The 115,343-nt window shown below is 34.0% G+C and carries 93 protein-coding genes and 1 other RNA gene (2 of these 94 cut by a window edge); 44 read left to right on the top strand and 50 right to left on the bottom strand.

What is annotated here, in order from left to right:
• From trpD to AC3QL1_RS20850, 13 genes are all read right to left on the bottom strand, one after another.
• Positions 1 to 645, bottom strand: the 5' portion of a protein-coding gene (gene trpD, locus AC3QL1_RS20910) for an anthranilate phosphoribosyltransferase (protein WP_492494060.1). The gene continues 348 nt to the left of window position 1, outside the view; the window shows 645 of its 993 coding nt (coding positions 1–645); the start codon lies at positions 643 to 645; its stop codon lies beyond the left edge, outside the window.
• A 46-nt stretch (positions 646 to 691) separates the two neighbouring features.
• Positions 692 to 2,386, bottom strand: coding sequence for a right-handed parallel beta-helix repeat-containing protein (locus AC3QL1_RS20905; protein ID WP_492494059.1), 1,695 nt, complete (start codon positions 2,384 to 2,386; stop codon positions 692 to 694).
• A gap of 115 nt (positions 2,387 to 2,501) precedes the next feature.
• Positions 2,502 to 3,068: an anthranilate synthase component II gene (locus tag AC3QL1_RS20900; protein WP_492494058.1), complete on the bottom strand. Its 567-nt coding sequence runs from the start codon at positions 3,066 to 3,068 to the stop codon at positions 2,502 to 2,504.
• 113 nt (positions 3,069 to 3,181) lie between these two features.
• Positions 3,182 to 3,625: a hypothetical protein gene (locus AC3QL1_RS20895; RefSeq protein WP_492494057.1), complete on the bottom strand. Its 444-nt coding sequence runs from the start codon at positions 3,623 to 3,625 to the stop codon at positions 3,182 to 3,184.
• 124 nt (positions 3,626 to 3,749) lie between these two features.
• The gene (locus AC3QL1_RS20890) at positions 3,750 to 5,150 is read right to left on the bottom strand and encodes an anthranilate synthase component I family protein (RefSeq protein ID WP_492494056.1); all 1,401 of its coding nucleotides are present in this window, start codon (positions 5,148 to 5,150) and stop codon (positions 3,750 to 3,752) included.
• Between the two features lie 313 nt (positions 5,151 to 5,463).
• Complete coding sequence (locus AC3QL1_RS20885) at positions 5,464 to 6,741, bottom strand: beta-helix domain-containing protein (RefSeq protein WP_492494055.1); 1,278 nt, start codon at positions 6,739 to 6,741, stop codon at positions 5,464 to 5,466.
• Positions 6,742 to 6,942: 201 nt separating this feature from the next.
• Positions 6,943 to 7,509 carry a YceI family protein gene (locus tag AC3QL1_RS20880; RefSeq protein WP_492494054.1) on the bottom strand — a complete coding sequence of 189 codons (567 nt, stop codon included), beginning with the start codon at positions 7,507 to 7,509 and terminating at the stop codon, positions 6,943 to 6,945.
• Between the two features lie 31 nt (positions 7,510 to 7,540).
• Positions 7,541 to 8,173, bottom strand: coding sequence for an NAD(P)H-dependent oxidoreductase (locus AC3QL1_RS20875; protein WP_492494053.1), 633 nt, complete (start codon positions 8,171 to 8,173; stop codon positions 7,541 to 7,543).
• Between the two features lie 5 nt (positions 8,174 to 8,178).
• On the bottom strand, positions 8,179 to 8,640 hold the full coding sequence (locus AC3QL1_RS20870; RefSeq protein WP_492497593.1) for a MarR family winged helix-turn-helix transcriptional regulator: 462 nt from the start codon (positions 8,638 to 8,640) through the stop codon (positions 8,179 to 8,181).
• Positions 8,641 to 8,866: 226 nt separating this feature from the next.
• Positions 8,867 to 10,444 carry a glycerol-3-phosphate dehydrogenase/oxidase gene (locus AC3QL1_RS20865; RefSeq protein ID WP_492494052.1) on the bottom strand — a complete coding sequence of 526 codons (1,578 nt, stop codon included), beginning with the start codon at positions 10,442 to 10,444 and terminating at the stop codon, positions 8,867 to 8,869.
• Between the two features lie 310 nt (positions 10,445 to 10,754).
• On the bottom strand, positions 10,755 to 11,234 hold the full coding sequence (locus tag AC3QL1_RS20860) for a DUF6691 family protein (protein ID WP_492494051.1): 480 nt from the start codon (positions 11,232 to 11,234) through the stop codon (positions 10,755 to 10,757).
• A 27-nt stretch (positions 11,235 to 11,261) separates the two neighbouring features.
• Positions 11,262 to 11,831, bottom strand: coding sequence for a YeeE/YedE family protein (locus AC3QL1_RS20855; RefSeq protein ID WP_492494050.1), 570 nt, complete (start codon positions 11,829 to 11,831; stop codon positions 11,262 to 11,264).
• A gap of 200 nt (positions 11,832 to 12,031) precedes the next feature.
• Complete coding sequence (locus AC3QL1_RS20850) at positions 12,032 to 13,450, bottom strand: MBL fold metallo-hydrolase (RefSeq protein ID WP_492494049.1); 1,419 nt, start codon at positions 13,448 to 13,450, stop codon at positions 12,032 to 12,034.
• A gap of 278 nt (positions 13,451 to 13,728) precedes the next feature.
• Here AC3QL1_RS20850 and AC3QL1_RS20845 point away from each other — a divergent pair, with 278 nt between their 5' ends.
• The 4 genes from AC3QL1_RS20845 to AC3QL1_RS20830 all read left to right on the top strand — a co-directional run bounded on the left by AC3QL1_RS20845 (position 13,729) and on the right by AC3QL1_RS20830 (position 17,811).
• Positions 13,729 to 14,319: an HD domain-containing protein gene (locus AC3QL1_RS20845; RefSeq protein ID WP_492494048.1), complete on the top strand. Its 591-nt coding sequence runs from the start codon at positions 13,729 to 13,731 to the stop codon at positions 14,317 to 14,319.
• 192 nt (positions 14,320 to 14,511) lie between these two features.
• Positions 14,512 to 15,858: a cytochrome ubiquinol oxidase subunit I gene (locus AC3QL1_RS20840; protein WP_492494047.1), complete on the top strand. Its 1,347-nt coding sequence runs from the start codon at positions 14,512 to 14,514 to the stop codon at positions 15,856 to 15,858.
• Positions 15,859 to 15,860: 2 nt separating this feature from the next.
• Positions 15,861 to 16,937 carry a cytochrome d ubiquinol oxidase subunit II gene (gene cydB, locus AC3QL1_RS20835; RefSeq protein WP_492494046.1) on the top strand — a complete coding sequence of 359 codons (1,077 nt, stop codon included), beginning with the start codon at positions 15,861 to 15,863 and terminating at the stop codon, positions 16,935 to 16,937.
• A 142-nt stretch (positions 16,938 to 17,079) separates the two neighbouring features.
• Complete coding sequence (locus AC3QL1_RS20830) at positions 17,080 to 17,811, top strand: hypothetical protein (protein ID WP_492494045.1); 732 nt, start codon at positions 17,080 to 17,082, stop codon at positions 17,809 to 17,811.
• Positions 17,812 to 18,028: 217 nt separating this feature from the next.
• On the opposite strand, the gene AC3QL1_RS20825 is transcribed toward AC3QL1_RS20830, so the two are convergent.
• Entirely contained in the window at positions 18,029 to 18,814 is a 786-nt protein-coding gene (locus AC3QL1_RS20825) for a sulfite exporter TauE/SafE family protein (RefSeq protein ID WP_492494044.1), read from the bottom strand.
• 214 nt (positions 18,815 to 19,028) lie between these two features.
• The gene (locus AC3QL1_RS20820; RefSeq protein WP_492494043.1) at positions 19,029 to 19,670 is read right to left on the bottom strand and encodes a Crp/Fnr family transcriptional regulator; all 642 of its coding nucleotides are present in this window, start codon (positions 19,668 to 19,670) and stop codon (positions 19,029 to 19,031) included.
• Between the two features lie 375 nt (positions 19,671 to 20,045).
• Between AC3QL1_RS20820 and AC3QL1_RS20815 the strand changes: the two genes are divergently transcribed.
• The 6 genes from AC3QL1_RS20815 (at position 20,046) to AC3QL1_RS20790 (ending at position 26,778) form a co-directional block, all read left to right on the top strand.
• Positions 20,046 to 20,357: a rhodanese-like domain-containing protein gene (locus AC3QL1_RS20815; protein ID WP_140505265.1), complete on the top strand. Its 312-nt coding sequence runs from the start codon at positions 20,046 to 20,048 to the stop codon at positions 20,355 to 20,357.
• 71 nt (positions 20,358 to 20,428) lie between these two features.
• The gene (locus AC3QL1_RS20810) at positions 20,429 to 22,009 is read left to right on the top strand and encodes an NADP-dependent glyceraldehyde-3-phosphate dehydrogenase (RefSeq protein WP_492494042.1); all 1,581 of its coding nucleotides are present in this window, start codon (positions 20,429 to 20,431) and stop codon (positions 22,007 to 22,009) included.
• Positions 22,010 to 22,270: 261 nt separating this feature from the next.
• Positions 22,271 to 24,130, top strand: a complete 1,860-nt coding sequence (locus AC3QL1_RS20805; protein WP_492494041.1) for a M1 family metallopeptidase — start codon at positions 22,271 to 22,273, stop codon at positions 24,128 to 24,130.
• Between the two features lie 184 nt (positions 24,131 to 24,314).
• On the top strand, positions 24,315 to 24,932 hold the full coding sequence (locus AC3QL1_RS20800; protein WP_492494040.1) for a hypothetical protein: 618 nt from the start codon (positions 24,315 to 24,317) through the stop codon (positions 24,930 to 24,932).
• Positions 24,933 to 25,088: 156 nt separating this feature from the next.
• Complete coding sequence (locus tag AC3QL1_RS20795; RefSeq protein ID WP_492494039.1) at positions 25,089 to 26,366, top strand: alpha/beta hydrolase-fold protein; 1,278 nt, start codon at positions 25,089 to 25,091, stop codon at positions 26,364 to 26,366.
• 19 nt (positions 26,367 to 26,385) lie between these two features.
• Positions 26,386 to 26,778, top strand: a complete 393-nt coding sequence (locus tag AC3QL1_RS20790) for an ACT domain-containing protein (protein ID WP_492494038.1) — start codon at positions 26,386 to 26,388, stop codon at positions 26,776 to 26,778.
• A gap of 66 nt (positions 26,779 to 26,844) precedes the next feature.
• Here the strand turns inward: AC3QL1_RS20790 and AC3QL1_RS20785 are convergent, their stop codons facing one another.
• Positions 26,845 to 27,408, bottom strand: a complete 564-nt coding sequence (locus AC3QL1_RS20785) for a putative outer membrane beta-barrel protein (protein ID WP_492494037.1) — start codon at positions 27,406 to 27,408, stop codon at positions 26,845 to 26,847.
• A 171-nt stretch (positions 27,409 to 27,579) separates the two neighbouring features.
• On the opposite strand from AC3QL1_RS20785, the gene AC3QL1_RS20780 reads away from it, so the two are divergent.
• From AC3QL1_RS20780 to AC3QL1_RS20760, 5 genes are all read left to right on the top strand, one after another.
• A complete protein-coding gene (locus AC3QL1_RS20780) occupies positions 27,580 to 27,984 on the top strand; it encodes a GNAT family N-acetyltransferase (protein WP_492494036.1) in 405 nt (134 codons plus the stop codon).
• A 289-nt stretch (positions 27,985 to 28,273) separates the two neighbouring features.
• Positions 28,274 to 28,621: a hypothetical protein gene (locus tag AC3QL1_RS20775; RefSeq protein WP_492494035.1), complete on the top strand. Its 348-nt coding sequence runs from the start codon at positions 28,274 to 28,276 to the stop codon at positions 28,619 to 28,621.
• A gap of 199 nt (positions 28,622 to 28,820) precedes the next feature.
• The gene (locus AC3QL1_RS20770; protein ID WP_492494034.1) at positions 28,821 to 29,903 is read left to right on the top strand and encodes an efflux RND transporter periplasmic adaptor subunit; all 1,083 of its coding nucleotides are present in this window, start codon (positions 28,821 to 28,823) and stop codon (positions 29,901 to 29,903) included.
• A 113-nt stretch (positions 29,904 to 30,016) separates the two neighbouring features.
• Positions 30,017 to 33,184 (top strand): efflux RND transporter permease subunit, encoded by a 3,168-nt coding sequence (locus AC3QL1_RS20765; RefSeq protein WP_492494033.1) that lies wholly within the window; start codon positions 30,017 to 30,019, stop codon positions 33,182 to 33,184.
• Complete coding sequence (locus tag AC3QL1_RS20760) at positions 33,177 to 34,610, top strand: TolC family protein (protein ID WP_492494032.1); 1,434 nt, start codon at positions 33,177 to 33,179, stop codon at positions 34,608 to 34,610. Before AC3QL1_RS20765 ends, AC3QL1_RS20760 begins: the two co-directional genes overlap by 8 nt.
• 85 nt (positions 34,611 to 34,695) lie before the next feature.
• Here the strand turns inward: AC3QL1_RS20760 and AC3QL1_RS20755 are convergent, their stop codons facing one another.
• Complete coding sequence (locus AC3QL1_RS20755; RefSeq protein ID WP_492494031.1) at positions 34,696 to 34,860, bottom strand: hypothetical protein; 165 nt, start codon at positions 34,858 to 34,860, stop codon at positions 34,696 to 34,698.
• A gap of 48 nt (positions 34,861 to 34,908) precedes the next feature.
• Positions 34,909 to 36,264: a GH1 family beta-glucosidase gene (locus AC3QL1_RS20750; protein ID WP_492494030.1), complete on the bottom strand. Its 1,356-nt coding sequence runs from the start codon at positions 36,262 to 36,264 to the stop codon at positions 34,909 to 34,911.
• 408 nt (positions 36,265 to 36,672) lie between these two features.
• Here AC3QL1_RS20750 and AC3QL1_RS20745 point away from each other — a divergent pair, with 408 nt between their 5' ends.
• A complete protein-coding gene (locus tag AC3QL1_RS20745) occupies positions 36,673 to 37,092 on the top strand; it encodes a lipocalin-like domain-containing protein (protein WP_492494029.1) in 420 nt (139 codons plus the stop codon).
• A gap of 108 nt (positions 37,093 to 37,200) precedes the next feature.
• Here the strand turns inward: AC3QL1_RS20745 and AC3QL1_RS20740 are convergent, their stop codons facing one another.
• From AC3QL1_RS20740 to ribB, 12 genes are all read right to left on the bottom strand, one after another.
• A complete protein-coding gene (locus AC3QL1_RS20740; RefSeq protein WP_492494028.1) occupies positions 37,201 to 40,791 on the bottom strand; it encodes a PAS domain-containing sensor histidine kinase in 3,591 nt (1,196 codons plus the stop codon).
• 14 nt (positions 40,792 to 40,805) lie between these two features.
• Positions 40,806 to 41,255, bottom strand: a complete 450-nt coding sequence (locus tag AC3QL1_RS20735) for a response regulator (RefSeq protein ID WP_492494027.1) — start codon at positions 41,253 to 41,255, stop codon at positions 40,806 to 40,808.
• 217 nt (positions 41,256 to 41,472) lie between these two features.
• Complete coding sequence (locus AC3QL1_RS20730; protein ID WP_492494026.1) at positions 41,473 to 42,966, bottom strand: phage tail-like protein; 1,494 nt, start codon at positions 42,964 to 42,966, stop codon at positions 41,473 to 41,475.
• A 50-nt stretch (positions 42,967 to 43,016) separates the two neighbouring features.
• Positions 43,017 to 44,804, bottom strand: a complete 1,788-nt coding sequence (locus tag AC3QL1_RS20725) for a DUF8693 domain-containing protein (RefSeq protein WP_492494025.1) — start codon at positions 44,802 to 44,804, stop codon at positions 43,017 to 43,019.
• Between the two features lie 921 nt (positions 44,805 to 45,725).
• The gene (gene hmpA / locus AC3QL1_RS20720; RefSeq protein WP_492494024.1) at positions 45,726 to 46,937 is read right to left on the bottom strand and encodes an NO-inducible flavohemoprotein; all 1,212 of its coding nucleotides are present in this window, start codon (positions 46,935 to 46,937) and stop codon (positions 45,726 to 45,728) included.
• A 383-nt stretch (positions 46,938 to 47,320) separates the two neighbouring features.
• Positions 47,321 to 48,079: a LytR/AlgR family response regulator transcription factor gene (locus AC3QL1_RS20715; protein ID WP_492494023.1), complete on the bottom strand. Its 759-nt coding sequence runs from the start codon at positions 48,077 to 48,079 to the stop codon at positions 47,321 to 47,323.
• 58 nt (positions 48,080 to 48,137) lie between these two features.
• The gene (locus AC3QL1_RS20710; protein ID WP_492494022.1) at positions 48,138 to 49,457 is read right to left on the bottom strand and encodes a RagB/SusD family nutrient uptake outer membrane protein; all 1,320 of its coding nucleotides are present in this window, start codon (positions 49,455 to 49,457) and stop codon (positions 48,138 to 48,140) included.
• Between the two features lie 11 nt (positions 49,458 to 49,468).
• Entirely contained in the window at positions 49,469 to 52,813 is a 3,345-nt protein-coding gene (locus tag AC3QL1_RS20705) for a SusC/RagA family TonB-linked outer membrane protein (protein ID WP_492494021.1), read from the bottom strand.
• A 26-nt stretch (positions 52,814 to 52,839) separates the two neighbouring features.
• Positions 52,840 to 55,437, bottom strand: coding sequence for a zinc-dependent metalloprotease (locus AC3QL1_RS20700; RefSeq protein WP_492494020.1), 2,598 nt, complete (start codon positions 55,435 to 55,437; stop codon positions 52,840 to 52,842).
• A 107-nt stretch (positions 55,438 to 55,544) separates the two neighbouring features.
• Entirely contained in the window at positions 55,545 to 56,936 is a 1,392-nt protein-coding gene (locus AC3QL1_RS20695) for a histidine kinase (RefSeq protein ID WP_492494019.1), read from the bottom strand.
• Between the two features lie 323 nt (positions 56,937 to 57,259).
• Positions 57,260 to 57,832 (bottom strand): Crp/Fnr family transcriptional regulator, encoded by a 573-nt coding sequence (locus AC3QL1_RS20690; RefSeq protein WP_492494018.1) that lies wholly within the window; start codon positions 57,830 to 57,832, stop codon positions 57,260 to 57,262.
• A gap of 1 nt (position 57,833) precedes the next feature.
• Positions 57,834 to 58,496 carry a 3,4-dihydroxy-2-butanone-4-phosphate synthase gene (ribB, locus tag AC3QL1_RS20685; protein WP_492494017.1) on the bottom strand — a complete coding sequence of 221 codons (663 nt, stop codon included), beginning with the start codon at positions 58,494 to 58,496 and terminating at the stop codon, positions 57,834 to 57,836.
• A gap of 279 nt (positions 58,497 to 58,775) precedes the next feature.
• Between ribB and AC3QL1_RS20680 the strand changes: the two genes are divergently transcribed.
• From AC3QL1_RS20680 to katG, 17 genes are all read left to right on the top strand, one after another.
• Positions 58,776 to 59,372, top strand: coding sequence for a TetR/AcrR family transcriptional regulator (locus AC3QL1_RS20680; RefSeq protein WP_492494016.1), 597 nt, complete (start codon positions 58,776 to 58,778; stop codon positions 59,370 to 59,372).
• A gap of 6 nt (positions 59,373 to 59,378) precedes the next feature.
• Positions 59,379 to 59,606: a hypothetical protein gene (locus tag AC3QL1_RS20675; RefSeq protein WP_492494015.1), complete on the top strand. Its 228-nt coding sequence runs from the start codon at positions 59,379 to 59,381 to the stop codon at positions 59,604 to 59,606.
• A gap of 21 nt (positions 59,607 to 59,627) precedes the next feature.
• Entirely contained in the window at positions 59,628 to 60,890 is a 1,263-nt protein-coding gene (locus AC3QL1_RS20670) for an MFS transporter (RefSeq protein WP_492494014.1), read from the top strand.
• Between the two features lie 220 nt (positions 60,891 to 61,110).
• Entirely contained in the window at positions 61,111 to 61,704 is a 594-nt protein-coding gene (locus AC3QL1_RS20665) for a murein L,D-transpeptidase catalytic domain-containing protein (protein ID WP_492494013.1), read from the top strand.
• Between the two features lie 194 nt (positions 61,705 to 61,898).
• Positions 61,899 to 62,909 (top strand): LacI family DNA-binding transcriptional regulator, encoded by a 1,011-nt coding sequence (locus AC3QL1_RS20660; protein WP_492494012.1) that lies wholly within the window; start codon positions 61,899 to 61,901, stop codon positions 62,907 to 62,909.
• Positions 62,910 to 63,209: 300 nt separating this feature from the next.
• Positions 63,210 to 66,299: a SusC/RagA family TonB-linked outer membrane protein gene (locus tag AC3QL1_RS20655; RefSeq protein WP_492494011.1), complete on the top strand. Its 3,090-nt coding sequence runs from the start codon at positions 63,210 to 63,212 to the stop codon at positions 66,297 to 66,299.
• 11 nt (positions 66,300 to 66,310) lie between these two features.
• Positions 66,311 to 67,828 carry a SusD/RagB family nutrient-binding outer membrane lipoprotein gene (locus AC3QL1_RS20650; RefSeq protein ID WP_492494010.1) on the top strand — a complete coding sequence of 506 codons (1,518 nt, stop codon included), beginning with the start codon at positions 66,311 to 66,313 and terminating at the stop codon, positions 67,826 to 67,828.
• Between the two features lie 244 nt (positions 67,829 to 68,072).
• On the top strand, positions 68,073 to 70,061 hold the full coding sequence (locus tag AC3QL1_RS20645; RefSeq protein ID WP_492494009.1) for a beta-mannosidase: 1,989 nt from the start codon (positions 68,073 to 68,075) through the stop codon (positions 70,059 to 70,061).
• A 112-nt stretch (positions 70,062 to 70,173) separates the two neighbouring features.
• The gene (locus AC3QL1_RS20640) at positions 70,174 to 72,450 is read left to right on the top strand and encodes a GH92 family glycosyl hydrolase (RefSeq protein ID WP_492494008.1); all 2,277 of its coding nucleotides are present in this window, start codon (positions 70,174 to 70,176) and stop codon (positions 72,448 to 72,450) included.
• A gap of 273 nt (positions 72,451 to 72,723) precedes the next feature.
• Positions 72,724 to 75,009, top strand: a complete 2,286-nt coding sequence (locus AC3QL1_RS20635) for a GH92 family glycosyl hydrolase (protein ID WP_492494007.1) — start codon at positions 72,724 to 72,726, stop codon at positions 75,007 to 75,009.
• A gap of 4 nt (positions 75,010 to 75,013) precedes the next feature.
• A complete protein-coding gene (locus tag AC3QL1_RS20630) occupies positions 75,014 to 76,477 on the top strand; it encodes a glycoside hydrolase family 125 protein (protein ID WP_492494006.1) in 1,464 nt (487 codons plus the stop codon).
• A 276-nt stretch (positions 76,478 to 76,753) separates the two neighbouring features.
• Positions 76,754 to 77,668, top strand: coding sequence for an ROK family protein (locus AC3QL1_RS20625; protein ID WP_492494005.1), 915 nt, complete (start codon positions 76,754 to 76,756; stop codon positions 77,666 to 77,668).
• A gap of 408 nt (positions 77,669 to 78,076) precedes the next feature.
• Positions 78,077 to 78,403 (top strand): hypothetical protein, encoded by a 327-nt coding sequence (locus AC3QL1_RS20620; protein WP_492494004.1) that lies wholly within the window; start codon positions 78,077 to 78,079, stop codon positions 78,401 to 78,403.
• Positions 78,404 to 78,504: 101 nt separating this feature from the next.
• Positions 78,505 to 80,160: a peptidase domain-containing ABC transporter gene (locus AC3QL1_RS20615; RefSeq protein ID WP_492494003.1), complete on the top strand. Its 1,656-nt coding sequence runs from the start codon at positions 78,505 to 78,507 to the stop codon at positions 80,158 to 80,160.
• A gap of 2 nt (positions 80,161 to 80,162) precedes the next feature.
• Entirely contained in the window at positions 80,163 to 81,515 is a 1,353-nt protein-coding gene (locus AC3QL1_RS20610) for an HlyD family secretion protein (RefSeq protein WP_492494002.1), read from the top strand.
• The gene (locus tag AC3QL1_RS20605) at positions 81,496 to 82,908 is read left to right on the top strand and encodes a TolC family protein (RefSeq protein WP_492494001.1); all 1,413 of its coding nucleotides are present in this window, start codon (positions 81,496 to 81,498) and stop codon (positions 82,906 to 82,908) included. The genes AC3QL1_RS20610 and AC3QL1_RS20605 overlap by 20 nt, the downstream gene beginning before the upstream one ends.
• 257 nt (positions 82,909 to 83,165) lie before the next feature.
• A complete protein-coding gene (gene katG / locus AC3QL1_RS20600) occupies positions 83,166 to 85,430 on the top strand; it encodes a catalase/peroxidase HPI (RefSeq protein ID WP_492494000.1) in 2,265 nt (754 codons plus the stop codon).
• A 109-nt stretch (positions 85,431 to 85,539) separates the two neighbouring features.
• Here the strand turns inward: katG and AC3QL1_RS20595 are convergent, their stop codons facing one another.
• Complete coding sequence (locus AC3QL1_RS20595) at positions 85,540 to 86,760, bottom strand: DUF763 domain-containing protein (protein WP_492493999.1); 1,221 nt, start codon at positions 86,758 to 86,760, stop codon at positions 85,540 to 85,542.
• Positions 86,761 to 87,110: 350 nt separating this feature from the next.
• On the opposite strand from AC3QL1_RS20595, the gene AC3QL1_RS20590 reads away from it, so the two are divergent.
• Entirely contained in the window at positions 87,111 to 87,512 is a 402-nt protein-coding gene (locus AC3QL1_RS20590; protein WP_492493998.1) for a hypothetical protein, read from the top strand.
• Between the two features lie 90 nt (positions 87,513 to 87,602).
• On the opposite strand, the gene AC3QL1_RS20585 is transcribed toward AC3QL1_RS20590, so the two are convergent.
• From AC3QL1_RS20585 to AC3QL1_RS20560, 6 genes are all read right to left on the bottom strand, one after another.
• Entirely contained in the window at positions 87,603 to 87,971 is a 369-nt protein-coding gene (locus AC3QL1_RS20585) for a hypothetical protein (RefSeq protein WP_492493997.1), read from the bottom strand.
• Between the two features lie 103 nt (positions 87,972 to 88,074).
• Entirely contained in the window at positions 88,075 to 88,668 is a 594-nt protein-coding gene (locus AC3QL1_RS20580; protein WP_492493996.1) for a serine hydrolase domain-containing protein, read from the bottom strand.
• A 56-nt stretch (positions 88,669 to 88,724) separates the two neighbouring features.
• On the bottom strand, positions 88,725 to 89,297 hold the full coding sequence (locus AC3QL1_RS20575; protein WP_492493995.1) for a GNAT family N-acetyltransferase: 573 nt from the start codon (positions 89,295 to 89,297) through the stop codon (positions 88,725 to 88,727).
• 1 nt (position 89,298) lies between these two features.
• Positions 89,299 to 89,460, bottom strand: a complete 162-nt coding sequence (locus AC3QL1_RS20570) for a hypothetical protein (RefSeq protein ID WP_492493994.1) — start codon at positions 89,458 to 89,460, stop codon at positions 89,299 to 89,301.
• Positions 89,461 to 89,719: 259 nt separating this feature from the next.
• Positions 89,720 to 90,116: a transfer-messenger RNA gene (gene ssrA, locus AC3QL1_RS20565) on the bottom strand.
• 67 nt (positions 90,117 to 90,183) lie between these two features.
• On the bottom strand, positions 90,184 to 91,386 hold the full coding sequence (locus AC3QL1_RS20560; RefSeq protein WP_492497591.1) for a serine hydrolase domain-containing protein: 1,203 nt from the start codon (positions 91,384 to 91,386) through the stop codon (positions 90,184 to 90,186).
• Between the two features lie 239 nt (positions 91,387 to 91,625).
• Between AC3QL1_RS20560 and AC3QL1_RS20555 the strand changes: the two genes are divergently transcribed.
• Positions 91,626 to 92,828: an NAD(P)-dependent oxidoreductase gene (locus tag AC3QL1_RS20555; RefSeq protein ID WP_492493993.1), complete on the top strand. Its 1,203-nt coding sequence runs from the start codon at positions 91,626 to 91,628 to the stop codon at positions 92,826 to 92,828.
• Between the two features lie 206 nt (positions 92,829 to 93,034).
• Here the strand turns inward: AC3QL1_RS20555 and fumC are convergent, their stop codons facing one another.
• The 3 genes from fumC to arsC all read right to left on the bottom strand — a co-directional run bounded on the left by fumC (position 93,035) and on the right by arsC (position 98,129).
• Positions 93,035 to 94,420, bottom strand: coding sequence for a class II fumarate hydratase (fumC, locus tag AC3QL1_RS20550; RefSeq protein WP_492493992.1), 1,386 nt, complete (start codon positions 94,418 to 94,420; stop codon positions 93,035 to 93,037).
• Between the two features lie 756 nt (positions 94,421 to 95,176).
• The gene (locus AC3QL1_RS20545) at positions 95,177 to 97,690 is read right to left on the bottom strand and encodes a TonB-dependent receptor (protein ID WP_492493991.1); all 2,514 of its coding nucleotides are present in this window, start codon (positions 97,688 to 97,690) and stop codon (positions 95,177 to 95,179) included.
• A 94-nt stretch (positions 97,691 to 97,784) separates the two neighbouring features.
• Complete coding sequence (gene arsC / locus AC3QL1_RS20540; RefSeq protein ID WP_492493990.1) at positions 97,785 to 98,129, bottom strand: arsenate reductase (glutaredoxin); 345 nt, start codon at positions 98,127 to 98,129, stop codon at positions 97,785 to 97,787.
• A 158-nt stretch (positions 98,130 to 98,287) separates the two neighbouring features.
• Between arsC and AC3QL1_RS20535 the strand changes: the two genes are divergently transcribed.
• Together AC3QL1_RS20535 and AC3QL1_RS20530 are read left to right on the top strand one after the other, a co-directional pair.
• A complete protein-coding gene (locus AC3QL1_RS20535; protein WP_492493989.1) occupies positions 98,288 to 99,220 on the top strand; it encodes a CPBP family intramembrane glutamic endopeptidase in 933 nt (310 codons plus the stop codon).
• Positions 99,221 to 99,227: 7 nt separating this feature from the next.
• Positions 99,228 to 100,268: an AMP-binding protein gene (locus tag AC3QL1_RS20530; protein WP_492493988.1), complete on the top strand. Its 1,041-nt coding sequence runs from the start codon at positions 99,228 to 99,230 to the stop codon at positions 100,266 to 100,268.
• A gap of 117 nt (positions 100,269 to 100,385) precedes the next feature.
• On the opposite strand, the gene AC3QL1_RS20525 is transcribed toward AC3QL1_RS20530, so the two are convergent.
• The 3 genes from AC3QL1_RS20525 to AC3QL1_RS20515 form a co-directional block, all read right to left on the bottom strand.
• Entirely contained in the window at positions 100,386 to 101,600 is a 1,215-nt protein-coding gene (locus AC3QL1_RS20525) for an RsmB/NOP family class I SAM-dependent RNA methyltransferase (RefSeq protein WP_492493987.1), read from the bottom strand.
• Positions 101,601 to 101,748: 148 nt separating this feature from the next.
• Positions 101,749 to 103,713, bottom strand: a complete 1,965-nt coding sequence (locus tag AC3QL1_RS20520; RefSeq protein ID WP_492493986.1) for a KUP/HAK/KT family potassium transporter — start codon at positions 103,711 to 103,713, stop codon at positions 101,749 to 101,751.
• Positions 103,714 to 103,844: 131 nt separating this feature from the next.
• The gene (locus AC3QL1_RS20515) at positions 103,845 to 105,200 is read right to left on the bottom strand and encodes a hypothetical protein (protein WP_492493985.1); all 1,356 of its coding nucleotides are present in this window, start codon (positions 105,198 to 105,200) and stop codon (positions 103,845 to 103,847) included.
• Positions 105,201 to 105,321: 121 nt separating this feature from the next.
• On the opposite strand from AC3QL1_RS20515, the gene AC3QL1_RS20510 reads away from it, so the two are divergent.
• Positions 105,322 to 106,383: a WD40/YVTN/BNR-like repeat-containing protein gene (locus AC3QL1_RS20510; RefSeq protein ID WP_492493984.1), complete on the top strand. Its 1,062-nt coding sequence runs from the start codon at positions 105,322 to 105,324 to the stop codon at positions 106,381 to 106,383.
• Between the two features lie 244 nt (positions 106,384 to 106,627).
• Here the strand turns inward: AC3QL1_RS20510 and AC3QL1_RS20505 are convergent, their stop codons facing one another.
• The 5 genes from AC3QL1_RS20505 to AC3QL1_RS20485 all read right to left on the bottom strand — a co-directional run bounded on the left by AC3QL1_RS20505 (position 106,628) and on the right by AC3QL1_RS20485 (position 109,694).
• The gene (locus tag AC3QL1_RS20505) at positions 106,628 to 107,083 is read right to left on the bottom strand and encodes a sensor of ECF-type sigma factor (RefSeq protein WP_492493983.1); all 456 of its coding nucleotides are present in this window, start codon (positions 107,081 to 107,083) and stop codon (positions 106,628 to 106,630) included.
• Positions 107,084 to 107,096: 13 nt separating this feature from the next.
• On the bottom strand, positions 107,097 to 107,513 hold the full coding sequence (locus AC3QL1_RS20500) for a hypothetical protein (RefSeq protein ID WP_492493982.1): 417 nt from the start codon (positions 107,511 to 107,513) through the stop codon (positions 107,097 to 107,099).
• A 33-nt stretch (positions 107,514 to 107,546) separates the two neighbouring features.
• The gene (locus AC3QL1_RS20495; RefSeq protein ID WP_492493981.1) at positions 107,547 to 108,089 is read right to left on the bottom strand and encodes an RNA polymerase sigma factor; all 543 of its coding nucleotides are present in this window, start codon (positions 108,087 to 108,089) and stop codon (positions 107,547 to 107,549) included.
• Positions 108,090 to 108,156: 67 nt separating this feature from the next.
• Positions 108,157 to 109,317: an SRPBCC family protein gene (locus AC3QL1_RS20490; protein WP_492493980.1), complete on the bottom strand. Its 1,161-nt coding sequence runs from the start codon at positions 109,315 to 109,317 to the stop codon at positions 108,157 to 108,159.
• A 188-nt stretch (positions 109,318 to 109,505) separates the two neighbouring features.
• Entirely contained in the window at positions 109,506 to 109,694 is a 189-nt protein-coding gene (locus AC3QL1_RS20485; protein ID WP_492493979.1) for a hypothetical protein, read from the bottom strand.
• An 80-nt stretch (positions 109,695 to 109,774) separates the two neighbouring features.
• Between AC3QL1_RS20485 and AC3QL1_RS20480 the strand changes: the two genes are divergently transcribed.
• Positions 109,775 to 110,158, top strand: coding sequence for a pyrophosphohydrolase domain-containing protein (locus AC3QL1_RS20480; protein WP_492493978.1), 384 nt, complete (start codon positions 109,775 to 109,777; stop codon positions 110,156 to 110,158).
• A gap of 284 nt (positions 110,159 to 110,442) precedes the next feature.
• Here the strand turns inward: AC3QL1_RS20480 and AC3QL1_RS20475 are convergent, their stop codons facing one another.
• Positions 110,443 to 111,513, bottom strand: coding sequence for a branched-chain amino acid aminotransferase (locus AC3QL1_RS20475; protein ID WP_492493977.1), 1,071 nt, complete (start codon positions 111,511 to 111,513; stop codon positions 110,443 to 110,445).
• Positions 111,514 to 111,819: 306 nt separating this feature from the next.
• Between AC3QL1_RS20475 and mnmC2 the strand changes: the two genes are divergently transcribed.
• Complete coding sequence (gene mnmC2 / locus AC3QL1_RS20470; RefSeq protein ID WP_492493976.1) at positions 111,820 to 112,485, top strand: tRNA (5-methylaminomethyl-2-thiouridine)(34)-methyltransferase MnmC2; 666 nt, start codon at positions 111,820 to 111,822, stop codon at positions 112,483 to 112,485.
• A 166-nt stretch (positions 112,486 to 112,651) separates the two neighbouring features.
• Positions 112,652 to 112,849 carry a hypothetical protein gene (locus tag AC3QL1_RS20465; RefSeq protein WP_115888694.1) on the top strand — a complete coding sequence of 66 codons (198 nt, stop codon included), beginning with the start codon at positions 112,652 to 112,654 and terminating at the stop codon, positions 112,847 to 112,849.
• A gap of 33 nt (positions 112,850 to 112,882) precedes the next feature.
• Here the strand turns inward: AC3QL1_RS20465 and AC3QL1_RS20460 are convergent, their stop codons facing one another.
• On the bottom strand, positions 112,883 to 113,827 hold the full coding sequence (locus AC3QL1_RS20460; RefSeq protein WP_492493975.1) for a LysR substrate-binding domain-containing protein: 945 nt from the start codon (positions 113,825 to 113,827) through the stop codon (positions 112,883 to 112,885).
• A 110-nt stretch (positions 113,828 to 113,937) separates the two neighbouring features.
• Between AC3QL1_RS20460 and AC3QL1_RS20455 the strand changes: the two genes are divergently transcribed.
• The 3 genes from AC3QL1_RS20455 to AC3QL1_RS20445 form a co-directional block, all read left to right on the top strand.
• Entirely contained in the window at positions 113,938 to 114,417 is a 480-nt protein-coding gene (locus AC3QL1_RS20455; protein ID WP_492493974.1) for a Dps family protein, read from the top strand.
• A gap of 132 nt (positions 114,418 to 114,549) precedes the next feature.
• Positions 114,550 to 114,834, top strand: coding sequence for a hypothetical protein (locus tag AC3QL1_RS20450; RefSeq protein WP_492493973.1), 285 nt, complete (start codon positions 114,550 to 114,552; stop codon positions 114,832 to 114,834).
• Positions 114,835 to 114,916: 82 nt separating this feature from the next.
• Positions 114,917 to 115,343, top strand: the start of a protein-coding gene (locus tag AC3QL1_RS20445; RefSeq protein ID WP_492493972.1) for a SulP family inorganic anion transporter. Its footprint extends 1,223 nt past the window's final position; 427 of the gene's 1,650 nt are visible here — the first part of the coding sequence; it begins with the start codon at positions 114,917 to 114,919; the stop codon falls past the right edge of the window.

Raw genomic sequence — 115,343 nt, 5'->3', positions numbered from 1 at the left:
AATGGTGAAATTGATATCAGTATTTTGATATAAATAAGCGTACATTCTGGCTAATTCAAGATTGAAAACACCAACTAATTGATTTTGTGGAAACGACGGATTTACCATTGGTCCCAACATATTAAAGAAGGTTTTTACGGCTAATTCTTTACGAATTGGTCCCACATTTTTCATTGCCGGGTGAAATAGGGGAGCATGCAAAACGCAAATTCCGGCTTTGTCGATACATTTTTCTAAAAAAGAATTATCATTACTGAATTTGATTCCCATTTTTTCCATTACGTTGCTCGATCCTGAAATCGATGAAACACCGTAATTTCCGTGTTTTGCTACTTTAATTCCGGCTCCGGCAGAAATAAAGGATGCCAAAGTTGAAATGTTGAAAGTGTCTTTTCCGTCACCACCCGTTCCACATAAATCGATTGTATTATATGCAGATAAATCAACGCGAACGCATAATTCTAATAAAGCTTCGCGAAATCCCGAAAGCTCGTCAATCGTAATGCTTCGCATCATAAATACGGTCAAAAATGCCGAAATCTGACTTGGATTATAACTTCCGCTTGAGATATTAATCAACACATCTTTTGCTTCTTGTTTAGAAAGCACTTCGTGGTTGATCAATTTGTTTAATATAGTTTTCATTTTTTTAATTCCTAAAGTTAAATCCTACTTTTTAAATGGATTTGTTTTATTTTTTAATGAATTTTCCTGAGTCAATAATTGAATTCCCATTCATAACCACATATAGATAAACGCCTTTGTTGAAATGGCTTGATACTTTCCAGAAATACCAAGATTTAGATTCATCTAATTTAATCTGATCAATATTTTTACCATTTATATCGAAGAATTTGATAGAGTCGAATGTGTAATTTTGATTTGTTTCAAAAGATAAAAAATCATCTGTTGGATTTGGATAAACTTTTATTTTAGCCAATTTGGTATTTGTAAATTCTCCGGTAGATAAATTTCCCTCTAACTCTTTTGCTCCAATATCTGCAAGGGTGCCATTAGATATATTTATTGATGGACTACCTGCATTTACTGCGGGCGAATTGCTTTTTAAAATGCAAAAAGTGTTTTCTGTCGGGATAAGAGATTCAAATTCGGGATTAACAAAAATATTATAATACGCATCTGATGGCGTATTATTTTTATTTTGAGTAATTATTGGCCCAACACCTACAGGTAATACATTCCCGGTTCCCGCTGTATTGTTGCTAAATAAATTATACGAAACAGACTGTGGTTTATTGGTACTTCTGGAATATATTGCATAATTTGAGTTATAAGCAACGATATTAGAATTAATAACCGGGTTTGTTATTTTATAAGCTTCATTGTCATACAAACTAATACCATCTCTATTAAATATAATTGTGTTATTTATAATGTTTGGTTTACTGTATGAAACATATATTCCAGAATCATTGTTGTAGATAATGTTACGTTCCAGAGTGTAATCAACATTCATTAATTGTACTCCATAATATAAGCAATCGTGGATAATGTTATTTTTGAATACTGACGAAGTTGCTGCCTGATATATATTTAAACCAATTATAGAAAGATTAAATATCTCATTGTTTTCAACAATAATCTTTTCTGTCGTATCAATTGATAATCCGTATGCACAATTATATATTTTATTGTTTGTAATAGTCAAATTGGCTGAGTTTCGAATACTTATTGCACTTTGTTCTGAATTTCTAATAATACTGTTAGAAATATCCAGATTTCCTACAACATGCAAGATTCCTATATTATCATCATTTTTAATTTTGCCATATTCAATGATGCAATAATCTAGTTTTGACGTTCCATAAATAGCAATCTGATTCCAATCTTTTTTGGTGGGTGACGAACTGTTTGATGTAAACTTGATATAATTATTTGCTGAGCCATTTGCTAAAAGTGTTCCATTTACAATCAAGGAGTAATAGCCATCAAATTTTATTTCTACACCTTCTTCAATTGTTAAAGTTTGACCTGCAGGTACCACAATATTGCCAGTAACGCGATAAGTATTTCCTTTTGTCCATGTACCATTTACATTTCCATTCACCAAAACCAGTTTATTAGATGATAAGGTAACATCGTCTAACTTAAGAGTTCCATTGATGAAAATATTTAATAACTCATAAGCCAGATATCCATTCTTTTGATACTTTATATTATAAACTCCATTAGCAACATTGGCAGAATAACTTCCATTAGTTTGCGATGTAACTTCTGCAAGAACCGCACTTGGTGATACTGGTGTAAAAGTAATGGTACAGTTTTCTGAATTTACGGTATTGTCTAAAAACACATTTCCCGTTACGTCTGCAGCAAATGTGTAAGTGGAGATTAGAATGAATAATATTAGTAATTTTCTTTTCATTTTTAATTTTTTATATGTTAGTTAAGTTTACTTTAGAATTTCACAAGGATTAATTCATTTTATTGTTTTTATTAATCCTTGTGAGAATGATATTTTCTTCAAATTTAGTTATAAACTAACTCTTAATCCAGTTCTCTAAAATCAATTTTCCTTTTGGCGTTAAAACACTTTCCGGGTGAAACTGAACGCCTCTTACATCAAAAGTTTTGTGTCTTAGAGACATAATTTGTCCGTTTTCGTCGATTGAGGTTGCCTCTAAAACATCAGGTAAATTCGCGTCAACAACCCATGAATGATAGCGTCCCACTTCGAATTCGTTTCCTAAACCTTCGAACAGAATTTCGTCTGAAACTACTGTTTTTACATTTGTTGCAACGCCGTGATATACTTTGTCAAGATTCGAAAGTGTTCCGCCAAAAACTTCCCCAATCGCTTGTTGTCCTAAACAAACGCCAAGAATACTTTTTGTTGGCGCATATTTCTGAATTACAGCTTTTAACAAACCCGCTTCATCCGGAATTCCAGGTCCCGGAGAAAGTAAAATTTTATCAAAAGTTGCGATTTCGTCAATTTCAAACTCGTCGTTTCTGTAAACGGTTACTTCGCAGTTTAAATCTTCCAGATAGTGTACTAAATTATAAGTGAAACTATCGTAATTGTCTATAACTAATATTTTTTTCATGTCTTTTATTTTTGTTTGCTTCGCCAATTCGGTTAAAGCCTCGTGTCAGGTTTTCTTTGTTTCAGGTTTCAAGTTCTGAGACTGGAAACTGTGACTGAAAACTGATTACTTTTTTATTTCTCTCGAACGTATTTTTCAGTGATAATGCGGTCGATTCCTAATTTTTCTACTTTTTCTATTCCTTTTTGGGTTAAAGTGTCGTTTTTGATTTTTACAACAAATTCAAATTTGCCATTTTCCCATTGACGATTATTAAAATATTCCAGATTCTCGGTATAGATACTATCCTTCAAAGTATATTTTCCACCTCCGCTAAAAAATACTGCATTTGTTGAATCTTTACCATTATTCAAATCATGATTGAAAAAAGCAAAATGAGTATCATTTATAATTTTAATCATTTTTGTTTTTGGATTAAAAGTTGAAAACGTAGAATCTTTTTCTGTAGTTTGTGCTGATATCAGACGCCAGGTTCCTTTAATCGGATTCTCTTTTTTTTCAGAATTACAAGCTGTAATGCTAATGATTAAAAATAAAATTGAAATTGCTTTTTTCATGATTTTTGTGGTTTTTATTTTATTTACCAATCTTTGTCCAAACGGTTGAAACCGTTCGCTATGTTTATATTTGTTTTCAAATATGGTTTGAACCTTGTGCGAACCGTAATACTAAGACTGAATACTAAATTTTCTCCGCCATTTCCAGCGCTGTATTCAATGCTCTTAATTTATTATAGACTTCTTGCATTTCGCTTTCTTCATCTGAACTGGCTACAATTCCCGCTCCGGCCTGACAATGCAATTGGTGGTTTTTGCTCAGGAAAGTTCGAATCATAATGGCGTGATTAAAGTTTCCATTAAAATCCATGAAACCAATTGCGCCGCCGTAAAAATTACGATTTGTTTTTTCGTAATCTTCAATCAATTGCATCGCTCTGTGTTTTGGAGCGCCACTTAAAGTTCCTGCCGGAAAAGTGTCGGCAACAACCTGCATAGTCGTTGCTTTTTCATGTAAATGTCCCGTAACTTTTGAAACCAGGTGAATTACGTGCGAGAAAAACTGAACTTCTCTGTACTTTTCTACGTTCACATCATGTCCGTTTCGGCTTAAATCATTTCTCGCCAAATCAACTAACATTACGTGTTCACTGTTTTCTTTTTTATCTTCAGAAAGTTCTTTGGCTAAAAGTGCGTCGCGTTCGTCGTTTCCGGTTCTTTTGAAAGTTCCGGCGATTGGGTGAATTTCGGCTTTTCTGTTTTTTACGATAATTTGTGCTTCGGGCGAAGACCCAAAAATTTTGAAATCTCCATAATCAAAAAAGAACAAATACGGAGATGGATTTATACTTCTTAAAGCTCTGTAAACATTGAATTCGTCCCCTTTAAAACCTTGTGTAAAACGACGTGAAAGCACTAATTGAAAAACGTCGCCCCTAAAACAATGCTTCTTAGCCAAAGCCACATTGTGTTTGAATTCATCATCGGTCAAGTTAGAGAAACCTTCGCCTTCTTTGGTGAATTTATAAGAAGCAATATTTCTGGATTGTAATAATTGTTCGATTTCTGAAATGTTATTTCTTCCGTCAACGCTGTGGCAGAAAATATAAGCTTCATTTTTAAAGTGATTTATCGCAATAATATTTTGGTAAACCGCATAAAACACATCCGGAATCAAAGTTGCCGTATCTTTTTTGGCAATTGAAACTTTTTCGAAATAACGAACGGCATCATAAGAAATGTATCCAAATAAACCATTATTAATGAATTTAAAATCGTTTTTTTCTGATTGAAACTGACTCGAAAATTTCTGAATTACTTCTGGAATATTGGTCGAAGCATCGATCGAAATTTGTTCTGTTGTTCCGTCAGGAAAAGTTTTAGAGATAATTTCGTTTTCAATTTTAATCGTAGCAATCGGATTACAGCAGATGTAGGAGAAACTGTTGTCATTTCCATGATAATCACTACTTTCCAGTAATAAACTATTCGGGAATTTATCTCTGATTTTAAAATAAATACTTACCGGCGTAATGGTGTCTGCCAGAATTTGTTTGTAATGTGTGTTGAGTATAAAAGGTTTCAAAGTATGTTGTTTTTTAATTTTAATATTTACTTGAGTTTTGACCAAAAAAAAAAGGCTTGTCGTGATGACAAGCCTTTTATATTTATAGTTTTACAATACCATAGGAAGCTTCGTTCACGACGTTTGACGTAAATTCTTCCACCACCAATTATTGTTCATTATTGTTTTCATAAATTCAAAAGATTATTTTTTATCTCTTTTTGATGTCACAAATATATAAATGTAATTTGGATTAGAATACATAAAAGTTCAAAAAAAACTTTTCAATATTTATAATTTTGTTATATTTTGAAAGCTAAGATACTTTAAATCCTTAATTTCCAATCGCAATTGAGTTATTTTGGTTCACTCTAAAATCAGGACTTCCTTTGATATTTGGCGTTGTAAATAAGTCATTATTTCTGATTTTAGTAAAATTTATAGAATATTCAGGCTTACTGTAATAAGTTTTAATTTCAGCATCGTTGCCTGAAGATTCACTTGTAATTTCGCCATTGCAGTTATTTACTATTATGTTTTTAAAGTTAATTTTCGATAAATTGACACTTCCGCTTCCAACATTGCTTTCTAAAATAACAAAAGGTGAAAACCCGGATACAAGACTGTTTGACAAGGTAAAAAAAGTATTTTCTCTAATATGAATAGATTCTCTGACCAATCCCTGACTGTTTTCTTCAAGATTAACAAGCGTAATGTTATTGGCAGTTATTCTGGTCAGCTTATTAATATCAGTATTTTCAGTTTTATCGTATGAGTCGACTTCAAAACATCTTGAACCTGAAATATCTGACGAGTAAGGATGACGAATTGCAATACTATTGCTGATATTAATTTGAGCTCCTTGTGTAAAATCAAAATCATCATCAGTTGTTCTGTATGAAACTAAGTTATTCAGATCAAAATTTCCACCATAACATTCGAACGAATCATCGTTAGAATAACTAATTTGAATAAAATTTAAAACTGTTTTTTTGCCAACACCAGCCAGCGAAAGTCCGTTGAGTTCTTTCAAAGCGCTCAGTTTTCTTCCGGAATATTCAATTCTAACATATTTTAAAATTCCCGAATTGTCATCAACATCCTGACCTCCATAATGATTTAATAACGGATCAAGATCAAAAGGTAAAGTATGTAATCCGCCTAAACTGTTTATCGGAGCTTTTCCCATAATTACTATTCCGCCCCAGTCACCTGGTTTTCTGTCTGCAACCTCTTTATTCGAAGTAAAAACAATAGGATCTGTTTCTAAGCCTTCGGCCATTATTTTACAACCATTTGTTATTACGAGAGTTCCACAGCTTTTATCATCTCCGCGAATTACAGTTCCGGGTTCGATGGTTAAAACGGCATTATTTGTTACATACACAGTACCAACTAATTGGTACGTATTTCGTTTGTATAATTTGGTGTCTTTGTCAATTGTTCCGGCAATAATATTACTGGCTTCACTATATTCTGTATTTGCAGGTTTAAAATTAGTCCAGTTGTTCATCCAGTTTGTGGTGCCAATAATTCCTCTCTGTTGTTGCTGTGCGTGAAGAAAAAAAGTGCTTAGAATACTTAGAAGTGCAATACTGATTTTTGTTTTCATAACTATGATTTTGATTTCAAGTTTTTGATTTTTTTTATTACTTCAAAATTAGAAGCCGTATGTTAATCAAAACATCACGCGTTGTTACGAAAGGGTTATTTTAGTGTTAAGAACGTTATTATTATGAAAAGTATAAAAAAGAAACCCCAAAAGCCTAAACTTTTGGGGTTTTCTAAATTTTGAATTAGTAAGTTTAAAATATTAGAATTTTAAAGCTACAGTCAATTCGAAATCGTCATTGATAGTTTTGTCTCCTAAGTTTTCGAAGAAGTTACCAGAGTTGTATTTGATATCATATTTAGTTCTGTCAACTTTGAATGCAGTTGTAGCAGTGTTTCCAGCTACAGTGATGTCAAAAGTTACAGGTTTAGTGATTCCTTTAATAGTTAAATCAGCAGTTACAGTATAAACATCAGTTGCTTTAGCTCCGATAGTTTTGAAAACTAATTTTGCAGTTGGATATTTGTCAGTTCCAAAGAAATCATCAGCTTTTAAGTGACCATTCAATTTTCCTTGGTATTCTCCAGTTAAATCTGTAGAAGTTAAAGAAGTCATATCAACAGTGAAAGAACCCCCAGTTAATTTTTTTCCTTTAAATACTAAAGCTCCGTCTTTAAAGTTTACAGTTCCAGAGTGCTCTCCAGTTACTTTTTTACCTACCCATTTGATAGTACTTGCTTTTACGTCGATTTTTTTTGTTTGAGCATTTACTGAAATACTAGCCGCTGCTACGAATAATGCTATTGCAATTGTTTTTAAATTTTTCATGTTGTTAAAATTGATTTTGGATTAATAATAATTATATAGTGATAAATAATTCTTCGTGAGATTTTCTAACTTTTTTGTGATGTTGAGCATCGTCTTCATTATGTCTGTAACCTACAGTTGCAATTACAGAAGCGTTTAAACCAAGTTTGTCAAAACCTAAGATTCTGTTGAATTCAGCAGCATTAAAACCTTCCATAGGCGTTGCATCGATTTTCAATTCAGACGCAGCACTTAATAATGTTCCTAAAGCAATATAAGTTTGTTTTGCTGTCCAGATATTTTTAGCATCCTGAGATAAATTTGAAATTACATTATTCATCATGTCTGCAAATCCGCCTAAAGCCTCAACAGGAACACCTCTTGTTTCGCTAATGTTTTTGATATAAGCACCTACAGATTCTGCTCCGGTATTTAAATCATTTGCAAAAATAAACAATTGAGAAGCGTCTGTAATTTGAGTTTGTCCGTAAGCAGCAGCTTTTAGTTGCTCTCTAATTTCCGGATTTTCTACGATAACAACTTTATAAGGTTGTAATCCGTATGAAGAAGCACTTAATCTAACCGCTTCTTTTAAAGTATTTAAATCTTCTGCCGATACTTTTTTAGTTGCATCAAATTTTTTGGTAGCGTATCTCCAGTTTAAATTTTCTAATAATGTACTCATAAATATTAATTTTCTTGGGTTCGGTATTTTTCTAATAATTTATTTAATAATTCTAATTCTTCAGGGCTTATATTCTCTGCAAACATACGTTCGTGTTCATCTACTTTTGGATCTAGTTCTTTTAAAACGTCCAATCCTTTTTGCGTAATCAAAACCTCTATTTTGCGTCGATTTCCTTCGCAGACATTTCTGGTAACAAAATCCTTCAGCAATAATTTGTCCACTAATCGGGTTGTATTACTGGTTTTCGCCAGCATACGTTCCTGAATGACACACATATTAGCAGGTTTGCCTTTTTGTCCTCTTAATATACGCAACACATTATATTGCTCTCCGGATAAATCATACGGTTTTATCAACTCGTTAAAATGATCCTGAATCACGTTCTGTGTGTACATGATATTCAGGATAACTTTTTTCGCATTATCCATCTTAACTGTACTTTTTATAACCTCTTCAATTGTCATAGTCGTAAGTGTATAATTTGTATATACAAATGTATAACTTTTAATAGTTGTATATACAAATGTCATGTTAATTTTTTGTTAATAATAATGACACGAATTATAACTTGACAAAGTCTATATAACTAGTGTAAAAATAATATAAAATTTTTGAATTAAAATATTGATTTTTAATATTTAATGATTGTTTAAAGGAAGTAGGAGGAGACCTTTACTAATAAAAAAAGCTTTATCGAAATTCAGCCAAAAGAAATCCTTTAGAAATTTCCCTAAAATTTGAAACCTCTTTAGTAATCCAGGCTTCATTATGTCCCAGTTCCTTAGCCAGTAATCTTGCTACTTTTTCTGAAGATTGAATTGCAGCTCTGGCATCTAAAAACAATAAACGAACACGTCTTGCTAAAATATCATCTATAGTTCTCGCCATTTCGTATCGAATAGCCCACACTATTTCTGCCATCGTAAACTCGTGATCAGGATGTAGCTTTTCTCTTAATTCAGGATTGTTTTGCTGCAATTCTATTATTTTTTGAATGTCAGATCCATAAATATACAGATGATTCTCTCTGTCTAAAGTAGTCGTAATTTTATTTCCATGAATGGAAAGATGCTCTGTAACACATTCTTTTTTAGGAAGCTTTCCTGTCTTAATCACTTTATTGATAATATCTTCGGCAATTTTTCTGTAAGTCGTCCATTTTCCACCTGTGATAGTAATCAAGCCCGTTTCCGAAACTATAATTTTATGACTTCTCGAAACTTCTTTAGTGTTTTTTCCTTCTTCCTCCGGAGCGGCCAAAGGTCTTAAACCTGCAAAAACTGATAAAACATCGGCTCTCGTTGGTTTTTTTGCCAAAAAATGCTGAGCCGTTTCCAGTACAAATGCAATTTCACTTTCTAAAGCAATAGGTTCCAAACTTTGTTTTCTGATCAAAGTATCAGTTGTTCCCACGACAATTCGGTTATGCCATGGCACCGCAAACAAAACTCGTCCATCGCTTGTTTTTGGAATCATCAAAGCGTGATCTCCGGGCAAAAAAGATTTATCAAAGACAAGATGAATTCCCTGACTCGGAACAATATATTTTTTATAAACAGTATCGTTTAGTTTCATTATAGCATTTGTAAAAACACCTGTCGCATTAATTATCGCAGATCCTTTTACATCGTATTTCTCGCCGGTTTCCTGATCTGAAACCTGAACACCAATAACCTGATTTTTATTATCCTTTAATAAGTTTACAACTTTAGAATAATTTAAAATACAAGCACCTTTTTCTATCGCCGTCTGCGCAAGGTTAATAGCCAGTCGCGAATCATCAAATTGACCATCGTGATAAATAACGCCGCTTACCAAACCATTTTCTTCAACGTTAGGCAGCATTTCGATTGTTTTTTTCTTCGAAATATATTTTGAACTACCAAGACTCAAACGTCCGGACAATAAATCATAAACCTTTAATCCGATCGTATAAAAATAACCGCCCCACCAATTGTAATTTGGAATTACAAACGATTGATTCTTGACCAAATGTCCTGCATTTTGCGCCATTAAACCTCTTTCTTTCAACGCTTCTTTAACCAAATGCAAATCTCCCTGTTCTAAATATCGTACACCGCCGTGAACTAATTTTGTACTTCTGCTCGAAGTTCCTTTTGCAAAATCTACCGCTTCAACCAAGACTGTTTTGTAGCCTCTGCTTGCCGCATCAAGTGCAGTTCCCAAACCGCTTGCTCCACCGCCAATTACAATAACATCCCACTTTTCAGTGTTTTTTAATCTTAATAACTGTTCTGAATGTTTCATATAATATGACTTGGATTTGTTTTACAGGCGTTTATTTTCAATAACAAACATAACGAAACAAAACGAAATTAGGTGATATAGTCTATAATCAAATTTTAAGAAACATAAATTTTAATAGCAGGGCGTGCCACCATGCCGATAAGAGGGCAAAAATACTTTGCGCATATACGCCCTCTTATCGGCATGCTGTCGGGCTATCCAGGCTACTTCGGTAGCTTCTTCCTATCCCTCACGCGAACTACACAAAACGAGAAACCCGACAGGTTTTTAAAACCTGTCGGGTTTGATGTTGTAACCGCATAGTAAAATCTTAATGAGGCAGTTTGTCTTTGATCAAGCCATAAACCCAGGTTCCAAAAATGGCGCTTATCAAAGTAACCACAATTACGGTAACTCCGGTTCCAATTTGAGCGAATAAAGGTCCGGGGCATGCTCCTGTAATTGCCCATCCAAAACCAAATAATAATCCGCCGTAAATTTGTCCTTTACTGAAAACTTTAGGCTGAATTTCGATTTTCTCGCCCTGAATAGTTTTGATATTGAATCTTTTAATAATCTGAACAGAAATTATCCCAACCACAACGGCGCTTCCAATTACGCCATACATAAAGAAAGATTGCAATTGAAACATTTCCTGAATACGAAACCAACTGATGATTTCTGCTTTAACGAATACAATTCCAAAGAAGATTCCAACAACTAAATATTTTAGGTTTGAAAATGCCGAATCTTTCAATTGACTTCCGTTGATTCCTTCTGTATTTGTATTTTTATTTTCTAAATTGTTCATTTTTGAAATTTTAAGTGAAAGAATATCTTAAAGTGAAAGAATATAAGGCAGAATCAAATTAGCCATAATAAAACCGCCAATCATAAAACAGATTGTAGCTACCAATGAAGGCCATTGCAAGTTTGAAATTCCCATAATGGCATGTCCGCTGGTACATCCGCCTGCATAACGGGTTCCAAAACCAACAAGAAATCCTCCAACAATAATCATGATAAATCCTCGAAGTGTCAATAAACTTTCCCATGAAAATAATTCTTTTGGCAATAATCCCGAATGATCCGTGATGCCGTAAGTCGCCAATTGCGCTGAAAGTTGTGGCGTTATTTCAACCGGATTTGGATTTGCCAGAAAATAAGCCGCAATGATTCCGCCAAGGAAAATTCCGAAAACGAAAAATAAATTCCAGCTTTCTTTTTTCCAGTCGTATTTAAAAAACGAAATATTCGCCGGAATACACATCGCACAAATATGTCGCAATGAAGAACTAATCCCGAAAGATTTATTTCCAATAATCAACAAAACAGGAACAGTCAACCCAATCAACGGACCTGCAACATACCAAGGCCAAGGTTCTTTTATAATTTCTAGTAGACTCATTTTTTTCTTTAAAAATTAGATTTTTTATTTCTTTTACCATTAAGATATTAAGAGAATTAAGATGCAGCAACTCAATAAACTTAATAAAGAAAGAATAAGACACTTACTTAATAGACTTAATGTCTTAATAGTTAAATTTTATGTTCAATACATTTAAGATAAAGTAACTTAATAAACTTAATATCTTAATGGTAAAAAAACTATGCTTTCAAAACCTTGCTTTGGCAAACGAAATCAGATTTTGGGATATTTGTTTTTGCAATTGCTCCAAAACCACCATCAATTTCGGTAAAATTTCTGAAACCACGCGCTTGTAAAATAGATGCCGCAATCATACTGCGATAACCCCCTGCGCAATGCAAATAAAAATGTTCATTTGGATTAATATCTTTTACCCAGTCATTAATATAAGCCAAAGGTTTGCTGTAAGCATCTTCAATATGTTCTGCTTCGTATTCTGTTTCTTTACGAATATCAATTATTTTATCTTCTTCGATTTTAAATTCAGATGCAAATTGCTCTGCTGAAATTCGGTTAACCGTATCAATTTCGAAACCTGCATTTTTCCACGCCTCAAATCCGCCTTCCAGATGCCCGATGATGGAATCAAAACCTACACGGCTTAAACGCGTTACGGTTTCTTCTTCAAGACCAGCTTCTGTAACTAATATAATAGGTTGTTTTACATCGGCAACTAAGGTTCCAACCCATGGAGCAAAATCTCCGTTGATTCCAATATTAATAGATTGCGGAATAAATCCTTTATAAAAATCTCCGCTTTTTCTGGTATCTAAAATCAAAGCACCGGTTTCTTCGGCAACAGCCTCAAACTCTTCCACTTTAATCGCTTTCATTCCGTTATGCAAAACCGATTCGAAACTTTCGTAACCGCCTTTGTTCATCGCTACATTCATGCTGAAATAGGCTGGAGGAGGCAATAAACCATCGGTAACTTCAGCGATAAATTCTGCTTCGGTCATATTGGCGCGCAACGCATAATTATTTGCTTTTTGATTCCCGATAGTCGAAACCGTTTCTTTGCTCATGTTTTTTCCACAGGCACTTCCCGCACCATGTGCAGGATAAACGATTACATCATCTGCAAGCGTCATGATTTTATTTCTTAAAGAATGAAATAAAATTCCTGCCAATTGATCCTGAGTCATTCCCGCCGCTTTTTGAGCTAAATCCGGACGCCCAACATCGCCAATAAATAAGGTATCACCAGAAAAAATCGCGTGATCTTTTCCGTTTTTGTCAATCAATAAATAAGTCGTGCTTTCCATGGTATGTCCCGGAGTATGCAAAGCTTTAATAGTAATATTTCCAATTTTAAATTCCTGTCCGTCTTTTGCAGAAATGCAGTCAAATTCGCAGGCTGCGTTTGGTCCGTAAACAATTGGCGCCTGAGTTTCTTTACTCAAATCGATATGACCCGAAACGAAATCAGCGTGAAAATGGGTTTCAAAAATATATTTCAATTTCACCTGATCGCGTTCTAAACGATCCAGATAAGGCTGGATTTCTCTAAGCGGATCGATAATTGCCGCTTCGCCATTCGAAGTAATATAATAAGCACCTTGCGCAAGGCATCCGGTGTAGATTTGTTCTATTTTCATGATATGTATTCTAAAAATATGGGAACACAAAGGTAACCTGAATTTTCATTAAAATAGGTGACTAATGTTACAGAAATTTGATTTTTGTGTAAAAAATGGAATTTAACCATATAAGTGATATAAGTAAATTTAAGGTACCACTTAATCTCGATTATATTAAAATACAAGTACAGATTTAAGGCTTCGTGTAATATGCATCAGACAAAATGAACTTATATTACTTATATGGTGAAAAAAAAAATCTCCGTAATTTTACAACTCTACAAAAAACCATTAATATGAACACAGAAGATTTATTGAATCAAATTGCTTTTATAAAAGAGATTGATAAATTAAAATACATTCAGCGAAAAACGAAGCTGTTTAATAGCGACCGAAACGAAAATGATGCAGAACACAGCTGGCACTTGGCGTTGATGGCGATTGTTTTGGCAGAACATTCAAATGAGCCAATTGATGTTTTGAAAGTTGTAAAAATGGTTCTGATACATGATATTGTAGAAATCGACGCTGGAGATGTTTTTATCTATGATTCACAAAAAAATCATTCGAATACTGACGAAGAAAGACTGTCGACTGAACGTATTTTTGGTTTACTTCCAAACAAACAGGCAGAAGAAATGATTGCCATTTGGGAAGAATTTGAAGCCGGAGAAACAAACGAGGCAAAATTCGCAAAGTCGATGGACAGATTAGAGCCTTTATTGCAAAACACATCAAACAACGGCGGAACCTGGAAAGAATTTGATGTAAAATATGATAAAGTGTACGAGAAAAAGAGCGTCATAAAAGAAGGTTCCAAAACGTTATGGAATTACGCAGAAGGTTTAATCAACGAAAGCGTAGAAAAAGGAATTTTGAAAAAATGATTAATTTTTTAGAATCGAAAACTTTGTCAAAGTTTCAAACTTTGACAAAGTTGCTGTAAAGCATAAGTGTAATTTTATACTTTTTAAATTGTTGAAAAGTTTAACAAATATCAGTCGATAAACTTTTTTTAAAGGCAGGAATTTCGGGTTTTAATGGGTAAATTTGTGGGACTTCATAAATAAAATACCACTATGGAAGAAATGCTTTTTTATGACCGAATGCAATTCGCCTTCACAATTACCTTTCACTATCTTTTTCCGCAACTTACAATGGGTCTTTCGCTGATCATTGTTTATTTTAAATGGAAATACCTCAAAACCAAAAACGAACAATACAATCACGCCACGCATTTCTGGATGAAAATCTTTGCCCTGAATTTTGCAATGGGTGTAGTAACCGGAATCCCGATGGAGTTTCAGTTTGGTACGAACTGGGCAAAATTCTCTGAATTAACCGGTGGAATTATCGGTCAGACATTAGCGATGGAAGGCATGTTTTCGTTTTTCTTAGAATCCTCTTTTCTTGGGATATTTTTATTTGGAGAAAAACTCCTCGGACATAAATGGCATTTTGTCACCGGATTACTAATCATGATTGGTTCCTGGGCAAGTGGTTATCTCATTATAGCAACACATTCGTGGATGCAGAATCCTGTTGGTTATGAAATTCTCCAAAACGGAAAATTTGTGCTGACGAATTTCAAAGCTTTATTTTCAAATCCGTGGTTGTGGCCTTCTTATTTGCACAATCAAGCTGCCTCTTTGGTGACGAGTTCATTTGTTGTGGCCGGAATTGGTGCTTTTTATATTTTGAGTCAGAAGAATGTTTCTTTTGGAAGATTATTTCTTAAAACAGGTGTGATCTTCGGACTGATTTCGAGCATCATTGTGGCAGTTCCAACGGGAGATTTACTGGCTAAAAACGTGGTAAAATACCAACCTGTAACGTTTGCCGGAATGGAAGGAATTTTTCATACCGAAAAAAGAGGTTCAGAAATTGTTTTAATCGGTCAGCCCGATGTAAAAGATAAAAAACTGGATAATAAAATCGCAGTTCCAAATATTTTAAGTTTCCTGACTTACGGAAATTGGGATCAGGAAATCAAAGGTTTAGACCAGTTTGAAGAAGATCTGCATCCAACCAATATCTCGGGATTGTATTATGCCTATCATATTATGGTCGGACTCGGAACGCTTTTTATTGGATTAATGGTTTTGGCACTTTTTCAATTAATAAGAGGAAAATTATACCAAACCAAATGGATTTTATGGTCACTGATGTTCATGATGCCGTTTCCGTATATCGCAAACACAACGGGCTGGTACACGGCAGAATTGGGAAGACAACCGTGGCTCGTTTATAATTTACTGCGAACTGCCGAAGGCGCATCGCCAACGGTTTCGTCCGGAAACACCTTGTTTACCTTATTGGGTTTTATAGGATTGTATCTTTTACTGGGCATGTTGTTTTTGCTTTTGATTGGAAAAATTATCAATAAAGGACCTCATCACGTGGAACTTTCAACAGAAAAAATATAAGTATGGAATTTTTTTGGTACGTAGTTTTAATGGGAATTCTGGCCGTTTATATTGTATTAGACGGTTATGATTTTGGAGCAGGAATTATTCATTTGTTTTTTGGTAAAACAGAACAGGATAAAAAAGCGATCACCAATTCAATTGGTCCTTTTTGGGATGCGAATGAAGTCTGGCTTATTGCTGCCGGCGGTGTTTTGTTTTTTGCTTTCCCCACTTTATATGCTTCTTCTTTCAGCGGATTTTATTTGCCTTTGATTATGATTTTATGGCTTTTGATTTTCCGTGCCATTGGCTTAGAAATGCGCGGACAAGTACATCATCCCATGTGGGAAGCCATTTGGGACAAAGCTTTCGGAATCGCAAGTTTGCTTTTGGCTTTATTCTTCGGAATTGCTTTGGGAAATATTGTTCGCGGTGTAAATCTTGGAATGGTGCAAAATGGCGTTTCAACGCAGGAACCACATTTTTTCTTTTTGCCTTTGTGGAATCCAACTTTTAGCCCGCAGGCAAACGAATTGGGAATTATAGATTGGTTTACACTTTTTCTGGGAATTGTGAGTGTTGTCGCTTTAACAATTCACGGCGCCAACTGGATTATTTTTAAAACCAATTCGGCATTAAATCCTCAGCTAAAAGAAATAGTTTTCAGACTCAATATTGGTTTATTGGTTTTAGTTTGTATTTCGCTGCAAATCTGGCATTTTATTGAGCCGGAACCGTTTCATAATTTTATTGAAACTCCAATTCTTTGGTTTTTTCCAGTAATGGCTTTTGTTGGAATTTTAGGTTTATTCAAAGTGCGTTCCTTCAAAAAAGACGGTCACGGATTTGTATTTTCATCTTTATTTTTAGTGGGCGGATTTGCCTCAACAGCAGTTTCGATCTTTCCAAATGTTTTGCCGTCAACAAACAAGGTAAATCCGTCTTTAACAATTTATAATACCGCCGCCGGAGAATACGGATTGAACGCCGGTTTGAGTTGGTTTTTTATTGCGCTGTTTCTGGTGATTATTTATTTTATTATTCAATATCGTGTTTTTAGCGGGAAAATGGATGATGTTGGGTATGGGGAACATTAAAAGTATTTTTTTTCTTTAAAGTAAATAAAAAAGAGCCACTATTTAGTGGCTCTTTTTACATTTCTTAAACTTAATTACGTTACCATACGGTAAGAGGCTTTATCAAGTATCATAGTGCAAATGTAAGGACTTTTTTCTATGTTTGCAAATAATATTATTCTTACAAATGCGGTTTCAGAAAATTCAATTATATCTTTCTTCATCACGACTGGGAAGATATCAAATAGCTACAGGTAACAGAACAACTAAATCAATTAAGCTATATAAGGCAAATTTAAAAATATCTCAATCCTTTCACCCAATTTTGGGGATCTTAGAAGTTATATTAAGAAATAAACTAAATATAATTTTATCTGGATATTTTACAGATCATGATTGGATAATTAATCAAAAAACTGGATTTATGATTGATCCCTCATTGATATATAGAGATCATCGCACGGGAAGAATAATAACAAATGATTATTTAAAAACATCTGTTGAGAAATCAGAGAATAGATTTAGAAGAATTAGAATTCCTGTAACTAGTGGTAAAATAATTGCCGATCAAACTTTAGGGTTTTGGACAAATTTATTTGAACTCTCTCATTATAGAATTTTGCGCGGTAGACCAATACAAATTTTCAGTCATCTACCTTCTGGTATTGGCAGAACTCAGGTGTGTGAGAGATTAAATAAAATAAGGGAATTCAGAAATAGAATTAATCATAACGAACCAATTTGCTTTACTGGAAATAATATTGACTTTAATTATGTTGAAGATATTTATAGTTCAATTATTGAAATAATTAACTGGATAGATCCTGAATTGATTAATTGGATAAGAGACATGGATTCAGTAATGGTTAAAATTAATAATGCAAAACGGATATGATTAGGAAACCGTAGTTTTTGTTAATTGAGAATTTAGCGGATAGCCTTTCGCCGCGGCGAAAACGCCCAAAAAATACAAATCCGCTTATTTATCAAAATAAACGGATTTTTTAGTTTCATCTTTGTCAAAGTTTTAAACTTTGACAAAGATTAGTCCACAAGTGAAACTAAATTCAAAATATTTAAAAATCTGCGTTATCTGCAAAATCTGCGAGAAACTAAAATAAAACCTCTTTTGTAATTATATAAAATCCCATTACGAGAACAAACCAGCCAAAAATAGGTTTCAGTTTTGTGCCGTCGATTTTTTTAGAAAGCTGACTTCCAATTGACATTCCCAGAAGTGCCATTACCGAAACGCTTAATAAAAAAGGATAATTTATGGGAGTTCCGATATATAAATCGCCTCCAAAACCTATGGAAGAATTGATCGTGATGATTAACAAAGAAGTGCCAACGGCTTGTTTCATCGGTAAATTAGCGAAAAACAACAAAGCAGGAATTATTAAAAATCCACCGCCGGCGCCAAGAAATCCGGTTATGATGCCGACAATGAAACCTATTATGCTCAATTGAATGTAATTTGTTTCGTCGCCTTTTATTTCGGGTTTGTTTTTTCGAATCATCGAAATCGCTGCCGTAATCATTAATATCGAAAAGATAATCATAATCAGAAAATCTTTTGAAACAGAATACGAAGCAATTGAAAACAGCGTAGAAGCAATTTGCGGAAAAATCACTTCGCGAATAATCAAAATCGAAATCACAGAAGGAATCGCAAAATACAAGGCCGACTTTAATTTTAGATTTCCCATTTTGTAATGGCTGTAACTTCCAAACATGGCTGTTAATCCAACAATAAATAAGGAATAAGAAGTGGCTTGTTCCGGATTTACCTTAAACAAATACACTAAAATAGGAATTGTCAATATCGATCCGCCGCCGCCAATTAAGCCCAGCGAAATCCCGATAATAATTGAAGCAAAATAGCCGATATATTCCATTGCAATTGTTTTATGCAAAGGTGATTCGTTAAAAAGAAATCTACAGTAACATTTATCACACAAGGACTGTGATTTGCTAACATGAAAATTATTTTACGATTGAGATATTAAGATAGTTAAGTTTAGCTTCTTTGTGTTTTAGTGTGTAGGAAGAAATTTAAGACTAACAGCGTAATTTTTTTTAATCTCTTAATGGTAGAAAAAAAACTTAGTGTTAATTAGTGAAATTCATATTCAATAATTCAATTTGGTTTCGATTGAGTTTAACCAAACCTCGTTGTTCCATTTTTTTGAGTAATCTTGAAACGACTTCACGAGACGTATTTAATTCGGTTGCAATTTCCTGATGGGATAATTTTACTTCAGAACAACCGCAGGCATCAGAATGTCTTTTTAAATAAAATTCCAAACGTTCGTCCATAGATCTAAAAGCGATGTTATCAACAACTTCAAGGACTTCTTCAAAACGGCTTCGATAGGTTTCGATTACGAATTCAAACCACGATCTGTGTTCCATCATCCATTTATCCATCATTTGCAGCGGAATCATCATGACCGAAACATCTTCGACTACTTTTGCCATGATTTGACTTTTCTCACTTTTAGAAGTACAAATCATCGAAATAGCACAGGCTTGTCCGGGTTGTAAATAATACATTAAAAACTCGCCGCCATCTTCACCTTCGCGGTAAATTTTGATTTTTCCTTTGGTAATCAAAACGGTATTTTTAATGTATTGTCCGGTTCGCATTAAAATAGTTCCGGCTTCAAAATCCTGAAGGCTTCCGTTTTCTTCAATAGTCGAAATAAGTTCGCTGGAGAAATTAGGAAATATATTTTTAAATGAATTTTGCATGGAGTTATTTTTAAACATAAATCTTTTTTTCGCCACGAATTCACGAATTTTTATTAATTAATTCGTGTTCATTTGTGAAATTCGCGACGAACATTTTTTATCAAATTAAGATTAAAACATATAATTTGATGTAAAGATACTAGATTGAAATGGTATTAATTGTCATAAAACTAGATTTGAGATGAATTTTATGCAAATGAAAAAATCCTATTTTCCATCGATTTTATAGACTATATTTTTAAAAATAGTAAGTAAATTTGTAAATCACTGATTATAATAGTTTCTCTAAAACGTTTTCTGAGAATAATAATCGAAATCGCATTTGGCACGTTTTTAATTAATAGAAACGTCGTAATTTTACAAAAAACACATATTATGAATTTATCACAAGAAGATTGGGTTAATCAGCTTGCTGCTGACGAGAATGCAGTTATACTGGACGTAAGAACTGAAGACGAATTTAATGACGGTTATATCGAAAATGCCGTAAATATTGATATCAATAAAGGTCAGGGTTTTATTTATGAAATCGAAGAACTTGATAAAAATAAAAATTACTATGTGTATTGCCGTTCCGGAGCGAGAAGTGCCAAAGCATGTCAGGTAATGAATGAGTTAGGTATAAACAATGCCTATAACTTGCTTGGCGGAATCCTGGACTGGGAAGGTGAAACCGTAAATCCATAAAACACAAAAGAGGCATTAAAAGCCTCTTTTTTCTTTAAATACTATTAACCAAACTATAAAATTACCAGATTATGAGTTTAATACCAGAAGAGTATCAAATTAAAACGCTTACAAATCAAGATACTTATCTTGTAAACGGAGAATTGAAAAAATGGACAGGTCAAACAACGCCCGTTTTTTCGACTATTTCTTCTACAGAAAAATATTCGCCAACAGTATTAGGATCAATCCCGTTTATGGGAGAAAAAGAAGCGGCAGAAGTTGTGGAAGCTGCAAACGGAGCCTACAATAAAGGACAAGGTTTGTGGCCAACGATGAAAGTCGCTGACCGAATTAAATGCATGGAAAATTTCGTGCGACAAATGAAGGAAACCCGCGAAGAAGTGGTAAAACTTTTGATGTGGGAAATTGGAAAAAACCTTGGCGATTCGCAAAAAGAATTTGACAGAACCGTTGAATATATTCAGGATACAATTGACAGTTATAAGGAACTTAACGGACGCAGTTCTTACTTTTCGAAAGTACAGGGCGTTAATGCCATGATTCGTCGCGGACCTCTTGGTGTTGTGTTGTGTCTTGGACCTTACAATTATCCTTTGAATGAAACTTTCTCTTTGTTGATTCCGGCTTTGATTATGGGTAATGCCGTAATTTTTAAACCGGCAAAACATGGTGTTTTATGTATTTCGCCATTGTTGCATGCTTTTAGAAGCAGTTTTCCTAAAGGTGTAATTAATATTGTGTACGGAAGAGGCCGCGAAATTGCATCTCCAATTATGAAATCGGGAAAAATTGATGTTTTGGCATTAATTGGAAACAGTAAATCAGCAATTGCTTTGCAGGATCAGCATCCAAACAAAAACAGATTGCGTTTGATTTTAGGTTTAGAAGCTAAAAACCCGGCGATCGTTTTACCGGATGCCGATCTGGATTTGGCGATTCAGGAATGTATTGCAGGTTCTTTATCATTTAACGGTCAGCGTTGTACAGCGTTGAAAGTTTTATATGTTCACGAATCTATTGCGGAAGAATTCAACAGACGTTTTTCTCAAAAAGTGGATGAATTAGTATTTGGAAATCCGTGGGATAAAGGTGCTTTATTAACGCCGCTTCCGGAAACAGATAAACCGGCTTATATCCAGGGATTAATTGATGATGCGACTTCGAAAGGAGCAAAAATCCTGAATGAAAAAGGTGGAAAACATACAGACAATTATATTTTTCCAGCTGTTTTATTTCCTGTAGATAAAAATATGAGAGTATACCACGAAGAACAATTTGGACCTGTGGTGCCTATTATTTCTTTTAAACATATTGATGAACCTCTTGATGATATGGCCGAATCAAATTACGGCCAGCAAGTAAGTTTGTTCGGAAAAGATATTAAAACGCTGGCGCCGCTTATTGATTCTTTAGTGAATTTAGTTTGCCGCGTTAACCTCAACAGTTCTTGCCAAAGAGGACCTGATGCGTTCCCGTTTACAGGACGTAAAGATTCTGCAGTAGGAACTTTAAGTATTCCGGATGCCTTGCGTTCGTTCTCCATTCGTACGTTTGTTGCTTCAAAAGATATCGCTTACAATAATGAAATTCTACAGGAATTGCTGAACAGCAAAGAATCGAATTTTATTAATACCGATTATATTTTGTAGTAATCAGGGTTATATATTATTTGTAGATGCCGTCTTTTTCTTTTGGAATTAGGCGGTTTTTTTTGAAGTTGCCACGAAGGTGCTAAGGCACAAAGGTTTTTATCTTATAATCTCCAATCTTGGTGGCAATAACAAACTGAAAAATCTTTGGGTCTTAGCGCCTTTGTGGCAAATTAAATTCCAAACTTTGTAACTTTATTCAAAAAAATACAACTAATATTTGTAACAACTATTAAATAAACAAAATTCTTAAAACCACTTATGGAAAAATTTATACTAATCGTCTTTTTGTTTTTGGCACAAAACAATTTTGCGCAGGAACTTTATATGCCGCGAAATATTAAAGAAGCTTACGCAAAAGGAACACGCTCGATGGATGGGAAACCAGGAAAAAATTACTGGCAAAACCACGGAAAATATGATATTGCCTTAACAGTCAATGCTGATACAAAAGTTGTTAGCGGAACTGAAACTATTGAATATGAAAATAATAGTACTGACACTTTAAAAAACTTACCAATCAGGTTTGTCAATAATCTTCATAAACCATCTTCTCCAAGAAGCGGAAATGTTAGTGATGATTTTTTAAGTGACGGATTAACTATTACATCCTTAAAAATTGCTGGCGAAGTTTATAAGGAAGATGCCAGAAGCTGGGGAACTGTTGGAAACGTTAAGTTGAAAAAAGCAATTCCGCCACATTCAAAAGTGACGATCAATATTGATTGGAATTATCCTCTATCTAAGGAAAGTGGAAGAGAAGGACAAATCGATAATACTACTTTCTTCGTAGCTTACAGTTATCCCCGTGTTACAGTTTTTGACGATTACAACAGATGGGACAGATTGCCGCACACTGATCGTCAGGAATTTTACAATGATTTTAATGACTATACCTATTCTGTAAAAGCACCAAAAAACTATGTGGTTTACGGAACCGGAGATTTATTAAATCCGGATGAGGTTTTACAGCCTGAATTTGCTGCACGTTTGAAAAAATCATACGTAACAGATGAAATTTTGCATATTGCAAATGAACAGGAAATGAAAAGCGGTGCAGTAACCAAGCAAAACGATTGGAACGTTTGGAAATTCGAAGCGAAGCATATTTCAGATGTATGTTTTGGTTTAAGCGATCATTATTTATGGGATGCCAGCAGCGTTGTGGTAGACAAAAAAACAAACCGTCGCGCGAGCGTTCAGGCGGCTTATGATGTAAAAGGGACTGATTTTGTCAATTCAATCAAAAACAATCAATATGCTTTAGATTTCTTTTCGAACAATTGGCCGGGAGTTCCGTATCCGTTTTCTAAAATGACGGCTTTTCAGGGTTTTGCAGACATGGAATATCCAATGATGTGTAACGATTCTCAAATGAATGACCCTGTTTTTGCACAATTAGTTCAGGATCATGAAGTAGCACATACTTATTTTCCTTTTTATATGGGAATTAATGAAACGCGTTATGCTTTTATGGATGAAGGATGGGCAACCACTTTTGAATATTTAATTGGAATTGCAGAACACGGTAAAGAAGCGGCAGACAAATTTTATAAAGAATTTAGAGTTGAAGGTTATATTAAAGATGCCTCAACAGAAGAAGATCAGCCAATTATTTCAATGTCAACGCAGGTTTCAGGCCCAGGTTATGGAAACAATTCATACGGAAAAGCGTCTCTTTCTTACATCGCTTTAAAAGATTTATTGGGAGATGATTTATTCAAAAAATCGTTGCATCATTATATGGATACATGGAATGGAAAACACCCAATTCCGTGGGATTATTTTAATTCTATGAATACTGCTTCTGGTAAAAATCTGAATTGGTTTTTTAATAACTGGTTTTTCACGAATAATTATATCGACCTTTCAGTTAAAAAAGTAGAAAAAAATACAGTTTCAATTGAAAACGTTGGAGGTTTTGCCATTCCTTTTGATGTAAATATTGTTTATGCTGATGATTCAAAAGAGACTTTACATCAAACTCCGGCAATTTGGCAAAGCAATCAAAAAACAGCTTTAGTTGCCTTAAAAAGTAAAAAAGCGATAAAACAAGTTATCATCGATGGCGGTATTTTTATGGATGCTACACCAAATAATAATAGCTTTTCTGTAAGATAAATAAATTAAATTTACAAGGAAAACCGTTATTCTCAATTGAGGATAACGGTTTTGTTTGTTTTAATGTTTTGATAGTGAATTGTTTGTGGTTTTTGTTGTTTGTATTTTATAAAATATACGGAAAACCACAAAATAATTCTAAAATTAACAAGTATGTTTGCAAGAAATAAAGCCCCCACATTTCATGAAAAACCTATACTTTGTTCTAATTATTTTATTGTTTACCATAAAGAACTTTGCTCAAAATGATGCAAAAGCTAAATTTCAAAAGAATAAATATGAATTAGCTGTTTCTTATTACAAAAAGTCAGATTTTAAAAATGCCCTGGATTTATTTTCCGTAGCCTCCAAAATTAGTCCTGAAAATGAATTAGGTCAGGAATCTATAAAAAAAGTAGATACACTAAAAGCTATTTTAAGAAAAGATATAATGGAAAAAGCCATTGGAATCTGGAAAATGACAGGAGATAAGCCAGTTTGGGCTGTTAAAGAAGATAATGATTCTAAGAATATTATGGTTGAAAAGTTTATTGAAATAACGAAAAGCCAGATTATTTTCTATGAGCAGGACAAAAAAACGCTTTCGAAAAAAATCATAAAAACAGAAGAATTAGTTTATTACAATAAAGATAAATCTGATTCATTATTTTCGGCGATTATTCTTTCTGACGGTACCATCTGGAACTGTAATATTGATGAAAATGCAAAAGTATTAAATGTTATAAATATTGCGAAACAAACAGAAAAAGGTGTTGAGAAAATTGAAAACGAAAATCAACAGTATTTTTATATGAAGGTATAATACTAAAACCCTTTTTTAAACACTATAAAATTACCATAAAGCCGCAAAGATGTTAAATCCTTGCGGTTTTTATTTTTTGAAAATTAGTTATTCAAAAATCAATTTTTATATTTATTATCTTATATTTATTCTCTAACCACTAAACCAAAAACAAAGATGAAACAGGTTGATTCTCAAAGTAATTTATCGTACTTTTTAAATTTCAGAGCAATAATAATATATTGTTTTTTAATGTTTGCCCATTATTCAATCGCCCAAAATAAAAGTCAGATTACCATTGGAACAATCGACAGTATTTCTTCGAAAGTTTTAAATGAAGAAAGGAAAATTTGGATTCATCTTCCCAGAAGTGCCAATTTTAAAGGATTTTCTAAACAAAAATATCCTGTTGTTTATTTATTAGATGGCGATGCTCATTTTAATTCTGTTGTTGGAATTATCCAGGAATTAAGTGAAACAAACGGAAATACAATTTGTCCGGAAATGATTATTGTGGGAATTCCAAATACAAACAGAACGAGAGATTTAACGCCTACACATTCAGATATTGATTTGCCTTTTGTAAATAAAGGTTTAAGCGAACAATCGGGCGGCGGAGAAAAGTTTGCCGAATTTCTTGAGAAAGAATTGATTCCGTACATTGATTCAAAATATCCAACAGCGCCGTATAAAACCTTGATCGGACATTCTTTCGGTGGATTGACAGCCATAAATATTCTGACCAATCATACGAGTTTATTTAATGCTTATGTGGCGATAGATCCAAGTATGTGGTGGGATCATCAAAAGTTTTTAAAAGAAACTACAAAAACATTATCGAATAAAAATTTAGCAAATGTTTCTTTGTTTTTGGGAATTGCCAATACAATGGAAGGTAGTATGGATCTTGTAAAAGTTCGAAAAGACACTACAGTCGTCACAAAACATATTCGCTCTGCATTGGAACTGAATGATTTTTTAAGTCAGAATAAAAAAAGTAATTTAAATTATCAATACAAATATTATAGCGATGACAATCATGGTTCAGTTCCGTTAATTGCGACCTATGATGCACTTCGTTTTCTCTTTGGTTTCAATCAGCTAAAACTTTCTATTGCCGAACAAATGAATTTCAATAAAGCAGTTTTTACCAAAATTGAAAAACATTATGAAAATGTATCCAAACATTTAGGCTATAAAGTAAATGTTCGCGAAGATGTAGTAAATAGTTATGGCTACCAATCACTTGCTAAAAAAGATATTAATTTAGCCGGTTATCTGTTTGAACTTAACGCAGCAAATTATCCTGAAAGTCCAAACGTGTTTGATTCTCTGGGAGATTTTTATGAAGCAAACGGAGATAAAAAAAATGCTATTGCTAATTATCAGAAAGTATTGGTTTTAGATAAGGATTTTCCAGATACAAAAGGAAAATTAGATAAGCTTTTAAAATAATATCTACTTAAAAACAGCCATGTCAGGAGAAAAAGATTTACAGCAATTACTGAAAAGTATGAAACCGGAACACAATCCGGGCGAATATGTTTTTTGTAAAACAGAAAATTTAGAGCAGGTAAATCTAAATGAAATTGAAATGTTTTTTAGAGAAAAAGAAGCCATTACAGTAATTCTGAAAAAAGAAATTGCCGAAGAATTGCATCTCGATTATTCAGTTGTAATGTCTTGGATTACATTGACAGTTCATTCTTCCTTAGAAGCTGTTGGCTTAACGGCAGCATTTTCAAAAGCACTTTCCGAAAACGGAATTAGCTGCAATGTGGTCGCAGCCTTTTATCACGATCATATTTTTGTAGCTAAAAAAGATGCTGCAAAAGCCATGGAAATTTTGAATGCATTTTCGAATTAAATCTATTTTTTGCCACAGATTTCAAAGATTATAATTTCTTACTCTTTGAAATCTGTGGCATTTATTTTATAGAAATTTAAAACCAAGTGAAAAATTAGTAACTCCGGTTTTTAATTCTCTTCCCGAATTATCAAGATCTGACAGTCCTGCAAGGTAACGAACATCGAAAGTAAGTTTCCATAAATCAACACCAACGCCGCCAAGGATACTGCTGTTATCCTGTTCAAAAGCAATTAAATTAAGATTGTTGCTTGCCTTAATATCTGAATAATGTTTCCAGTTATAGCCCACAAAAACACGTAAATTTCCTAATTTACCAAACGGAAGTACTTTATATCCGGCAATTAATGTAGCATCGGTTCCGGAAAGTTCATATTCAGTTTCTCCAATTCCGGTTTGAGAAACACTAAATTTATTTTTTGCATAACCAAACTCGCCCTGACCGTAAAAAAGCAATAAGTTAACTCTCGCGAATCCGGCAAGACTAATACCTGTTCCTGAACTTTTAGAGCTAAAATCATCGCTTATGGGCGAAGTAACATTGGCCGAAAATTGAGGTCCAAATTGTATCAATTGTGCAAAACCGTTTACACTAATACATAATAATGCTGCGATAATTAATTTTTTCATAACGGATTTTATTGGTTTTAGAACTATAAAAATAATTATTATTAATTAAAATAGAAAGATTTATCTTATTTGTTTTTTATTATGTGTTTGATAATTAGTGTTATGTGATTCGTCTCACTTTAACTATGATTAAAATTAATTGCCTTAAATTTGGATGCAAATAAAAAGAGAATGAAAATTAAAGAAATCGAAGCTTCTGAAACCTGGCAAATCAGGCACGAAGTAATGTGGCCGGATCAGCCTTTTGAATTTGTTCAATTGAAAGAAGATGATTTAGGAAAGCATTTTGGTGTTTTTGTGGATGAAAAATTAGTATCTATAGTTTCTTGTTTTTTTACTAATGAAGAAATGCAATTCAGAAAACTGGCAACATTGGAAGAGTTTCAGGGTCAGGGAATTGCATCTGAACTTTTAAAATATATTTTAGAATTGGCAAAAGAAAAAGGAGTAAAGAAAGTTTGGTGCAATGCCAGAACCAATAAAAAGTCCTTTTATCAAAAATTTGGAATGAAAGATACCCAGAAAACTTTTATCAAAGCGGAACAGGAATTTACTATAATGGAAATTTTATGCTAGAAAAAGGAATGAGAATTATTAAATAAATGATACAGCATCAGTTCTTTACGATTATGATGCATTTTGGCCGATTACGTTCTGAATCTGTCGGCAATGTTGTCTAAATGTTAAGTTCACCTATCATTTTAACAAAAAAGAATCACTTTAATTGTGAAATAAAAAGCAGAAATAAAAAGAAAACGTTTTCGTATATTTTATGTTGTTAAGACTTTCTTATTTTATTTTTTTTATTCCAATCTTTTATTACTTTCGCACTCAAATGAGAAAGTTAGTCGTATTTTTAACATTCATGAATTTCCTTCTGTTAGGCGGAGGGCAATATCTTAATGCTGAAACGCACCTAAATTCTCACCACAATCTTGAGAAAAGACACCGAGTAAAATTTACCAATAATGAACAAGGCAGTTCGATAATCGAAGATGCTGATGTTGATTTGGATGAAGAGTACCTTGGAAGTGATGATCTTAAAGATTTTTCAACTAAGTTCTTTGCAACGAACTATAGTTTATTAAACGATTTATATTTGACATTCTCACGTCAAAGCGTTGCAAACTCTTATAGCCTTTTTGAAATTTTAGGACCATCTTGTGGTCAGTCAAATCCTATCTACATTACTCAGAGAGTTTTAAGAATTTGATTCTATTTATACATCGGTTACCAAAAGCGTGATCATGGATAAATATGGATTGTATTTTTAGAAAACTTCTTTTTACGGATTTGTTTTTAAAAACGTACTTCCCAATTACAACAAAAATCACGTATTCTGGCGACTGATGACTTATACTCTGGGATTTCTATATCCCTAACTCAATCGCTTAATTTCCAATTAATTTACCATGAAAAGAATTATCGTGTTAACGGGCATGCTTGCCTTGTTGTGCCTTACCAGTTGTACATCAAAAAAAGAAGAAAAAGAAGAAGAAGAAAAATTTACAGTTACCAATCCTGTAAAAATCGACACTTCATTTACCAAAGAGTATGTTTCTCAAATTAAATCTGTTAGAAACATCGAAATCCGCGCCCAGGAAAAAGGGTTTTTACAAGACATTTATGTTGATGAAGGTCAGTTTGTAAAAAAAGGTCAGCTTTTATTTAAAATTATGCCAAACATGTATCAGGCAGAACTGCTTAAAGCACAAGCTGAACAAAAATCTACCGAAATCGAATTGCAAAATGCCAAATTACTGGCAGATAAAAATATCGTTTCTAAAAACGAGTTAAGTGTTGCTCAGGCAAAATTACAATCAGCAAAAGCTGAAGTAGCGCTGGCAAAACTTCATTTATCGTTTACTGAAATCAGAGCTCCTTTTGACGGAACAATCGACAGAATTCCGTTAAAATTAGGAAGTCTTATCGATGAAGGCGAGTTGTTGACAAGTCTTTCAGACAACAGTCAGATGTTTGCATACTTCAACGTATCTGAGCCGGAATATCTTCAATACCAAACGGATATAAAAGATCGCGCAGGAAATAATGTGAGTTTGCTTTTGGCAAATGGAGAATCTTTTAAATACAAAGGAAACGTAGAAGTTATCGAAAGTGAATTTGACAATGAAACAGGAAATATCGCTTTCAGAGCAAGATTCCCTAATACAGGAAAATTACTTAGAAACGGAGAAACTGGAAAAGTGCAAATGCTTGTTCCGCTTAAAAATGCTATTGTAATTCCACAAAAAGCGACTTATGAAATTCAGGACAAAAAGTATGTTTTTGTTGTGGATAAAAACAATCACGTAACTTCAAAAGAGATCACAATTACAGGTGAAATCCCTGATTTGTACGTTGTAAGCAGCGGACTTGTTGAAACGGATAAAATTTTACTTGAAGGAGTTCAGAAAGTAAAAGAAAATGACAAGATTAAATATGAATTCCTGGAGCCTCAAACGGTAATTAATCATTTACGCGTAAAAGCGGAGTAGATTTTTAAAAATTGTTTCAGGTTTAAAGTTTCAGGTTCAGTGCGCAACTTGAAACATGAAACCTGAAACAGCTTTTAATTCCAGTTTATTTTAATCATTAAAAAAATATAAAAATGTTTAATAAATTTATTCAAAGACCTGTTCTGTCGATAGTAATATCGCTTATAATTGTCTTTTTAGGGGTATTGTCGGTGTTGAATTTACCAATTACCCAATTCCCTTCCATTTCTCCTCCAATGGTAAACGTTACGGCGGATTATCCTGGATCGAATGGTGAATTGATGATCAAATCGGTTGTTATTCCTTTGGAAAGAGCCTTAAATGGTGTTCCAGGAATGAAATATATGACTTCTGATGCCGGAAATGATGGTGAAGCCAGTATTCAGGTGGTATTTAATTTAGGTACAGATCCGAATCAGGCTGCGATTAACGTTCAAAACCGTGTGGCTTCGGTTACTAATAAACTTCCTCCGTTAGTTGTGAGAGAAGGTGTTAAGATTACGCGTGAGGTTCCGAGTATGTTGATGTATGTGAATCTTTATAGTACTGATAAAAATACCGACATGAAGTTCTTGTACAACTATGCTGATATCAACGTATTATCTGAATTAAAAAGGGTAAATGGTGTTGGATCAGGAGATATCTTGGGAACACGTGAATATGCGATGCGTATTTGGTTGAAACCGGATCGTATGTTAGCCTATAAAATATCTGCTGATGAAGTAATGGAAGCATTATCTAGTCAGAGTTTGGAAGCTTCTCCAGGTAAAACGGGAGAAAGTTCGGGTAAACGTTCTCAGGCTTTTGAATATGTATTGAAATATTCAGGGCGTTTTACAACTAAAGAACAATACGAGAATATCGTAGTAAGATCAAGCAGTAACGGGGAACTTTTACGTTTGAAAGATATTGCCAAAGTAGAATTTGGAAGCTCGATGTATGATATCTATTCTAATTTGAATGGTAAACCTTCTGCAGCGATTGTATTGAAACAATCTTTTGGATCTAATGCCAATCAGGTTATTGAAGACGTAAAAGCGAAACTGGAGAAAATCAAACAAAAATTCCCAAAAGGAATGGATTATGAAATTTCGTATGACGTTTCTAAATTCCTGGATGCCTCTATCGAAAAAGTAATTCATACCTTGATTGAAGCGTTTATTTTGGTTGGTTTGGTTGTATTCCTTTTCTTAGGTGACTGGAGATCTACGGTTATTCCGGCAATTGCGGTACCGGTTTCTTTGGTTGGAACCTTTGTGTTCATGACCTTTTTTGATATTTCATTGAACTTAATTACGCTGTTTGCTTTAGTATTAGCTATTGGAGTCGTCGTCGATGATGCGATTGTGGTTATCGAGGCCGTTCACGCCAAGATGGAAGAAGAACATCTTTCACCATTTAAAGCAACTAAAAAAGCGATGCACGAGATTGCAGGAGCAATTGTGGCGATTACATTCTTAATGGCTGCGGTATTTATTCCGGTTGCATTTATGTCAGGACCAGTGGGAGTTTTCTACAGACAGTTCTCGATCACGATGGCAACAGCGATTATACTTTCCGGTATTGTGGCTTTGACTTTAACACCGGCACTTTGTGCTATGATGCTGAAAAACAATCACGGTACGCCTAAAAAGAAAACGCCTGTTAACAGATTTATAGATGGATTTAACGACAAGTTTAACCTTGCACAAGGTAAATACCAAAATGTACTAGGTAAAATTGTAAATAGAAGAGGAGTTACGATTATTGCGCTGCTAGGGTTTTGTGCCGGAACATGGTTAATCAGCAGCACGGTTCCTTCAGGATTTATCCCGAATGAGGATCAGGGAATGTTTTATGCTATTATTCAAACGCCTCCGGGTTCATCATTAGAAAGAACCAATAATATTGCTGAGCAGCTTCAAAAAATTGCAGAAACTGTAGAAGGAGTAAAATCAGTTTCGTCATTGGCAGGTTATGAAATTTTGACTGAAGGTACAGGATCTAACGCAGGAACTTGTTTGATCAACTTAAAAGACTGGAACGATCGTAAGCAATCAGTTCAGGAAATTATGATAGAACTGGAAGAAAAATCGAAAGATATTCCGGGTGCTAATATCGAATTTTTCCAACCGCCGGCAGTTCCGGGATATGGAGCAGCGGGAGGATTTGAGCTTCGTTTATTAGACAAAACAGGTTCTAGTGATTTCAAAAAACTGGAAGCGGTTAATAAAGATTTTGTGGAAGAATTGAACAAACGTCCGGAATTATCGAACGTGTTTAGTTTCTTTAGTGCGAGTTTCCCTCAGTATATGATGAAAGTCGACAATGATTTGGCACAGCAAAAAGGAGTTTCTATCGAAAATGCGATGAATACTTTGTCAACTCTTGTGGGTAGTAACTACGAAATCAGTTTTATTAAATACGGTATTAACTATAAAGTAATCGTTCAGGCCGCTCCGGAATATCGTGCACAGCCAGATGATATTTTAAAGCTTTATGTAAAAAATGATCGTGATGAAATGGTGCCTTTTTCAGCTTTTATGAAATTAGAAAAAGTGTATGGTCTTTCAGAAATCACGAGACATAATATGTATACTTCTACAGAAATTAGTGGAGGAGCTGCTCCGGGTTACAGTTCCGGTACAGCGATTAAAGTAATTCAGGAAGTTGCAGCAAAAAAATTACCTAGAGGATATGACATTGACTGGGCAGGTATTTCTGCCGATGAGGTGGCACAGGGTAATCAGGCAATTTGGGTATTTTTAATTTGTTTGGGATTTGTGTACTTGGTTTTGGCAGCACAATATGAAAGTTTTATTCTGCCATTATCAGTAATTCTTTCTTTACCTGCGGGTATTTTTGGAGCTTTCCTTTTATTGAAATTGACTGGATTAGAAAATAACATTTATGCTCAGGTTGCCATGGTAATGCTTATTGGTTTACTGGGTAAAAATGCCGTGTTGATTGTAGAATTTGCTATTCAAAGGCATGCCGCCGGCAGAACAGTTCTTGAAGGCGCAATGGAAGGAGCGAAAGCGAGGTTCCGTCCAATTTTAATGACCTCATTTGCTTTTATTGCAGGATTACTGCCACTTGCTTTTGCTACTGGTCCTGGTAAAATTGGTAACAGAACTATTGGTACTGCAGCTGCCGGAGGTATGCTTATCGGAACTATTTGTGGGGTATTTGTAATTCCCGGATTGTATTACATTTTCGGAAAAATTGCAGAGAAACACAAATTGGTGAAACATGAAGAAGAAAATCCATTAACAGAAGAAATTGACAACAATCATGTATAAATTTAAAACATATCAATATGGTGTTGCTGTGGGACTTTGCCTTGCTGTTGCAAGCTGCAAAGCTCCGCAGGCGACAGCCGAAACGCCAAGTAAACCAGTTCCTGAGGCTTTTGCAACCAGCAAAGACACAACGAATATGGCAGCTATTCCGTGGCATGATTTCTTTAAAGATCAAAACCTTGTAAACTTAATTGACTTAGCCCTGAAAAATAATCAGGAGCTAATGATGACGTTGCAGGAAATTGAAATTGCTAAAAATGATGTCCGCGTTAGAAAAGGGCTTTTATTACCAACGCTTGGCGTTAGAGCAGGAGCAGGAGTAGAAAAAGTAGGACGTTATACCAGTCAGGGTGCCGGAGATGCTTCGACAGAAATTATGCCGGGTAAAGAAACACCGGATCCGCTTGGAGATTTTGCAGTTGCGGCTTATGCAAACTGGGAAGTTGATATCTGGAAAAAACTGCGTAATTCTAAAAAAGCGGCCTTAACGAGATATTTGGCTACAGTAGAAGGAAAAAACTTTGTAGTAACTAGTCTGATTGCTGAAATTGCAAATTCGTATTATGAATTATTAGCTTTGGATAGCCAGTTGGATATCGTAAAACAAAATATCGAATTGCAGTCTAACGCTTTAGAAATTGTAAAAATTCAGAAACAGGCTGCTAGGGCTACAGAATTGGCTGTTCAGAAATTTCAGGCTGAGGTTTTAACTTCAAAAAGTCTTGAGTTTAATATTCGTCAGCAAATAAAAGAAGCCGAAAATAAAATTAATTTCCTTGTGGGTCAATATCCACAGGAAATTAAAAGAGACAAAAACAATTTCCTGACTTTGTTGCCTTCAACGGTTCAATCAGGAATTCCGTCTCAATTGTTAACGAATCGTCCGGATGTTAAGCAAGCAGAATTAGAGCTTACCGCTGCAAAACTGGATGTAAAAGTGGCTCGTGCAGAATTTTATCCATCTTTGGATATTTCTGCTGCAGTTGGTTTTAATGCTTTTAATCCGTCGTATTTATTTACACTTCCGGAATCATTATTGTATTCGTTAGCCGGAGATATTGCTGCGCCATTAATTAACAGAAATGCGATTAAGGCAGAATTTAACAGTGCCAATGCAAGACAGCTTCAGGCGTTGTACAATTATGATAAAACGATTTTAAACGCTTATATCGAAGTTTCGAACCAACTTTCTAAAATTGATAATTTAGGAAAAAGCTATGATTTAAAATCACAACAAGTTGATGCCTTAAACACATCAATTGATGTTTCTAACGATTTGTTTAAATCAGCGAGAGTTGATTATTTTGAAGTGTTGATGACACAAAGAGATGCTTTAGAAGCTAAACTGGAATTAGTAGAAACTAAAAAAGACCAATTAACTGCTGCAGTCAATGTTTATAAAGAACTGGGCGGCGGCTGGAAATAATATTGCCTTGTTAATTTGTAGACAAAAGCCTTTCGGGAGAAATCCTGAAAGGCTTTTTTATTTTAGTCTATAGAAAAAATAATGATCAGGATTCTTTTTCATTATTGATTTCTGCTTCTTCAGTTTCCTCAACGTAATTTAATTCTTCCTCAATTTTTTTGCGGTCTTTTTTATTCTGTTTTATTAAAATATAGACCAATAAAACAACAGCAATAAGAACTGCAGCTATAATAACCCAATTGATTTCCATAATATTGCTATTTAAGTTAATATGAATTTCAGATTTTACCTTTAAGTTTTATTTCGACAGAAACTCTCCAAACCACAAACCTGATTGTTTAATAGTTCTTTTTTGAGTTTCAAAATCAACATGAATTAATCCGAACCTGGCGTTGTATCCTTCTGCCCATTCAAAGTTATCCGTTAAACTCCATACAAAATAACCATCGACATTGTAACCGTCGTGTCTGGCTTTTAATATTTGTTCTAAATGGTCTTGTATATAATGTGTCCGTTTAATATCATATACTTTTCCGTTTGTCACGTTATCCGGAAATGCGGCACCGTTTTCGGTTATAATGATTTTTTTAATGTTTTTATAATCATTAAATCTCTTTATAATATGATATAGGGCAGGAGGATAAACTTCCCAGCCCATTTCGGTTGTAATGACATTTCTTTTTTCGGCACTTATTAATTCGGCACCAACATACGGAATCAGCATGGACGATTTTACAATTTCACGTGTATAACATTGTAATCCAATGAAATCGAAGTCAAAAGCTAAATTATTTAAATCGTCTTGTATAATATAACTGTTAAGCTTTTTAAGTACCGGCAAATCTTCCTGCGGATATCCAAGTCCTAAAATTGGCTCAATAAAAGTTCTGTTTAACAACGTATCAACTCTTTTTGCTGCCTGAATATCAGCAGGTTTATCAGAGAAAGGTTCAATATGCGTACAGGAAAAAGTGGTTCCGATATTAGCATCAGCAACTTTATTTCGTAGCATTTTTGCACCGGCAACAGTTGCTAATGTTACATGATGCATGGCTTTTATGAAATTTGTAATTCCTTTTTTCCCCGGAGCATGAATTCCCAGAAAATATCCCGCGCCTGTAAAAACGGAAGGTTCATTGATCACCATCCAGTTTTTGACTCTGTCGCCAAAATGTTGTGCACAGACTTCGGTATATTCAGAAAACCACTTTACACATTCTCTATTGGTCCATCCGCCTTTTAATTCTAAAGCTTGTGGTAAATCCCAATGATAAAGTGTAACCCAGGGTTCAATTCCGCATTCTATTAAAAAATCAATGATTTTATTATAGTAGTCAATTCCTGCCTGGTTTACAGGATGAATTCCTGTAGGCATAATTCTTGGCCAGCTGATAGAAAATCTAAAATTCGGAATGTTTAATTGCCGGACAAGTTCAATATCATCTTTATATGTATTATAAAAATCGCAGGCATTGATAGCGTGGTGACCATTTTTTATTTTGCCTTTTTGAGAAGTAAAAACATCCCAGATCGAAGCGCCTTTACCTTCGGCATCATGCGCCCCTTCAATTTGGAAAGCTGCTGTAGAGACTCCCCACAAGAAATCCTCTCCAAATTGTTCTTTATTTAGTAGTGAATGGTCAATTTTATTCATTTAAATAGTGCTTTCCTTTTATTTTCTGGTTATTAATGAAGGAAAGTGGATTGCATCGCTTTTAAAAAAAGCCATTCTTTAAATGAAGTCAGAAATGTCAGGCTAAAGAATTTCATGGTATTTAGTTTTAATCAAATTAATAAAAAATATATAAACTGATCGTAACGTCAAGGTTATGAAATAGTTAAGTGTTATTTTTTGCTGAAAAACGATTCTTTAAATAAAAATTAACAAACGCCTGTTTAGGAGGCTGATTTCAGACAATTATGCAAGGATTTTAGTTAAAATTATCTAAAAATATAAATTATGTAAGAATTCGGGAAAATTATAGAACATAGGATAACTACTTTCCTACTAATTTTGGCATAAGAAATTAAACATAATAAATAATTAAAACGAAATCAAATCATGAAAAATTTAAAAAGAATATTATTCGTAGTAGCATTAGGGTTAGGAATTTTCGCTACATCTTGTAGCAATGACGATAACGATGGAGAAACAATTATTCCTATCGAAGGAAAATATAACCTTAGCAAACAAGGTGTTATTGTAAACGGTCAGGAACAATTAGTTGATGCTCCGGCAAATCAAGCAGGTTGCCCTGGAGATTATTTAGACTTAAGAGTAAGTAATGCAGCAGTTATCGGTGATTATTCTGGAACTAACTGTTCTTTAACTGAAACTACAGGAACTTACGCTAGATCTCACAACGATTTAACAATCACTATTAATGGTGTTGGTACAACATCTGATATCATGAATTTAACTAACAAAGAGTTAAAATTAAAAGATAAAGCTACTGGTGTTATCACAGTATATACAAGATAATTTATTTTTTTGAATTGAAATCCTGACTTCAAACGAAGTTAGGATTAAAACGGAAACGACTTATAAAGGTTGTTTCCGTTTTTTTTATTTATTATTTTTTGAAGTAAATTATATTACCGGAATATAAATATCAAAAGTTGCCCCTTTATTAAGTTCTCCTTTTGCAGTAATATAACCATTATGGTTTTCTACAATTTTTTTAACGATAGCAAGACCAATTCCGGTTCCGTTGTATTGATCTCTTCCGTGTAAACGTTGAAAGACTTCAAATATCTTAGTGTTATATTCCTGGTCAAAACCAATTCCGTTATCCGAAACACTGATATGACAATAGCTTCCTTCGTCGGTAAAATTACTATCTGAGTTTTTTACGTGATGAATTTCACTTTTTATTTGTATAACCGGAATAACATCCTGTTTCGAAAATTTAAGTGAATTGCTTACCAGATTGTATATTAATTGCCTGAATTGAAACGGAATAATATTAATTACACAAGATTCGGTACTTTCTATAATGGCGTGTTTTTGTTCAAGCTCTTCTTTTAAATCTTCTTTTACTTCGTTGATAATTTCAGAAACATCTATTTTTTCAAATATTCTTTCCTGCGTATTAGTTCTTGAATAAGAAAGTAAATCATTAATCAATGTCTGCATTCTTTTGGCAGCATTTTGCATTCTCATAAATTTATCTTTTCCAACTTCAGATAAATTTTCAGATTCTCTATCCATAATCTGCGAAGCAAAAGTTTGAATCTTTCTAAGTGGTTCCTGCAAATCGTGACTTGAAATATAGGTAAAAGACTGAAGTTCTTTATTCATTTTCTCCAGTTCCATATTATTCTGTTCCAATTCTTTGGTTCTTGCAGTAACCTGTTTTTCTAATTCATTGGTAAATGCTTTTTCTGTTTGAATATCAGTAAAAGCGCCAACCCATTTAATGATTTTATTTTCTTCATTAAAAACAGGCTCACCAATTACGGCATGCCAGCGATAGCTTCCGTCTTTGCTTCTCACTCTTACATCAGCTTTGTATACTTCTCCGGTTTCCAGACTATTGGTCCAGATTTTCGTATTTTCATCATAATCGGCAGGATGAATAATAGTTTTCCATTCTTTTTCTCCATAGGGATAAATGCCTGTAAATTCAAACCATTTTCCGGAAGCAAAGAGCATAGTTCCATTTTCATCAGTTTCCCAGATTAATTGCGGAATACTTTCGGTTAAGGAACGGAATCTTTTTTCGCTTTCTTCGATTTTCTTTCTGGTCAGAACTTTTTCAGTAACGTCAATTATGGTCATTTTTATTCCAGAAATTTCATTGTCTTTTTCACGCATTGGCGCATATTCAAAGTCAATATACATTTCATGTCCACCATCTTTCCCGTCAATAAAAATCAACGATTCAGATTCAGAATGCACTTTTCCTGTTTTATATACTTCGTTTAATAAACGAGCATATTTTTGTTGTTGGAGTTCCGGAAAAATATCAAAGATTTTTTTGCCCTGAACTTCTTCTTCATTCTTTTTCCAGATATTTTTCAATAAAACAACATTCACAATATCTACAACCATATCGCTGCCTTTTAATATCGCTTTTGGTATTGGAGACTGCATCACTAAATCGCGGAATCGTTTTTCGCTGTCTTGTAATTGCTGTTGATGTTCTTTTTCGAGTGTATTGTCTCTGATCGTTCCAATTAATTTTTCGGGATTGTTGTTTTCGTCATAAAAAACTTTTCCCTTGCTTTCCATCCAGTGTACAGATTGATCCAGCCAAAGCATTCTTGCCTCATAATGCAGATATCCTTTTCTAAAGGCATTTTTGAGCGCTTTATTTCTGACCGGCATATCGTCAGGATGAATGTGTTTCAGTAATTGTTCGTGTGTTAATTTAATATGTGTTTTATAACCGCCAACTATTTCCAGATATCTCTGCGAATAAATGGCTTCTTTTGTTTTTAAATTTAGTTCCCAGGTTCCTAATTCACTGGCTTCTACTACAATATTTAAGCGTTCTTCGTTTTGTTCTGTCTTTTTTCGGGATTCTACTTTTTCGGTAACTTCTGTAGCAGTAACAATAATTCCCGAAATTTCGCCATCTTCTTCTTTTAAAGGATGATATAAAAAATCGAAATATAAAGTTTCTAATTTTCCAAATCTGTTGAGCGGAACGGGAACTTCATTTCCATGATACGGAATTCCTGTTTCCATAACATCTTTTAATAATGTGCTTACGGTTTCCTTTACTTCCGGTAAGGAATCAAATAATGGTCTGCCTATAAAAGTACTTTCTTCTCTGCCTACTAATTTCAAGTAAGCTTCATTGGCCATTTCGACCAAATGATTTGGCCCGCGCAAAATGGTAATTCCCACAGGCGCTTGTTTTACCGTATTACGGAAACGTTTATCGCTTTCTTCTATTTTTTTCTTGGCAAGATTTAAATCCGTAAGATCAACTCCTGTATTCATTACACCATAAATATTGCCATTTATATCATAAAGCGGCGTTAAACTGTAATTGAAATAATAGGTATGTAATTTTCCATTTACGGTTAAATCGAGCGGTGTATTTTGGGTATGAAAAGATTTTCCGGTTTCGAGAACCGTATTAATCTGTTCGAAAACAAGCTGATTATCAAGCTCGGGTAAAACTTCTTTGAATGATTTTCCGATAACATCATTTCCTTTTCCCCAAATATTGATAATAGAATCATTGGCAAGTTCAACGCGCATTTCTTTTCCCACATAAACCGCAATAGGAAAAGGCGCATTATCAACCAGTGCTCTAACTTTATGCTCACTTTCTTCTACTTTTGCCCTCGCCAATACTTGCGGTGTTACTTCAATTGCAATGGCAACAACTCCGGAAATACTTCCGTCGGCTTCTCGCAAAGCTTCGTAAACAAAATTGATATAAGTGTCTTCTATTTGCCCATTTCTGGGAAGTTTAACAGGCTCTTCATTGGCAACAAATTTTTCTCCGGTTTTATAAACATTATCAAGTAAACTTTCGAGATATTGATTTTTTGTTTCCGGTAAAGCCTCAAAAATGGGTTTCTCAAGAACATTTTCAGTCGTAGTTCCCCATAACTGAATCATTTGTTCATTTGCAATTTCTACAATATGATTTTCACCTCTAAAAACGCACATCGCTACAGGCGCCTGCATGATATTGTTTTTAAATCTGATATTACTTTGTTTTAAGGCTTCGGCAGTTTTTTTTCTTTCGGTAGTTTCTATTAAAGTAACCAAAACGCCGCCAACTTCTCCGTTTTCTGTTTTAATCGGGCTATATGAAAAATCAAAATAACATTCTTCTTCAAATCCATTTCGGTTTAAAGGCACCATAAAATCAGGAAAACTAACTGCTTTTCCTTTCATTACTTCATCCAGCATTGGTCCGGTAATGTCCCAGATTTCAGCAAAAGTTTCTTCAGCACTAATTCCTAAAGCCTGCGGATGCTTGTTTAAACCTAAAATTGGCCTAAAACTGTCATTGTATAATTGCGTATATTGAGTTCCCCAGGCAATGTACATTCCAAATGGATTATTGAGTACTACTGCCAGCATGGTGCAAAGACTTTGTGGCCAGGTAGAAGGATCGCCAAGTGGGGTCTGACTCCAATCTTTAGAACGCATAAGCTGTCCCATTTCTCCGCCACCTTCCAGGAAATAATACTCTTTATTTGTAATGCCCATTCAAATAAATATTTTTAAGGTTGAAGGATAAATTGCTCTCTTACAGGTTGTTTGAAATTGCTTTGTGATGCTATGCTTAATGCATTTGCAATCACTTTTTTTAGTTTGGCAAATTCACCTGGTTTTTGGATGTAATGAACAGCTCCTTTTTCGTAAACTAAATCTACAATATCTCTGTCTAATGAAGTAGAAAAAATAATTACCGGAAGATTTTCATACTGCTCTGTTTGTTTTATTTCAGTTAAGCATTCAAGACCATTTTTTCGGGGCATATTTAAGTCAAGAAACAGAATATCAGGTAAGTTTTTATTACTATTTTGAGATAAAAAATCCATGAGTTTTACGCCGTCATTAACTGTAACAAGCGATGTAGGAAGGTTTAATTCCTCTAAGGCTTCTTTAAAAAAATCACAATCATCTTCATCATCATCTGCAAGTAAAAGATTGTATTGTTGTTTAATCATTTTATCAGGGTAATTATTTCAGCTAAGATAAAACTAATTTTTTTAGTTTTTTACCAAAATCTGTCTTCTTCGGACAGAAACACAGCATTTTTTATTTTTAATTCTAAATAAATTTATTTGCGATATTAAAATAAAAAGAGGGAATAGTAAAATATTATTCCCTCTTTGCCAGATATTTTTTTGTCGTTGAGTGCTGAATTTCTTCTGAAATTTAAAATTATTTAATTGTCAAAGTCATATTTGGTACAACAATATCTGAATTAGATCCAGTATAACGTTGTGCAAATACTTCGACATAATCATTTGTTGTTAATTCAACAGAAGCATTTAAAGGAAGAACAATAATGTCATTCGTTGCCTGACCTCTTCCATAAATTTTATATTGAGTTAGTGTTGTACCGTTTTTTGCAAGATAAATAATATACGTTCCTGCTGCGGGAACCTGAAAGGAAATGGAACCGCTTACCTGAAAAATTCTTTTCTTTTTTCCAACATATTTTAATCGGTTCGCTGCATCTGTTGTAAAGCGGAATAAATTGGAGTAGGTTGTAGTTGGCGTTCCAGAGCCTACTTTGACAATATTACTTGGATTTAAATTAGTAGTAAAAGATACTCCAATACCACTACCAACAGTATAATCCATTGCAAAATCTCCAACAGCCACCGCGTCAGATTCAGTTGGTATTCCTGCAGATCTGACATTCCAGCTGTTATTAAAATTATATCCGGTGTAAGTTCCGGTTGTATAAGGTTTAACGTAACCTGCTGTATTTGTTCCTGTAAAAACTACAGATTCCAGCACGGCGTCGCCAGTAATTGTTAAACCGCTTGTTGAAACATCAAGACCAATTGCAGTTCCGTTTACCTGACTAAAACCTCCCTGTTTTTCTACCAAAGTAAAAGTTCCTGTCAGCTTTTCGTAAGTCCCTGCATTATTACTAAACCATCCCTGATTGCTTAATAACAATTGGGTAATATTATTGTACGTTATTCCATTTGTATTTCCTGAAAACTGAATAATACTTAAAAATACCAATCCAAAGCCGGAAATAGTTCCAACAGTATTAGAATTTGCTACAATACAATCTCTGAAAATTAGATTTTGAGTGGCAGCTCCGCTAAGGTTAAAGACATTTCCTCCAGTAGCAATCAGCGTAAGACTTTTGATATTTCCTCCGGTAGAACCTTCAAAAAGATTTCCACTTGGTCTGACAATTACATCTTCGCCTGAATCTACGCCTTGTACATAAGCATTGTTCAAATCAATTGGAAAATTAAAACTAACGGTACCATTTATTTCATATAAAGTATTGGCACTTAAAACATATTTAGCGCCTCCGCCAGCTGCAAGTTCTGTGGCTAAAACTGTAGCGAGAACATCTGTAGATTTAATTCTTTTAAAATTAATTCTTCCGGTAGTCGTACTATTTATCGCAGACCATGTGGAAGTGCCGGTGGAGTAGAAATAAAACAATTTTAAAGTAGTATCATAAACAATTAATCCGTCTGCCGGAGAAACTATTGCATTCCTTTGTGTAGTAGTCATTCTCGGTGTTAACATACCTTGTGTAGTAGAGGTAATATCCAGAACCGAACTAGCATTGGGAGTTACGGTTCCAATACCTATTTGTGCATTCAGGATAAAGGTAACAAGAAAGAAAAACAGCAAAAAAAATGTCTTATGACCGTGTGTGGTAGGTTTCGTTCTCATAATTTCTAATATTAATTGTTAGGAATATATTTTAGTTTCAACGGTAAGTATTAATTGCGCGAATTTGAAATTGCCACTTTTTGAGTTATTTTTTCATTGTCTGTAGTCAGGAATTCGGCAATATAAATTCCCTGACTTAATGTGCTGGTCGAAAAAGTATAATTGATCTCGTTTCCCGGATTTTTTTTAGACAATACGGTTCTTCCCATCATATCGTATAATTTAAAAGATTTTATGGCTAAACTATTAGGATTTGAAACCCGTAAAACACTATTTGTATTATCCTGACTAATGAGGAACTGATTTTTAGTTACGTCTGGCGTTCCTAGTGTTTGATCTGTAAATGTTATTTTAAATCTGTCCGCATATACTCCGGGCGTAAGTGTTACTTCATACATTCCGTTTCGCACCTCGTGATAAGAGTTATCCAATGCATCGTACAGGTATATTTTTTGCGCGTTGTCAAATTCAATTACTTCGGGAATATAAAATTTAAAAGTGCTGTTAGTAGTCACTTTTACCGTTAGTGGTATTTTTTTTGCAGGATCGAAGTTTACGCCCTGAATCACATAGTTTTGGTCTTCAAGCCAAAAACCAACATCATTGGGTAATGCTGTATCTAAATTGACGGCATCAATTCCAAAATCGATTCCATCAGTGGCTTCCGGTAAAAAAGCCAAAGCCAATTGTCTGGTAAATTGATTGTTGATTATCGTATTTAATTTTAAATGCGGAACTTCACCGGTTGTTTCCTCGTTGGCTTTTGCTGTTTTTTCTTCCTTTACATGTTTTTCAAATTTAGTAAGGGATTGTCCTTCTTTATAAAATACCCGATGCGAATTTTTAAATATTGCAGTTCCATTGGCAGTTCCATAAATTAAAAAACCCTGACCTATCGGACTGTATTTTCGTTGTATGGACAATCCTGATGATAATCCTATCGTATTTAAAGACCCGTCTCCTTTATAAGAATTAAAAGTTGCAGCAGTATAAACACCATTAGAACCCAGGGTCATTGGGGCATAGGTGCCATATCCACCTCTGTAATTGGCAATTAAATGAGAGTTTACATTTTTGTCCTGTTCCCAAAAATAGGCAATTCCGCCGGCTGCTGTATTTGAACCATCTAATAGAAAAGCATTTAAATGTAAAGCAGACGGATAAGGATTTCCTGTTAACGTTGAATTATTTAAGCCAAGCGTTATCGTAATATTCCCGTCATTTGGTTTCCCCCTGAAATCATATCTTTGAGCACTGCCGCTATTGTTTACAATTCCTGTTCCTTCGGGATCAGTACTGTCCGTTCCGCCGGTTCCTTTCATTGTAAACCCTTCTCCGGGTGCTATTGTAGAAGCTCCGCCCACGTGAATCCATTGTGCATATCCCGGCGCATTAATTAATTTGTGAATCCATCTCGTAGAAATGGAAAGAGGATTTGCGATTCCGTTAGAATTTCCTGCAGCCAGCAGTATGGCATTTGTAGAAGCTGTTGAAGTTGTAGGACGGCTTAACATTGAGATTCCGAAATTTTCATTTCCCGAAGAAGCCGAAGCATTCCCAACAGGTGAACACCAATAATTGTAATCAAAATTATCCGAAGTTCCTTCCTGATAAACAGACAACGTACCGGCACCGGAATTAGTTGAAGTACTAACACTTCCTTGTACAAATTGTGAATTATTTCGAAGATACAAATTAGAGTTGGAGGCCAGATTAATGTTTTGTGTCACATACAATACTTCATTTTTTACATACATATTTGAGTTTGGACTAAAATAAATTTGTGAAATACATTTTGTAGTGGCAAGGACTAAAAAAATAAATATTTTTTTTCTCATAATCGTCTATTTATATGATTATCAATATTCAAACAGGGGTGATGAAAACCTTTTAATGAGCTTTTTTTGATATAAATGAGAGCTAAAAGAATGACACTAAACATTGCTGAAATTGCAAGGCTTACTAATCTTTTATTAAAAGTGGAATTGCTTATAATTATCTGAAAGGAGGAATCTTTGGATAGCCATAATTAATATTTGACAGACAAAACAATACGATTACAGCTATTTTTTCTTTTTTGATTTTCATAGTAATGATTTTAGATTTGGGAAACAAATTCAAAAAATTATCGTAATTACTAAACTCGAAAAATGAGCTGTAATAAAAATTTTAACTGAAAAATATAAGTGCGGCTTTTAGAAATTTCCGCAATAAAAAATGCCTAATGAAATAGATTTACCTGAATAAAAAAGAATAGAGTAAAATCCTTCAATTCAAATATAAGGAAAATATGTCATGTTTTTTTACATTATCAATAAAAATAAAGAGTATTTTCTTATGCTAGCATAATAAATTAAGAAAAATATGATTTTAGAGGTAAGTGTTTTAACAATTTTTCAACCTTTTTAAATTGGATTTTTTTTCAGAAAAGATGATTTAAAAATGGTATTATATTCCGTTATGTAGACAATAGTATAAGAGAATAGAAGGGTTTTTGACAAGCTGATATTTAAAAAGAGGGGAATTGTTTTAAAACAATTCCCCTCTTTTTAAATTACTTTTTATTTGAAAAAATAAAAAATGAAAAAACATTAGAAATTAAACCGGCGACTAACCACGAGCGCATCCAAAAAAATAAAAAATTTGATTTACTGGTGCAATTAATACTGGCGAGTGTGAAGGTTATAAAAAATGTTGTGATCAGATTTTGTGTCATTAGAATTAAATATTTCCTATTATAAAAGGGAACGATTTTCATCTTAATTCAAATTAATAAGTTGAGGTCCGAATTCTTCGTAGAAAATATTTTCCTGATTTACATTTAGATTTACCAGCGCTTCATATTGTGTTTTAATAAACATTTCGGGACCACAGATATAATATTTTGCCTGATCTAATAAAATAGAATCTTTGCATTTATGAAGATCAACGCGTCCGTGAATTATTTCATTCTGGATATTATTTTCATCTTCAATAGTGTCATAAAAAGTAAACGTTTCAAGATGTTTTGCCTCTTCTTTTAATGTTATAATCTGATCTTTAAAAGCGTGAACCGATTCGTTTCGGCAACCGTGAATCCAGATTGTTTTTTTATTCTGAATGTTGTTTAAATTCGTTTCCAGCATGCTCAACATTGGCGTAAGTCCAACACCGCCACTTATTAATACCAGAGGATTTTGGGAATCTTTTTCTAAGTGAAATAATCCTGCAGGAGCAGAGATGGAAATTATATCGCCTTCTGATTTTGAATGCAGAGTATTCGAAACAAAACCGGATGGATTTGGTGCAACTCCGCTTTCTTTTTTTACCGAAATCCTGTAATATTCCGGATTAAAAGCGCTTGATAAACTGTATTGTCTTGGTTGTAGCAAATTTAATTCAGGTACAAAAACCTGCACGCTGATAAATTGTCCCGGATGATAATGGGTGATTTCTTTTCCGTCTTCCGGATAAAGATAGAATGATTTTATTTCGGTTGATTCTTCGACGATTTTTTTGATCACGAATTTTCTCCAGCCATTCCAGCTTCCGGGTTTGGAGATGTTTTCCTGATACATTTCTTTTTCAAGATCAATCATAATTTGCGCCAGCTGATAAAAAGCAACGGTCCAGGCTTCGAGTATTTCGGGTGTTGCGGCGTCTCCAACCACTTCGCCAATAGAAGAGATAAGTTGTGTTCCTACGATTTTGTATTGTTCAGGCTGAATGTTTAAACTTCGGTGTTTGGTTCCAATTCCTTTTAAAACACTGATTAAAACGGAAGGATCGTCAATGTTTTCGGCGTAAGCGAGAACTGCATTTGCTAGAGCCGATTTTTGTCTTCCGTTTGCCTGATTTCCCATATTAAACATATTTCGCAGCTCGGGATGATGCGTAAACATTCTTTTATAGAAATAATTGGTCAGGTCTTCACCGCTTGCTCTTAAAATTGGAATTGTTGCTTTGATAAGCTCTTTTTGATGTGGATTCATTTTGTGATACTTAGATTTGATTAGGATTAAATATTTAAAATCTAAAAGTGTTTTAGATTTTGATATTTACAAATTTAAATAGGGCATAAGGCGCTATTTTATGACTCAAATCATAAGAAGTGAAAAAAATGAAATTAAAGTTAACTGTTAGATTTAATGTCTAAATATTTTGATTAAACACATAGAAACATAGATTTTATACTTTCGAAAAAAGAAATAAAAAGGAACTCGTTCTCACACATAGCTATGTTTGCTAATGTAAGTGAAACGCCTTTTTTAAGGCCAATAATTCTATGTTTTTTATGTGTTAAAAATAATTACATCCCGCTAATTAATTTAGATGTCAGAAAGTGAAATTTTAAGAAAATAAATCTGATTTACTTTTAAGAATTAAGCCAGTTTTTGAAATTATTAATTTCTTTTTTGCTTAAAATAATAGGTTCAGTATCGGGAACGGAAATGTTTAACAACAATTCGATTTTTTGGCTTGAATGTTTTACGATTTCCTGAATATGATGTCTGTTGATAATGTACTTTCTGTTGATTTTAAAGAATAATTTCGGATCAAGATTATTGATCAGATCTTTAAGGTTACTGTTGTACAAATAACTGTTTCCGGAATTGGTGTGAATAAAAAGATGTTTTCCGGTGGCAAAAAAATAGGGGATTGCCGTATCGTTTATAGAAATTAGTTTATCTCTGTGGCTCACCAAAAAGTGATGCTGAATGTTGCTTTGATTTTCAATTTCGACCAAAGATTCCAAGATAGAATTTGGATTAAAAGTATCTCTAATGTTTTTGTATTTTGATAAAGCTTCTAATAATTCCTGTTCTTCATAAGGTTTTAGAAGATAATCGATCGTAAAATGTTTGAAAACTTTTACGGCATAAGAATCATAAGCGGTAATAAAAATAACGGGACATGAAATGGTTGCTTCTTCAAAAATATCAAGACTTTTTCCGTCTCCTAAATGAATATCCATAAAAGCAAGGTCGACTGTGTTTTCTTTAAAAAAAGCGACAGCATCTTTTACAGATTTTAATATAGTGACTTCACTTATGGTAATAATTTGCTGTTGTTCGAGAATTGATTTCAGATAATTTGAAGCCAGGTGTTCATCTTCAATGATGGCAATTTTCATTTCCTTTTTTTTGCAAAGGTAAAAAAAAAGCTCCGTTAAAAACGGAGCTTAATTCTTTCTACAAGTTTGGATTATTTAAACGTGCATTCTGTGGGAATGGCAGCGTATAACGCGGGTCATTTTGAATTAATTTATATTCATCTCCACCAAGATAATGGATGATTTCTTTTTGAGTTGTTCTTCTCAAATCAAACCAACGGTGTCCTTCTGCAGCAAACTCACGTTGTCTTTCCTGACCAATAAAGTCAAGAAGTTCTGTTTGGCTCATTGCATCAATTTCTATAGCAAGCTGATTGTAACCTGCAGCATTGTATCTGTTTTTGATAAAAGTCAATACAGCAGTTTTTGCCGGAGTTAAGTCATTTAACTGAGCTGAAGCTTCTGCTTTTGTCAAATATAATTCAGATGCTCTGAAAGAACATTTTTGAGCAAGTTCTCCACCTTTTTTAAAGTAAAAATCTCCACCGCTTTTTCTGAAATACAAGGCAAAACGTAAATCATTTACCTGATCGTAAGCATCTAATAAATCTGATGATACATAAGAAGATCCTTTTAAGTTATTATTAAAAACATCTTCAAGTGCTAATATTGATTCAACTCCATCATAACTTGTTGGCAAAACAGCAGTAGCTTTTAAATCAACTAAAGCGTTTTTGTATGTTAATGCTTTATCAGAAGCTTCGATAGCCTTTGCCCATTCTTTTCGGTATAAAAAAATACGAGATTCCATGGCATAAATAGCAGCTTTAGAAAAACGGTAGTTCAAACCTTTAGCCTGAGTATCTTTAGTAAGCAATCTTTTCGCTTCTTCTTTATCAGAAAGAATCTGATCGTAAACTTTAGCAACGCTTTCAGGAATGTAAGCCTGTTCTAAATCTACTTTTAAAGCTAACGGCACACCTTTGTCAGTACCCGCTGTAGCAGCATTATAAGGCTTAGCGAATAAATTTAATAGGTCGAAATAGGCATACGCTCTTAAAGCATAAGCTTCTCCAATTAACTGATCTTTATCTGCAGAAGCTTCCAGTTTACCTGTTGCATCATTAATAATGACATTTGCATAGAAAATGGTATTGTACAGCGCATCGTATTGAAAATCTGTTGTGATTCTGTCAGCAGCTCCGTCATTCCAGGAATAAATATCTTTCCAGTAAACGAAATCATTTGAAAAATCATCCAAAATTATTTCATCTGTTCTTAAGGTAATAAGATTTTTATGTTGAGGAAATGCTTCGTAGCCTCTTGTAAGTACTCCTCTGTAATCTGCTAATGTTTCCGGAATTACCTTACCAATAGGCTGTACGTCCAGATAATCATCACAGCTTACTGTAGTAGCAGCTGCGATGAAAAAGAATGCATATTTTAATATATTTTTCATTTTAAATCAGTTTAAAAAGTTAAGTTACATCCAATAGATAATGATCTAGGGATTGGTTGTGCGTAGATATTTCCGTAAGTTTCAGGATCAAAGTAACCTTTGTAATCAGAGCTTACAACAAATAAGTTTCTTCCCTCAATACTAAATCTGATATCTTCCATAAAAACGCTGTTAGTCGCTTTTTTAGGTAAAGAATATCCTAAACGAATACTGCTTAATCTCATGTAACTCATTTCTTTTACCCATGTATCAAGTAAAGCATAAGAATTGATTGGTGTTGCATCAGCATACCAGTTGTAAGCCATCCATGAATCTCCTGTTCCAGAATTTTTCCCTACGATACCAGGTAAGTTTGAGCCGGTATTTGTAGACGAATAAGCATTTAAAATTTCAGTAGAATAGTTTTGTCCACGATCTACAATTGTTCCATTATAAGGAGGTCTTTCTACAACAGTTTGTTTAATGTTAAAAGTAGTAGCAATGGTTAGGTCAAAGTTATGTACTTTAAACGTGTTGATAAAACCTCCGGTAAATTTAGGGTCACGATCTCCTACGTAGGTAAATAGGTTTCTCGTTTCAGCTGCTGATAAGCGTGATTGTGTTATTTCTCCAGGGAAGAAATCTGCATAAGGGTCATATAGGGCAAAAAAGGTGTTTGTATCTACGGTTTCTCCATTTTTATTTTTAAATAATGGGTAGCCATTTTCATCGATTCCTGCTGTTTTTAGGGCGAATACAGCATTCACAGGATATCCTTCTCTAGAAGGTGTATAGGTATTATCTCTAATCTGAATACGGTCTACATTACTCTTGTTATGAGAGAAATTAATGTTTGTAGTCCATGAGAAATTAGGACGCTCGATATTTTTTGTCGTTAATGCAATTTCATAACCTTTATTAGACACTTGTGCCCAGTTTAAAGTAGAGAATTCAAAACCATTTTCGATAGGAAGAGATTGTAAACCAATCAAATCGCTACTTTTTCTTCCGTAAACATCTGTTACAACGCTTACACGGTTGTTAAACAAACCAAGGTCAAAACCAACGTTTGTATTGGTTGTTTTTTCCCATCTTAATTTATCGTTTGGCGGAGATGAGATATAAATAGTCTGCTCGTTTTGACCAGGCAATAATACTACGTTTTTGTATTCTCCAACTACATAAGGAGACGTATTTTTGTCGATATTTCCTTGTAAACCATAAGAAGCACGTAGTCTTAAAGTAGATAAAAGTGTACTTTCTTTTAAGAAATCTTCTTCAGATACTAACCATGAACCAGAAAGAGCCCACAATGGTAAGTATTTGTATTTAGGATCTACACCAAATAAATCCGAACCATCGTAACGCACACTACCAAAAGCAGTATATTTTCTGTTGTAAGTATAAGATGCTGTAGCAAAAAATGAAGCAAATGCATTTTCATTCTCTGTTTTTTGGTACGTTTTGTAGATCGCTTCGTTAGCAACACTTTCGTTAGGAAACATGATTGGCTTCGTCGTTAAGTTTGTTGGATTATATCCAAAACCTTTTGTTGCGATAGAAGTATTGTAATTTCTTCTTAACTCGCTACCTGCCATAACCTCAACCTCATGCTTTTTGTTGAAAACAGCACTGTAGTTTAACATCGTTTTCCAGTTGTATTGGAAAAAGTCAGTATTTGAGTTTTGAATAATTCCACCATCAGGAAGGAAGTAAGTAGGAACTCCACCGCTGAATCTTTTTGTATTTTCTCTTACTTTTCTAGTGTAGTAAGTTTCTTTATCTGCAAATTTTTCAGAAGCATTATTGTCAAATTGAAGACCTACCTGAGTAGTTGCTTTGAAGTTTTTAGTAATGTTATAATCAATATCAAGTATCGCTTTTATAGCTCTGTTTTTTAATTCGTAAGAAGTGTTTTCTCTTTCTTCAAGAAAGTTAAAAGGAACGTATACAGAATTATTACTATATCCGCTAATGTCCTTATCGTAGTTATAACTTCCGTCAGCATTTCTTGGAGTTAAATACGGGTTTACATTTCTTGAATAGTTGGCAGGATTTGTAAAACCATCTGTATCTGAGATATAAGATTTTGTAGTACTTTGAGAACCAAAAATGCTAACTCCAACACGTAATTTATCGCTTACTTCAAAATTGTTTTTCAAGGTAAGGTTGTATCTGTTGTATCCGGTTCCAATTGTGGTTCCGTCTTCATCATAAGCTCCAAGAGAGAAGTAGTAGTCAGATTTTTCACCACCACCAGATAAACTTAAACCATACTGTGTATTTACGGCATCCTGATACAATAAATTACCCCAGTTTGTATTGTTGTTTCTTAAGGCATTGATTGAATTTTGAGAATCTGTACTTAAAGCAGAAAAACCTCCCGCTCTGTAGGCTCCTAATTCACCCGCACCGTTTAAAATACGTGAAATTTGTCCGCCGGTATCTCTGTAAGTTAAATTTGGATCAGAAGCCATAGCCAACTCGAAATCAACTTTTTGAGAAGAATCCATTAAGTTTAACTTAGAAAAATTAGGTCTTTGAGTAAGGAAAGTATTCGTAGTAAAGTTTACTCTCATATTTCCTTTTTTACCTTTTTTAGTCGTAACAACGATAACTCCGTTTGAAGCTCTTGCACCGTAAATAGCAGTTGCCGAAGCATCTTTTAAGATCGTGATATCTTTAATATCTTCAGGGTTTAAACCTGCGATAGAAAAGTTTGTCAACTGATCAATATTGTCTTTGTCATAGTTTTGAGGAACATCATTTCCTTCTAAAGGCAAACCATCTAAAACCCATAATGGATCTTGTGGACCTGAAAGCGAAGCTGTACCACGAATTCTCACTTTCGCAATAGTACCAGGAGCACCGGTAGCCTGAGTAACGGCAACACCCGTAACCTGACCAATTAATAACTGATCGATACTGGCAACACCCGCTTGTTGAATGTCTATCATGTTAGCCTTACTAATAGCAGAAGTAAGTTTTCTTGTTTCGATTTTTTGGTAACCCGTAACAACAACCTCTTTCAATTCTGCAGTTTCAGATTTTAAACTAACATTGTAGTTTTTTTGGTTGGTAACCTCAAGAGAAGTAGACTCATATCCAATATAAGTTACCCTTAAAAACTTTACATTACCATTTATTTGTAGTGTAAATGTACCGTCAAAGTCAGTAACAGTACCAAGACTTGAACTTTGAATTACACCTTTTTGTTGTGTACTGTTTGAAATAGAAGCGTTTTCTACAAAGACAGATACACCATACAAAGGCATACCATCTTTCGAATCCGTTACTTTTCCTTTAATCGTTCTGGTTTCCTGGGCATACCCGGACAGGGCAATAAGAAAACTCAGCATGTAAAATAGATTTTTCATTCTGGAATTTGGGTTTGGTTAAAAATTTATAATGTGTTGTTTAATGCTCTTTCAATACGCTGAATCAAATCGAAATAATGGTTCTTGGTTTCCTGATTTCCGATATTTCTTTTAGATTTTAATAATTGTAAAACCTGATTTAATTCTCCTTTTTTATCAGATGTCACTTCCGAAACTCTTTTCATGGAAGACTGATTAATATTGCGTGCCATTTTCGAATTATCTAAATAATCACACAATTGCGGCATGTTTAGATTTTGCTGAATTTCGATACTTTTCTTCGGCTCGGTTTTTTCAAAAAGTTTATTAGTTGATACAATTAAAACATCAACATAATTTTTCTGAGTTAAACGTTCTAAAATCGTCAATGATTTATTCTGAATGGTCGGAGCAAAAATACTTTGACGTAACGTTTTAAATAACTGCGTTACGGTAAATACATTTTCTTTCGTTTCATTACGCTGAAATAATTCGTTTTCTGTAATTCGAAGCAAACGATCGTCGCTCAGCATATTATATAAAATTCCGTATTGTAATTCTCTTGCCAATGTATAAGGCGTATATTCGAATGGGCCTAACGGAGAATCTTTTAAAGGATTTGTTTTGTCTAAAATCGGATTGAAAAACAACCATTCAGGAAGCGTAATACTGTTTTTTAATAAATAAGCAACCGCTCTTTTTTGTGTCGCAGCCGGAACCGGAACATAACTCGCTTTATTGTCACCGTGAACAGTTGTATTTAAATAAACACCGCCAAGATTGCTCAATACGTGATAGTTGTATAAATTCCACTGACCAATTGCACCAATATAAAGTTTACCCGTTCCGTAATAAGATTCGTCTTTATCATACGTCCATTCCAGGATATGGCTTACTACTTTCTTTAAGTTTTTAAGTCCGTATTCACTGGCTTTCATGGCATCATTTCCTAAATCTTCAGATTGTGAACGTGGATCAATTGTAGCATCTCCGTCTTGTTGTTCTCCGTAGAAATAAATCGGATCATCCTGATGTTTTGCAATCAAAGCATTTAATGCAGTATGTTCTTCATTTTCGTTTGCATACCATCTGTAACCCCATTCGATAGCGTATTTATCATACTCACCAATTTTTGGAGTAATGGCTTCGACATTATCTTCTGGCTGCGCGATATAATTATATCGGGCATAATCCATGATAGAAGGAGCAGTTCCGCCCATTTTTGCCGTAAAATCTTTTGATCTAAGCGACTCCACATCATAAGCAAAAGAAGCGCCCATGTTGTGTTTTAAACCAAAAGTGTGACCTACTTCGTGAGACGAAACAAAACGAATTGCTTCTCCCATGTGTTCATCACTAAATTTGTTTCCTCTTGCTTTCGGGTCAATTGCACCGGTTTGTATGCGCATCCAGCTTTGAAGTGACGTCATCACATTATGCCACCAGATAATATCTGATTCGATAATTTCGCCACTTCTTGGATCAACAACCGCTGGTCCCATCGCATTTGATTTTTGCGACGCAACATAAGTAATAACAGAATAACGAACGTCATCGATATCAAAATCAGTGTCATCCTCCGTAGGTTCTTTTGCGATAACGGCATTTTTAAATCCTGCTCTTTCAAAAGCAGCCTGCCAGTCGCGAACCCCTTCTGTTATGTACGAGCGCCATTGTTTAGGTGTCGATGGATCGATGTAGTAAACAATGGGTTTCTTAGGCTCTACTAATTCGCCATTTTTATATTTTTCAAGGTCTTCTTTTTTAGGTTCAAGTCTCCAGCGTGTAATTAATTCTCTTTCACGCATTGCCTGCTGATCATCACTAAAATACCAGTGTTTTTCTGAAAAAAAGCCAATGCGTTTATCCGCAAAACGAGCTTGCATTGGCGTTTTATCCAACAAAATAATATTACTGGTTACCCCTAATGTTACAGACAAAGCTGGTCCGCCCTCAGCAACAGAAGTTGTAAGCTGTGATTTAACTACAATATTTTTCGGGAAAGTTTTCACAGATTCTATATACGATAGTTCTGATTTTACAGATCCGCCAAAACCAATATTGCTTAAAACATCGTTGAAACTTTTTTGTTTTCCGTCAAAAACTTTATTTGCTTTGATTACGATCGAAGTTGAATCGTTGTTTTTTGTTTCGATATCAAAAACTTCTATAATAGATTCCGAAAAATTAGCATTTACCGAAGCTGTGATAGCGTCTCCAATTGGGGATGAAACTTTTGGGACAGATGATTTTACCCAAACCTTTTTTGCAACAAGATCTTTGTGGAACGTGATAATCTTGTTTTCATAATTCATCCCCCTGTTTAACCCGGCATCATTAACCGGCATTGGAACATTAGAAAGTTTATTAACAACCAAAAATTCTCTTTGAAACAAAGAATCGTTGATTTCTAAATATAAATCTGATTTTACCTGAATAGTATTAAACAAACCTTTTTTGAAAGTTCCCTGTTTTACAAGGTCGTCGTATTTTTTCCCTTTTGAAGATTTAAGAGAATCGTTAACTTGTTCGGTTTTGTCTTTGTCTTTTTTATTCTTTTTTTGAGAAACCATGGTACCGGTACTTAAAAGTACTGTCGCTAAAACAACGGTTTTTAGATTTATCAGCAATGCCTTTTCTCTCATCTTGAAAGTTAAGTTTAGGTTAATTTTTGCCGAAAATATTTTATAAATTATGTTAAAAAAAACAAAATGGAGTGAGTGGCTTTTTTTTGGGAGTGAAAGTTTTGTTTTTAGCCAATAAGTGGTAAAATGCAAGTAAATTTCCCGTCTTTTTTGTAGGCCTGAAAATCGGTTTTAGAGTAATAATTATAAATGCTTTCTAAGTATTTGTGACCAAACTTAGAACCTTCGGAGTTATGTCTTTCGTTTAGATTATTGGTAATAATAACCTCGTTTTCGCGAATTTCAATCGTAATTGTCAACGGATTTTCATCAGATGCAATATTGTGTTTTATAGCATTTTCGACCGCAATCTGAAAAGCCAGATACGGAATCTTTTTCGATAAAACTGTTTCATCTTCAACAATATCAACCGAAAAAATGAATTCGTCTTTAAAGCGGGTTTGCTGTAAAAAAATGTATTTTTCTATAAAAAGCAATTCTTCCTGCAGAGTTACAATATTTTGTAGCGGCGGATTAATTAGATAGCGGTAAATTTTAGAAAGATTCAAAGTAAACTTTCTCGCCACCGTTGTATCGCTATCAATAAGCATATAAAGCGAATTAAGCGAATTGAATAAAAAGTGAGGATTAATCTGTTCTTTCAGCTGTTGCAACTGAATTAATGCTTTTTCTTTATTGGTTTTTTCATTTTCTAAAAGAAGCCTGTTTTTTTGTCTTAAAAGAATGGCTTTTTCCTTGAATATTTTTTTATTAAAAATCGTAAACAAATAGAAAAAGAGAAGCAGTATCGAAGTGGTGATAATGTAGATTAAATAACCATATTTTTTTACAGCATCAACATCTTCATTACCCACATCTTTTGGAGAATTGGTGCTGATGTACCAATTGGTGTTTTTTATATTAAGGCGTTTTGTATATCGTATAATATCTAAATTCAGATATTCTGATAATGCTGTTTTTTTACCATAAAATTCGTCATTGATAAAAGTAGTATCAGCCGGAGTCATATTGGTAATCTTAAAAACATTCTTTTCTAAAAGTTTTCCTTCCGGATGATAAAGAATTGTTCCCTGCTGATCAAAAACAAAAGCATAATTTGGAATGTTATTTTTGATGTTTTTAAAATAAGATTGCAACGATTTCAGATCAACATCAAAACCATAGCGAACAATTGTTCCGTTTTCTGAAACAGATTTAAAATAGATACGCCAAAAAAAGTTTTTTTTGTCCTTAACAATACTATTCGATTCTTCTTTGGAATTATTTTTAAGAATAAAATCTTTTATAATACCATCCAGATTTGCATTACTTTTTGAAGTCGTAAATTCAATTTTGCCGTTATTAATCTGAAACCAATTATTTTTAATAATGCTGTCATTAGCATGAATCGTGCTTAAAACCTTTAAGTGATCTGCAAGATTTTCTGAATTACTAATTTTGATAATATGATCAAACTCTTTGTGCGTATCCAGAAAACGGGAAAATTCCTGTTGTACCATTTCCTCTCTTTTCGCGAAAAATCTTTTTGTACTGTCGTTATTTGATTTTTCGGTTATCTGAGTAATCAAATTACTTAATACATAAAGAGAAAGTAAAGTAAGGGCGATAAAAAAGATTCCTAAAATAAAGAAGTTCCGACCGGAGAAGCTATTTTTTAAATTAAATTTCAAAGATGTAAAAAGATATAAAAGAGTAATTAAAGGCGATCAGAATCAAAAAATTCGTCGGCAAATATAGTCTTTTCTTTTAAACAGTTTTTGATTTTTTACTCCGGATATTGCTGATGCTCAGATTGAAAGAATTTTACTCCCTATTTTTAAAATCAAACTTTAGATTTTAACCTGCTTAAAGTTTCCTGCGAAATATTAATGTAAGAAGCCACAATTTTATTCGGAAGTCGTTTTACAATTGTTGGATTTACCTTCAATAATTGATTGTATCTTTCCAATGCATCCATCGTTGTAAAAGACATTAATCTGTTAGTATTATTCACATACGCTTTTTCCAGATACACACAATAAAAAGCGCGCCATTGCGGAATTGTTTCCATCAAATAATTAAAATCTTCATGGGTGATGGATAAAAGTTCACATTTTTCGATAGCCTGAATATATTCTGCCGAAGGAGATTTTGTAATGAAACTAACCAAAGCCGTCGCCAGCTGATTTTCAAAAGCAATATATCGGGTTACGTCTTTTCCTTCTTCATTAATGAAAAAAATTCTCAAACAGCCTTTGCCAACAAAAAAACTCTGTTGGCTGGTTTGTCCCTGAGAAAGCAAAAGATCATTCTTTTTTTGTTTTAAAGGTTTAAAATAAGAAAGAATCGTATTTAAATCTTCATCCGTAATCTCGATATTCTTTTTGATGTAATTACCAAGCTGCTCGTATATCATATTAAATGTAGTCTCTCACAAATTTACGGTAATAGGCAATATCTTCTATCGATAAAACGATTAAATCATGCTGTTCTGCAAATTGAATTATTTTATCCATTTTTGCCATAGAGCCATCTTCATTCATTAATTCGCATAAAACTGCCTGAGGTTTTAAACCTGCCAGTTTCATTAAATCGACACTTCCTTCCGTATGTCCGTTTCGTTCCAGAACACCGTTTTTCTTTGCACGAAGCGGAAAAATATGTCCCGGTCTTGCCAGATCTGACGGTTTTGCATTGTCGTTGCAGGCCGTTTTTATTGTAGTAATTCTGTCTTGTGCCGAAACTCCGGTTGTTACGCCTTTTGCCGCTTCGATAGTAATCGTAAACGGAGTTTGAAAACTGCTTGTATTTTCTTTTACCATATAAGGTAAATCAAGTGCATCTGCTTTTTCATCCGTCAGACAAAGGCAGACAATTCCGCTGCATTCGCGAATCATCAGCGCCATATCCGAAACGCTCATGTGTTGTGCAGAAAAAATTAAATCACCTTCATTTTCTCTGTCTTCGTCATCTGTCAGTAAAATTCCTTTTCCGTTTTGTAATTGTTTCAGAGCATTTTCTACTCGTTGCTGACTGGTTAAACCAAATTTCTCCAGCGGACTTATTAACGTATCTATCATTTTGTGGGATTCTATAAATTGATTTTAAAAATTTTACCCTGCAAAGCTAAAGTTGTTTTAAATCGAAAAGTTTGATGTAAGTCAATAAATAAAGTCTAAAGCTTTGTCAAAGTTTAAACTTTGATAAAGCTAATTTGCATCTTCAAATTGGTCAGGAAATATATGTTTGGATGAGTTTGAATAATTTACGGAAAAAATTTTAAATATCAAATAAAAAAAATAATAAATAAAAGAATGCTCATTCATTTATTATTTTATCTTTGTCAAAAATTTTTTGGCATGAGAATAAGAGATATCGATAAAGAAAATTTGGTAATTGAAATTGCAATCGACCAAATTGTACGAGATGGATTTCAGGGTTTTAGTATGAATAAATTAGCAAAAGCCTGTTCTATTTCTGTCGCCACTTTATATATCTATTACAAAGACAAAGATGATTTGATTCAGAAAATAGGGGGAAAAGTTGCTTTGAAGTTTTTAGGAGGAACTATTAAAGATTTTTCGCCGGATATGTCGTTTGAAAAAGGGTTGTGGAAACAATGGGAAAACCGCGCCGAATTCACGATGAAATATCCAAAAGAAGTTGCATTTTTTGAAATCATCAAACACTCGCCGCATGCCGAAGCAATTTTAGATTCTATACAGGAGTTTTCAGATTTCAGGGCTATTATGAAACAGTTTATCGACAACGGACTGAAAAATAAAGAGCTGATTCCGATGTCATTTGAAGCTTTCTGGAGTATCGCTTACGGACCATTATACACGTTGTTGAACTTTCATACCGAAGGCAAAAGTCTGGGAGGAAAACCATTTGTATTAACCAATGAAATAATGAAAGAAGCTTTTGAGGCCGCTATAAAAGCTTTAAAACCATGAAAAATTATGGAAACAGATTTACAAAAAATACATATTTTTAAAACAAATATTGATAAAATATATCCCGATTGTGCCATAAACACAACATTAACAAATCATGAGGATATTCAGCAATGGAGCGTTGATTGCGAAGACGTTGATCGCGTGCTTCGTGTGGTTTCAGAAAAATTGCAGCCGGAAATAATTATCAATATCATCAATGAACTTGGCCACGAGTGCCAGGAATTAACCTAATCAAAAATACATACCTTTAAAATGGAAAAACCAAAAATAGAAGTTCCCGCTTTTACTTCAAACCAAAAAATAATTATTGCCATACTGGCACTTTTACAATTCACAGTTATTCTGGATTTTATGGTGATTTCTCCGCTGGGAGATATCCTTATGAAAACATTGGATATGACCACTGCAAACTTTGGTTTTGCAGTTTCGGCCTATGCATTTAGTGCCGGAATTTCGGGATTGCTTGCTGCAGGTTTCGCAGATAAATTTGACAGAAAAAAACTGTTGATATTCTTTTATACAGGTTTCATTATCGGAACCGTTTTTTGTGCCCTTTCTACAAGTTACTTTATGCTACTTATGGCAAGAATCGTTACCGGACTTTTTGGCGGTGTAATTGGTTCGGTTTCATTAGCAATCGTAACGGATTTATTTGTGATTCAGCAAAGAGGCCGCGTTATGGGATTTATACAAATGGCATTTGCAACAAGCCAGATCTTAGGAATTCCGGTTGGATTATATTTTGCCAATAACTGGGGCTGGCATTCAGCATTTATTATGATTGCTGTTTTGGCGGTACTTATTTTAGTTGCTATTATTACACAAATGCAGCCTATAACGAAACACTTAGAACTGCAATCAGACAAAAATCCGTTTTTGCATTTATGGCATACGTTGAGTAACAAACAATATCAGATAGGTTTTATGGCGATTGCATTTCTTTCAGTTGGAGGATTTATGTTACAGCCTTTCGGAAGCGCATTTTTAGTAAACAATATCCATATCAGCCAGCTTCAATTGCCAATGGTGTTTTTCTTCACCGGAGTTTCAGTGTTGTTTATAATGCCGTTAGTTGGTAAATTGAGTGATAAAGTAAGCAAGTTTAAATTGTTTACGGCAGGATCAGCTATTTCGATCATTATGATTTTAATTTACACTAATCTTACACCAATTCCGTTATGGGAAATTGTCGTAATCAACATGATTCTTTTTATGGGAATTATGAGCCGTATGATTCCGGCAACAACGCTTAATACCGCAATTCCCGAAATGAAAGATCGTGGCGCTTATATGTCGATTACTTCTTCATTACAGCAAATCGCGGGTGGAATTGCAGCAGTTTGCGCCGGATTTATTGTGCATCAAAAAACAAAAGCATCACCTCTTGAAAACTATGATGTTTTGGGTTATGTAATTGCGGCCGTTACTTTAACAACCGTATTTTTGATGTGGAGAGTAAATCAATTGGCAAAATCAAAAGATAAAACGCTTGAAAAGCCTGTTATTTTAGAATAAAATTTTAAGCAGATTTTTAAATATAAAGCCTCGTAAAAACACTGATTTTACGGGGCTTTTTTTATGTATAATCTGTATCTTAAAATAAATCTTATTGTTTTGTTTTTCAGTCTTTTAAGGAATGTTTTTGTTTTGAGTGAAATGTAAATTTGTGCATTAAAAAATCAGTTTAAGCAAGGTTGAAAAACAACAAATTTGGCTTAAACTTTAAAGCACAATTATGAAAATATTCAACATCATATTATTTACTGCAATAAGTTTTTTTGGAGGAATAAAAGAAAATAATAATTCATTGTCAGAAATGGAATTAGAAAGATTTAACGGTCAGGTTGCAGAGGTGAAAATAATGATTAATTCGAAATCAAATTATAATTCTAAAATTGCTTTTTTTGTTGATATGAGAATCAAATCTGCTAAAAACAGATTTTTTGTTTATGACTTAGTAAACGATAAAATTATAGACCAGGGACTTGTCGCTCACGGTTCAGGATCTGAAACCAGTATAAAAGGAGAATTAAAATTTAGTAATGAACCTAATTCTAATTGCACCTCTTTGGGCAGATATTCTATTGGAAAATCTTACGGCGGAATGTTTGGAAAATCATACAAATTATCCGGTTTAGACGAAAGCAATAGTAATGCCTTAAAACGCGCTATTGTTTTACACTTTTATTCGGCAGTTCCGGAAGAAGAACAGGATTATTATATTTCTAATAGTCACGGATGTCCAATGGTAAATGAAGTTTTCTTTAAAAGGCTTTCAAAAATAATTGACAATTCTAAAACAAACATCATTTTGAGCGTTTATTACTAATAAATGCAAATTGTCAATATACTTTATAAAAAAATGTATTATTAGCTAAATACTTGTATTTACTAATAATAATTTGTTTTTACTTAATTAAAAAAATGATTTGTTTAAAAAAAATGTTACAAAATCGTTTTAGTAATTGTTTTTGTATATATTTGCTATATCATTAATAAGCTTACAAAACACTAAACCACTGTATGAAAAAGATCACCATAAAGGATATTGCTACAGAGGCAAAAGTTTCAATATCTACAGTATCTTTTGTAATTAATGGTAAAGGGGAGAAAATGGGAATCAGCGCTACTGTCATTAAAAAAGTACAGGATGTAGCCGAAAAACTCAATTATAGACCCAGTATGATTGCGACCAGTCTTAGAACCGGTAAAACAAGATCTATTGGACTTATTGTGGAGGATATTTCAAATCAATTCTTTTCTGATTTGGCGAGAGTGATTGAGGATGAAGCAAAAAATATAGATTACAGAGTTTTTTATTGCAGTACAGGTGATGATGATGAACGTTCTGAAGAGTTGATTCATAGTCTTTTGCAGGCAAATGTGGATGGTTTTATTATTACGCCTACACAAAATCTGGAAGAAAGTATTGATCTTCTTTTAAAATTGAAAAAACCGGTTGTATTAGTCGACAGGTATTTTCCCGGACAAAGAGTAAGCCATGTTGTAATGGACAATTACGAAGCATCAAATTCTGCTACTAAATTCCTGATTAACAAAGGCTGTAAAAATATTGCCGTTGTCAATAATACTTCTGAAATGGTTCAGATGAAATTAAGGGAAGACGGTTATCGGGATGCTTTAAAAGAAGAAGGAATTTATAAGGATTCGCTTGTTCTTCACATGGAATATCACAGCACCGAAGAAGCCAGAATTGAAGCGGTTGTAAATTTTTTTCAAAAGAATCCTCAAATTGATGCTGTATTATTTTTGACAAATTATATGGGACTTACAGGTCTTCAGGCTTTTAAAGATATGGGAATTAGAATTCCGGAAGATATATCCGTTATTAGTTTTGATGATCATGACAGCTTTAAATTGCATACACCAACAATTACGGTTATTGCCCAGCCCATTAAAGAAATAGCAGTTAAATCAATACAATTGCTGATGAGCCAAATGACAGATATGGAAACATTTGATGTTGAAAAAAGTCTCAAAAAAGGAAAATTAATCGTTAGGGAATCCGTTTAATTTCCAGCGGAATTATAGAATGAAAGAACAAAGGGATTTGTTTTTTTTTAAATAATTTACTAAATCGTTTTAGTAAAATTTTAGAAGATTATAACGCAAACAAATGGAAGTTTATTGTTTGTTGACTATATCGATTTCTTGATATTCTGAAATATTGGCGTAAGTATAAAAACATAGTATTCGATAGTTGAAAAACGTGGAATACCATATTAAAATTGAGTTCAAATTTTTATTAATTATTTAAAACAAACACATTACAAACAAAACGAAATCAAAACAAATTAAACCAAAAAAATGCTTATGAAACGAATATTGGCAATGTTAGCAATGGTATTGTTTAGCAGTTTAGGAGCTGCAGCACAAAACCGATTAATAACAGGCGTAGTGACAGATGCAGAAAACAAGGGAATTGTTGCTGCATCAATCGAAGTTCAGGGAAAACCATTTAGCGCAATTACAGATGCTGAAGGTCGATTTAAAATGAACGTTCCTGAAGGTAAAGTTACTTTGAATGTATCTTCTATAGGTTTTGTATCAAAATCAGTAGTGCTTCAGGAAAGTGAAACTAGAATTTCAGTGGTATTAGCAGATAATGCACAGGAATTAAAAGATGTTGTCGTAACTTCATTTGGAGTTAAAAAACAAAGAAAAAGTTTAGGTTATGCTGTTGGAGAATTAAAAGGAGAAGATCTGACAAAAAACAAAGAAATTAACTTAGGAAATGCACTTCAGGGAAAAATTGCCGGGGTTAACGTTTCTGCACCGGTTTCAGGACCATCAGGTTCGAGCCGTGTGGTAATTCGTGGAGCAACTTCTGCTTCGGGACTTAACCAGCCTTTGTATGTTGTTGATGGAATTCCGATTGATAACAGTCAGCAGGGAAATGCCGGAATGTACGGTGGAGCTGATAAAGGGGATGGTATGTCATCTTTCAATCCGGATGATATTGCTTCGATGTCAGTATTAAAAGGTAGTGCGGCTTCTGCACTTTACGGATACAGAGGAGCAAACGGTGTTATTTTAATTACAACTAAAAAAGGAAAAAGCGGAACCGGAATTGGAGTAGATTTTAGTACAAATTCTACTTTTAATACACCGGCAAGTCTTTTGCACTGGCAGGATCAATACGGAGCCGGAGCACCTGTAAACGGTGTTGCAACCAGATTTACGAACTTGCAGGAACTTAGGGATTCTTATTATTTTGCATGGGGAGATAAATACGACGGAACGCCTTCTCTGGCTATTGACGGAACTACAAAACCATACAGAGCTTATGGTCAGGATAATGTGGAGAATTTCTACAGAACCGGATTTTCTTTCAGTAATACACTGGCAATTTCAGGTGGAAACGAAACGACTAATTTCAGGTTAGCTTTCGGAAACACAAAAGATGAATCTATTTTGCCGGGAACTGATTTTGGAAGAAATAACGTGACTTTGAGTTTAAATTCGGCACCAAACAAAAAAATAAATGTTGAGACAAACGCACAGTATATCACGGAGAAAAGTCATAACAGACCTTACTTGAATGACTCGCCAAGAAACCCGTCTTTTCCGGTAACTTTTATGACTCCGGGAACAGACATCAGATGGATAAGCGATGCATATGACGAAAATGGCGGTGAAGCAGATTATTTTGGTGGAAACGTATACCACACTAATCCTTACTATGTTACGAAAGAACCTTTGAACGAAGATCTTAGAAAACGTTTTATAGGTTCTGCAAAAGTAACGTATAATATTACCGATAAAATTTATGCAAAAGGAGTAATTGGTATCGATGATATTAATTATGAATATACAGAAATTGAACCAACAGGAATTAATTACAGCCCGGGCGGATCAATCGAAAACAGAATTGAAAACCGTTCAGAAATTAATTATTCAGGATATTTAGGATACAAAAGTGAGATCGCCAAAAACCTTTCATTAGATGCTTTTATTGGAGCAAACCGTCAGGACAACAGAATGAGCGGTATTAAAATGAAAGGAAATAACTTTATTGTTCCGTTCAAATATTTTTATGCCAACACACAACCTGATAAAACTGAAAAATTGTTTTCTCAAAGTGAAGTAAACTCTCTTTTTTATTCAGCTGATTTAGCGTATAAAGATTTCTTGTTTGTAAGTTTAACAGGCCGTGAAGACTGGTTTTCTACTTTAGATCCATCAAATAACAGTATTTTTTATCCTTCTGTAAGCACCAGTTTTGTTTATTCTGAAGTAATTAAATTACCGGAATGGATGTCTTATGGTAAATTAAGAGCAGGTTGGGGTAACGTAGGTGGCGCATTGCCGGATGCTTATGCATTGTCATTAACATACACTACGCCAGACGGACAAACAGATTCTCAGGGACAGCCAATTTTAGGTATTAATGGAGACACAGTTCCAAACAAATATTTAAAACCATATAATGTAAGTACAATCGAATTTGGTTTTGAAAACACTTTTTTCAACAACAGATTAAGTACAGATTTGACTTTTTACCAAAAAAGAACCACAAACGATATTGCTGATGCTGACATCTCTAAAGCTTCTGGTTTTAGAACGACAAAAATCAACGTAGGAGAAATTTTAAACAAAGGGGTTGAATTTGCGATTAATGTAAAAGCAGTAAAAACACCAAGTTTTACCTGGAGCGTAGGATATAATTTTGCTTATAATGATAGTAAAGTGGTTAATCTTTCTGATAAAATTCCAACGAAATTATTGGATGATAACAGAGATGCAAGAGCTTCTGTAGTATTAGAAAAAGGACAGCCTTTTGGTGTAATCAAAGCGTATGATTATTTAAGAGATGCAAATGGTAATATTGTACTTGACCCAAGCGGTAAATTCCTTAGAGGAAATTTAATTATTGCAGGACAAGGTGTTGCGCCAATGTCAATGGGGCTTTCAAATGATTTCTCTTATAAAAATTTCACACTTTCGGTTTTTGTAGATGCTAAATTTGGAGGAGAAATCTATTCGGCTACAAACCAGTTAGGAGCTCGTTATGGATTGTCTGAATTGACACTTCAGGGGCGTGAAGGCGGAGTTGCCGTTAGCGGAACAGATACAAACGGAAATGCAGTAAACACAACAGTTTCTGCTTACGATTACTGGAGAAGTTATAGTGATGTAACATCAAACTTTGTTTACGATGCTGATTTTGTAAAATTAAGAGCGATTTCTTTTGCTTATAATTTTCCAAAAACATACTTATCAAAAACGCCATTTCAATCGATTAGTTTAGCATTTTCTGCTCATAATTTATGGACAATTTATGACAAAGTGCCAAACATTGATCCGGAGTCAAACTATAACAATAGTAATGCTCAGGGACTTGAAAGAGCTTCTATGCCATTAACAAGAAACTATGGTTTAACGCTTAATGTCAAATTCTAATAATAACAAAGATGAAAAATAAATTTATACAACTATTTTGTATCGCAATTGTTAGTGCTATGACATTGACATCCTGCGACAAAGGATTCGAAGAAATGAATACGAATCCAAATGCATTAACAGATCCGGCTATAAAATCAATGTTTACGCTGGCTGAAATTTATGTAGACGGACAGGATTTTTCTAACACAAGAGGGAATAATATTTATGCAGCACAAATTGTACAGCAGTTTTCTTCATTAGGAGGTTCAGGTTCAAAATATACCTATTCTTCAGAATATTCTGCAGCGCTTTTTGGAGAAACTTACGGAAAAGGTTTAAATCAGATTTACCAGTTAATGTCGGTTTTGCCGGATACTCCCGAAAATTCAAACATGATTCAGGCTTGTAGAATTATGAAAGTTTTCTTGTTCCAAAAATTAACAGATACTTATGGAGAAGTTCCTTATTTTGAAGCCGGAAAAGGATACAACGGAAATATTTTTACTCCAAAATATGATACGCAGGAAGCCATTTACAATGATCTTTTAAAAGAATTGGATGAAGCCGGAAATACATTAGATGCGGGTAAACCTTTTGCCGGTGCTGCAGATTTGTATTACCAAAGTGACGTTGCAAGATGGAAAAAACTAGCCAACTCCTTAATGTTGAGAGTTGCGATGCGTTTGTCTAAAGTAAATCCTGCAAAAGCAAAAGAATATGTAGAAAAAGCAGCTTCAAAAGGTGTTTTTACTTCAAATGATGATAGCCTTGTGTTAAAACACGATGCAGGTCCTGCAGGAGTTAAAACAAACCCAATCACATCTTCATGGGTTAAAAATGACTTGAATGGTGGAGAATCAAACATAAAATTCAGTAAAACATTTATTGATTTATTGCAAAGTACAAACGATCCGCGTTTGAGAATTTATGCCAAATTAGAAGCAACAGGAGACAATAATCCGGCGCATCAGCAAGGACTTGCAAATGATGCAAAAGAGTTTCCGGGCGGAGATAAAAAGCTTTTCTCAGATCCAAACACATCAACGGTATTGCGTTTTGATGCACCAACTTTAATCATGTCTTATGCTGAGGTTCAGTTTATATTGGCAGAAGCGGCAGTAAGAGGCTGGAACGTTGGCGGAAGCGCACAGCAATATTATGAAAGCGGTGTAAAAGCAGCGATGGAAGTATTAACTATTTTTGGAGATAAAGTTCCTGCGGTTACAACGGCAGAATACAACACTTATATCACCACATATCCATTTAAATCTGCCGGAACCGAAGCAGAAAAAATCGAACAGATTATTACCCAAAAATGGATTGTATTATTGTTCAATGGTTTCGAAGCATTTTCAGAATACAGAAGAACGGGATATCCTGTTTTAGTACCGGTGAATGATCCAACGGGAGAAACAGGCGGAACAATTCCGAGAAGATTGATTTATGATCAGTCAGAATTGTTAACAAATGCCGATAATTACAAAGCAGCAATACAACGTCAGGGTCTGGATTTATTAACAACCAGAGTTTGGTGGGATAAACAATAGTTTAAATTGGTCAGTTAGTTGAGTTTTTGACTTAAGCCGGGTAGGATTACCTGTACCGCCCGGCTTATTTTTTTTTAAGATTTTAATCTCTAAGATTCCAAGGTTCAAAGTAAAAAACTTTGTAAACTTTGCGTAAATCATAGCGCACTTTGCGGTAAATTTATATTAAAAGATTTTCAGAAAAAAGAATCCGCTTAATCCGTGGCATCCGCGTCCTATTTTCACTTGCAGTAAAAAATAAAAAATGAAATTTATAAAAAACTTTTATTGGGTAATATCTCTTTGTATTGCGAATTTCTCATTTGTAATCAATGCTCAAAGTATTGATATAAAAGAAGATTGGCAATATCGAGAAATAAAAACCGATAAATGGTTTGCTGCAACAGTTCCCGGAGAAATCCACACCGATTTGCTGAATAATAAAATAATTCCCGATCCATTTTACAGAGACAATGAAAAAAAACTGCAATGGATAGAAAAGAAAGACTGGGAATATAAAACCACTTTCAAAATCAAACCATCGCTATTAAAAAAGAAAAATACAGAACTCGTTTTTGATGGATTAGATACCTATGCAGCCGTTTATTTAAACAATCAGTTGGTTTTAAAAGCCGATAATATGTTTCGGCAATGGCGTGTTGATGTAAAAAAGGTGCTAAAATCAGGAAATAACGATTTGGTAATTGTTTTTAAATCGGCACAAAATGTTGTTGATTCATTAGCAAAAAAAGATTTACCATTTGTAATTCCGGATAATCCCAGAGCTTACGTTCGTAAAGCACAATATCATTTTGGCTGGGACTGGGGACCAAAATTCACTACTTGCGGCATCTGGAAAACACCGCGTTTAGAGGCATTCGATGAAAAACCTTCGGTGAAACCTTATGTCCTTAATCGAAAAATAGAATTAATACAACAGCCGGACAGCCTTGGCAAATCATTTTATTTTAAAATTGATGACAAACCGGTTTATATGAAAGGCGCCAATTATATTCCGTCAGATGCATTTTTATCCAGAGTTACCAAAAAGGAATATGAAAAAGTAATTTCTCTGGCCAAAGATGCCAATATGAACATGCTTCGTGTTTGGGGCGGAGGTGTATATGAAGACGATTATTTTTATGACTTATGCGATAAAAACGGAATTTATGTCTGGCAGGATTTCATGTTTGCCGGAACAATGATTCCGGGAGATAAAGCCTTTTTTGATAATGTAAAAGAAGAAGTTCAATATCAGGTAAAACGTCTTCGTCATCATCCAAGTATCGTTTTATGGTGCGGAAACAATGAAGGCGATGAAGCTTTTAAAAGTTGGGGATGGCAGAAAAGCATGAAAATGTCCAAACAGGATTCAACCCGTTTGTGGCATGATTACGTCCGTTTATTTCACGACAGTATCCCGAAATGGATAAAAGAAGTGGATGGAAAACGCCCTTATATTAGTTCTTCGCCACTTTTTCACTGGTCAAAAGAAAAGAGTATAACCCAGGGCGACAGTCATTATTGGGGAACCTGGTGGGGATTGCAGGATATTGAAATAACAGATAAAAAAACTGGACGTTTTGTCAGCGAATATGGAATGGAGGCAATGCCCAATTATTCTTCAATTGAGAAATTTACCTTGCCCGAAGACCGGTATTTATATTCAGATATTCTTGAAGCGCATCAAAAAGCCGGAAAAGGGTTTATGAAATTAGATTCTTATCTCAACCGCTATTTTATTCCTTCAGATAAAATTAAAAAAATGAGTGTTGAAGATTATACCTATCTCACACAATGTCTGCAATATTATGCCTTAAAAAATATCATCGGAATCCACCGTTCAAAAGCGCCTTATAATATGGGAACTTTAGTCTGGCAGCTCAACGATTGCTGGCCCGTTGCAAGCTGGAGCGTAACCGATTATTACGACCGACAGCCAAAAGCAGCGTGGTATGCCATGAAAGAAGCGTACAGAGATGATAAAACACCCGAAATTGATTTAACCAGACCAATAGATTTAAAACTCGAAGACCCAAAAATAACATGGGAAATAAAAGGGAATAAAGTAATACTAAAATCTTCAAAACCTGCAAAATACGTATATGTTTCCATACAAGGATATACCGGAAAATGGAGCGATAATTATATCGATTTAAAACAAGACGAAGAAAAAATAATTACGTTTGAAGGAAAAATAGAGAAGCGCATTTTAAAAGTCATTTCTCTTTATGAAGTTTTGAAGAAATATTAGGAGAAGGTTCAAAGGGACAGAGGTTCAAAGGGGAAAAACTATGCGTTATGAGGCTATTAAAAATCTGCGTCATTTGCGTTCAAACATAAGTCAAAAAATAAAATATAGAATAATGTTTACAAAGTACAACAAAACAGTCTTTACAGGTATTTTAGCTTTAAACCTGTTTTTTGCAAATCCGGTAATTTCACAGCAAAAGAAAGTAAAACAAACAAATATCGATTACACGCAATACGTAAATCCTTTGATAGGTTCAGCCGGACATGGTCACGTATTTGTTGGTGCCAATGTTCCGTTTGGAGCGGTTCAGTTAGGGCCGATAAATATTTTTGAAGGCTGGGATTGGTGCAGCGGTTACAATTATGCCAGTAATACCATTTTAGGATTTACGCACACGCATTTGAGCGGAACGGGAATTGGTGATTTAAATGATATTCTTCTGCTTCCGGTTTCAGGAAAAGTGCCTCTTTTTAAAGGAACAAAAGAAGACATGACAAACGGTTACGGCTCTTATTTTTCCCATGAAAATGAAATAACTAAACCCGGATATTACAGCGTTGTATTAGATAAATATAAAATTAAAGCAGAATTAACAGCCAGTGAAAGAGTTGGTTTTCATAAATATACCTTTAATTCTGCAACAGATTCTCATGTTTTATTAGACCTTGCCGATGGTGTGGGTTGGGATAAACCGGTAAAAACTTTCATTAAAAAAATAAACGAAACCACACTTGCAGGTTATCGTTTTTCAACCGGATGGGCGACAGATCAGCGTGTTTATTTTACGATTGAATTTTCTGAACCTATTTCGAATTTAGCATTATACGATGATAAAACAGCTGTTTCAGGAACTGAAGGTGAAGGTTTAAAAATGAAAGCAGTTTTGGATTTTGCCAATTTAAAAAACAAACAGGTTTTAGTAAAAGTGGGAATTTCTCCGGTAAGTTCTGAAAATGCTTCCGCTAATATAAAAGCCGAGATTCCGAATTGGGATTTTGAAAACACAGTAAAAACAGCAACTTCAAAATGGAATAAAGAATTAAGCAAAATTGAAGTTAAAGCAAATGATAAAACAATGAAAGTTTTTTATACTTCGTTGTATCACACAGCATTTGCGCCTTCTATTTTTAATGATGCAAACGGAGATTACAGAGGAACAGACAAAAAAGTCTATGAAAAAGCAAACTTTACCAATTACACTACTTTCTCACTTTGGGACACGTACAGAGGTTTACATCCATTATACACGATTACGCAGCCCGATAAAATCAATGACATTGTAAAATCGTTTCTGGCGATTTACGAACAGCAGGGCAGATTACCGGTTTGGCATTTAATGGGCAATGAAACCAATACCATGAATGGAAATCATTCCATCGCCGTTATTGTTGACGCTTATTTAAAAGGATATCGTGACTATGACACCAATTTAGCTTACGAAGCAATCAAAAAAACAGCGATGCAAACCCGCGACGGAATGGATTATGTGCAGAAACTGGAATATATTCCCGCCGATAAAATGCTGGAATCAGTGGGAAATGCTTTAGAATATGCCATTGACGATTATTGCGTTGCCCAAATGGCAAAAGCTTTAAATAAAACTGAAGATTATACGTATTTCTCTAAAAGAGCCAATTTATACAAATTGTATTTTGATAGGGAAACTACTTTCATGCGTGGAAAATTAACCGACGGAAACTGGCGAACACCTTTTAATCCGCTTTCATCTGCACATCGAAAAGACGATTATGTAGAAGGAAATGCGTGGCAATATACGTGGTTGGTGCCTCAGGATCCGTATGGATTAATTGATTTATTTGGGAGTGAAAAGAAATTTTTAGACAAATTAGATTCTCTTTTTCTTCAAACAGAAAAAGTAGAAGGCGAAGAAGTTTCGCCGGATATCAGCGGATTAATTGGACAATATGCACAAGGAAACGAACCCAATCATCATATTCCGTATTTGTATGCATATGCCGGAGAACCTTGGAAAACAGCAAAATTAATTCGTGAAATCGATGATAAATTCTATTCGACAAAACCAGACGGATTATGCGGAAATGAAGATTTAGGACAAATGTCGGCCTGGTATATTCTATCCTCCATGGGATTTTATTCTGTAAATCCTGCAAACGGAATTTACGTTCTGGGAAGTCCGTTGGTTAATGAAGCTACAATTCACCATAAAAAAGGAATTTCATTTACCATAAAAGCAATCGATAACAGCGCTGTAAACATCTATATCCAAAAAGCAGAATATAACGGAAAACCGTATACAAAATCATACATCACACACGATGTGATTGTAAAAGGTGGAGAACTGAAATTATTTATGGGAAGCAAACCTTCGACAACTTTTGGAGTGAAAAAAGAAGATAGACCTTTGTAATTTTAGATTTTTAGATTTTAGATTTTAGATTTTTGGAATATAGATTATAGAATATAGAATATAGATTTTGATTTTAAATTTAAGAAATTACTCTGCGCATTTTTGTCATCCCGAGGAACGAGGGAACTTCGTAAGTAGCGCGACAAAGATTGGCTAGTTTTACGTAAGCTTTGTCAAAGTTTTAAACTTTGACAAAGCTTTGAAAGTCGGTATTTACAACAAATATATAATACCTGCTCGGTTTTAAAAACCTTGCAGGATAACACATAGATTATGAAAATAAAGCATTTAATTTTTTTAGGACTCATCCAATGTTTTGTTACTACAAATGCGCAGGATAAAACTTTAGATCCGGTAGAATATGTAAACCCTTTAATGGGAACGCAGTCTTTGCCTAATCTTTCAAACGGAAATACGTATCCGGCAATTTGCAGACCTTGGGGAATGAATTTCTGGACGCCGCAAACCGGTAAAATGGGTGATGGATGGGCGTATACATATACAGCCGAAAAAATTAGGGGATTCAAACAAACGCATCAGCCATCGCCGTGGATGAACGATTACGGACAGTTTTCGATTATGCCGGTAACGGGAAAATTAGTTTTTGACGAAACAGAAAGAGCAAGTTGGTTCAGTCACAAAGCTGAGGTTTCAAAACCTTATTATTACAGCGTTTATCTGGCAGATTATGATATTACAACAGAAATTACGACGACAGAAAGAGCCGCACATTTTCAAATTACTTTTCCTGAAAACGAGCAGTCTTCTATTGTAGTTGACGCTTTTGACAAGGCTTCTAATATTAAAATTATTCCTTCAGAAAATAAAATTATCGGCTACACAACCCGAAACAGTGGGGGAGTTCCAACGAATTTTAAAAATTATTTTGTTTTGGTCTTCGATAAACCATTTTCGGCAAATTATACCTGGCACAATAAGATTTTAGAAAAAGATAAATTAGAAAAAACCGATATTCATGTTGGCGCAGTCGTTAGTTTTAAAACTAAAAAAGGAGAAATAGTCAATGTAAAAGTTGCTTCTTCATTTATTAGCGCAGAGCAAGCCGAATTAAATTTAAAAAACGAATTAGGATCGGCAACTTTTCAGGAAACTGCAGCAGCATCAAAAAAAGAATGGAACACGGTTTTAAGCAAAATTAGTGCGGAAGGCGGAAACGAAGAACAGCTAAAAACCTTTTATTCATGTTTGTATCGTGCTACTTGTTTTCCTCAAAAGCAATACGAAATCAATTCGACTGGTGATATTGTGCATTACAGTCCGTATAATGGCAAAGTTTTGCCGGGTTATATGTATGCCGGAACCGGTTTTTGGGACACTTTTCGAGCCTTATATCCATTGTTAAATCTGGTTTATCCTTCCATTAATAAAGAAATGCAGGAAGGTTTAATCAACGATTATAAAGAAAGCGGATTTTTGCCGGAATGGTCAAGTCCGGGTTTAAGAAATGTAATGGTCGGAAACAATTCAGCCTCAGTTGTTTCTGATGCTTATATGAAAGGTTTACGCGGTTATGACATCAATACTTTGTACGAAGCCTTAGTTCATGGCGCGAATAACGAAGGTCCGATGGATGCTGTGGGAAGAAAAGGAGTTTCGTATTACAATACTTTAGGATATGTTCCTTACGATGTAAAAATCAATGAAAATGCCGCGAGAACATTAGAATATGCTTATGACGATTTTGCGATTTGGAAATTGGCGAAAGAATTAAATCGTCCTAAAAAAGAGATTGATGTATTCGAAAAAAGAATGATGAATTACAAAAAACTCTATAATCCGGCAATTGGATTAATGAGCGGAAGAAATAAAGACGGCAGTTTTCCTGCGAATTTTAATCCGTTTAAATGGGGAGACGCCTTTACGGAAGGAAATGCGTGGCACTACAGCTGGAGCGTTTTTCATGACATTCAGGGTTTGATTGATTTAATGGGTGGGTCGAAAAATTTCACGGCAAAATTAGATGCGGTTTTTACAACGCCACCCGTTTTTGACGATACCTATTACGGATCTGTTATTCATGAAATCCGCGAAATGCAAATCATGAATATGGGACAATATGCACACGGAAATCAGCCCATTCAGCACATGATTTATCTATACAATTATGCCGGCGAACCCTGGAAAACGCAATTTTGGTCGAGAGAAGTAATAAACCGTTTGTACAAACCAACTCCTGATGGTTATTGCGGAGACGAAGACAACGGACAAACTTCGGCATGGTATATTTTTTCGGCAATGGGATTTTATCCGGTTTGTCCCGCAACAGACCAATATGTTTTGGGCGCGCCTTTATTTAAAAAAATAACACTTCAGTTAGAAAACGGAAAACAGTTAATCATTAATTCTCCGGATAATTCTGATACCAGCCGATATGTTAAAGAAGTAAAATGGGATAATTCAACTTATTCAAAAAATTATATCAATCATTTTGACCTTTTAAAAGGCGGCGAATTAAATTTTGATATGACCAGTTCGCCTAATTTACAAAGAGGAACTTCACCAGACGATTATCCATATTCTTATTCAACTTCAAAATAATATTATGCAGTCACGTAGAAAATTTATAAAAAATACAGGCATCTTTTCAGCAGGATTATTAGCTTTACAAACGGATGCTTTTGGATTTAATTCTGATGCTTTCAATTTTGCGCTGAAGGATTTTATCAGCCAAAGACCGCCATTAGCAGAAAGAAAATTTACAAGTCCGGCAATTGAAGCCGCTATCGTCAGAATCAAAAAACAAATTGCAAATCCGGAACTGGCATGGCTGTTTGAAAACTGTTTTCCCAATACTTTAGACACCACAGTTGATTTTGAAATTATCGACGGGAAACCGGATACTTATGTTATTACAGGAGATATTGATGCAATGTGGCTGCGCGATAGTACCGCTCAGATCTGGCCTTATATTCCGTTTGTAAAAGAAGATAAAAAACTGGCAGAACTGGTAAAAGGTGTAATTAATCGTCAGGCAAAATGTATTTTATTAGATCCGTATGCGAATGCTTTTTATAAAGATTTTACAAAAGAAAGCGAATGGAAAAATGATTTAACCAAAATGCAGCCCGGAATTCATGAACGCAAATGGGAAATCGATAGTTTGTGTTATCCAATTCGCTTAGCGCATGGCTATTGGAAGGAAACCGGAGATATAAGCATGTTTGATAAAAAATGGAAAGAAGCCATGCTTTTGGTACTTCAAACCTTTAAAGAACAGCAAAGATTAGACGGAAAAGGTGGTCCGTACAGTTTTCAAAGACAAACTGCCTGGGCTACAGATGGCGTTCCGTTAGGCGGTTACGGATATCCTGTAAAACCTTGCGGACTAATTGTTTCGACTTTCAGGCCAAGCGACGACAGTACTTTATTTGGTTATTTAATTCCGAGTAATATGTTTGCTATCGAAGTTTTAGGATATTTAATCGAAATCTTCTCTTTGCCTGCCATGCTCGACAAAGATCTGGTTGCAAAAGCGACAGAATTAAGAAATCAGGTTCAGAAAGGATTAGAAGAAAACGGAATTATCGAGCATCCAAAATTTGGTAAAATCATAGCTTTTGAAGTAAACGGTTACGGCAGTTTCCACATGATGGACGATGCCAATGTGCCTTCGTTATTATCCTTGCCTTATTTAGGCGCAATTGAACCGGATAATCAGCTTTACTTAAATACAAGAAAAGTTGTTCTTTCAGAAAACAATCCGTTTTTCTATAAAGGAAAAGCCGGAGAAGGAATTGGAGGTCCGCATACCGGAGTTGATACCATCTGGCCCATGAGTATTGTGTTGAGAGCGATTACAAGTGTCGACGAAAAAGAAATCAAAATGTGTATCAGTAATTTGATCAAAACAAATGCAGATACCGGTTTTATGCACGAATCATTTCATAAAGACGATGTTAAAAAGTTTACGAGAAAATGGTTTGCATGGGCAAATACGCTTTTTGGCGAAATGATTGTTCATACGAGCATCAAATATCCACAGATTTTAAAAGATAAAAACATTTAATCAAAAAATAGTAAACCATTAAGATATTAATAAAATTAAGTGGGATCGCTTAATCTTTGTGTGTATTTTTTAAACGCATAGAAACATAGATTTAAAAAATTAAAAAATCAATTATTGGTTTTAGAAAATCAAGATTTTTTCGCATAGCTATGCGCTTTATTTTAAGTGAATACAACTTTCTGCAGTATGTAAAGCTATGTTTCTATGCGTTTAAAAAATAGATATGCATCAATCTTATATCTTTCTTAATCTCTTAATGGTAAAAAAAATAAAAGCATGAATAAAAATTACGCCGTAGGAATTGACATTGGAGGAACACATATTACCGCTGCGGTTATCGATATTTTGAATATGAAAGTGATCGAATTTTCATTGCATAAAGAATCTTTTGATTCTAATTTACCTGTGCAGGAAGTCATGTCAATTTGGAAAAAAGCGATTCGTACTACTATTAAAGATTCTAAAGTAGAAGATATCAAAGGTCTGGCAATTTGTATGCCTGGTCCGTTTGATTATGAAAATGGAACTTGCTGGATAAAAGACCAATCTAAATACGAGCACTTTTACGGACTTAATGTTCGTGATTTATTTCAGGAAACACTGAATCTTTCCGGTGATTTTCCGATTCTTTTTGAAAATGATGCGGTTTGTTTTGGAAAAGGCGAAGTGTTTAAAAACACAGAAAATCTAAACAAAAAAGTAATGGCGGTCACACTTGGAACCGGACTTGGTGCTTGTTTTATTGATAAAGGAATTTCGATTTCTACAGGAGAATCAGTTCCTGCAGATGGCGAAATCTGGAATCTTCCCTATAAAAACGGAATTGCCGAAGATTACGTTTCTGTTCGCGGTCTTCTAAATCATTATAAAACAATAACAGGCAAAAATCTCCACAACGGACTCGAGCTTTTTAATTTGGCTGTAGCCGAAGATGAAATTGCCATACAGGTTTTTGAAAAAATGGGAGAAGATCTCGCGTCAATTGTGAGCTCGTGGCTGGAAAAATTTGAGGCAGACAGTTTTATCATTGGAGGAAAAATTGCAAATGCGAGTGAGTTTTTCCTGAATTCTTTCAATAAAAAATTAAAAGAAAGCGGAATTGAAATTGAGATTTCTATTTCTACAGATAACGAAATTGCGGCTTTGTTGGGAGCTTCGAGTTTATTGTTGTCCCACAATTCAATTTTCTAAAATACTGTATTTTTTATTATTTATTAGCGGTCTGAAAATTTTAAAAACAAAAGAGAGATGATTTTTTAATTGTCTCTTTTTTTTTATAAATAACCAAATTAGCAAAAAAATAACATAAAGAAATAAAGCTTTTTGCTATTTAATTTATTGATAATCAAATATTTAATTATGAATTAGTAAATTCTAATGTTCCTCTAATGTTGGGCTTTCAATTTAGTTATAACTTGCGCATCCACGAAAAAAACTTAGGAAAATCACACTAAAATCACGCTGATTTTCTACAAAATAAGATTTAATTTTTGGGTTAAAAAGTAAATTAGAAACGATAGAATGCTGAACAAAATTAAAAATAGTCTTTTATGCAAATGCCTTCAGGTGTTGCTAATTGGGTACTTTTTAATGAGCAGTATGAACATTGCTCTTACTTTTGACCGAATGATAAATGAAAATACAGGAGTGCATTCTGTAGAAAGAATAGCTTGTAATTTTCTAAAAAAAATCTTTAAATGCGACGGTATTCCCGAAGAACTTGATGATTACAAAACAAAAGAAACCAAAGCGCCAAAACTGGCAAAAGGAACTCCTTCATTAGATTATTTAGTTCCTTTAGATACTGCATTACCAAACTTATACTTTCAAAAAGAATCTCAGGGGAAAAACTACATAGACAACCCCATATTTTCATTTGGTTTTCACGGTAAAATTCATTTACCGCCTCCCGAAAACAGGATATAAATACTCGTTTTAAAGGATGGGCAGAAATGCCTAAAATCCTTGATATGGTTTTTACCGTATGTTAATATCTATCTATTAATCACGTATTTATATATAAATTCATGACACCACTTAAACGTTTTTATAACTTACTTCAATTAGATAAGCGCGACGTATATCAAATTATATTTTATGCCGCTTTTGCCGGTTTGGTCAACCTTTCCCTGCCTTTAGGAATTCAGGCTATTATTAATTTTATCCAAAGCGGACAACTTAGTGTTTCCTGGATTGTGCTTGTATTTTTGGTTACGATCGGAGTTGGTTTTGGCGGTGTTCTTATTATTTTACAGCTTCGAATTGTAGAGAATTTACAGCAGCGAATTTTTGTAAGATCCTCATTTGAATTCGCTTACAGAATGCCTTTAATTAAATTTAAAGAAATGTATTCTGAATATGCTCCCGAAAAAGCAAACCGTTTTTTCGACACTTTGATGGTGCAAAAAGGAACTGCAAAATTGCTGTTAGATTTTTGTACGGCCTTTCTGCAAGTTGGGCTCGGCATTATTTTATTGGTTTTATACCATTCATTTTTTACGGTTATCGGGCTTTTCTTTATAGCGATTTTATATATCATTTTTAAATTTTCGTATAAAGATGGTCTCGAAACCAGTCTTAACGAATCTAAGTTTAAATATAAAGTTGCCGCCTGGATTCAGGAAATTGCCCGTAACCGCGAAAGTTTCCGCAAAAAAGGAAGCTTTGAATATGCATTAGAAAGAAATGACGTTTACGTAAGCGAATATGTAAACTACCGCGAAAAGCATTTTCAGGTAATGAAAAAACAATACATTCAGCTTACTATTTTTAAAGTAATTGTTACAGCTGCTCTTTTGTCGATTGGTGGTTTTCTGGTAATTCACCATCAAATGAACATTGGGCAGTTTGTAGCTGCTGAAATTGTTATTGTATTATTAATCAATTCGGTAGAAAAAATAATTTTCGGATTAGAATCTTTTTATGATGTGCTGACTTCGGTAGAAAAAATTGGTCAGGTAACGGATATGGAAATATCCTGCATTCCGAAAACAGCCGAAATAACCGAAACCGGAATTACAATCGAAACCGAAAGCATTGCCTATAATTATCCGGGTTATAATAAAAAATCGCTTAAAAATATAAATCTGAAAATCGCTCAGGGCGAAAAAATAGTTTTAAGAGGAACAAACGGAGCCGGAAAAAGTACTTTATTGCGATTACTTTCCGGTTTACTAGAACCCGAAAGCGGCGCTATGTATGTAACAGACAATTATATGAATCGTCTGGATGAAGATGCATACAGAGCTCAGTCCGGAACTTTTTTACAAGGCGATACGCTTTTTGCCGGAACAATTAGAGAAAATATTCTTTTTGGAAATAAAGCCATTAATAATGATGACCTAAAATGGGCGCTGGATAATGTTTGCCTGACACCGTATATTAAAACTTTTCCAAACGGACTTGAAAATCAAATTCATCCGGGCGGCGGTGAACTTTCTGCTTCTGATATTCAGAAAATATTGCTCGCGCGAAGCATTGTTCACAAACCCAATATATTATTCCTCGAAGATCCTGTTGATAAAATGGACGAATTGACTTCTGCTAAAATCATTGATTTTTTACTTTCTGAAGAAAATGACTGGACGGTAATTGTAACATCGAAAAATGATATCTGGATGGACAAATGCGACCGAATGATTACAATTGACGATGGAAAAATTATTAACGACATAAAGCTTTAAACATGCTCAATATATCTAAAGATAATAATATACTTATAACTCCGGGAAAATACGTTTCGATTACAAGCGTTGCCCGCAGGCCTCATTATAAAATTTTAAACAGAGTAATTATCGGATTTCTAATTTTTGCTGTTGGCTGTCTTTTTCTTCCGTGGACACAAAACATTTCTGGAAGCGGTTCTGTTACAACTTTAAAACCAGATCAAAGACCTCAGACAGTTCATAATGCCATTGCAGGAAGAATCGAAAAGTGGTTTGTAAAAGAAGGTGATTACGTTAAAAAAGGAGATACTATTCTTTTTATTTCTGAAACGAAAGAAGATTATTTAGATCCCAATTTGGTTGGAAATACAAAAGATCAGGTTGATGCCAAAAAAATGGCTGTAGAATCGTATGGCGATAAAGTAAATTCTCTTGATGTTCAGGCACAGTCGCTTAACACAGAAAGAGAATTAAAACTACAACAGGCTCAAAATAAAATACGACAAGCACATTTGAAAATAAAAAGCGACAGCATGGATCTTGAGGCTATAAAAACGCAGTTAAGAATCGCTACAACTCAATTTAATCGTTCGACAGCACTTAATAAAGAAGGCTTAAAACCATTGACAGATGTCGAGCAAAAACGATTAAAATTGCAGGAATCTGAAGCTTACATCATTACACAGCAAAACAAATTATTAAGCAGTAAAAACGAACTGATCAATGCCAAAGTAGAAATAAATCGTATCACAGCCGAATATGCTGAAAAAATTTCAAAATCAAGAAGCGATAAGTTTACCGCTTTAAGCACACAATATGATACAAAAGCTCAGGTCAATAAACTGCAGAATCAATATGTAAACTATAGTTTAAGAAACGGGATGTATTATATCACCGCACCACAAAGCGGTTATGTAAACCGTGCTTTATTGGCAGGTCTTGGTGAAACGATTAAAGAAGGAACTCCGGTGATAAGCATCATGCCGGCAAGTTATGATATTGCCGTAGAAACCTACGTAGATCCTATCGATCTTCCTCTGGTACATCGCGGTGCAAAAGTGCGTGTTTGGTTTGACGGATGGCCAAGAATTGTATTTTCGGGCTGGCCGGGATTATCCTACGGAACTTTTGGAGGAAGAGTAGTAGCGATCGAAAATTTTATAAGCGCCAATGGAAAATACAGAGTACTTATTTCTCCGGATGATAAAGATCAAAAATGGCCTAAAGAACTGAGTATTGGAGCTGGAGCGCAAAGTATCGCTTTGTTGGAAACGGTTTCTGTTTGGTATGAAATATGGCGTAACCTGAATGGTTTTCCTCCTAATTATTATAAGTCAGATGAAAAAGCAGTAAATGGAAAAGAGAAAAAATAAAATAAGATACGCTGTATTTTCTTTTTTGTTTTTCCTTGGCTTTTTAAATACATATAGTCAGGATTTTAATAAAGAAGAATTAAGTTACAGTGAGTTTTTGGGATATGTAAAAAAATACCATCCGCTGGTAAAACAGGCTAATCTGGAAGTGAGCAATGCTCAGGCAAAACTGATGATTGCCCGCGGTGGATTTGATCCGAAAATTGAAGTCGATTACAATAAAAAAGAATTTAAAGGCACAGAATATTATTCCTTGTTAAACAGCAGTTTTAAAATACCAACCTGGTACGGAATCGAAATAAAAGCCGGTTTTGACGATACGGAAGGACAATATTATAATCCGCAAAATCGTACGCCCGATGCAGGATTAACTTCGCTTGGTGTTAGTGTTGCCCTGGGGCAGGGAATGTTTATTAATCAGCGTATGGCCGATGTGAGAGAAGGAAAATTGCAGGTTAAACTAAGTGATGCAGAACGAAAACTACGCGCTATTGAGGTTTTGTATAAAGCAAGTGCCGCTTATTTTGAATGGAGAAAAAGTTTTGATGAAGCACAGCTTTACAAGAATTATTTAGGTTTTGCCAGTACACGTTTTGAAGGTGTAAAGAAATTAATTGAACATGGAGATTCTCCTGCAATTGATAGTATCGAAGCTAAAATTACAGTGCGAAACCGACAATTAAACGTAGAGAACGGAAATTTAAAATTGGTAAAAGCCAAATTAAATCTTTCGAATTATTTATGGATCGAAAATGTGCCGGTAGAACTTGAAGATTTTGTGAAACCAGAACAAGGCTTAATTGAAACTGTTGAAGAAATATTAAAAACAGATGCCATGATGGTGAATGTTGAAACATTAGAATCGCATCCTAAAATACAGGCTCTGGAAACTAAATTGTCAATGTTGGAAATCAATAGAAAACTAAAAGCAAATGCATTGCTTCCAAAAGTAAATGTAGGTTATAATTATATTTCAGAACCAGTTTATTTTGATTCGTTTAATGCCGATGATTATAAATTTAATATCGATTTTAGTATTCCGATTTTTTTAAGAAAAGAAAGAGGAAGCCTGAAAATGGCTAAATTAAAAATGCAGGATTTAAAATTTGATATCGATCAGCAAAGACTTGAACTTAAAAACAAAATAAAAGCGCAACAAACCGAAATAGCATCTTTAAAAAAACAAAAAGAGGTTATTGACAGCTTGGTAAACGATTATCTGACGATGTTAAACTCTGAAGAGAAGCTGTTTTCTTTTGGCGAAAGCTCTATTTTCCTTATTAATTCGAGAGAAAATAATCTGGTAAGCGCCAAATTGTCTCAAATTACAATAGAAAACCAGTATTACATTTCAAATGCTGAGTTGTATAAAATATTGGCAAATCCGGATTAGACATCCAATTTATATTTTAGATTTTCAAATATATGAAACCTGTAAAATAAATGTTTTACAGGTTTTTTTATAGCAACCTTTAAAAAAGAAAAAGGATTAAGTTGCAATATTATTATTTGCGTATAATAGTTTTTATCTATGAAATCAAATTAATATAATATACTTCTTAGATACAACTACTTTATTTTGTTTGTAAATTAGTACAATCGAAAAAATATGTTAATCCAAAAAACAAACAAAAAAATAAACTTGTAACTATGGAAAATCAATCAAACGACATCAGCAAATGTCCCTTTCATAATGGAAGTATGGACAATGCGGCTGCGACTGGTACCAAAAACCGTGACTGGTGGCCAAAACAATTGAAAGTAAATATCTTACGACAGCATTCGCCGTTGTCAGATCCTATGAGCAAGGACTTTAATTATGCTGATGCATTTAAAAGTCTTGACCTTGAAGCTGTCAAAAAAGATTTGCATGCATTGATGACAGACTCACAAGATTGGTGGCCTGCAGATTTTGGTCATTACGGAGGTTTGTTTATTCGAATGGCATGGCATAGTGCAGGAACGTATCGAGTACATGATGGCCGCGGCGGAGCAGGAGCGGGACAACAGCGTTTTGCGCCATTAAACAGCTGGCCCGATAACGTAAGTCTGGATAAAGCACGAAGACTTTTATGGCCTATTAAACAAAAATACGGACACAAAATTTCATGGGCAGATTTGATGATATTGACAGGAAATGTGGCATTAGAATCTATGGGTTTTAAAACATTTGGTTTTGCCGGAGGACGCGCTGATGTATGGGAACCGGATGAAGCAGTTTATTGGGGATCTGAAACGACATGGTTAGGCGGCGATGAACGTTATAGTGATGGCTCTGAAGGAGTGCCAAAAGAACATGGCGTTGTATCTTCCGATGATGATGCAGATGGTCACATTCACTCCAGAAATTTAGAAAAACCTCTTGCAGCAGTTCAAATGGGACTTATATATGTAAATCCTGAAGGCCCTGACGGAAATCCGGATCCAATTGCTGCTGCCAAAGATATTCGCGATACTTTTGGCCGCATGGCAATGAATGATGAAGAAACGGTAGCATTAATTGCGGGTGGACATACATTTGGTAAAACACACGGAGCTGCTTCTTCCGATCACGTAGATAAAGAACCTGAAGCGGCAGGAATTGAATTGCAGGGATTTGGCTGGAAAAATAGTTTTGGTTCCGGTAAAGGTAAAGATGCCATTACCAGCGGATTGGAAGTTACCTGGACTACAACCCCAACACAATGGAGTAATAATTTCTTCGAAAATTTATTTGGTTTTGAATGGGAACTTTCTAAAAGTCCGGCCGGCGCACACCAATGGGTTGCTAAAAATGCCGAAGCAATTATTCCGGATGCTTTTGACAGCACAAAGAAACATTTGCCTACAATGCTGACTACGGATTTATCCTTAAGATTAGATCCTGAATACGAAAAAATATCACGTCGATTTTTAGAAAATCCGGATCAGTTTGCAGATGCTTTTGCCCGTGCATGGTTTAAGCTGACACACAGAGATATGGGACCTCGTGATCGTTATTTAGGACCTGAAGTTCCTCAGGAAGAATTATTATGGCAGGATCCTATTCCGGAATTAAACCATAAATTAATTGATGAGGATGACATAACACAATTAAAAGAAAAAATACTAAATACAGGATTAAGCACTTCTCAACTGGTGGCTACGGCCTGGGCTTCTGCTTCTACATTTAGAGGATCAGACAAGCGTGGAGGTGCAAACGGTGCCCGTATCAGATTAGCTCCGCAAAAAGACTGGGAAGTAAATAATCCGACGCAATTAAAACAGGTTTTAGACAAGCTTGAAACCATTAAAACCGAATTTGATGCTTCGCAAGACGGAAAAAAAGTGTCACTGGCGGATTTAATTGTTTTAGCAGGTTGTGCAGCGATAGAAAAAGCAACAGGAAATTCAGTTAAAGTTCCTTTCTATCAAGGCCGTATGGATGCCTCTTTAGAACAAACTGATGTAGAATCATTCGGATATTTAGAACCTAAAGCTGACGGTTTCCGTAATTACCGCAAAACAAAATCACCAATATCAACAGAAGAACTTCTTATTGATAAAGCAAATTTATTAACGCTTACGCCACCGGAATTAACAGTGCTTTTAGGAGGATTACGCGTTTTGGATATTAATACCGACGGAAGCAAAAACGGAGTTTTCACAAATCGTCCGGGTCAGCTAACGAATGATTTCTTTATAAACCTGCTTGACATGAATACACAATGGCAAGCTGTCTCAAATGATAAAGAAATTTATGCAGGAAATGATCGTAATACAGGTCAGCCAAAATGGATGGCTACTCGTGCCGATCTTGTTTTTGGATCTAATTCAGAATTGAGAGCAATAGCAGAAGTATATGCTAGCAGCGATGCACAAGAAAAATTTGTAAAAGACTTTGTTGCCGCATGGAACAAAATAATGAATTTAGATCGATTTGATTTATCAGTATAAAACGCTGTCAAATAATAGATAAAGAGGAGCCAAAATATGGCTCCTCTTTTATTTTAGATACTAATATTTACGAGCTATTTGTGCTTTACAAATCTAACTTACGATCAATTTAAAATAACTCCAGTTGATTATTTGGATTCGAAGGTTTGTTTTTCGGAGGTTTGGCAGCTCCAAAAATAGTTCTTCCGCCATAAAAATGTGACTGATCCCGTTCTTTTTGAATCAATGCATCAAAGTTTGAATTGGGCGTAAAACTTTCTTCGGCTTTTCTGGAGATTTCAGATAACTTTCGTATAGCATCTACTTTATCGCTATTGCCAATTTTAGCACGATTAATGGCTCTTTGCAAAGTATCAATGGTCTCATCATATATTTTTACCGGAACAGGAAACGGATGTCCGTCTTTACCGCCGTGAGCAAATGAAAAACGCGCCGGATCTTCAAATCGGGTAGGAGTACCGTAAATTATTTCGCTTACCAAAGCCAGCGATTGTAAAGCTCGCGGACCCATTCCTTTTAAAAGTAAAAGCTCTTCAAAATCTTCCGGTTTATTCTCATGCGTTGTCCAGAGCATCGCGCCGAGCCTTTTCATATTCACATCTTCCATTCTCACATCATGATGTGCAGGCATAGAAAGATACTGCATTTCTTTCATGATTTTTGTTGGAGATTCTTTTGATAATTCTAAAATACCTTCTCTCGATTTTGTAGCTGCCTGAGCCGTAAGATTTAAAATAGAACCTTGATTTTCGCCATAAATAAAAGTGTGCGGTTCATTTATAAAAGATTTCAAATCCTGTGAATGCCAATGATATCTTCTCGCAGTTTTAGAATTTGGATTCATTCCTTGTTGAATAACAGCCCATTGCCCTTTATTATCAACAATAAAATTATGCTGATACAACTGAAATCCGTCCTGAATAGCGGTGTTATCTACTTTTGCGGTAAGCCTGCTGTTATTGGCAAGATTAATTCCGTCAAGACCTGTTTTTTCGCCCACCAATAAAAGTTCCTGTGGCGTTAACATGGAATGTTTTCCTTTTCCTCCGCAAATATAAATTCCCAGTTCTTTAGAATGTGGATTTACCGACTTTTTCAACGCTCCAAGAACAGAAGTTGTAATTCCGGATGAATGCCAGTCCATACCCATTACAGCACCAAAACTTTGAAACCAAAAAGGATTACTTAATTTGCTTATCACTTCAGCAGTAGAAAATTCTAAAGCAATCGTTTCTACAATGGCAAAACCAAGTTTCGACATGCGTTCAGCAAGCCACAATGGAACATGCCCATAATGTAATGGAAGATCTGCGGTGCCGGAACGTTTCATTGAATGTAGTTTGAGTATACAAAAATACGCAAAAAAATAGTTTTAATAGTTGATTCTGTTTGTAATGGGTTTTTAATAATATTAAAAAGTGTTTATGTTTAACTAAAATTAATAAGTTTAGTTTTTCGGTTGATACTTTATATTACATTGTTTTTAATTAACTTAACACAGTGTATAATTTTGAGAAATATTCATCAAGCTTATATATTACTTAATTTTTTTGTTATTTTTAAATTAAGGTGGATATCTAATATAACAAAAAATACGGAAAACCGTAGTTAACCTTAGTTACAATAGTTTAGATTTGAATATTATTAATTTGAATATTATTAATTTGAAAATAATTAAAAATGAAAAAAATAATATTAAGTTTAATGTTTTTAACTTCATTCTTTGCGATTGGACAGGAAAATCTAATAGTGGGAAATGAAACAGAAGTATATGATAGTAATGGAAAACTTTTTAAATTCTATGGACACGGAGCTACCTTAAAGCTTATTAAAAAGTATGATAATTATGCTGAAGTTGAAATTGATGAAGCTGTATATAAAGTAGAATCTAAATTTTATAAAAATCTACCTAAAAAAGTAATTCGATTAGGAATGAGTTCTTACGATCTGGTTACTATTCTTGGGACTGCAGATAGAACTATATCTTCTCAAACACAATATGCCGTTTATTGGACTTATATCTACGGCAATTCATTTTATCACTTTGAAGATGACAAATTAGTAGCAATAAATAGGTATTAAAACAACAATTTATGGAAAATATTGAGGTGCAAGCCTACTCATAATATAATAAGAAATAAATTGATGTTAGTTTTATTGAATATTTTAGCCTTAAGTATTTTGTAAAATGAATTTGGCTAAAATTTCAAAAGCTTGTTTCGCTTTAAAAGAACCGTAGTTGCCTTGTGTAAAAACAACTGTTAAATTTAAGCGTTCTATGATGAAGATATACTGACCTCCGTTACCTGATGCAAAAAGTACATTTTCCAGTATATTGTTAGTTTTTATAGTTTCGCGATACCAATAATAACCATAATACGCAGGTTGGGGAATTCCGAATTTACTTCTACTGGATTTCATAAATGAAAAATCAGGAATTGGAATATCACAGGCAGTAGATTCTGCAATCCATTTTTTTGAAATAATTTGTTTTTGGTTATAAATACCTTTGTTTTTTACCAGCTGTCCAATTTTTAACATGTCAAAAGGCTTTATATAAAACGAACCGGCAGTCATAGCATTGCCGCTTGGATCTAAAGTCCATTTATATGACGAAATATCAAGAGGATCAAAAAGGTATTTTTTAGCAAAGTCTTTTGACAGACATTTTGGTGGCTTTTTTTAAAACACCACTTAAAATCATCGGATCAATCGAAGTGTACGACCAAATTTCACCGGGTTTGTTTTTCATGGAAAGCTTAAGCGAATGTGCTACCCAGTTTTTGCTTAAACTCATGCTGTCCTCACAATCTTTGGTATCATTAAATTCTTCACAATCAAAACCCGATTTCATTTCAAGAAGATTTTTAATAGTCAAAAGTTTCTTAAACGGATCTGTTTTCAACGATGGAAATTCCGGAAAGAATTCATAAACTTTTTGGTTGATATCTTTTATAAAGCCTTTGTCAACCGCTATTCCAACAAGAAGACTTGTAATTGACTTAAATGAAGAGCGGGTATCATGAAGCGAATCTTTCGTGTAACCGTTAAAATACTGTTCGTATATAAGTTGATTATCTTTTGCGATAAGAACACTATGAATTCCCGCGTAGTGATTATTTACTATAGAATCCGTCATTTGATCCAAATGAGCAAGATATTTTGTTTTCTGGATTTGTGCGGATATAGTAAATATATTTAGTAGTACTACGATATAAGCTAAGTGAATTTTTTTCATAATTTAACCTATTTATTTACGTGGTAGTTTAATATTGCTTTATATAAATACAAAATTTATGTTGCTACTTCTTCGATGGTATTCATTAGCGGTCTAAGATCAAGATACATTTGGCGTGTATCTTCTTCTTTGTCATTCTCTGTAAGAAATATAAAGCCTAACTTTTTATAAAAGTTTAGCGATTCACGATACGCGTCAACTGTTATCAATTGACAGGCGCAATTGCTGTTTTGTTCTAATGCTAAATTAATAACAAAATTCACGAGAGTTTTACCAATTCCTTTTCTTTCTTTTTTTGTTGACTCGCAAACCGCAAGCCTGCCAATTTTTATGGCTGGAAAGTGTCTCAAATGCCTTTTAGGATGATTGATAAGTTCTTTTATCGCTCTGTTTAAAGCATTTTTAGAAGCAAAATCCTTTTCCTCAACAGCTAAAGCATCATTATATATACTTAAGTAAGCGATAGTTTTCTCATTACTTTCAAGTAAATAAGTAGTGGCCAGCAATTCTTTTTTATATGGTATTGCCTTATTATGAAGGAAACTATTTAAGTCCTGATCACCACATTCAAAAGGAAGAATGTTTGTATTAGAATGTAATTTTGAAAATGAAAATCCAGTAAAAGGCATTTTAATTTACCTTTAGAAGTTCTTTTAATTTACCTGCATCAGTTTGGATTGAAGTCAAAATATCAACACTAACTTTCTTATCCCTATTTGAATCAATAGATTTATGAAAGTTAACGGCTTCTTTACCTCTTAAAACAGGAGTATTTTTGATTGGTTTTGCCATTGTAGTGTGTTTAATTTATTTTTTGTCTTGATAATAAATTTCGATACAGAAAACCGTAATTATTAATTATTTTCAACTTAGCAAATATACATTAATTGTAAATAGTAGGACAAGCTAGTTGTGTTTTTTTTACTTTTTATGAGTAAAAAATCTTACAAGTGAAATCTGTTGACAAAATGAGTACTAAATAAAATTCAGCAAATATTCAAAAAGGATAATTATAAAAAAGCCTGTAAACAATAAGTTTACAGGCTTTTTTTTGTGGAGTCGCCGGGAATCGAACCCGGGTCCAAACAAGCAACTAAAGAGCTTTCTACGCGTTTATTTCCTGATTGGATTTTCGATGTTAAGCTAGGTCAGGAACAACCACTCAACACTTATCTTCTTAATTTCGAAATCCACCCGAAGCTCATGGAAATCTAGGTTTATTTTTACGGTTCCCCTATACTGAACGCCACAAACCAAGGCTTTCAAGGAGAATCCAGCTTCCCTATCTGATAGGGACGTGGCGCAATCTTACTATAATTCGGATTATGCAGCTAAAGCGTAGTTATTTTCGCCGTGTAAAAGTGTAAGATCTTATATTTACGAGCAAGGTCTTAATGCTCGACGTGCTTACTTTTCAATTCGACTTGCTGTCAAAACCAGTCGACCCCAAAAATGAGTTTGCAAATTTATGCTATTTGAAGTTACTATTATAATAAATTTTTCAGAAAAATTTTATTATTCGTCATCTTTAAAATTAAACGGATAATCACCAAAAATTGGAGCCAGTTTTCGAACTGCATATGTTTTTCGGGTCATTTTGTTTGAAAGCGCAATGATGGTTACATTTTCTTTCATAAGCGGAATATAAGATGAGGTGTTTCCGTGCCACCAGCCATTATGGAAATAGAAATTTTGTCCTGAATCCCAATTAATCATTCGGATTCCCAAACCATAATTTTTTTCTCCTTTTCGTTCATTGCTGTAACCGGTGTAAACTTGTTTTAGCAATTCAGGTTTCAAAAAGTCCGGTGAATTTCTGGCTCTGTCAAATTTTAAAAGATCTCGAACAGTTGAAAATACATTTTTATCTCCGTAAACATTATCCAGATAATCAAAACCAATTTCTACACCATTTCCTTTATAAGACGGAACAATAGTTTTTCTTTCCTTGTCATCGTCAAAAACATAGGTATGCGTCATTCCCAGAGGCTTGAAGATCATTTCAGACATCGCTTCTTTGTATTTCAAACCCGTAACTTTTTCGATAATAAGCGCCAGCATGGCATAATTTGTATTGCAATAACTAAAACGAGTTCCGGTTTTGGATTCTAATCCAATATCTTTTGTAGCTAATATGTCTAAAATATCCTGATTGGTAAGCTGATTGTGTCTGTCCCAAACTGATTTATCATGATCAGTAAAATAGGCGTAATTACGCATTCCGGTTCTGTGAGACAATAACATTCTAATCGTGCATTCTTCGTATGGAAATGTTTTCAGGATTGTATTTACTTTTTGGTCTAAATTTATTTTGCCTGCATTCACAAGTTTTAAAACTGCTGTCGCCGTCAAAACTTTACTTACAGAAGCAATTTGTACCGGAGTTTCTGCCGTAATTTTGGTTCCTTCGTTTTTATTGGCAAAGCCATTGTAGCGTTCAAAAATGATTTCGCCATTTCTAGCTACCAAAAAACTTCCGTTCATACTATTGTTAGGCCAGTTTTTAGTATAAAAATGATTTATTCTCCCTTTAACCGAATTTACATAATTTGCCGGCAGTCTTTTTTCGGGAGCATGCGGTTTCATTTTAGGTAAAGTATCTTCTATTGTCTCAACAACTTTCTCCGGCGTTGTTTTTTGTTTTCCGCAGGAAGCGAAAACTAAAATTAAAAAAAGTATTTGTGGTATATTTGTTTTTTTAAGGAAGCTCATTTTCATCATTCTTTAAAACAAATATATAGAATTCAATATTTATGTTTCAGTTTTTTCCTCCTTTGTCGAAACTTATTTTAACATTGTCTTAACTTATTTTTTTGTTAGTTAATTGTACGTCAGGTAGTAACGTTATAAAAATGTTTGATAGTAGAAAAAAGCAACAAAATTTTAACTATTTTTGTTATATTTGAAACAAATTGAATCTAAAAAGTTATATAAATAATTATTTTAATCCGATATAAATGAAGTTTGGCATCATAAAAGAAAGAAAAAACCCACCAGATCGACGCGTTGTGTTCGCACCGGACGCACTTGCAAAATTAAAACAACTTCATCACGACGCTTCTGTTGCCGTTGAGAGCTCAGATATTAGGATTTTTTCTGACATCCAATACAAAAGTTTGGGGATTACTATTACAGATGATGTGTCTGATTGTGATGTATTATTTGGAGTAAAAGAAGTTCCAATAGAAAATTTAATTCCAAATAAATCCTATTTCTTTTTTTCACACACAATTAAAAAACAGCCTTATAATCAAAAGCTGCTAAAAGCCATTTTAGAAAAAAACATCGATTTATACGATCATGAAACTATTGTTGATGAACAGAATCGCCGTTTAATTGGTTTTGGAAAATATGCCGGAATGGTTGGTGTCTATAACGGAATTCGCGCTTTCGGAATAAAATTCGAATTGTTTAAACTTCCAAAAGCAGAAACCCTTGCCGGAAAAGATGCGATGATTATGCACTTAAAACGCATCACTTTACCACCTTTAAAATTTGTAATTACAGGAACAGGAAAAGTGGGATCTGGCGCAAAAGAAATTTTGGATGCCATTAAAGTAAAAGAAATTACGATCGAAAATTATCTGACCAAAAACTATACGCAGGCAGTATATGTTCAGTTGGATGTTTTAGAATACAATAAGAGAATTGACGGACAGCTTCTTGATTTTAATGATTTTGTAAGCCATCCGGAAGAATATGTTTCTGATTTTGAGAAATTCACTAAAGTTTCTGATGTCTATTTTGCAGGACATTTTCACGCAAGCGGCGCTCCGATGATTTTAACGAAAGAAATGCTGAATGCCAGCGATTGCAAAATAAAAGTGGTTGCCGATATTTCATGTGATGTAAACGGACCAATTGCCTGTACTTTGCGTTCTTCGACAATTGAAGAACCTATATATGGTTATTTTCCTTTAGAAAACAAAGAAGTTGATGTTTTCCACCCTGCTGCGGTTGTAGTTATGGCAGTCGATAATTTGCCATGCGAAATTCCAAAAGATGCCAGTGAAGGTTTTGGAGAACAGTTTATGGAACATGTGATTCCAGCCTTTTTTAATGGAGACAAAGACGGAATTTTACAACGTGCAAAAATCACCGAAAAAGGAAAATTAACACCAAGATTTGCTTATTTGCAAGATTATGTAGAAGGGAAATAAGTCTCAGTTTTTAGTCTCAGTCCCAGTTTTTAGTTCTTTGAATTGGCAAACTTTGTCAAAGTTTTAAACTTTGACAAAGTTGTAGAACTGAGACTGAGACTGAGACTGAGACTGAGACTGAGACTGAGACTGAGACTGAGACTGAGACTGAGACTGAGACTGAGACTGAGACTGAGACTGAGACTGAGACTGAGACTGAAAACTTTTTAAACCATCTCTTCCGGTTTCACCCAGGCGTCAAAATCCTCAGGAGTTACATAACCCAAACGCACGGCTTCGTCTTTAAGAGTTGTTCCGTTTTTGTGGGCGGTTTGTGCGATTTCTGCGGCTTTGTAGTATCCAATTTTGGTATTTAATGCGGTTACTAACATTAAAGAATTGTCTACTAATTCTTTTATTCGTTTGTAATTAGGTTCGATTCCCTGAGCGCAATGTTCGTCGAATGAAACGCAGGCATCACCAAGCAATCTCGCCGATTGCAGGAAATTAGCCGCCATAACAGGTTTAAAAACATTCAGTTCATAATGTCCCTGCATACCGCCAACGGCAATTGCCATATCATTTCCAATCACTTGTGCGCAAACCATTGTAAGGGCTTCACATTGTGTTGGATTTACTTTTCCGGGCATGATAGAAGATCCCGGTTCGTTTTCAGGAATATGAATTTCACCAATTCCGGAACGTGGTCCCGAAGCCAGCATTCTAATATCGTTTGCAATTTTATTTAAGGAAACAGCCAGTTGTTTTAAAGCGCCGTGTGTTTCAACAATCGCGTCGTGAGCAGCCAAAGCCTCAAATTTATTTTCGGCAGTTACAAAAGGGTGATTGGTAAATTGCGCAATATATTCTGCCACTTTTACGTCGTATCCTTTTGGGGTGTTTAATCCGGTTCCTACGGCTGTTCCGCCTAGAGCGATTTCAGACAAATGCGTCAATGTATTTTTAAGCGCCTTTAATCCGAAAGATAATTGTGCGGCATAACCGGAAATTTCTTGTCCTAAAGTCAAAGGAGTTGCATCCATAAGGTGCGTACGGCCAATTTTTACAACGTCTGCAAATTCTTTCGCTTTCGCGGATAAAGTAGCGTGTAGTTTTTCGACTCCCGGAATTGTGGTTTCAAAAACCATTTTGTAAGCGGCAATGTGCATTCCGGTTGGGAAAGTATCGTTTGATGATTGTGATTTATTAACATCATCATTTGCTTTTATAAATTGTTCGCCTTCACCAATTTCAAAACCTTTCAAAACCTGAGCACGGTTTGCAATCACTTCATTTACGTTCATGTTACTTTGCGTTCCTGAACCAGTTTGCCAGATTACAAGCGGAAATTGATCGTCTAATTTCCCCTCTAAAATTTCATCACAAACTGCTGCAATAGCATCTCTTTTCTCTATAGGCAAAACTCCAAGATCGTAATTGGCGTAAGCGGCTGCTTTTTTTAGATAAGCAAAACCTTCTATAATTTCCTGCGGCATAGATGCTGATGGACCAATTTTGAAATTATTTCTGGAACGTTCTGTTTGTGCACCCCAATATTTATCGGCTGGGACTTGTACTTCGCCCATGGTGTCTTTTTCTATTCTGTATTTCATTATGTTATATGTAAAGTGTTATGTTCGTATGTAATTTGTCAAATGTTGTGGTGAAAGGAACGCGGATGACGCTGATTTACTTCGTAAAAACGCTGATTAACACGGATTTTTATTTGATGTTTAAAATTTCTTTTGAAATCGAATGCCTAGCCCTGATGGTAGCGGCATCCTTTTGTGGTCCGCCGCGGCGGACAACAAAAGATATAGCGGACAGCAGGAAATAGCTCCTAAAAACACTCATATTCTTCTACTTTAGACAGTTAAATAATAATCCGAAAAAATCCTTATTTAAAATGAGTTTAAATATACGGATAATTGTGATTTTACGAAAATTGATTTGGATTTTATTGCTAAGGAAAAATATAAAACTTACATTTGTCCTTACATTCAAAAATTCCGGAAAACATGTTTGAATTTTCACAGTACTTAGGTTTTTTACTTTTCTTGACCATACTAACTATAGGGTTTTGGTTGATGTTTTTCTTAGTTGGTTTCGTATCTTACTGGGTTACGGGCGCTAGCTGGGAAATGTTCAAAGAGAAAAGAGCAAAGAAAAGACAACAACAATCAATTTAAATTTAAGTTGATTTCATAAAAAAGGACCCGTGAAAGCGAGTCCTTTTTTTTATGCTAAAAAAACAAATTCCAATATAAATAAATCCCAAAATAAAATTCCAAATTCCAATTCTTGAACTTAATTATTAAGTCCTGACAATTGGAATTTGGAATTTTTTAATTTTTGGAATTTAACTCAGTCTATCCTGGAAAATCTCCACCGCCATCGCCGCCATTTTCATTTTTAGGAGCTGTGCCTTTTTCTCTTTCGTTTTTAGCTTTGTTGAAACGATATGTAAACGATAAATTGAACTGACGTTTACGGAATTGCATTTCACCATAAGAGCTTTGGCTTTCAAGAGTTGTATCATTCTTAAGATATGTATATGATCTCATGATTCTTGAGTTAAAAATATCACTGATATTAAAAGCAATAGTCGCTTTGTCTTTCATTATATCTTTACTAAAAGCAGTATTCATGGAGAACTGATCCAGATTTTTTCCCTGAGCTGTTTTTTGCTCACCATTGTAGGTGCCGTTTAACTGCCAGTCAATTTTGTATGGCAATGTAACTTTTGAACTGATTCTTGCAAACCAGGTATTGGCTTGATTGTCTAGATTTTGTACAACAATATTTCCTTTAGTATCTGTGTATGAGTTTTCTCCGGTCGTTTTTACGTTATAAAAATTGAAGTTACTGTTTAATCTCCACCACTTAAATGGTGTGTAATTTAATGTAAATTCAAAACCAAATTTTTGTTCTTTACCTAAGTTAATTGGTCTGCTTTTAATAACCGGAATTCCATCTATTATTTCGCCTGGTTGAGGAGTTACTACCTCACCATCAGGAGTTACGACATCACCTGTAGGAGATCTAACAAAGCTGAAAACATCTTTTGTGTCTTCAAAATAAGCAGAAGTATTGAATGTTACTTTATCCCAGCGTTTGATGTACCCAATATCATATTTATCTGTTAGAGATGGATCTAAATCCGGATTTCCCTGAAAGATATTTACATTACTTGAATAGTTTACGGCTGGATTCATGAAACGTCCTCTTGGTCGTGATAAACGCTTACTGTAACTTGCTGTAAAATTACTTTGATCTGAGATTTCGTAGCTAATAAAAGCACTTGGAAACAAGTTGTTGTATTTTTTAGTAGTGAAATCATTATTGTCTAACAGGTTTACCTGAATGTTGGTATCTTCCCAACGAAGACCAAATAAATAAGAGAATTTATTCACTTTGAAACCGTACTGTGTGTAAAGTGCATTGATGTTTTCCTTGTATTCTAAAGTATTAGAAAGATCTGGATCTACTGCACCTGCATTATCAGTGATTACATATTTATTGTTCAAATCTCCAAAGCTGCCTTTGTATCCGGCTTCAAACTGGCTGCCTTTCCCTATAGGCAATACATAATCTGCTTGCAGCTGTACTTGTTTTTGAACCTGATCGTTTAATGTAGTATTAAAATTAGGTGAGGCCGTAATAATACTATTGCTATCGTCTGTATTTCTTGAAATCGATAAATCCGCAGTAAGTTTATGTCCTTTATCGTTGAAGTTTTTGATTAAATTGGAAGTATATTCTACGTTTTCACTTCCTGTATCTCCATTGTTTAAACGGAAAGAAGTTCCTGTAAAAGCATGATTGGCATCAAAATTATTGTAGTTAATTAAGTCTCTGGTATTTCCGTTGCTGTTTTGGTAATTAATAGCATTTGTCCAGAAAGTAGTTGGAGTAATTGTCCATTCAACTCCGGCTCTTCCATTAAATCCTTCATTGGTTCTTTTGGTGTCACGATCTTCATCTAAATATCCCTTTGGAGTTTCGTTAGCATTAAGATATTCAGTATTGGTTAAACCGCCACCTTCATTGGTTCTGTAGTTATATCCTGCAGTGGTGAAATAGTTTAATTTCTCAGTCTTATAATTTAAATTAGCACTTAAACCATATGTTTCCGGAAGTCCTGTAGAGGCAATAAAAGTTCCGTTCAAACCTTGATTTTTTCCTTTTTTTAAGACAATATTGATTAATCCTGAACCACCTTCTGCATCATAACGTGCTGATGGATTGGTAATAACTTCTACTTTATCAATGGCGTCTGCCGGAAGCTGACGTAAAGCTTCGGCAACATTAATAGCATTCGAAGGTCTTCCGTCAATTAAAATACGGATATTATCACTTCCTCTCAAACTTACATTTCCCTCACTATCCACAGAAACAGAAGGTACGTTGTCTAAAACATCACTTACCGTTCCTCCTTTTACCATCATGTCCTGGCCAACATTGTAAACTTTTTTATCGAGTTTTATTTCTACTGTTGATTTTTCGGCACGAACTACAACTTCATTCAGTTGTGCAGCATCTTCGGATAAATTTACAGCTCCTAGATTTGTATCATCTTCAATGCTTTTTTGTTTAATTTCGGTAGCTTTAAACGAAATAAATTCAATTTTAATATCGTAAGTTCCCGGGGCAACAGCAACTTCAAATTCACCTTTTGGATTCGTAATTCCGCCCGCAATAACTTTTGTGTCATTTGGTGCCATAATCGAAATTGTAGCATACTCAAGTGGTTGTTTGCTCACTTTTTCAAAAACTTTTCCGGTCACTTTTACCTTATTTTTTCCCGCCGGCGGCTGTTGTGCATAATTGTAAAAACTTGTAAGAAGCAATACAAGTAATACAGCAAATTTGATGTGTTTCATTTTAATTTTTGGTTTCTTTTCTTTTTAGACCACAAATGTAGCCTTTGGTTTAAAGAACGAAATCACAAAAAAATGTTAATAAGGCTTTTTATAATCAATCTAAAAAAGAAGCAACACGATCCAAATCTCTACCTATTATTGCTTTTCCGTCTTTTATAACTATTGGGCGTTCGATCAAAATGGGATGATCGATCATTGACTGAATCACTTCATCGTTACTCAGTGTTTTTCCCTTATAATTTTCAATCCAGATTTTTTCTTTAGTTCGAACTAATTCAATTGGTTGCAAATCTAATTTTTGCAATAAGGTTTTTAATTCCTCAAAAGACGGGCTTTCTGTTAAATACGGAATGATTTCGTATTCCTGTTTTGACTGATCAATAAATGCAAGACAATTTCTGGATTTTCCGCAACGGGGATTATGGTAAATTTGTATCATTTTGTTAATTTTAATATGTTGTAAGGCAGTTCAGATAAATTTTAGGTATTTTAGCTACACCAAAAATAAGATTTACTTATTTATCATATATCTTTTTAAGGGAATAAATATTCCCTAACTTTAAGGATATTATTTCTCATTTTTTAAATTTTTAATATATGTTTTTAGAACAAGGAGTTAAACCCGAAAATAAATTTTGGAAATATCTTATTGGATCAATTATTATTATCACAGCATCATTTATCGGTCAAATTCCTTTTTCTGTAGCGGTACTTTATAAAAGCTTTGTCGATAAAGCAGTTTTCCCTACGGATAATGCTGAAGTGATGAAAATGTTTGAACCTAATATGACTTTGTTTTTGGTGATGATTTCTTTTGCTTTTGCCTTTGCAGGAATTTATTTTGTAGTGAAGTATCTTCATAATCAAACTCTTTTATCGATTACAACTTCCAGAGAGAAAATAGATTGGAACAGGGTTTTCTTTTCTTTCTTTTTATGGTCGATATTTTCGATATTAAGTTTTTTAGTTATTTATTTCAGGGCTCCTGAAAATTTTGTTTGGAATTTTAAATTAGTTCCCTTTCTGGTTTTAGTGGTTTTAGGTTCTATATTAATTCCCATACAAACCAGTACAGAAGAATATGTTTTTAGAGGTTATTTAATGCAGGGATTTGCCAATTTGGCTCACAACAAATGGTTTCCCTTATTGATGACTTCGCTAATTTTTGGATCGATGCATGTTTTCAATCCCGAAGTAGCAAAAATGGGTTACATCATTATGATTTATTATATAGGAACGGGTTTGTTTTTGGGCGTTCTGGCACTTATGGATGAGGGAATGGAATTGGCGTTAGGTTTTCATGCGGCTAATAATCTGGTTGGTGCATTATTGGTAACGTCAGATTGGTCTGTTTTTCAGACACATTCTATTTTTAAAGATTTATCGGAACCCTCTGCAGGTCTGGATGTGATCCTTCCTGTGGTGGTAATTTATCCTATTTTGCTTTTTATTTTTACGAAAAAATACAATTGGAAGAACTGGAAAGAAAAATTAACCGGGAAAATAAATATTTTAGAATCTTCAAATTAAAGAGTATATGTTACAGTTGACACATAAAAACGTTCATAATTATTTTAAAATAAACGGACATCATTTAACCGCACATGAGTTACGCGGAATAGGTTATGATTATATAAAAGAAGGCGATGCAAACGAGCAGGCAATAGGCGAGTTTTTGCTGGATTGGTTTGATGATAAAGATTATATCGAAATGAGAACTTCCGGAACTACAGGATTGCCCAAATTGGTAAAACTGAAAAAAGAAGCCATGATTCAATCTGCGCTGGCGACGGGAGATTTTTTTGAATTGGCGCCACGCGATAAAGCCTTGCTTTGTTTGCCGGTAAAGTTTATCGCAGGAAAAATGATGTTGGTTCGCAGTTTTATTTTGGGACTTGATTTGGATATTGTAGAACCAAGCACGCAGCCATTGGCTTTAAATACCACTAAATATGATTTTGTGGCCATGGTTCCGTTACAGGTTCAGAATTCAATTGATGCTTTAGAAAATGTGAAAAAATTAATTGTGGGCGGTGCAAAAATGGATTCTACTCTTGAAGAAAAAGTTTTGCCTTTAAAAACCGAAGTTTATGAAACCTACGGAATGACCGAAACAATTACACATATTGCGGCAAAAAGAGTAGGGGAAAAGGTGTTTACCGTTTTGCCAAATGTAAAAATTGCTCAGGATGATCGAGGATGTTTAGTGATTACAGTTCCTACTATTTCTGAAGAGCCAATTGTTACAAATGATTTGGCTGAAATAGTAAGAGAAAATCAATTTATGCTTTTAGGAAGAATTGACAATGTTATCAATAGTGGCGGGGTCAAATTAATTCCGGAACAGATTGAAGCTAAATTAATCGATAAAATCAGTAACCGATTTTTTGTGACGGGAATTCCGGATAGTGTTTTAGGCGAGAAATTAATTCTGGTTGTTGAAGGTGAAAAACAAGATTTTCCTACTGATTTTTTTGATGTTTTGGATAAATATGAAAGACCAAAAGAAATCGTTTTCGTTCCAAAATTCAAAGAAAACGAAAATGGAAAGTTATTGCGTAAGCCAAGCTTAATCTAAGAAAATTCCAATTTTCTAAAATTCCAAATTCCAATTTTTAGAATGAAAAATAAAAAATCCCAAATTCCAATTTTGTAGTTGGGATTTGGGATTTTTAAATTTGGAATTTTATTTTTTTTATTCTTTACGTTCTAACAACGCCATATAAAATCCATCAAAGCCAGATTCTGATGCCAGGATTTTGCGGTCTTTTACAAAATTAAATTGCTTTCCGATTTCAGTTTTCAGGAATTTCTCCACTTGTTCCTGATTTTCTGATGGTAAAACAGAACAAGTAGCGTACACTAATTTTCCGCCCGGTTTTACAATTTTAGAATAACTCTCTAAAACTTCCGACTGAACTTTACGAATATTATCGATAAATTCAGGTTGTAGTTTCCATTTTGCGTCAGGATTTCTTTTTAAAACTCCTAAACCGCTGCAAGGTGCATCAATTAAAACACGATCTGCTCTTTCGTGTAATTTTTTGATTACTTTTGTAGAGTCAATAATGCGGTATTCTATATTAAAAGCGCCATTTCTTTTGGCTCTTAATTTCAATTGTTTCAATTTACTTTCGTACAAATCCATTGCAATCAATTGTCCTTTATTTTCCATTAAGGAAGCAATATGCAATGTTTTTCCTCCGGCTCCGGCGCAAGTATCTACAACACGCATTCCAGGCTTTACATCAAGAAAACCTGCAACCAATTGTGAGTTGGCATCCTGAACCTCAAAAAGTCCTTGTTTAAAAGCATCTGTCAAAAACACATTAGCTCTTTCTTTTAAAACTAAAGCTTCCGGCTGATCTTTTAAATATTCTGTTTCAATATTCAAATCCATCAACGTGTTTCTTAAACTTTCTTTAGTTCCTTTAAGCGTATTGGTTCTTAAAATAACTTTTGCAGGCTGATTTTGAGCTGTAATCTCTTGAGACCAAACTTTTTCGCCTAATTCTTTTACACCCAATTCATCCATCCAGTCCGGAATAGATTCTTTGAATGCTCTCACTTTTGAAAGTTCGTCAAAACGTCCCTTTATTTTTCTTTCAGGTGTTCCTTCCAGTTGTCTCCAATCCGGAATTGGATAACCTCTTAAAACTGCCCAAACCGCGAACATTCTCCATAAATTGTCTCTGTCGTAAGGTTCTTTAACTTCGGCAATTTCAGCGTATAATCTTTTCCAACGAACAATTTCGTATATCGTTTCAGCAACAAACTTCCTGTCAGAACTTCCCCAACGTTTGTCTTTTTTTAAGGCTCTTGCTACCACTTTGTCTGCATATTCTCCTTCATTGAAAATAGCATTTAGGGAATCAATGGTAGTATAAACTAAATTTCTGTGTAATCTCATTTTAATTATTTGAGTTGCAAAGGTACTATTAATTGATTGAAAGTTAAATTTTTAATTCTAATTGTGATTTTTAACTTCCTTTAAAAGAAAAAAAACACTCTAATAAAGTTTTAAAAGAGTGCTTTCTGAATTTATTTTGGAATAACTTTTATTTTATAATTCTGGTTAATCCAATATTTTCCGGAGCGTGAAGCACCATTGGAAATTTTTCTATTTTTACAGAACTGCTGTCTAAACCAAAAGCTCTTTCTTCAGATAAACTTAGTTTTTTGATGAAGAAATAAGAGTTCATGATAATATTTTCGTGCCATCTTAAATCATTATCATTCGATAAAAACTTCTCAGATAAAACAAATTTAAAGTCACCAATAATATTGTTTTTGTTTAATGATTCGTAACGGCTGGTAATATCCACTTCACCATTTTTTACCATATCCCTGATTACTTCACGAAACATCAGGTTGATTTTTGTTGGCTCTCTAAAACCTAAATTAAAATCGACTCTGTAAATATCGTCTTTTGCAATTTCGGTTACTTTATATTGTGTTTTATATGGCTCAGTTAAAATATTTACATGTACAAACCAATAAATATCAGCTCTTTTAGGACGTTTTTGTAATATAGAATACATTACTTTTTGTTCTAATTCGTCTACACGGTTAGCATTTGTCATATAAACCAAGTGCGTTGCGTATTTTGGTATTGATAAGTCTTCGCTTAATTCCATTAACACCTTTTTGTAATCATCAATTTTGACAATTTTGGTGTAGTTTTTATTAATTTTCTTAGCAAGATACCAAATCGTCATAATCGAAATTAAAACAGCCGCAATGATCAAAGTAACATAACCGCCTTCTGTAAATTTGGTAACGTTAGCAATCAGGAAACTAAATTCAATCAATAAATAAATAGTAATTAACGGAACCATGAAATACAATTTAATACGTTTCATGATCAGGTAATAGTTCAGCAAAATAGTTGTCATGATCATACATAACACAATAGCCAAACCATACGCATGTTCCATATTGCTTGATTTTTCGAAGTGCAGAACGATTCCCACGCAACCAAAAAACAACAACCAGTTTATGGACGGAATATACAATTGACCTTTTACCTCGGTAGGATATTTGATTTTTACTTTTGGCCAGAAATTCAGTCGCATTGCCTCATTAATCAAAGTAAATGATCCGCTAATTAAAGCCTGAGAAGCAATTACTGCTGCTAAAGTTGCAATGATAATTCCGACTGGCTGAAACCAATCCGGCATTATTAAGTAAAATGGATTTCCGTTTTCTCCGCCTAAAGTCTGCAAAGTCTGTCCTTCATGGTGAATTAAATAAGCTGCCTGACCAAAGTAATTTAATACCAAAGTTAGTTTTACAAAAATCCAGCTTATTCTGATATTTTTTCTTCCGCAGTGTCCCATGTCTGAGTACAAAGCCTCAGCTCCGGTTGTACATAAAAATACTAATCCAAGAACGAAAAAACCTTCGGGATGAACTTGCAGTAAATGATACGCATAATAAGGATTAAGGGCTTTTATTACCTCAGGATGTTGTGAGATTTGTATCACTCCCAAAGTTCCCAGCATCGTAAACCAAATTAACATCATTGGTGCAAAAAACTTTCCAACTAATTTAGTTCCAAATTGTTGAATGGTAAACAGTACAAATAAAATTCCAATAACGATAGGAATTGTATTGATTTCAGGATAGTATGTTTTTATTCCTTCTACGGCTGACGAAACCGAGATGGGCGGCGTAATAATTCCATCGGCCAATAAGGCACTACCGCCAATGATTGCGGGCACAATGAGCCACTGAATTTTTGTTTTTTTGACTAATGCATATAGAGCGAAAATACCACCTTCCCCGTGATTATCAGCGCTTAATGTAATTAGTACGTATTTTATAGTAGTTTGTAACGTTAGGGTCCAAAACACACATGAAATACCTCCTAAAACGATATCCATACTAATAGCATGTTCGCCCAGTATGGCTTTCATTACATACAATGGAGAAGTACCAATATCTCCATAAATAATTCCTAATGTGATTAATAAACCTCCAATAGACAACTTACTGTGTAAGTTTTTATGCGCTGCGCTCATGTATATTTTGATAAAAGACGGTTGCAAATTTACTGTTTTAAAACAAATTAGCGGTAATTAAAATTAAAAAGATAAAAAAAAGCACAATCGTCAAATTGTGCTTTAATTTTTTATTAAGAAATAAGAATTTATTAACCTCTTCTTCCTCCGCCTCTTGAAGATGAACCAGAACCGCTTTCTCTCTGCGGTTGGCTGCTTCTTTGTTCCTGGCTTACTCTTGGAGACTCAGAACGTTGTGTGTTTTGAGGACTTTGAGCTCTTGATGTATTATTAGAACCAGATCTGTTACTGTCATAACTTCTTGTTGGCTGCGTTTGTTGTTGCGGCGATGAGCTTGCTCTGTTGGTATTCGATCTGTTTTCAGAATAGCTTCTCGTTGGCTGCGATTGTTGTTGTGGTGCAGTAACAGTAGAAGTTCTGTTTGTATTTGATCTGTTTTCAGAATAGCTTCTTGTTGGCTGCGATTGTTGTTGTGGCGCTGTAACAGTAGAAGTTCTGTTTGTATTTGATCTGTTTTCACTAGAATATCCTCTGTTAGATTCTGTTCTTTGTGTATTATCAACTCTCACAGGATTGTTTGGTCTTGCGGTATTATCTCTGTTTGAAGTTGCTCTTTCAGAATTATAACTTCTGTTTGTATTTGTTCTGTTTTCAGTATAATTTCTGTTATCTGTACCTGAAACCCTGCCAGAATTTGATCTGTTTGTGTTGTAATTGTTAGAACCTCTGTTTGATTCTCTGTTTGCAACACGTCTTTGATCTAACTCATAACGATTACTTACATTAGCATGTCTTTGAGAGAAACTATTGTTTGGACGCATTTTTTCGTAACCATAAGTACGTCTTGTTTGATAAATAGCAGGCGCTCTATAGCTTCTACGAGTATTTACGTAGTTGTAATGGTTGTTTACGTTAATATATACGTTAACATTATTTCTGTATCTGTAAACCGGATAAGGTGTCCATGCAGTATAATAAGTTGGATAGTAATTCCATCCCCAGGTTGAATAGTAAGGTCTGTAATTTGTTACCCAAAATGAAGTGTAAATTACTGGTGCTACACTATAAACAGGCTCATAAATGTAATTGTCTCCGTATAAATAGCTGTTACCAACCACCTGAACAACAACTTTATTAGAATTGTCTCTTTCAATATCTATAGTTGCAATATCCTGAAATACATCACGATCCAACACAGCCTGAATAATTACAACGTGCGTTCTGTCTTCTACAGATTCTATCACACGTAAATAATCAACCTCATTATCGCCATTTAAGTCAAGATTTGATATTTGATATTTCGGATCATTCAATCTTCTTTCAAAATCCTGAAGATTGTCTGAGTCCCCAAACATCGAAGCAACTGCTCTAAGGTCTAAGTTATCGCTTATATCTGAATTTTTGGCATAAACAGTAGTTTGGCTTTGTGCTGCACAAGATCCAAAAACTATTGCTATCATTGCTATTAGTAGTAGTTTCGTTTTCATGATAAATCATATTAAAGATTAATATTGTTGGATATCCAATTACTGTGCCAGAAAAAATAATGAAACCTCTTTTATATGTTATAATTAATTGTATTTTAGCAATAAAAAAAATCTAATCTCTATGAAAAAAGTAATTTTATTTTGCACTGTATTTGTCTTGATAGTGTCTTTTAAAACGCTGAATTACAATGAACAACAAGCTATGTTTGGTGGTTTTACTTCAGTGCAGATAGATACTTTATTTAAGGATAAGATTAGTATTCGAGCCATCATGATTGATAAAAATAAAGTGTGGTACGGAGGTGATAATTCCCGTTTTGGCTATTATGATTTAGATAAAGGCGAAAAATTTGAAGAACATATATACCGAGATACGTTAAAGTTAGAGTTTAGAAGCATCGCTCAGACTTCTTCAAATATCTATTTATTGAGTGTGGCGAACCCGGCGTTGCTTTATCAGGTTTCTAAAAAAACACAAAAAGTAAAACTCGTTTATAAAGAAATTAATCAAAAAGTGTTTTACGATAGTATGCAATTTTGGAATGATAAAGAAGGAATTGCTATTGGTGATCCTACCGAAGATACATTTTCTGTAATTGTTACTCGCGACGGTGGTGAAACATGGACAAAATTATTATCAGATAAATTGCCTACAAATTCAAAAGGAGAAGCCGCTTTTGCTGCCAGTAATTCGAATATTGTAATTAATGGAAATGATACCTGGTTAGTTTCAGGCGGAACAAAAGCACGTGTTTTTTATTCTCCGGATAAAGCAAAAACATGGAAAGTAATTGAAACTCCAATTGTTCAAGGTAAACCAATGGCGGGTATTTTTACAGCCGATTTTTACGATTCTAAACACGGATTTATTGCCGGAGGAGATTATGAACTTCCAAACAAAAAAGTAAATAATAAAGCTTTTACTATCGATGGAGGATTAACCTGGACTTTAATAGGTCAGGATTTGGGTTTTGGATACGCGTCTTGCATACAATATGTTCCGGGTGGAAATGGTAGAGAAATTATTTGTGTTGGTTCAGAAGGAATACAATACTCTCAAAATGGCGGCGAAAACTGGATGCAATTATCTACTGATTCTTCCCTTTTTACAATTCGTTTTGTCAATAGAAATACTGCGATCGCAGCAGGTTTTAATAAAGTAATAAGACTTAGATTTAAATAATAATTTTACCGCAAAGCAAGCTAAGATTTTTAATTAGTATGTTTAAAATGAAAGTTCGCAAAGCTAAATCAATACAAAGCTTTGCGAACTTTTTATTTACAAAAAAGCAGTTACATAAAAAACTTTGCGTGCTTTGCGGTTAAATCGTACTTCGAATACTGTTTAAATAAAATAACAAGACCCCTAAATAATAAAGTAAGTATTATTATATAGGGGCCTTGTCGCTGTTGTTTCTTTTGTAATCTTAATTTTTTCCGGCTTTATCCCGATATTGTTTTAGCAATTTTCGGTTAAAATCATCTTCAGATTTTTTAAGCTTCAATATTTTTTTTGCAGAAAGAATTTTTTTAAGATTCGCCGTATATTTTTCACGCAAAAGATATAACTCCTTATCTGTACTTTCTATTTGTGCCAATAACGCTGATGCTTCTTTTTCAGATAGAGAATTTATATTATCATCATCTAATCTTTTCAAATACGTTTTCATTTTCTCATGACGCAATTCAAATTGTTTGTCATCGTAAGCGTTATATATCGGCCAGAATTTTTCAGCTTCTGTTGAAGTCAATTCAAGTTCTGTCGTTAAAAAAGAGACTTTATAAGCTTTAATTTTTTCCCGTTTTTCATCTTTATCACCTTGTGCATAAAATGAAAAGCTTACTAAAAATAATAGTATCGGCAGTATATTTTTGATTTTCATCTTTTAAGTTTTTTTATTCTGAAATTAAATTTTCAATATTTGGATTTGATGATAAAATATCTTCCAGCGTTTCCTGTTCAAGCGCAACACTTTTGTTTAATTTATCTATATCTTTTGTATCCAATTCTTTAATTAAATCATATTGATTCAAATTCGACTGATACGACAAATAAGTTTCAAGAGTTGCCTCGTCAAGTTCTTTTGAAGTATTATTGTAATTATTTACTATCGGAATCATGAATGCTATAAATACAACGGCTGCAGCAAGCATAGCAAGAACATTTTTACGTTTGTAAATCGGAATTACTTTTACCTCTTTTGTTTCGTTAATTTGCTGTAAAACTTTTGTCGAAAAAGCATCAAAATAATGATCCGGAGTTTTAAATCCAGTTGTTATTTTCGGTTCGTTTTCTAATTTAAATGTTTTCATAATGTCTATAAGATATGTTTTATAACAAAAGGTTTAATTTGACGTAACATATAATTCAATTTTTTTCACCGCATGATGATAAGATGCTTTCAATGCGCCAACAGAAGTTCCCAGAATTTCTGCAATTTCTTCGTATTTCAATTCCTGAAAATATTTCATTTTAAAGACCAATTGCTGTTTTTCCGGCAATGTTACAATGGCCTTTTGAAGTTTAATCTGAATTTCATCTCCGTCAAAATAAGTATCGGCTTTTAAATTGTCGATTGTTTTATTCTGTAAAGCTTCAGATGTTATTCCGTTTAATTTTGCTTTCTGGCTCAAAAAAGTCAAGGCTTCATTAGTCGCAATGCGATACATCCAGGAAAAAAGCTTGCTTTCTCCTTTAAAATTCTTTAGATACTGAAATACTTTCACAAAAGTGTTTTGCAAAACATCATCGGCATCATCATGATTCAAAACAATATTTCGAATATGAGAATATAGCGGTTTTTGATAATCAGACAGGAGTTTTTGAAACGCTGTATTTTGCGTTTTAGGATCTAATAATTGTGCTATAAATTCCTTCTCGTTTGTCAAGCTTTATCATTTATCTTGTTAGAATGAATTTAAAACAAAAGGTTTAATCTGCCTTTTACTTTTTTTCTTAGAATTCAGATTGTTCTTCTTCTTTTGCCGGTGGAGGCGTAGTTGTAGCAGGTTTCTGCTGAACCGGTGTCTGAGGCTGAGTTGTTTGAGTAGGAGTTGTTTGAGGTTCTTGGTAAACAGGCGCTTCAACCGGAACTACTTTTGGTTTTGTTGGAAAATAAATTTCAGTCACCAATTTCGACGGACTTTTTGTATCTAATTTACTAACCGTTAAAATTTCAAGATGAGACCAGGCCAATTCAGGAACAATTTTTTGGTTGTTGATATAAGCTCTCGTTTTTGTAATTGCTTCATTAGTATGCGAATAATCACCCGTTAAAGTTGTTTTTACGGCTTCAAAACCATTTAGTTTGCCGGCCAGAATATCACTTCCTGCGCTTGTAGTAATTTCTTTATTGATTGGTAAACAAATCGAGATTTTTGCCAGTCCGTTTGCAGTGTCGTATGTATGATAGATTATAAACGGTTTTCCGTTAGCATTCAATCCGTTTGTTTCACTAAAATGAATCAATTTCGGAATTACAACACGTGCATTTTTATTTACTTTAGAAATTTCGCTTGTAAAAGTTTGTTTGATATAAGGTGTTTCCGTCTTCTTAACAACACCATTTACTTTTACTGTAAAAGTTTTGGTTTCGAAATCTAAGTTTTTGTCAATGTTGGCAAGGCTTTTTTCGTAAATAGTTCCAATTACATTATCAGATCCGCCGTTTAAAGCCGTATAGACTTTAAATAAAAAACTCATTGTTCCTTTGGCTTTCCAGGTTACGACTGTTTTTCCAGCCAAAGTATCTTTAAATGTCCAGTTGATATCAGCTTCTGTACCATCAAATTTCATTTTTTGTTCGATACTTTCGCCTTCTTTTGTTTTAACTGTAACGGCATTTCCTTTACCTTCAACACCTTCCCATGAGTAAGAAGCGCCGTTTCCAATTGTTTTATTTGGATAATAGCTTTTCATGGTCGGATCTTCAACAGACCACGATTGAAAATCTTCATAATTTCTAAAATCATTTACGTAGTTGTAAACTGTATTTCGCGGTGAATTGATCACTTTGCTTCTCTCGATAGAAAAAATTCCTTTTTGAGTAGCAACAAATACTGTAAGGGCAACTAAGGTTAGTAACGATAATAGAAATAGATATTTTAAGATCTTCATTGTGCAGGTTATTTGGTTCGTAAAGTTATAAATTTTATTGCTAGTCTCGCGAATAGCACAAAAAATAAAACAGTACTTTTTAGTTATCTTATCAACAAAAATGTATAAACAGAACGTATTTAATGAGATTTAAGTATAAATATCAAGTTACTGTTTTAGATTTTTAAATATAGAAATAAATTCCGGAATTACCTTTTAAAAAAGAACTTGATAACAAATAATATAGCAATAAAAAGTAAGAAAGTTATTAAAACCTTATAATTTCCTTTGTAAAAAATTTTGTGCAGTGCAAGATCTTTTCGGTAGGCAAAAATCATTACGATTACAAATGCGATAAAAAAACAGACTGCGAATATTAATTGTCCCTGACTAAACATAATTGAAATTATTTTTGGCAAATTTAGAGAATTGTATACGAATAGTTGCTAATTTGGTACTCCATTAATTAAATAAAGTCATGAAGAAACAAATAGACGCAGTAAAAGAATTTCATACTGCTTTTAAAATAGGTCATAGCGAAACGCCAATTGCAGATGTAGGGGAAACCAAAAAGTACCTTCGTTATAATTTGATGAAAGAAGAAAACGAAGAATATCTTGATGCAGTGCAAAAAAATGATTTGGTCGAAATTGCTGATGCTCTTGGAGATATGATGTATATTTTATGCGGAACTATTATTGAACATGGTTTGCAGGATAAAATTGAAGCTGTTTTTGATGAAATTCAGCGCAGTAATATGAGTAAATTAGGCGACGACGGTCAGCCCATTTACAGAGAAGACGGAAAAGTAATGAAAGGCCCGAATTATTTTAAGCCTGATTTTTCAAAATTATTAGAGTAAAATTATTAAAAAGGTTTTACTATAGAGAAGGAAAAATTTACCACAGAAAACACGAAGATTTTATCTGATAGTACTTTATAACACAAAGTTCGTAAAGCTGGATTCTAGACAAAGCTTTGTGAACTTTGTGCTTTATAAAACTTAGTATGTTTAAAAAAAACTTTGCGTTCTCTGTGGTAAAATTAATCTGGTGCATAAAAATATTTTGCACTAAGTAGTTATAATAAATAGAAAACCCGACAACTATTAAGCTGTCGGGTTTTTATATTTAAACTATCTTTTGGTTACTGCACTTTTACAGTCCATCCAAAAGTATCTTCAGAAAGTTTGTTTTGAAGATTTGTTAATTTTTCTTTTAATAAAGAAGCATACGAATTTTCAACCGGAGTCATTTCATAATAAACATCCTGATAAGAGAATCCTTTAATAACGCTGATTACCGCAGCAGTTCCGGCACCAAAAATTTCTTTTAAAGTTCCGTTTTTAGCAGCTTCAACTAATTCAGATACAATAACCGGACGAACTTGTACATCCAATCCTTCTTTTTCTGCCATAGCAATCAAACTTTTTCTGGTAATACCATCTAAAATTCTCTCGCTTGTTGGAGCAGTTAATAAAGTATCGTTAATTCTAAAGAAAACGTTCATTGTTCCCGCTTCTTCCAGTTTTGTATGCGTTGCATCATCTGTCCAGATTACTTGTTGAAAGCCATCTTTGTTTGCTAAATTAGTTGGGTAAAACTGTGCAGCATAGTTTCCTGCAGCTTTTGCAGCACCAATTCCGCCATTTGCAGCTCTACTATAATGTTCAGCAATGATTACTTTTACTTCTCCGCCATAGTAAGATTTTGCAGGAGAAAGTAAAATCATAAATTTATATTCGTCAGAAGGGTTTGCGATAACGCCGGGACCTGTTGCGATCATAAAAGGACGGATGTACATACTGCTTCCGTTTCCTCGTTGAATCCATTCCTGATCGATTTTCAATAATTCATTTAAACCTTCCATGAAAATATCTTCCGGAACTTCAGGCATTGCCATACGAACAGCAGAATTGTTGAAACGTTTGTAGTTTTCATCAGGTCTGAACAACCAAACATCATTGTTTTCATCCTTATAAGCTTTCATACCTTCAAAAATCGCTTGTCCGTAATGGAAGACTTTTGAAGAAGGATCCATTAAAATTGGAGCATAAGGTTTAATGACTGGATTTTGCCACTCTCCATTTTTAAAATCACATTCAAATAAATGGTCTGTAAAAACAGCACCAAAGCTTAAGTTTTCAAAGTCTACTGCGCTTATTTTAGACGAAGTAGCTTTTCTGATTTCAATTTTGCTTGTTTGAGTTGTACTCATAGTAATGTGTGTTTTATGTAATTATCATCTCAATAAAATAATTTTAAAGTAATGATTTGGTGTTAAATAAGTTTTATTGAATGCAAAATTAAGGAAAATTATACAATTTACTTGGTAAAACTGCATTAATTCCCGTGTTTAATTGAGATTTATTTATCTTATAATAAACAGAAAAAAAATACTTAGTTTTATAAAGATTTTATGAAAAAACAATCGAATTTTAAGGCTTTACGCATTTGTTTTGAGTAATTTTGACTACTAAAATGCGTTCAAATAAATAAAAATCCTATTGATAATTCTAAAAAAGTGGAAAGAGAAATAATTAAAACGCTAGATGGTTCAACGACAATTCATTTGAAAGAATGGGATGAATGTTACCATTCAAAACACGGTGCAATTCAGGAAGCAAAACATGTATTTATAAAAAACGGACTTTCTTTATTTGAAGATAAACCCGTTTCAATTCTTGAAATTGGTTTTGGAACAGGTCTGAATGCGTTTATTACTTTTTTGGAATCGACTGAAAAAAAACAGAAAATTGATTATGTTGGAGTAGAGGCCTATCCTGTAGGCGCTAAGGAAGTTTTAGAAATGAATTATGTCGCCGAACTTGCCGCATTGAAATTTGACAACATTTTTAAAGAAATGCATAAATCGGAATGGAATAAGAAAAACGAAATTTGCCCTGATTTCTTCTTAACTAAAAGAAAACAATTTTTTGATGAAATTGATGATTTTGAAATTTTTGATTTGATTTACTTTGACGCCTTTGGATATCGCGTGCAACCGGAGCTTTGGAGTACCGAAATTTTTCAAAAAATGTACGACAGTTTAAAACCTAATGGAGTTTTGGTTACTTATGCAGCTCGCGGAGTTGTTAAAAGAAGCATGATTTCTGTAGGATTTAAGGTTGAAAAATTAGCGGGACCGCCGGGAAAACGGGAAATGTTTAGAGCTGTTAAAGGTGCTTAGATGAGTTATTTAGAATAATTCTATATTGATTTATATATACTAAGAAAACGTATTCGTTGATAAAATTTTTAAAAAAAATAGTTAAAAAGAGTCTTTATATGTGATATTTGTTTAAATTTGGTGCGAGTTTAGAAATAAAGATAACCCCCAAAAATCTTATTTTATTATGTCAAAAATGATGTTTGATTACACGAAATCAATACTTGAGAGAGTTAGTTTCGATCCGGTACTTTTCTGCAAAGAGTTAGAAAAAGCTATCAAAACCCTGTTACCATACGAAATGGAACAATTGCAAGAATGGTTATTAAATTTCATTATTGAAAAACCAGAATTAAAGCCTAGTTTACTACTAATCAAAGTATAAAAAAAAGGAGCCAATTTGGCTCCTTTTTTATTTCTATTTCTTTTGATGTAGCGGACTAATGATTTGAACATTCTGAAAAACAATTGCTCCTTTTACAACACCGGCAATTGTAGATCTGATGGCGTCAATGATTTGCATTTTTAATTCGCTCTTCGGGTAAATTAAACTTACCTCACGGGCAGGTTTTGGTTCCTTAAAATTTCGTAGTTTCAGCTTATCGGAATCTTTTAAATCAAGCGTGTGCAAGTACGGAAGTAGCGTTGTACCCAAACCTTCGTCGGCTAATTTTATTAGGGTTTCAAAACTTCCGCTTTGAATCTGAAAATTATTCTGGTCGATATCAGTACCATTTTTACATAAATTCAAAATTCCGTCTCTAAAACAATGTCCGTCCTGCAAAAGCAGAATTTCATTTATATTCAAATCAGCGATTTCGATTTCTTCTTTTTGAAAATTTACATGCTGTTCCGGTATATAAGCAACAAACGGTTCAAAATACAAAACAATCTCTTTTATCTTTTCGTCCTCAAGCGGTGTGGCAGCAATTGCAGCGTCGAGATGACCATTTTTTAGTTTAACAATAATTTCATCTGTATTTAATTCCTCAATTAACAGTTTAACTTTTGGATATTTTTTAATGAAATTATTCAAAAACATTGGTAAAAGCGTTGGCATAATGGTCGGAATAATTCCTAAACGAAATTCTCCGCCAATAAACCCTTTTTGCTGTTCTACAATATCTTTAATTCTGTCCGCTTCGTTTACAATGTTTTTGGCCTGATTAACAATCTTTTGACCTATATCTGTAAGTTGGATTGGTTTTTTTGTTCTGTCGAAAATTAAAATATTCAATTCTTCTTCAATTTTCTGAATCTGCATGCTTAAAGTGGGTTGAGTCACGAAACATTTTTCTGCAGCAAGCGTAAAATTTTTATGTTCGGCTACGGCTAATACATATTGTAATTGAGTTATCGTCATTGTGATAGTAAATTTTGATACAAAAATAAGAAAATATAATTTTTTTTTATACTTTTTTTAAACAAGTTCAATTAAATTTGTAGTAAGTTACTGTAAAAAATAAAAAAAACATGAAAACAAATATTTTAGGCCTGCCTGTAAAAGAATCAGAATTATTAGTAAAAGAGCTAAACGTTTTATTATCAAACTTTCAGGTATATTATCAAAACTTAAGAGGAATTCATTGGAATATCAGAGGAAAACGTTTCTTTGATCTGCATGTAAAATTTGAAGAATTATACACAGATTCACAATTAAAAATCGATATGATCGCAGAAAGAGTTTTAACCATTGGCGGAACTCCGTTACATACTTTCGAAGATTATATCAAAAACAACAAATTAACTGTTGGTAAAAATATTTCAAATGATGAAAAAGCAGTTCAGCTAATCGTTCATTCACTATCTGATTTGTTAAAAATCGAAAGAGAAATTCTTAATCAGGCAGCAGAAATTAATGACGAAGGAACAAATTCTATGATGAGTGACTTTATCGCAGAACAGGAAAAAACAATCTGGATGATGAATGCATGGCTTGAAGAAGAGTTGTAAAAAGCTATTTATAAACAAATTAGAAACAGAATGGTTAATTAAACATCATTCTGTTTTTTATTTTTGTTAAATTTCTATAAAATTTTTTAGTTATCGCTTTGATTTTATTTGTTTAACGCTATTTTTGCCGCAATGAAATTAGTCGCTCGCATATTATTATTCATATTTATTGCTTTCCTGGCAACACCAACTATTGTTACGGTGATTAAGAAAAGCAGTGATACGTCTATATTCTTCAGTTTCTCTGAAGAAGAGCATTCTCATAAAGAACTTAAAGCGGCAGTTTATCCGCCAATACTTCATCACGAGGTATTGATTTCTTACTACGTTGAGAAAAAAACTATAGTTTCTGAAAATATTGTCAAACTGGATAATATTTCACCAAGCATATTTGCACCCCCTCCAAACTTGTCATAATACTTCCGATTGTTTAAAAGCAGCTGTATTTACCGTAAATACTGCAGATCTTTAATGTATCAATTTTTAGTATTGTATTATTATGACAAAAAAAATTAATCTTTTTGCCAACCTTAAGTCTGACTTTGCATCAGGTTTAGTGGTTTTTTTGGTGGCGCTTCCATTGTGTTTAGGTATTGCAATGGCTTCAGGAGCTCCTTTATTTTCTGGAATTATCGCAGGTGTTATTGGTGGTATTGTGGTTGGATATCTAAGCCAGTCGCATATTAGTGTATCTGGTCCCGCAGCTGGTTTAACAGCTATTATTTTAACCGCAATCACTGATTTAGGTGCCTTTGATGTGTTTTTAATGTCTGTTTTTATTGCTGGATTAATTCAATTAGCATTAGGATTTTTAAAAGCCGGAAGTATTTCAAATTATTTTCCAACAAATGTTATCGAAGGAATGCTGGCCGGTATTGGTATCATTATCATTCTGAAACAATTGCCGCACGCTTTTGGTTATGATG

This window comes from Flavobacterium sp. GW823-FHT04A11, from assembly GCF_058796535.1.
The sequence above is the reverse complement of the archived record's forward strand: the minus strand, read 5'-3'. Positions and strand labels throughout refer to the sequence as shown.

Excerpts from the sequence above, each read along its gene's own strand:
- AC3QL1_RS20490 (WP_492493980.1), bottom strand. The coding sequence starts at position 109,317 with ATGAAGATCTTAAAATATCTATTTCTATTATCGTTACTAACCTTAGTT.
- AC3QL1_RS20815 (WP_140505265.1), top strand. The coding sequence starts at position 20,046 with ATGAATTTATCACAAGAAGATTGGGTTAATCAGCTTGCTGCTGACGAG.
- AC3QL1_RS20485 (WP_492493979.1), bottom strand. The coding sequence starts at position 109,694 with ATGTTTAGTCAGGGACAATTAATATTCGCAGTCTGTTTTTTTATCGCA.
- AC3QL1_RS20535 (WP_492493989.1), top strand. The coding sequence starts at position 98,288 with ATGTTTTTAGAACAAGGAGTTAAACCCGAAAATAAATTTTGGAAATAT.
- AC3QL1_RS20570 (WP_492493994.1), bottom strand. The coding sequence starts at position 89,460 with ATGGCAAAACCAATCAAAAATACTCCTGTTTTAAGAGGTAAAGAAGCC.
- AC3QL1_RS20615 (WP_492494003.1), top strand. The coding sequence starts at position 78,505 with ATGACACCACTTAAACGTTTTTATAACTTACTTCAATTAGATAAGCGC.
- AC3QL1_RS20455 (WP_492493974.1), top strand. The coding sequence starts at position 113,938 with ATGAAAACAAATATTTTAGGCCTGCCTGTAAAAGAATCAGAATTATTA.
- AC3QL1_RS20820 (WP_492494043.1), bottom strand. The coding sequence starts at position 19,670 with ATGCAAAATTCATTTAAAAATATATTTCCTAATTTCTCCAGCGAACTT.
- AC3QL1_RS20770 (WP_492494034.1), top strand. The coding sequence starts at position 28,821 with ATGAAAAGAATTATCGTGTTAACGGGCATGCTTGCCTTGTTGTGCCTT.
- AC3QL1_RS20840 (WP_492494047.1), top strand. The coding sequence starts at position 14,512 with ATGGAAGAAATGCTTTTTTATGACCGAATGCAATTCGCCTTCACAATT.
- AC3QL1_RS20545 (WP_492493991.1), bottom strand. The coding sequence starts at position 97,690 with ATGAAACACATCAAATTTGCTGTATTACTTGTATTGCTTCTTACAAGT.
- AC3QL1_RS20780 (WP_492494036.1), top strand. The coding sequence starts at position 27,580 with ATGAAAATTAAAGAAATCGAAGCTTCTGAAACCTGGCAAATCAGGCAC.
- AC3QL1_RS20675 (WP_492494015.1), top strand. The coding sequence starts at position 59,379 with ATGGAAACAGATTTACAAAAAATACATATTTTTAAAACAAATATTGAT.
- AC3QL1_RS20710 (WP_492494022.1), bottom strand. The coding sequence starts at position 49,457 with ATGAAAAATATATTAAAATATGCATTCTTTTTCATCGCAGCTGCTACT.
- cydB (WP_492494046.1), top strand. The coding sequence starts at position 15,861 with ATGGAATTTTTTTGGTACGTAGTTTTAATGGGAATTCTGGCCGTTTAT.
- AC3QL1_RS20695 (WP_492494019.1), bottom strand. The coding sequence starts at position 56,936 with ATGGTACAACAGGAATTTTCCCGTTTTCTGGATACGCACAAAGAGTTT.
- AC3QL1_RS20775 (WP_492494035.1), top strand. The coding sequence starts at position 28,274 with ATGAATTTCCTTCTGTTAGGCGGAGGGCAATATCTTAATGCTGAAACG.
- AC3QL1_RS20555 (WP_492493993.1), top strand. The coding sequence starts at position 91,626 with ATGAAGTTTGGCATCATAAAAGAAAGAAAAAACCCACCAGATCGACGC.
- AC3QL1_RS20515 (WP_492493985.1), bottom strand. The coding sequence starts at position 105,200 with ATGAAAACGAAACTACTACTAATAGCAATGATAGCAATAGTTTTTGGA.
- AC3QL1_RS20620 (WP_492494004.1), top strand. The coding sequence starts at position 78,077 with ATGAACATTGCTCTTACTTTTGACCGAATGATAAATGAAAATACAGGA.
- AC3QL1_RS20665 (WP_492494013.1), top strand. The coding sequence starts at position 61,111 with ATGAAAATATTCAACATCATATTATTTACTGCAATAAGTTTTTTTGGA.
- AC3QL1_RS20730 (WP_492494026.1), bottom strand. The coding sequence starts at position 42,966 with ATGAGAACGAAACCTACCACACACGGTCATAAGACATTTTTTTTGCTG.
- AC3QL1_RS20900 (WP_492494058.1), bottom strand. The coding sequence starts at position 3,068 with ATGAAAAAAATATTAGTTATAGACAATTACGATAGTTTCACTTATAAT.
- AC3QL1_RS20500 (WP_492493982.1), bottom strand. The coding sequence starts at position 107,513 with ATGAAAACATTTAAATTAGAAAACGAACCGAAAATAACAACTGGATTT.
- AC3QL1_RS20785 (WP_492494037.1), bottom strand. The coding sequence starts at position 27,408 with ATGAAAAAATTAATTATCGCAGCATTATTATGTATTAGTGTAAACGGT.
- AC3QL1_RS20875 (WP_492494053.1), bottom strand. The coding sequence starts at position 8,173 with ATGAGTACATTATTAGAAAATTTAAACTGGAGATACGCTACCAAAAAA.
- AC3QL1_RS20690 (WP_492494018.1), bottom strand. The coding sequence starts at position 57,832 with ATGATATACGAGCAGCTTGGTAATTACATCAAAAAGAATATCGAGATT.
- AC3QL1_RS20895 (WP_492494057.1), bottom strand. The coding sequence starts at position 3,625 with ATGAAAAAAGCAATTTCAATTTTATTTTTAATCATTAGCATTACAGCT.
- AC3QL1_RS20825 (WP_492494044.1), bottom strand. The coding sequence starts at position 18,814 with ATGGAATATATCGGCTATTTTGCTTCAATTATTATCGGGATTTCGCTG.
- AC3QL1_RS20760 (WP_492494032.1), top strand. The coding sequence starts at position 33,177 with ATGTATAAATTTAAAACATATCAATATGGTGTTGCTGTGGGACTTTGC.
- AC3QL1_RS20585 (WP_492493997.1), bottom strand. The coding sequence starts at position 87,971 with ATGTTAAAAATTGGACAGCTGGTAAAAAACAAAGGTATTTATAACCAA.
- AC3QL1_RS20870 (WP_492497593.1), bottom strand. The coding sequence starts at position 8,640 with ATGACAATTGAAGAGGTTATAAAAAGTACAGTTAAGATGGATAATGCG.
- AC3QL1_RS20700 (WP_492494020.1), bottom strand. The coding sequence starts at position 55,437 with ATGAGAGAAAAGGCATTGCTGATAAATCTAAAAACCGTTGTTTTAGCG.
- AC3QL1_RS20520 (WP_492493986.1), bottom strand. The coding sequence starts at position 103,713 with ATGAGCGCAGCGCATAAAAACTTACACAGTAAGTTGTCTATTGGAGGT.
- AC3QL1_RS20580 (WP_492493996.1), bottom strand. The coding sequence starts at position 88,668 with ATGAAAAAAATTCACTTAGCTTATATCGTAGTACTACTAAATATATTT.
- AC3QL1_RS20790 (WP_492494038.1), top strand. The coding sequence starts at position 26,386 with ATGTCAGGAGAAAAAGATTTACAGCAATTACTGAAAAGTATGAAACCG.
- AC3QL1_RS20725 (WP_492494025.1), bottom strand. The coding sequence starts at position 44,804 with ATGAGAAAAAAAATATTTATTTTTTTAGTCCTTGCCACTACAAAATGT.
- AC3QL1_RS20655 (WP_492494011.1), top strand. The coding sequence starts at position 63,210 with ATGAAACGAATATTGGCAATGTTAGCAATGGTATTGTTTAGCAGTTTA.
- AC3QL1_RS20705 (WP_492494021.1), bottom strand. The coding sequence starts at position 52,813 with ATGAAAAATCTATTTTACATGCTGAGTTTTCTTATTGCCCTGTCCGGG.
- AC3QL1_RS20560 (WP_492497591.1), bottom strand. The coding sequence starts at position 91,386 with ATGAAAATGAGCTTCCTTAAAAAAACAAATATACCACAAATACTTTTT.
- AC3QL1_RS20850 (WP_492494049.1), bottom strand. The coding sequence starts at position 13,450 with ATGAAAATAGAACAAATCTACACCGGATGCCTTGCGCAAGGTGCTTAT.
- ribB (WP_492494017.1), bottom strand. The coding sequence starts at position 58,496 with ATGATAGATACGTTAATAAGTCCGCTGGAGAAATTTGGTTTAACCAGT.
- AC3QL1_RS20640 (WP_492494008.1), top strand. The coding sequence starts at position 70,174 with ATGTTTACAAAGTACAACAAAACAGTCTTTACAGGTATTTTAGCTTTA.
- AC3QL1_RS20505 (WP_492493983.1), bottom strand. The coding sequence starts at position 107,083 with ATGAAAATCAAAAATATACTGCCGATACTATTATTTTTAGTAAGCTTT.
- AC3QL1_RS20810 (WP_492494042.1), top strand. The coding sequence starts at position 20,429 with ATGAGTTTAATACCAGAAGAGTATCAAATTAAAACGCTTACAAATCAA.
- AC3QL1_RS20595 (WP_492493999.1), bottom strand. The coding sequence starts at position 86,760 with ATGAAACGTTCCGGCACCGCAGATCTTCCATTACATTATGGGCATGTT.
- AC3QL1_RS20845 (WP_492494048.1), top strand. The coding sequence starts at position 13,729 with ATGAACACAGAAGATTTATTGAATCAAATTGCTTTTATAAAAGAGATT.
- AC3QL1_RS20645 (WP_492494009.1), top strand. The coding sequence starts at position 68,073 with ATGAAATTTATAAAAAACTTTTATTGGGTAATATCTCTTTGTATTGCG.
- AC3QL1_RS20450 (WP_492493973.1), top strand. The coding sequence starts at position 114,550 with ATGAAATTAGTCGCTCGCATATTATTATTCATATTTATTGCTTTCCTG.
- AC3QL1_RS20765 (WP_492494033.1), top strand. The coding sequence starts at position 30,017 with ATGTTTAATAAATTTATTCAAAGACCTGTTCTGTCGATAGTAATATCG.
- arsC (WP_492493990.1), bottom strand. The coding sequence starts at position 98,129 with ATGATACAAATTTACCATAATCCCCGTTGCGGAAAATCCAGAAATTGT.
- AC3QL1_RS20530 (WP_492493988.1), top strand. The coding sequence starts at position 99,228 with ATGTTACAGTTGACACATAAAAACGTTCATAATTATTTTAAAATAAAC.
- AC3QL1_RS20575 (WP_492493995.1), bottom strand. The coding sequence starts at position 89,297 with ATGCCTTTTACTGGATTTTCATTTTCAAAATTACATTCTAATACAAAC.
- AC3QL1_RS20510 (WP_492493984.1), top strand. The coding sequence starts at position 105,322 with ATGAAAAAAGTAATTTTATTTTGCACTGTATTTGTCTTGATAGTGTCT.
- AC3QL1_RS20590 (WP_492493998.1), top strand. The coding sequence starts at position 87,111 with ATGAAAAAAATAATATTAAGTTTAATGTTTTTAACTTCATTCTTTGCG.
- AC3QL1_RS20610 (WP_492494002.1), top strand. The coding sequence starts at position 80,163 with ATGCTCAATATATCTAAAGATAATAATATACTTATAACTCCGGGAAAA.
- AC3QL1_RS20795 (WP_492494039.1), top strand. The coding sequence starts at position 25,089 with ATGAAACAGGTTGATTCTCAAAGTAATTTATCGTACTTTTTAAATTTC.
- katG (WP_492494000.1), top strand. The coding sequence starts at position 83,166 with ATGGAAAATCAATCAAACGACATCAGCAAATGTCCCTTTCATAATGGA.
- AC3QL1_RS20625 (WP_492494005.1), top strand. The coding sequence starts at position 76,754 with ATGAATAAAAATTACGCCGTAGGAATTGACATTGGAGGAACACATATT.
- AC3QL1_RS20635 (WP_492494007.1), top strand. The coding sequence starts at position 72,724 with ATGAAAATAAAGCATTTAATTTTTTTAGGACTCATCCAATGTTTTGTT.
- AC3QL1_RS20805 (WP_492494041.1), top strand. The coding sequence starts at position 22,271 with ATGGAAAAATTTATACTAATCGTCTTTTTGTTTTTGGCACAAAACAAT.
- AC3QL1_RS20680 (WP_492494016.1), top strand. The coding sequence starts at position 58,776 with ATGAGAATAAGAGATATCGATAAAGAAAATTTGGTAATTGAAATTGCA.
- AC3QL1_RS20605 (WP_492494001.1), top strand. The coding sequence starts at position 81,496 with ATGGAAAAGAGAAAAAATAAAATAAGATACGCTGTATTTTCTTTTTTG.
- AC3QL1_RS20465 (WP_115888694.1), top strand. The coding sequence starts at position 112,652 with ATGTCAAAAATGATGTTTGATTACACGAAATCAATACTTGAGAGAGTT.
- AC3QL1_RS20740 (WP_492494028.1), bottom strand. The coding sequence starts at position 40,791 with ATGGGCATTACAAATAAAGAGTATTATTTCCTGGAAGGTGGCGGAGAA.
- AC3QL1_RS20475 (WP_492493977.1), bottom strand. The coding sequence starts at position 111,513 with ATGAGTACAACTCAAACAAGCAAAATTGAAATCAGAAAAGCTACTTCG.
- AC3QL1_RS20745 (WP_492494029.1), top strand. The coding sequence starts at position 36,673 with ATGAAAAATTTAAAAAGAATATTATTCGTAGTAGCATTAGGGTTAGGA.
- AC3QL1_RS20800 (WP_492494040.1), top strand. The coding sequence starts at position 24,315 with ATGAAAAACCTATACTTTGTTCTAATTATTTTATTGTTTACCATAAAG.
- AC3QL1_RS20885 (WP_492494055.1), bottom strand. The coding sequence starts at position 6,741 with ATGAAAACAAAAATCAGTATTGCACTTCTAAGTATTCTAAGCACTTTT.
- AC3QL1_RS20735 (WP_492494027.1), bottom strand. The coding sequence starts at position 41,255 with ATGATTAAACAACAATACAATCTTTTACTTGCAGATGATGATGAAGAT.
- AC3QL1_RS20630 (WP_492494006.1), top strand. The coding sequence starts at position 75,014 with ATGCAGTCACGTAGAAAATTTATAAAAAATACAGGCATCTTTTCAGCA.
- AC3QL1_RS20660 (WP_492494012.1), top strand. The coding sequence starts at position 61,899 with ATGAAAAAGATCACCATAAAGGATATTGCTACAGAGGCAAAAGTTTCA.
- AC3QL1_RS20905 (WP_492494059.1), bottom strand. The coding sequence starts at position 2,386 with ATGAAAAGAAAATTACTAATATTATTCATTCTAATCTCCACTTACACA.
- AC3QL1_RS20755 (WP_492494031.1), bottom strand. The coding sequence starts at position 34,860 with ATGGAAATCAATTGGGTTATTATAGCTGCAGTTCTTATTGCTGTTGTT.
- AC3QL1_RS20650 (WP_492494010.1), top strand. The coding sequence starts at position 66,311 with ATGAAAAATAAATTTATACAACTATTTTGTATCGCAATTGTTAGTGCT.
- AC3QL1_RS20525 (WP_492493987.1), bottom strand. The coding sequence starts at position 101,600 with ATGAGATTACACAGAAATTTAGTTTATACTACCATTGATTCCCTAAAT.
- hmpA (WP_492494024.1), bottom strand. The coding sequence starts at position 46,937 with ATGAATCCACATCAAAAAGAGCTTATCAAAGCAACAATTCCAATTTTA.
- AC3QL1_RS20880 (WP_492494054.1), bottom strand. The coding sequence starts at position 7,509 with ATGAAAAATTTAAAAACAATTGCAATAGCATTATTCGTAGCAGCGGCT.
- AC3QL1_RS20865 (WP_492494052.1), bottom strand. The coding sequence starts at position 10,444 with ATGAAACATTCAGAACAGTTATTAAGATTAAAAAACACTGAAAAGTGG.
- AC3QL1_RS20670 (WP_492494014.1), top strand. The coding sequence starts at position 59,628 with ATGGAAAAACCAAAAATAGAAGTTCCCGCTTTTACTTCAAACCAAAAA.
- AC3QL1_RS20480 (WP_492493978.1), top strand. The coding sequence starts at position 109,775 with ATGAAGAAACAAATAGACGCAGTAAAAGAATTTCATACTGCTTTTAAA.
- AC3QL1_RS20715 (WP_492494023.1), bottom strand. The coding sequence starts at position 48,079 with ATGAAAATTGCCATCATTGAAGATGAACACCTGGCTTCAAATTATCTG.
- fumC (WP_492493992.1), bottom strand. The coding sequence starts at position 94,420 with ATGAAATACAGAATAGAAAAAGACACCATGGGCGAAGTACAAGTCCCA.
- AC3QL1_RS20750 (WP_492494030.1), bottom strand. The coding sequence starts at position 36,264 with ATGAATAAAATTGACCATTCACTACTAAATAAAGAACAATTTGGAGAG.
- AC3QL1_RS20855 (WP_492494050.1), bottom strand. The coding sequence starts at position 11,831 with ATGAGTCTACTAGAAATTATAAAAGAACCTTGGCCTTGGTATGTTGCA.
- AC3QL1_RS20860 (WP_492494051.1), bottom strand. The coding sequence starts at position 11,234 with ATGAACAATTTAGAAAATAAAAATACAAATACAGAAGGAATCAACGGA.
- AC3QL1_RS20460 (WP_492493975.1), bottom strand. The coding sequence starts at position 113,827 with ATGACGATAACTCAATTACAATATGTATTAGCCGTAGCCGAACATAAA.